104 protein-coding genes and 2 tRNA genes (2 of these 106 only partly in view) are annotated in these 114,659 nt (G+C 70.8%); 41 read left to right on the forward strand and 65 right to left on the reverse strand.

Annotation, left to right across the window (positions count from 1 at the left end; all coding sequences use genetic code 11):
- The 8 genes from tatC to IT072_RS11105 form a co-directional block, all read right to left on the reverse strand.
- On the reverse strand, positions 1–425 hold the 5' portion of the coding sequence (gene tatC / locus IT072_RS11070; protein ID WP_223360957.1) for a twin-arginine translocase subunit TatC. It extends 328 nt beyond the left edge of the window; only the first 425 of its 753 coding nucleotides appear in the window; the start codon lies at positions 423–425; its stop codon lies beyond the left edge, outside the window.
- A gap of 43 nt (positions 426–468) precedes the next feature.
- Positions 469–687 carry a Sec-independent protein translocase subunit TatA gene (gene tatA / locus IT072_RS11075; RefSeq protein WP_223356462.1) on the reverse strand — a complete coding sequence of 73 codons (219 nt, stop codon included), beginning with the start codon at positions 685–687 and terminating at the stop codon, positions 469–471.
- A complete protein-coding gene (locus IT072_RS11080) occupies positions 687–1,040 on the reverse strand; it encodes a hypothetical protein (RefSeq protein WP_223356464.1) in 354 nt (117 codons plus the stop codon). Before IT072_RS11080 ends, tatA begins: the two co-directional genes overlap by 1 nt.
- A gap of 9 nt (positions 1,041–1,049) precedes the next feature.
- A complete protein-coding gene (locus IT072_RS11085; protein WP_223356467.1) occupies positions 1,050–2,024 on the reverse strand; it encodes a helix-turn-helix transcriptional regulator in 975 nt (324 codons plus the stop codon).
- Positions 2,017–3,048: a helix-turn-helix transcriptional regulator gene (locus tag IT072_RS11090; RefSeq protein WP_223356469.1), complete on the reverse strand. Its 1,032-nt coding sequence runs from the start codon at positions 3,046–3,048 to the stop codon at positions 2,017–2,019. The genes IT072_RS11085 and IT072_RS11090 overlap by 8 nt, the downstream gene beginning before the upstream one ends.
- Before the next feature lie 20 nt (positions 3,049–3,068).
- Positions 3,069–3,968: a peptidylprolyl isomerase gene (locus IT072_RS11095; protein WP_223356471.1), complete on the reverse strand. Its 900-nt coding sequence runs from the start codon at positions 3,966–3,968 to the stop codon at positions 3,069–3,071.
- Between the two features lie 64 nt (positions 3,969–4,032).
- Entirely contained in the window at positions 4,033–5,052 is a 1,020-nt protein-coding gene (locus IT072_RS11100) for a tRNA (adenine-N1)-methyltransferase (RefSeq protein WP_223356473.1), read from the reverse strand.
- A 6-nt stretch (positions 5,053–5,058) separates the two neighbouring features.
- On the reverse strand, positions 5,059–5,769 hold the full coding sequence (locus tag IT072_RS11105; RefSeq protein WP_263282044.1) for an HAD family hydrolase: 711 nt from the start codon (positions 5,767–5,769) through the stop codon (positions 5,059–5,061).
- A gap of 87 nt (positions 5,770–5,856) precedes the next feature.
- Here IT072_RS11105 and IT072_RS11110 point away from each other — a divergent pair, with 87 nt between their 5' ends.
- The gene (locus IT072_RS11110; RefSeq protein ID WP_223356475.1) at positions 5,857–6,798 is read left to right on the forward strand and encodes a proteasome assembly chaperone family protein; all 942 of its coding nucleotides are present in this window, start codon (positions 5,857–5,859) and stop codon (positions 6,796–6,798) included.
- A 23-nt stretch (positions 6,799–6,821) separates the two neighbouring features.
- Here IT072_RS11110 and IT072_RS11115 read toward each other — a convergent pair whose 3' ends face one another.
- Together IT072_RS11115 and IT072_RS11120 are read right to left on the reverse strand one after the other, a co-directional pair.
- Positions 6,822–7,685 carry an undecaprenyl-diphosphate phosphatase gene (locus tag IT072_RS11115; RefSeq protein ID WP_223356477.1) on the reverse strand — a complete coding sequence of 288 codons (864 nt, stop codon included), beginning with the start codon at positions 7,683–7,685 and terminating at the stop codon, positions 6,822–6,824.
- Between the two features lie 47 nt (positions 7,686–7,732).
- Positions 7,733–9,052 carry a M20/M25/M40 family metallo-hydrolase gene (locus tag IT072_RS11120; protein WP_223356479.1) on the reverse strand — a complete coding sequence of 440 codons (1,320 nt, stop codon included), beginning with the start codon at positions 9,050–9,052 and terminating at the stop codon, positions 7,733–7,735.
- A gap of 156 nt (positions 9,053–9,208) precedes the next feature.
- Between IT072_RS11120 and IT072_RS11125 the strand changes: the two genes are divergently transcribed.
- The 4 genes from IT072_RS11125 to IT072_RS11140 all read left to right on the forward strand — a co-directional run bounded on the left by IT072_RS11125 (position 9,209) and on the right by IT072_RS11140 (position 12,530).
- Positions 9,209–9,293, forward strand: a tRNA-Leu gene (locus IT072_RS11125).
- A gap of 176 nt (positions 9,294–9,469) precedes the next feature.
- Positions 9,470–10,420, forward strand: coding sequence for a cation diffusion facilitator family transporter (locus IT072_RS11130; RefSeq protein WP_223356481.1), 951 nt, complete (start codon positions 9,470–9,472; stop codon positions 10,418–10,420).
- 39 nt (positions 10,421–10,459) lie between these two features.
- Positions 10,460–11,422: a helix-turn-helix transcriptional regulator gene (locus IT072_RS11135; protein WP_223356483.1), complete on the forward strand. Its 963-nt coding sequence runs from the start codon at positions 10,460–10,462 to the stop codon at positions 11,420–11,422.
- A gap of 10 nt (positions 11,423–11,432) precedes the next feature.
- A complete protein-coding gene (locus IT072_RS11140; RefSeq protein ID WP_223356486.1) occupies positions 11,433–12,530 on the forward strand; it encodes a VIT1/CCC1 transporter family protein in 1,098 nt (365 codons plus the stop codon).
- Positions 12,531–12,537: 7 nt separating this feature from the next.
- Here the strand turns inward: IT072_RS11140 and IT072_RS11145 are convergent, their stop codons facing one another.
- Positions 12,538–13,053, reverse strand: a complete 516-nt coding sequence (locus IT072_RS11145; RefSeq protein ID WP_223356488.1) for a DUF1707 SHOCT-like domain-containing protein — start codon at positions 13,051–13,053, stop codon at positions 12,538–12,540.
- A 121-nt stretch (positions 13,054–13,174) separates the two neighbouring features.
- Here IT072_RS11145 and IT072_RS11150 point away from each other — a divergent pair, with 121 nt between their 5' ends.
- The 5 genes from IT072_RS11150 to IT072_RS11170 all read left to right on the forward strand — a co-directional run bounded on the left by IT072_RS11150 (position 13,175) and on the right by IT072_RS11170 (position 20,238).
- On the forward strand, positions 13,175–13,465 hold the full coding sequence (locus IT072_RS11150) for a DUF6504 family protein (RefSeq protein ID WP_223356490.1): 291 nt from the start codon (positions 13,175–13,177) through the stop codon (positions 13,463–13,465).
- A 50-nt stretch (positions 13,466–13,515) separates the two neighbouring features.
- Positions 13,516–14,352 carry a DUF3097 domain-containing protein gene (locus tag IT072_RS11155; RefSeq protein ID WP_223360959.1) on the forward strand — a complete coding sequence of 279 codons (837 nt, stop codon included), beginning with the start codon at positions 13,516–13,518 and terminating at the stop codon, positions 14,350–14,352.
- A gap of 126 nt (positions 14,353–14,478) precedes the next feature.
- The gene (locus IT072_RS11160; protein WP_223356492.1) at positions 14,479–15,174 is read left to right on the forward strand and encodes a hypothetical protein; all 696 of its coding nucleotides are present in this window, start codon (positions 14,479–14,481) and stop codon (positions 15,172–15,174) included.
- Complete coding sequence (locus IT072_RS11165) at positions 15,175–16,728, forward strand: DNA polymerase Y family protein (protein ID WP_223356494.1); 1,554 nt, start codon at positions 15,175–15,177, stop codon at positions 16,726–16,728.
- A 120-nt stretch (positions 16,729–16,848) separates the two neighbouring features.
- Positions 16,849–20,238 (forward strand): error-prone DNA polymerase, encoded by a 3,390-nt coding sequence (locus tag IT072_RS11170; protein WP_223360960.1) that lies wholly within the window; start codon positions 16,849–16,851, stop codon positions 20,236–20,238.
- Positions 20,239–20,264: 26 nt separating this feature from the next.
- On the opposite strand, the gene IT072_RS11175 is transcribed toward IT072_RS11170, so the two are convergent.
- Positions 20,265–20,990, reverse strand: a complete 726-nt coding sequence (locus tag IT072_RS11175; RefSeq protein ID WP_223356497.1) for a VIT1/CCC1 transporter family protein — start codon at positions 20,988–20,990, stop codon at positions 20,265–20,267.
- 102 nt (positions 20,991–21,092) lie between these two features.
- On the opposite strand from IT072_RS11175, the gene gdhA reads away from it, so the two are divergent.
- Complete coding sequence (gene gdhA / locus IT072_RS11180) at positions 21,093–22,445, forward strand: NADP-specific glutamate dehydrogenase (RefSeq protein WP_223356499.1); 1,353 nt, start codon at positions 21,093–21,095, stop codon at positions 22,443–22,445.
- 31 nt (positions 22,446–22,476) lie between these two features.
- Here gdhA and IT072_RS11185 read toward each other — a convergent pair whose 3' ends face one another.
- Entirely contained in the window at positions 22,477–24,252 is a 1,776-nt protein-coding gene (locus IT072_RS11185) for a DEAD/DEAH box helicase (RefSeq protein WP_223360961.1), read from the reverse strand.
- A 142-nt stretch (positions 24,253–24,394) separates the two neighbouring features.
- Between IT072_RS11185 and IT072_RS11190 the strand changes: the two genes are divergently transcribed.
- From IT072_RS11190 to IT072_RS11205, 4 genes are all read left to right on the forward strand, one after another.
- Complete coding sequence (locus tag IT072_RS11190; RefSeq protein ID WP_223356501.1) at positions 24,395–25,186, forward strand: SGNH/GDSL hydrolase family protein; 792 nt, start codon at positions 24,395–24,397, stop codon at positions 25,184–25,186.
- A gap of 40 nt (positions 25,187–25,226) precedes the next feature.
- Entirely contained in the window at positions 25,227–27,731 is a 2,505-nt protein-coding gene (locus tag IT072_RS11195) for an AAA family ATPase (protein ID WP_223356503.1), read from the forward strand.
- A 131-nt stretch (positions 27,732–27,862) separates the two neighbouring features.
- Positions 27,863–28,144 (forward strand): hypothetical protein, encoded by a 282-nt coding sequence (locus IT072_RS11200; protein WP_223356505.1) that lies wholly within the window; start codon positions 27,863–27,865, stop codon positions 28,142–28,144.
- A 24-nt stretch (positions 28,145–28,168) separates the two neighbouring features.
- Complete coding sequence (locus IT072_RS11205; RefSeq protein ID WP_223356507.1) at positions 28,169–28,690, forward strand: hypothetical protein; 522 nt, start codon at positions 28,169–28,171, stop codon at positions 28,688–28,690.
- 23 nt (positions 28,691–28,713) lie between these two features.
- On the opposite strand, the gene IT072_RS11210 is transcribed toward IT072_RS11205, so the two are convergent.
- Complete coding sequence (locus IT072_RS11210) at positions 28,714–29,970, reverse strand: D-alanyl-D-alanine carboxypeptidase family protein (protein WP_223356509.1); 1,257 nt, start codon at positions 29,968–29,970, stop codon at positions 28,714–28,716.
- Between the two features lie 19 nt (positions 29,971–29,989).
- The gene (locus IT072_RS11215) at positions 29,990–30,814 is read right to left on the reverse strand and encodes a TrmH family RNA methyltransferase (RefSeq protein WP_223356511.1); all 825 of its coding nucleotides are present in this window, start codon (positions 30,812–30,814) and stop codon (positions 29,990–29,992) included.
- Positions 30,815–30,872: 58 nt separating this feature from the next.
- Here IT072_RS11215 and IT072_RS11220 point away from each other — a divergent pair, with 58 nt between their 5' ends.
- The gene (locus IT072_RS11220) at positions 30,873–31,742 is read left to right on the forward strand and encodes a Sir2 family NAD-dependent protein deacetylase (RefSeq protein WP_223356514.1); all 870 of its coding nucleotides are present in this window, start codon (positions 30,873–30,875) and stop codon (positions 31,740–31,742) included.
- A 46-nt stretch (positions 31,743–31,788) separates the two neighbouring features.
- Entirely contained in the window at positions 31,789–32,388 is a 600-nt protein-coding gene (locus IT072_RS11225) for a histidine phosphatase family protein (RefSeq protein WP_223356516.1), read from the forward strand.
- 35 nt (positions 32,389–32,423) lie between these two features.
- Here the strand turns inward: IT072_RS11225 and IT072_RS11230 are convergent, their stop codons facing one another.
- Both IT072_RS11230 and IT072_RS11235 read right to left on the reverse strand, forming a co-directional pair.
- The gene (locus tag IT072_RS11230) at positions 32,424–33,527 is read right to left on the reverse strand and encodes a glycosyltransferase family 4 protein (protein WP_223356518.1); all 1,104 of its coding nucleotides are present in this window, start codon (positions 33,525–33,527) and stop codon (positions 32,424–32,426) included.
- Entirely contained in the window at positions 33,524–34,453 is a 930-nt protein-coding gene (locus IT072_RS11235) for an alpha/beta fold hydrolase (protein ID WP_223356520.1), read from the reverse strand. The genes IT072_RS11230 and IT072_RS11235 overlap by 4 nt, the downstream gene beginning before the upstream one ends.
- Before the next feature lie 135 nt (positions 34,454–34,588).
- Here IT072_RS11235 and treS point away from each other — a divergent pair, with 135 nt between their 5' ends.
- The 3 genes from treS to IT072_RS11250 all read left to right on the forward strand — a co-directional run bounded on the left by treS (position 34,589) and on the right by IT072_RS11250 (position 37,704).
- On the forward strand, positions 34,589–36,298 hold the full coding sequence (treS, locus tag IT072_RS11240) for a maltose alpha-D-glucosyltransferase (RefSeq protein ID WP_223356522.1): 1,710 nt from the start codon (positions 34,589–34,591) through the stop codon (positions 36,296–36,298).
- A 71-nt stretch (positions 36,299–36,369) separates the two neighbouring features.
- A complete protein-coding gene (locus IT072_RS11245) occupies positions 36,370–37,053 on the forward strand; it encodes a 3'-5' exonuclease (protein WP_223356525.1) in 684 nt (227 codons plus the stop codon).
- A 336-nt stretch (positions 37,054–37,389) separates the two neighbouring features.
- Positions 37,390–37,704 carry a DUF4190 domain-containing protein gene (locus IT072_RS11250; RefSeq protein WP_223356527.1) on the forward strand — a complete coding sequence of 105 codons (315 nt, stop codon included), beginning with the start codon at positions 37,390–37,392 and terminating at the stop codon, positions 37,702–37,704.
- A 79-nt stretch (positions 37,705–37,783) separates the two neighbouring features.
- Here IT072_RS11250 and IT072_RS11255 read toward each other — a convergent pair whose 3' ends face one another.
- The 3 genes from IT072_RS11255 to glgA all read right to left on the reverse strand — a co-directional run bounded on the left by IT072_RS11255 (position 37,784) and on the right by glgA (position 40,203).
- Positions 37,784–38,035, reverse strand: a complete 252-nt coding sequence (locus IT072_RS11255) for a type B 50S ribosomal protein L31 (RefSeq protein ID WP_223356530.1) — start codon at positions 38,033–38,035, stop codon at positions 37,784–37,786.
- A gap of 124 nt (positions 38,036–38,159) precedes the next feature.
- The gene (locus IT072_RS11260) at positions 38,160–38,960 is read right to left on the reverse strand and encodes an ABC transporter ATP-binding protein (RefSeq protein WP_223356532.1); all 801 of its coding nucleotides are present in this window, start codon (positions 38,958–38,960) and stop codon (positions 38,160–38,162) included.
- A 58-nt stretch (positions 38,961–39,018) separates the two neighbouring features.
- On the reverse strand, positions 39,019–40,203 hold the full coding sequence (gene glgA / locus IT072_RS11265) for a glycogen synthase (protein ID WP_223356535.1): 1,185 nt from the start codon (positions 40,201–40,203) through the stop codon (positions 39,019–39,021).
- Between the two features lie 46 nt (positions 40,204–40,249).
- Between glgA and IT072_RS11270 the strand changes: the two genes are divergently transcribed.
- Together IT072_RS11270 and serB are read left to right on the forward strand one after the other, a co-directional pair.
- The gene (locus IT072_RS11270; protein ID WP_223356537.1) at positions 40,250–41,494 is read left to right on the forward strand and encodes a glucose-1-phosphate adenylyltransferase; all 1,245 of its coding nucleotides are present in this window, start codon (positions 40,250–40,252) and stop codon (positions 41,492–41,494) included.
- Positions 41,491–42,168, forward strand: coding sequence for a phosphoserine phosphatase SerB (gene serB / locus IT072_RS11275; RefSeq protein WP_223356539.1), 678 nt, complete (start codon positions 41,491–41,493; stop codon positions 42,166–42,168). The genes IT072_RS11270 and serB overlap by 4 nt, the downstream gene beginning before the upstream one ends.
- A 156-nt stretch (positions 42,169–42,324) precedes the next feature.
- Here the strand turns inward: serB and fabG are convergent, their stop codons facing one another.
- Positions 42,325–43,035 (reverse strand): 3-oxoacyl-ACP reductase FabG, encoded by a 711-nt coding sequence (fabG, locus tag IT072_RS11280; protein ID WP_223356542.1) that lies wholly within the window; start codon positions 43,033–43,035, stop codon positions 42,325–42,327.
- Between the two features lie 64 nt (positions 43,036–43,099).
- On the opposite strand from fabG, the gene IT072_RS11285 reads away from it, so the two are divergent.
- From IT072_RS11285 to IT072_RS11295, 3 genes are read left to right on the forward strand one after another with little or no spacing between them, the layout of a single operon-like run.
- Positions 43,100–43,405, forward strand: coding sequence for a DUF3099 domain-containing protein (locus IT072_RS11285; RefSeq protein WP_223356545.1), 306 nt, complete (start codon positions 43,100–43,102; stop codon positions 43,403–43,405).
- The gene (locus IT072_RS11290; protein ID WP_223356547.1) at positions 43,402–43,659 is read left to right on the forward strand and encodes a hypothetical protein; all 258 of its coding nucleotides are present in this window, start codon (positions 43,402–43,404) and stop codon (positions 43,657–43,659) included. The genes IT072_RS11285 and IT072_RS11290 overlap by 4 nt, the downstream gene beginning before the upstream one ends.
- The gene (locus IT072_RS11295; protein WP_223356549.1) at positions 43,656–44,516 is read left to right on the forward strand and encodes an SURF1 family cytochrome oxidase biogenesis protein; all 861 of its coding nucleotides are present in this window, start codon (positions 43,656–43,658) and stop codon (positions 44,514–44,516) included. Before IT072_RS11290 ends, IT072_RS11295 begins: the two co-directional genes overlap by 4 nt.
- Before the next feature lie 71 nt (positions 44,517–44,587).
- Here IT072_RS11295 and IT072_RS11300 read toward each other — a convergent pair whose 3' ends face one another.
- From IT072_RS11300 to sufB, 6 genes are all read right to left on the reverse strand, one after another.
- Positions 44,588–46,186 carry an ABC-F family ATP-binding cassette domain-containing protein gene (locus IT072_RS11300; RefSeq protein WP_223356551.1) on the reverse strand — a complete coding sequence of 533 codons (1,599 nt, stop codon included), beginning with the start codon at positions 46,184–46,186 and terminating at the stop codon, positions 44,588–44,590.
- A gap of 78 nt (positions 46,187–46,264) precedes the next feature.
- The gene (locus tag IT072_RS11305) at positions 46,265–46,594 is read right to left on the reverse strand and encodes a metal-sulfur cluster assembly factor (RefSeq protein WP_223356553.1); all 330 of its coding nucleotides are present in this window, start codon (positions 46,592–46,594) and stop codon (positions 46,265–46,267) included.
- 9 nt (positions 46,595–46,603) lie between these two features.
- A complete protein-coding gene (gene sufC, locus IT072_RS11310) occupies positions 46,604–47,398 on the reverse strand; it encodes a Fe-S cluster assembly ATPase SufC (RefSeq protein WP_223356557.1) in 795 nt (264 codons plus the stop codon).
- Between the two features lie 5 nt (positions 47,399–47,403).
- On the reverse strand, positions 47,404–47,730 hold the full coding sequence (locus IT072_RS11315; protein WP_223356559.1) for a non-heme iron oxygenase ferredoxin subunit: 327 nt from the start codon (positions 47,728–47,730) through the stop codon (positions 47,404–47,406).
- The gene (gene sufD / locus IT072_RS11320) at positions 47,730–48,911 is read right to left on the reverse strand and encodes a Fe-S cluster assembly protein SufD (protein WP_223356562.1); all 1,182 of its coding nucleotides are present in this window, start codon (positions 48,909–48,911) and stop codon (positions 47,730–47,732) included. Before sufD ends, IT072_RS11315 begins: the two co-directional genes overlap by 1 nt.
- Before the next feature lies 1 nt (position 48,912).
- A complete protein-coding gene (gene sufB / locus IT072_RS11325; RefSeq protein WP_223356564.1) occupies positions 48,913–50,331 on the reverse strand; it encodes a Fe-S cluster assembly protein SufB in 1,419 nt (472 codons plus the stop codon).
- A gap of 317 nt (positions 50,332–50,648) precedes the next feature.
- On the opposite strand from sufB, the gene IT072_RS11330 reads away from it, so the two are divergent.
- Entirely contained in the window at positions 50,649–51,593 is a 945-nt protein-coding gene (locus tag IT072_RS11330) for a COX15/CtaA family protein (RefSeq protein ID WP_223356566.1), read from the forward strand.
- Here the strand turns inward: IT072_RS11330 and IT072_RS11335 are convergent.
- Both IT072_RS11335 and IT072_RS11340 read right to left on the reverse strand, forming a co-directional pair.
- Positions 51,564–52,112 (reverse strand): GNAT family N-acetyltransferase, encoded by a 549-nt coding sequence (locus IT072_RS11335; protein WP_223356568.1) that lies wholly within the window; start codon positions 52,110–52,112, stop codon positions 51,564–51,566. The two genes, IT072_RS11330 and IT072_RS11335, sit on opposite strands and share 30 nt — an antisense overlap.
- Before the next feature lie 73 nt (positions 52,113–52,185).
- The gene (locus IT072_RS11340; protein WP_223356569.1) at positions 52,186–53,106 is read right to left on the reverse strand and encodes a heme o synthase; all 921 of its coding nucleotides are present in this window, start codon (positions 53,104–53,106) and stop codon (positions 52,186–52,188) included.
- Positions 53,107–53,450: 344 nt separating this feature from the next.
- Between IT072_RS11340 and tkt the strand changes: the two genes are divergently transcribed.
- From tkt to pgl, 6 genes are read left to right on the forward strand one after another with little or no spacing between them, the layout of a single operon-like run.
- Positions 53,451–55,544: a transketolase gene (gene tkt / locus IT072_RS11345; protein ID WP_223356571.1), complete on the forward strand. Its 2,094-nt coding sequence runs from the start codon at positions 53,451–53,453 to the stop codon at positions 55,542–55,544.
- Between the two features lie 27 nt (positions 55,545–55,571).
- Positions 55,572–56,684: a transaldolase gene (tal, locus tag IT072_RS11350; RefSeq protein ID WP_223356575.1), complete on the forward strand. Its 1,113-nt coding sequence runs from the start codon at positions 55,572–55,574 to the stop codon at positions 56,682–56,684.
- The gene (locus IT072_RS11355) at positions 56,681–58,291 is read left to right on the forward strand and encodes a glucose-6-phosphate isomerase (protein WP_223356576.1); all 1,611 of its coding nucleotides are present in this window, start codon (positions 56,681–56,683) and stop codon (positions 58,289–58,291) included. The genes tal and IT072_RS11355 overlap by 4 nt, the downstream gene beginning before the upstream one ends.
- Before the next feature lie 32 nt (positions 58,292–58,323).
- Complete coding sequence (zwf, locus tag IT072_RS11360; RefSeq protein WP_223356579.1) at positions 58,324–59,865, forward strand: glucose-6-phosphate dehydrogenase; 1,542 nt, start codon at positions 58,324–58,326, stop codon at positions 59,863–59,865.
- Positions 59,862–60,839, forward strand: a complete 978-nt coding sequence (locus IT072_RS11365) for a glucose-6-phosphate dehydrogenase assembly protein OpcA (RefSeq protein ID WP_223356582.1) — start codon at positions 59,862–59,864, stop codon at positions 60,837–60,839. Before zwf ends, IT072_RS11365 begins: the two co-directional genes overlap by 4 nt.
- Positions 60,836–61,606 (forward strand): 6-phosphogluconolactonase, encoded by a 771-nt coding sequence (gene pgl / locus IT072_RS11370; protein WP_223356585.1) that lies wholly within the window; start codon positions 60,836–60,838, stop codon positions 61,604–61,606. The genes IT072_RS11365 and pgl overlap by 4 nt, the downstream gene beginning before the upstream one ends.
- A gap of 147 nt (positions 61,607–61,753) precedes the next feature.
- On the opposite strand, the gene IT072_RS11375 is transcribed toward pgl, so the two are convergent.
- The 24 genes from IT072_RS11375 to polA all read right to left on the reverse strand — a co-directional run bounded on the left by IT072_RS11375 (position 61,754) and on the right by polA (position 90,795).
- A complete protein-coding gene (locus IT072_RS11375) occupies positions 61,754–62,119 on the reverse strand; it encodes an RNA polymerase-binding protein RbpA (RefSeq protein ID WP_223356586.1) in 366 nt (121 codons plus the stop codon).
- Positions 62,120–62,145: 26 nt separating this feature from the next.
- The gene (gene secG, locus IT072_RS11380; protein WP_025159475.1) at positions 62,146–62,391 is read right to left on the reverse strand and encodes a preprotein translocase subunit SecG; all 246 of its coding nucleotides are present in this window, start codon (positions 62,389–62,391) and stop codon (positions 62,146–62,148) included.
- 89 nt (positions 62,392–62,480) lie between these two features.
- Positions 62,481–63,284: a triose-phosphate isomerase gene (gene tpiA, locus IT072_RS11385; protein ID WP_223356588.1), complete on the reverse strand. Its 804-nt coding sequence runs from the start codon at positions 63,282–63,284 to the stop codon at positions 62,481–62,483.
- Positions 63,272–64,489 (reverse strand): phosphoglycerate kinase, encoded by a 1,218-nt coding sequence (locus IT072_RS11390; protein WP_223356591.1) that lies wholly within the window; start codon positions 64,487–64,489, stop codon positions 63,272–63,274. The genes tpiA and IT072_RS11390 overlap by 13 nt, the downstream gene beginning before the upstream one ends.
- Before the next feature lie 15 nt (positions 64,490–64,504).
- Positions 64,505–65,509, reverse strand: a complete 1,005-nt coding sequence (gap, locus tag IT072_RS11395) for a type I glyceraldehyde-3-phosphate dehydrogenase (RefSeq protein ID WP_021764736.1) — start codon at positions 65,507–65,509, stop codon at positions 64,505–64,507.
- A 102-nt stretch (positions 65,510–65,611) separates the two neighbouring features.
- Positions 65,612–66,238 (reverse strand): superoxide dismutase, encoded by a 627-nt coding sequence (locus IT072_RS11400; RefSeq protein ID WP_223356593.1) that lies wholly within the window; start codon positions 66,236–66,238, stop codon positions 65,612–65,614.
- 126 nt (positions 66,239–66,364) lie between these two features.
- A complete protein-coding gene (gene whiA, locus IT072_RS11405; RefSeq protein WP_223356595.1) occupies positions 66,365–67,345 on the reverse strand; it encodes a DNA-binding protein WhiA in 981 nt (326 codons plus the stop codon).
- 58 nt (positions 67,346–67,403) lie between these two features.
- Entirely contained in the window at positions 67,404–68,279 is an 876-nt protein-coding gene (gene rapZ / locus IT072_RS11410; RefSeq protein ID WP_223356599.1) for an RNase adapter RapZ, read from the reverse strand.
- Between the two features lie 34 nt (positions 68,280–68,313).
- The gene (locus IT072_RS11415) at positions 68,314–69,600 is read right to left on the reverse strand and encodes an acyltransferase family protein (protein WP_223356602.1); all 1,287 of its coding nucleotides are present in this window, start codon (positions 69,598–69,600) and stop codon (positions 68,314–68,316) included.
- 177 nt (positions 69,601–69,777) lie between these two features.
- The gene (locus IT072_RS11420) at positions 69,778–70,449 is read right to left on the reverse strand and encodes a response regulator (protein WP_223356604.1); all 672 of its coding nucleotides are present in this window, start codon (positions 70,447–70,449) and stop codon (positions 69,778–69,780) included.
- Complete coding sequence (locus IT072_RS11425) at positions 70,446–71,687, reverse strand: sensor histidine kinase (protein WP_223356606.1); 1,242 nt, start codon at positions 71,685–71,687, stop codon at positions 70,446–70,448. Before IT072_RS11425 ends, IT072_RS11420 begins: the two co-directional genes overlap by 4 nt.
- On the reverse strand, positions 71,684–72,403 hold the full coding sequence (locus IT072_RS11430) for a DedA family protein (RefSeq protein WP_223356608.1): 720 nt from the start codon (positions 72,401–72,403) through the stop codon (positions 71,684–71,686). Before IT072_RS11430 ends, IT072_RS11425 begins: the two co-directional genes overlap by 4 nt.
- A 120-nt stretch (positions 72,404–72,523) precedes the next feature.
- On the reverse strand, positions 72,524–74,533 hold the full coding sequence (gene uvrC / locus IT072_RS11435; protein WP_223356611.1) for an excinuclease ABC subunit UvrC: 2,010 nt from the start codon (positions 74,531–74,533) through the stop codon (positions 72,524–72,526).
- A 9-nt stretch (positions 74,534–74,542) separates the two neighbouring features.
- On the reverse strand, positions 74,543–77,488 hold the full coding sequence (gene uvrA, locus IT072_RS11440; protein ID WP_442786758.1) for an excinuclease ABC subunit UvrA: 2,946 nt from the start codon (positions 77,486–77,488) through the stop codon (positions 74,543–74,545).
- Positions 77,489–77,643: 155 nt separating this feature from the next.
- Complete coding sequence (locus tag IT072_RS11445; RefSeq protein ID WP_223356613.1) at positions 77,644–78,183, reverse strand: hypothetical protein; 540 nt, start codon at positions 78,181–78,183, stop codon at positions 77,644–77,646.
- Complete coding sequence (locus tag IT072_RS11450; protein ID WP_223356617.1) at positions 78,180–79,598, reverse strand: DUF58 domain-containing protein; 1,419 nt, start codon at positions 79,596–79,598, stop codon at positions 78,180–78,182. Before IT072_RS11450 ends, IT072_RS11445 begins: the two co-directional genes overlap by 4 nt.
- On the reverse strand, positions 79,595–80,608 hold the full coding sequence (locus tag IT072_RS11455; RefSeq protein WP_223356619.1) for an AAA family ATPase: 1,014 nt from the start codon (positions 80,606–80,608) through the stop codon (positions 79,595–79,597). Before IT072_RS11455 ends, IT072_RS11450 begins: the two co-directional genes overlap by 4 nt.
- A gap of 49 nt (positions 80,609–80,657) precedes the next feature.
- Positions 80,658–81,167 (reverse strand): hypothetical protein, encoded by a 510-nt coding sequence (locus tag IT072_RS11460; RefSeq protein WP_223356621.1) that lies wholly within the window; start codon positions 81,165–81,167, stop codon positions 80,658–80,660.
- A complete protein-coding gene (locus tag IT072_RS11465; protein ID WP_223356623.1) occupies positions 81,164–81,898 on the reverse strand; it encodes a DUF4129 domain-containing protein in 735 nt (244 codons plus the stop codon). The genes IT072_RS11460 and IT072_RS11465 overlap by 4 nt, the downstream gene beginning before the upstream one ends.
- Positions 81,899–81,946: 48 nt before the next feature.
- On the reverse strand, positions 81,947–84,013 hold the full coding sequence (gene uvrB / locus IT072_RS11470) for an excinuclease ABC subunit UvrB (protein WP_223356625.1): 2,067 nt from the start codon (positions 84,011–84,013) through the stop codon (positions 81,947–81,949).
- 69 nt (positions 84,014–84,082) lie between these two features.
- Positions 84,083–84,691 (reverse strand): dephospho-CoA kinase, encoded by a 609-nt coding sequence (coaE, locus tag IT072_RS11475; RefSeq protein WP_223356628.1) that lies wholly within the window; start codon positions 84,689–84,691, stop codon positions 84,083–84,085.
- Between the two features lie 80 nt (positions 84,692–84,771).
- Positions 84,772–86,214 carry a 30S ribosomal protein S1 gene (gene rpsA / locus IT072_RS11480; RefSeq protein WP_223356630.1) on the reverse strand — a complete coding sequence of 481 codons (1,443 nt, stop codon included), beginning with the start codon at positions 86,212–86,214 and terminating at the stop codon, positions 84,772–84,774.
- Positions 86,215–86,417: 203 nt separating this feature from the next.
- The gene (locus tag IT072_RS11485) at positions 86,418–88,091 is read right to left on the reverse strand and encodes a DUF885 domain-containing protein (RefSeq protein ID WP_223356632.1); all 1,674 of its coding nucleotides are present in this window, start codon (positions 88,089–88,091) and stop codon (positions 86,418–86,420) included.
- A gap of 31 nt (positions 88,092–88,122) precedes the next feature.
- On the reverse strand, positions 88,123–90,795 hold the full coding sequence (gene polA, locus IT072_RS11490) for a DNA polymerase I (protein ID WP_223356636.1): 2,673 nt from the start codon (positions 90,793–90,795) through the stop codon (positions 88,123–88,125).
- Between the two features lie 66 nt (positions 90,796–90,861).
- On the opposite strand from polA, the gene IT072_RS11495 reads away from it, so the two are divergent.
- On the forward strand, positions 90,862–91,269 hold the full coding sequence (locus IT072_RS11495) for a hotdog fold thioesterase (protein ID WP_223356644.1): 408 nt from the start codon (positions 90,862–90,864) through the stop codon (positions 91,267–91,269).
- A gap of 246 nt (positions 91,270–91,515) precedes the next feature.
- Here the strand turns inward: IT072_RS11495 and IT072_RS11500 are convergent, their stop codons facing one another.
- Positions 91,516–92,121 (reverse strand): ANTAR domain-containing response regulator, encoded by a 606-nt coding sequence (locus tag IT072_RS11500; RefSeq protein WP_025155760.1) that lies wholly within the window; start codon positions 92,119–92,121, stop codon positions 91,516–91,518.
- A gap of 38 nt (positions 92,122–92,159) precedes the next feature.
- On the opposite strand from IT072_RS11500, the gene IT072_RS11505 reads away from it, so the two are divergent.
- Positions 92,160–92,242 (forward strand) — tRNA-Leu (locus IT072_RS11505).
- 14 nt (positions 92,243–92,256) lie between these two features.
- On the opposite strand, the gene IT072_RS11510 is transcribed toward IT072_RS11505, so the two are convergent.
- A complete protein-coding gene (locus tag IT072_RS11510; RefSeq protein ID WP_223356646.1) occupies positions 92,257–92,757 on the reverse strand; it encodes an FBP domain-containing protein in 501 nt (166 codons plus the stop codon).
- A 68-nt stretch (positions 92,758–92,825) separates the two neighbouring features.
- On the opposite strand from IT072_RS11510, the gene IT072_RS11515 reads away from it, so the two are divergent.
- The 4 genes from IT072_RS11515 (at position 92,826) to IT072_RS11530 (ending at position 96,356) form a co-directional block, all read left to right on the forward strand.
- The gene (locus tag IT072_RS11515) at positions 92,826–93,164 is read left to right on the forward strand and encodes a thioredoxin family protein (protein ID WP_223356649.1); all 339 of its coding nucleotides are present in this window, start codon (positions 92,826–92,828) and stop codon (positions 93,162–93,164) included.
- 114 nt (positions 93,165–93,278) lie between these two features.
- Positions 93,279–94,298 carry an LLM class flavin-dependent oxidoreductase gene (locus tag IT072_RS11520; RefSeq protein ID WP_223356652.1) on the forward strand — a complete coding sequence of 340 codons (1,020 nt, stop codon included), beginning with the start codon at positions 93,279–93,281 and terminating at the stop codon, positions 94,296–94,298.
- Positions 94,299–94,487: 189 nt separating this feature from the next.
- Entirely contained in the window at positions 94,488–95,438 is a 951-nt protein-coding gene (locus tag IT072_RS11525) for a hypothetical protein (protein WP_223356655.1), read from the forward strand.
- A 141-nt stretch (positions 95,439–95,579) separates the two neighbouring features.
- Entirely contained in the window at positions 95,580–96,356 is a 777-nt protein-coding gene (locus IT072_RS11530; RefSeq protein WP_223356659.1) for an SGNH/GDSL hydrolase family protein, read from the forward strand.
- A gap of 73 nt (positions 96,357–96,429) precedes the next feature.
- Here the strand turns inward: IT072_RS11530 and IT072_RS11535 are convergent, their stop codons facing one another.
- Complete coding sequence (locus tag IT072_RS11535) at positions 96,430–98,874, reverse strand: phosphoketolase family protein (protein WP_223356661.1); 2,445 nt, start codon at positions 98,872–98,874, stop codon at positions 96,430–96,432.
- Positions 98,875–98,926: 52 nt separating this feature from the next.
- Between IT072_RS11535 and IT072_RS11540 the strand changes: the two genes are divergently transcribed.
- From IT072_RS11540 to IT072_RS11550, 3 genes are read left to right on the forward strand one after another with little or no spacing between them, the layout of a single operon-like run.
- The gene (locus IT072_RS11540; RefSeq protein ID WP_223356663.1) at positions 98,927–99,772 is read left to right on the forward strand and encodes an alpha/beta fold hydrolase; all 846 of its coding nucleotides are present in this window, start codon (positions 98,927–98,929) and stop codon (positions 99,770–99,772) included.
- A 10-nt stretch (positions 99,773–99,782) separates the two neighbouring features.
- Positions 99,783–100,367, forward strand: coding sequence for a GNAT family N-acetyltransferase (locus tag IT072_RS11545; protein ID WP_223356665.1), 585 nt, complete (start codon positions 99,783–99,785; stop codon positions 100,365–100,367).
- Positions 100,364–101,248 carry an EamA family transporter gene (locus IT072_RS11550; protein ID WP_223356667.1) on the forward strand — a complete coding sequence of 295 codons (885 nt, stop codon included), beginning with the start codon at positions 100,364–100,366 and terminating at the stop codon, positions 101,246–101,248. Before IT072_RS11545 ends, IT072_RS11550 begins: the two co-directional genes overlap by 4 nt.
- Positions 101,249–101,258: 10 nt before the next feature.
- Here the strand turns inward: IT072_RS11550 and IT072_RS11555 are convergent, their stop codons facing one another.
- The 9 genes from IT072_RS11555 to trpB form a co-directional block, all read right to left on the reverse strand.
- Positions 101,259–102,137, reverse strand: coding sequence for an ABC transporter permease (locus tag IT072_RS11555; protein WP_223356670.1), 879 nt, complete (start codon positions 102,135–102,137; stop codon positions 101,259–101,261).
- A complete protein-coding gene (locus IT072_RS11560; RefSeq protein ID WP_223356672.1) occupies positions 102,124–103,062 on the reverse strand; it encodes an ABC transporter ATP-binding protein in 939 nt (312 codons plus the stop codon). The genes IT072_RS11555 and IT072_RS11560 overlap by 14 nt, the downstream gene beginning before the upstream one ends.
- On the reverse strand, positions 103,059–104,120 hold the full coding sequence (locus IT072_RS11565; RefSeq protein ID WP_223356675.1) for a LolA family protein: 1,062 nt from the start codon (positions 104,118–104,120) through the stop codon (positions 103,059–103,061). Before IT072_RS11565 ends, IT072_RS11560 begins: the two co-directional genes overlap by 4 nt.
- Positions 104,121–104,260: 140 nt before the next feature.
- Positions 104,261–105,676 (reverse strand): pyruvate kinase, encoded by a 1,416-nt coding sequence (gene pyk, locus IT072_RS11570; RefSeq protein WP_223356678.1) that lies wholly within the window; start codon positions 105,674–105,676, stop codon positions 104,261–104,263.
- Between the two features lie 73 nt (positions 105,677–105,749).
- Complete coding sequence (locus IT072_RS11575; RefSeq protein ID WP_223356681.1) at positions 105,750–107,207, reverse strand: glutamate synthase subunit beta; 1,458 nt, start codon at positions 107,205–107,207, stop codon at positions 105,750–105,752.
- Complete coding sequence (gene gltB, locus IT072_RS11580) at positions 107,200–111,777, reverse strand: glutamate synthase large subunit (RefSeq protein ID WP_223356691.1); 4,578 nt, start codon at positions 111,775–111,777, stop codon at positions 107,200–107,202. Before gltB ends, IT072_RS11575 begins: the two co-directional genes overlap by 8 nt.
- Before the next feature lie 183 nt (positions 111,778–111,960).
- Positions 111,961–112,968 carry a prolipoprotein diacylglyceryl transferase gene (gene lgt / locus IT072_RS11585; RefSeq protein WP_223356694.1) on the reverse strand — a complete coding sequence of 336 codons (1,008 nt, stop codon included), beginning with the start codon at positions 112,966–112,968 and terminating at the stop codon, positions 111,961–111,963.
- Positions 112,969–113,054: 86 nt separating this feature from the next.
- The gene (gene trpA / locus IT072_RS11590) at positions 113,055–113,837 is read right to left on the reverse strand and encodes a tryptophan synthase subunit alpha (RefSeq protein WP_223356696.1); all 783 of its coding nucleotides are present in this window, start codon (positions 113,835–113,837) and stop codon (positions 113,055–113,057) included.
- Positions 113,834–114,659 carry the 3' portion of a tryptophan synthase subunit beta gene (gene trpB / locus IT072_RS11595; RefSeq protein ID WP_223356700.1) on the reverse strand. Its footprint extends 386 nt past the window's final position, so only the last 826 of its 1,212 coding nucleotides appear in the window; the start codon falls outside the window, past its right edge — the gene reads right to left on this strand; it ends in the stop codon at positions 113,834–113,836. The genes trpA and trpB overlap by 4 nt, the downstream gene beginning before the upstream one ends.

The following is a 114,659-nucleotide window of genomic DNA, read 5'->3' on the forward strand; positions in this document are numbered from 1 at the left end:
GCGTCCTGCTCCGGCGCGAAGCTCGTCAGCAGACTCACGATGTGCGGCACGAGCAGCCAGCCGACCACACCGCCGGCGATGAACAGCGGCACGGCGGTGAAGAAGAAGCCGAAGGCGTACTTCAGCTCCTTGCGGGTCATCGCGGGGACGAAGAACGCCCAGATCTGATAGAGCCAGACCGGGCTGGAGATGATGGCGCCGATCGTCACCGCGACCTGCATCTTCAGGTCGAAGGCACCCGTGATGCTGTCGTAGTTGAGCGTCGCCTCGCGGCCCTGCTGCTCGGCGATCTGCGTGATCGGGCCGCGCAGCGCGTCCATGACGAAATCGGCGAGGAACCAGCCGATGACGGCCCCGACGAGGAGCGCGATCGCCGACCGGAAGAGGCGTTTGCGAAGCTCGACGAAGTGCTCTGCGAGCGACATCCGCCCTTCGCGGTTCTTGCCTCGCTTGGTGGAGGCCACCGGGTTACGGCTTCGGCTTGGTCTCGGCCGACGAGTCCGCGGCCGTCTCCGGCGAAGCGTCGGCGTCCTTGCCGTCCTTCTTCATCTCGTTGACCTCGCCCTTGAAGATGCGCATCGACTGGCCGATGCTCTTCGCGAGGGCGGGAAGCTTCGGCGCACCGAAGAGGAGCAGGATCACTGCGAGGATGATGAGCAGATGCCATCCGGTGAGTCCACCGAGCATTATGAGGTCCTTCGAGTCACGTGTTCAAAGCGGGAGGGATCGGCTTTGACGAGTAGCTTACCGCGCCGCACGCGCGCATCCCTGCGAGCTTGCCTTGCGAACTCCTTGTCGGCACGCGACTGCTCGCGTCCGGCGCGCAGTTCGGCGGCGTCGGCGAAGACGGCGGAGTGGAACGCCTCCTCCTTCAGCTCGTCGGCACGCACCTGGAGCACCTCGGCCTTCTCGATGAGGGCGCCCGCCTCCTTCGCCGCTGCCACCACCTTCCGGAAGAGGCTCCACGCGAAGTACGCGAGCATGCCGATCAGACCGAGCACCAGCCCGGTCCAGATGAGCAGCCACGACCACCACGGCATGCGGGAAGCCTACCGGTACCGTGCGGCGCCGGCCGCGGCCCACTCGGCGACGACCCGTCGCGCCTCGGGAGGGTCGAGCACGGTCAGCACGCCGGAGAGGCCGCCGACCAGGCGCTTCAGCCCGTGGAAGTGCGCGACGCGGACGCTGGTCGTCACGACGCCGTCCCGCTCGATCCGCTCCGCGCCCTCGGGGATGTAGTCCTCGATCAGCGGGACGGCGGAGGCCGACACCTCGATCCGGACGAGCTGGTCGTCCGGGGTGCCCTCGAACAGCGTCTCGGGGAGCGTGACGTCACCCGGTCGGTAGGTGATCGGGACGTCGGTCGCGGTGAGCCCCTCGATGCGGTCGAGCCGGAACGTGCGCAGCGCGGTGCGCGCGTGGTCCCAGCCCCGCAGGTACCAGTCCTGGTCGATCGACTCCACCCGCAACGGGTCCACTCGCCGGCGCTCCCGCTCGCCGCGCGAGTTGCGGTAGTCGAAGTCGAGCCGGGTGCCGGCGATGACCGCATCCCGGATCACGGCCAGGGCCTCGTCCGTCTCGGACCGTGCCACCGCCACCTGGCTGGGGGCGGCGGAGGCTCCTCGGGCGAGCTTCGCCATGAGCGAGCCGATCACGTCGCGGTCCGCATTCTCGGGCAGGGACGTCAGATACTGCAGTCCGGCGATCAGTGCGGCGGCTTCGCGCGCTGAGAAGCGCGGCGAGTCGTCGATGGCGACCTGGTGCGTGAGCACGATGCGGTCGTTGTCCTCGAAGTCGTCCCAGGCGATGTCGAAGAGGTCGCCCGGCTGGTAGGCGTTCGTCTCGCCGGGGACGCCCGAGACCGCGATCAGGCGCACGGCCTCGCGCAGCTGCTCCGGCTCGACGCCGAAGTGCGCGGCGGCCTCCACCACCGTCACGCGGTCGCGGTCCATGAGGTACGGCACGAGGGCGAGCAGGAAAGCGAGCTTGTCCTGCGCCTGCATGGGACGGCGGCGCTCAGCCATCGAGGTCCTCCGCTCCGTGCGCGCGGGCAGTGGCGAGGAGTCGCGCGAGCACCTGCTCGCGCAGCTCGGGCGGCGACACCACCAGCACCTCCGGTCCGAAGCTCGCGAGCTGGTCGGCAAGGATGTTGATGTCCGAGAAGTTCACCGTCAGCGTGAACGCCTCCCCCGCGTCGTGCTCCGGCACCGCGTCTCCGTATCGCTTGCGCAGGCGCGTCGCCGCGTCCGTGCCCAGGTCGACGCGGATCTCGGCGACGTTGGCCTCCCAGATGGCGTCCAGATCGGCGAGGGCGCGCTCGGCGAAGCCGTCCCCCTCCGGCTCGAACGTCCGGGTCGTGACCTTCACCGGGCCGACCATGCGCGACAGCAGGAACGTGCGCGAGCCGTCGGCGTCCTGATCGATGCCCTGCAGGTGCCAGCGCCCCTGGTGCTGCACGAGGGCCAGCGGTGCGACTGTGCGCAGCCGCGAGGCGGTCTCCCCCGGCTTGAGGTAGGGGAACTGAACGATGGCATGGCGCTCGAGCGCCTGGCTCAGCGGCTCGAAGGCGGCCTCGCGCACGCGCAGCCGTGGCGCGTAGCCGACCACCGGGTCGTCCGCCTCCACGCCCAGCGACCGCAGCTTCATCAGCGCGCGCCGAGACTCGCCCGAGAGCGAACCTTCGCGCCACACCGTGGCGGCCAGCCCGAGCAGCGTGATCTCCTCCGGGGAGAACGAGACGTCCTGCGGAAGGTCGTACGCGCCCTTCGGGATGCGGTAGCGCAGCAGCTGGTTGTTGCCCGACGCCTCGGGCGACTCCACCGTCTCGAGCGGGACCCCGAGCTCGCGGATGTCGTCCTTGTCGCGCTCGAACTGGCGCTCGAGGCTGCTGTTGTCGCCATGCGCGACGAAACGCTGCCGGTAGCCCTGGACGGTCGACAGGATCTCGTTCTTCGTCAGCCCCGCCTCCGTGGCGAGCAGCGCCAGCACGAGGCTGAACAGACGCTCCTCGACGGGGACGCGCGAAGGCGAGGACGGGGTTCGTGGCACCCGTCCATCTTAGTCCGGGACTACTTGACTCCGAGGATGTCGACGACCCAGGCGGCGGCCGGGAAATTGCCGTCCTTCGGGGTCTCGACGACGACCTGCGAGCCGACCTTCTTGCCCACGAGCTCCCTGAGCATCGCCTGCGGGAGCACGGAGCTCGACTGCTGCTGCAGCGAGCTGGAGCCGGTGCTCATGTCCACCAGGTCGGGCGAGGTCGTCCAGCTGCTGGTCACGACGTTCTTCTCCTCCCAGCCCACGGCCGTGTACTGCAGGACGACCTGGCTGTCCTTCGCGACCGCCGCGCCATCGCCCTCCTTGAGGAGTTCGCTGCGCACAGCGGTCGGCGCGGAGCCGGACGGGATCGTGATGCCCGGCTGACCGGTCGGCGCGAGCACCACGGTCGGGAAGCCGGACACCGCGGGACGCACCGCGCCGTTCGCTGCGGGGAGGAACGCCTTGACGACGTCGATGACGTAGATCGGCGAGGGCGAGCCCGTACCCTCCTGCGCACCCGAGTCCTTCGGGGAGACGACGATCGCGACCCGCGAGCCGACCGGGGCGCACAGGAGGCCTTTGCCGATGGCGTCGGTGCCGGTCGCGTAGAGCTGCGTCGATGAGCTGCTGCCGGCGACCTCGCCGGTCTCGCCGTTGACCACGCTGTACGTGATCTCGAGCATCTGGTTGCGCTGCACCTTCTCGCCCGTTCCCTCGGTGAGGATGGTCCGCTGCGAGGTGCTGGTGTCCACCGGGGCCGGGACCTCCACCTTCGGCGTCGCGCCGATCTTCCCGGTCGCGGAGACCAGGTCGGAGGCCTTGCCCGACGGGAGTGCCCCGTCGCAGCTCGCGTTCGGGTTCGACGAACAGCCGGTGAGCACGACGGCGGCAAGGCCGGCGGCCACGACGAGTGCGGTAGCTCTGCGCACGGGTCCTCTTTCGATGCGATCGGTGGGGAGGTCGCGAGGCGCGAAGACCTCACGACCTCTCATGCTAGTCGACGGTCGGGGCGTCCTCGTCCGCACCGGCGGCGTCGCGCGCCTTGGCGAGCCCGGCACTCGTCGACGCCTCCCGCATCCGCTTGCGGAGGCTCTTCGGGCTGGACTCCCGCTCGCCGAGGGCGCCCGGCGTCCAGGCCTCGACGTCTTCGTCGGAGTAGTCGCTCTTGGAGGGCCGCCGCTTGAGCTCGGGGAGCACGGTGCCGGGAGCCAGCCGCCGCGCCGTCAGCAGGAAGCCGGTGTGCGCGATCATCCGGTGGTCCGGGCGCACGGCGAGCCCCTCGACGTGCCAGCCGCGCACCATCGTCTCGCTCGACTGCGGGTGCGTGTAGTGGCCGGTGGCGCGGATCGCCTCGGCGACGCGGGAGAGCTGGGTCACGGTGGCGACGTAGCAGATGACCACCCCACCCGGCTTGAGAGCGGTGGTCACAGCGTCGAGGGTCTCCCACGGCGCGAGCATGTCGAGCACGACGCGGTCGACGGTCCCCGGCTCGACGGCCGCGGGCAGCGCCTCCTGGAGGTCGCCGACGGTGACGGACCAGTTCTCCGGGTCGGAGCCGAGGAAGGTGGCCGCGTTGTCGCGGGCGACGTCGGCGAACTCCTCGCGGCGCTCGAACGAGTGCAGGCGGCCCTCCGGACCGATCGCGCGCAGGATCCACAGCGAGAGGGCGCCCGAGCCGACACCGGCCTCGACCACCGTCGCTCCCGGGAAGATGTCGGCCAGCGCCAGGATCTGCGCGGCGTCCTTCGGGTACACGATGGCCGCGCCGCGCGGCATCGACATGACGAAGTCGGTCAGCAGCGGGCGCAGCGCCAGATGCTCGACGCCGGCATTGTTCGTGACGACCGAGCCGTCCGGCAGGCCGATGATAGCGTCGTGCTCCAGCACGCCGCGGTGGCTGTGGAACAGCTTGCCCGGGACCAGTGTGATGGTGTTCATCCGGTTCTTCGGGCCGGTCAGCTGCACGCGGTCGCCCGCACGGAAGGGCCCGGAACTGCGGGGGGTCTCGTTCATCGGTGCCTATGCCTCCGGGGTCTGGGTGCGGGCCGCGGCGACCGCGGCGATGTCGTCGGCCGTGCGCCCGGCCAGGGTGGTCCACAGAACGTGCTCGTCCGACTCCGGCAGCGGCACGATGTGCGGCACGCCGATCGCCATGGCCCCGGAGGCGACGGCCGAGGTCAGCCCGACGATCGAGTCCTCGATCGCCACGACGTCGCGCACGTCGACGCCGAGCAGGCCGGCGGCACGCAGGTAGGGCTCGGGATGCGGCTTCGGCTGCTCCACCTCGTCGCCGCTGACGATGAGGTCGAACGCCTCGAAGGGAATCTGCGCGACGATCTGCTCCGCCATGCGCCGCACCGACATGGTGACGAGCGCGGTGGGCACACCGCTCGCCCGAAGCGACGAGAGCAGCTCCTGCGCTCCCGGACGCCACGGCACGCCGAGTGTCTCGAGCTTGTGCTGCACCTGGTCGGTCAGCCAGGAGACGATCGCGTCGGGCTCCATCGCCACGCCGTTCGCCCGCAGGATCTCGGCGGACGTCCACAGCCCCTGGCCGACCAGCTGGAGCGCCTTCTCGTGCGTCCAGGATCCGCCGAACGAGGCGACGAGCTCCTCCTCCGCGGCCATCCAGTACGGCTCGGTGTCGACCAGCGTCCCGTCCATGTCCCAGAGCACGGCGGCCGGGAGGAGCGAGCGGTCGGAGGCGGTGGCGGGGGTCGGAACGGTCACGGGCCACAAGTCTATCCGTACGCGCTCGGGCCTATTCTGGTGGGGAGGCGGTCGAACGGCCGCCACGAGAGGACCAGGTAGAGCTCAGTGACAGACGCAGACAGCATTCTCGACGGGCGCATCCTCGTGGTCGCCTTCGAAGGCTGGAACGACGCGGGCGAAGCGGCCAGCGGCGCGGTGAAGACGCTCAAGGAGCAGCTCGACGTCGTGCCCATCGCGGAAGTCGACCCGGAGCTCTACTTCGACTTCCAGTTCAACCGTCCCGTCGTCGAAGAGGTCGACGGGCGCCGCCGCCTGGTGTGGCCGTCGGCGATCGTCTACGGCCCCGCGCTGCCCGGGCACGTGCCGGAAGACCTGGCCGACGACGCCGAGCTCAGCGTGACGGGCGACAACGCCGGCAACATCTTCCTGCTCGTCGGCACGGAACCGTCGCGCAGCTGGCGCAGCTTCACCGCCGAGATCGTCGACGTGGCCCTCGCGGCCGACGTGGGCGCCGTCGTCTTCCTCGGCGCGATGCTCGCCGACGTGCCGCACACCCGGCCGATCTCGGTGTTCGCGTCCAGCGAGAACGCCACCGTGCGCGCCCAGCTGGGCATCGAGCGCTCCAGCTACGAGGGCCCGGTCGGCATCCTGAGCGCCCTCGCCGAAGGTGCGGAAGACGTCGGCATCCCGACGGTCATGATCTGGGCCTCGGTCCCCCACTACGTCCACAACGCGCCCAGCCCCAAGGCGGTCCTCGCGCTCATCGACAAGCTGGAGGAGCTGGTCGACGTCACCATCCCCCGCGGCAATCTGGTCGAGGAGGCCGCCGCCTGGGAGACCGGGATCGACGCGCTCGCAGCGGACGACGAGGAGATGGCGTCCTACATCCAGCAGCTGGAGCAGGCGCGCGACACGGTCGACTCCCCGGAGGCGAGCGGTGAGGCCATCGCGCAGGAGTTCGAGCGCTACCTGCGCCGCCGCGACGGCAGGGACGGCCGCGACGGCGGGACCGCCGGGCGCGCGCCGGACGACCCGCGCCGCGGCTGAGCGGCCGCGCGGCGGAACGCGGCTCAGGCGGCGAGCACGCCCGTGCCGAGCAGGATCATGAGCAGCACACCGAGCGCCACGCGGTAGATCACGAACGGCAGGAAGCTGCGTCGCGAGATGTACCCCATGAAGAACGCGATCACGAGCAGCCCGACCACGAACGCCACGAGCGTCGCCGCCGCGGTCTCGACCGGGCCGAACACCTCCACCGTGCAGGTCCCCGCCTTCGCGAGCGCCTCGGTGCAGGGCTCCTTGATCGCCTTGTAGAGCTGATAGAAGCCGCTGCCGAACACCGCGGGCAACGCCAGCAGGAACGAGTAGCGGGCGGCCGCGCGGCGCTGGTAGCCCATGAACAGTCCCGCCGTGATCGTCCCGCCCGAACGCGACACGCCCGGGATGAGCGCGAGGGCCTGCGCGAGGCCGAAGATGATGCCGTGCCCCCAGGTGAGCTCCTTGAGCCGGCGCGTCTTCGCGCCCGCCCAGTCCGCGATCCCGAGCAGGACACCGAACACGATGAGCGTCGTCGCGACGATCCAGAGCGAGCGGAAGGTCGTCTCGATCGCGTCCTGGAAGAACAGCCCGAGGACGACGATGGGGACGCTGCCGAGGATCACCAACCATCCCATCCGGGCGTCCGGGTCGTTGCGCGGGATCCGCCCGAACAGCGCCAGGAACCAGCGCGAGACGATCCGCGTGATGTCCTTCCAGAAGTAGAGGAGCACGGCGGCCTCGGTGCCGAGCTGGATGATCGCGGTGAAGCGGGCGCCCGGGTCGGCCCCGGTTCCGAGCAGCTCGCCGACGATGCGGATGTGCGCGCTCGACGAGATCGGGAGGAACTCGGTGAGTCCCTGGACGAGCCCGAGGATGAGGGCGTTGATGAACTCCATGCGTCGCTTTCCGGGAGGTTCGGTCGGGCGGGCGGGCCGCGGGCGGCTCAGTACGAGCTGAGCAGATCCCGGAGCACGGCCCTACCGAACACTAGCGCGTCGAGCGGGACGCGCTCGTCGACGCCGTGGAACATTCCAGGGAAGTCCATGTCCTTCGGCAGCCGGAGCGGAGCGAAACCGTAGCCGGTGATGCCGAGCTTGCTCAGCGCCTTGTTGTCCGTGCCGCCGGACAGGAGGTAGGGCAGAACCGGCGCGCCGGGGTCGTGGCGTTCGAGAGTGCCGGTGATCGCGTCGATCAGCTCGCCGCCGAATTCGGCCTCGAGCCCGATGTCGCGGTGCATGATCTGCACCTCCACGTCGTCGCCGATCAGGCGCTGCACCTCGGCAAGCACGCGGTCCTCGTCACCGGGGAGCGTGCGGATATCGACCAGCGCCTCCGCCGTGTCGGGGATGACGTTGTGCTTGTAGCCGGCCTCCAGGAGCGTGGGGTTCGTGGTGGCGCGCAGGGTCGCCAGGATGAACCCGGCCGCGGTCCCGGTGCGCAGCACGACCTCGTCCGGGCCGACCCGTTCGGGATCGACGTCGAGCAGGCGGCCGAGCTCGTCGACGAGCCGCGTGGTGGTCGCCGTGAGCTGGATGGGCCAGTCGGTGCGGCCGATCGCGACGACCGCCTCCGCCAGCCGCGTGATCGCGTTGTCCCGGATCAGCCGCGAGCCATGCGCGGCGCGTCCCCGGGCGATCAGCTTGATCCAGACCAGCGACTTCTCCCCGGTCTGCAGCAGGTAGGCGCGTCGCCCGGCGAGGTCGATCGAGTACCCGCCGACCTCGCTGATCGCCTCCGTCGCGCCGGCGAACAGCTCGGGGTGGTTGTCGACGAGGTGGTGCGAGCCGCGGCGACCGCCGTCCTCCTCGTCGGCGAAGAACGCGACGACGAGGTCGCGCTCCGGCTGCTCCCCGGCGTTCAGGATGTCGCCGACAGCGGTCAGGATCATCGCGTCCATGTTCTTCATGTCGACCGCGCCGCGGCCCCAGAGCAGGCCGTCCGCGATGACGCCGCCGAACGGGTCGACGCTCCAGTTGCGCGGGTCGGCCGGCACGACGTCGAGGTGGCCGTGCACCACCAGGGCGGGCTTGTCGGCGTTGCGCCCCGGGACCCGGGCGACGACGCTCGTGCGGCCGGGGTCGGAGTCGAAGAGCTGCGGCTTCAGCCCGAGCGCCGCGAGCCGCGCCTCCACATACTCCGCCGCGTCCGTCTCGCCGTTGGACCGGCCCTCTCCGTAGTTCGTGGTGTCGAACCGGATGAGGTCGCGGGCGATGATCGCGGTCTCGTCGAGGGCGGCGTCGTCGAACGTGGAGTCGTCGGTCATGGCCCCCACGCTACCCGGCCGCGGGCGCGCGATGTCCGCGCCGCGACGGCGAGTGACGCGCCACGCCCGGGATGCACCGCCGATGTGAAGCGGGGGTCGTGATCCGTGCTAATGTCTTTCTTCGGCAGCCGGTTCGACCGGAGGCCGAAAACACCCGTCCGGGTGGCGGAAATGGCAGACGCGCTAGCTTGAGGTGCTAGTGCCCGTATAGGGCGTGGGGGTTCAAGTCCCCCCTCGGACACAGCGAAGGTCCCGGTCTCACGACCGGGACCTTTTCTCGTTGCGGCCCGCGACTTCTCGTTGCGGCCCGCGACGCCGTACCGACATCTGCAGTTCTGGACCGAATCGCGGGTATCCCGCACTCTTTCACGACTTTTGGTCCAAATCGGAGCGGCGGGCGGGACTAGGGTGACCGGCATGGCCACGAAGCACACGGCGTCGAGCGTCTTCACCGTTCTGCTCGCGCTCGGCGCGAACGTGCTCGTCGCGATCGCGAAGACCGTCGCGGCGGTGCTGACCGGGTCCGCCTCCATGGTGGCGGAGGCCGCGCACTCGTGGGCCGACTCCGGCAACGAGGTCTTCCTGCTGCAAGCCGAGCGTTCGGCCGCCCGCCCCCGCGACGACGCGCATCCGGGAGGCTACGGCCGCGAATCGTACGTGTGGAGCCTGTTCGCCGCGGTCGGGCTGTTCACCGCGGGCGCGGTGGTGTCGATCATGCACGGAGTCTCGGAGCTGGGCGCGAACGAACCCGAGGCGGACTACCTGATCGCCTACCTCGTGCTGGCGGTGTCGTTCGTGTTCGAGGGGATCTCGTTCCTCCAGTCGTACCGCCAAGCGCGCATCCTGGCCGACGAGCGCGGGACCGGGACCGTCGAGCAGGTGCTGATGACCTCGAACCCGACGCTGCGTGCCGTGTTCGCGGAGGACGCTGCAGCTCTGATCGGGCTGGTGATCGCGTTCGCGGGGATCCTCCTGCACCAGCTCACCGGGCAGGCCGTGTACGACGCCCTCGGCTCCATCCTGGTCGGCGTGCTGCTGGCGACCGTGGCGGTGGTGCTGATCGACCGCAATCGCCGGTTCCTGCTCGGCGAGCCGGCGCCCGACCGCGCCCACCGCGCCGTGCTCGCCGGTCTCCTCCGCCACCCGGAGGTCGAGAAAGTCACCTACCTTCATCTCGAGTTCGTCGGCCCCGAGCGGCTCTTCCTCGTCGCCGCCGTCGACCTCGTCGGGAACGACCGCGAATCGGACGTCGCCTCAGACCTCGCCCTCGTGGAGGACTACCTCGAGCGCGACCCGCACATCACCGAGGCCGTGCTCACGCTCTCCCGCCCGGGAGCTCCCGCGCTCTCTCCGCGCGCGCTCGAATAGCGGTCACGATCCGGCCGCTTGCCGGTGCACACTGGACGCATGGCAAGCACCGGATCGCGCACGCTGCAGTTGCTCTCGCTGCTGCAGACCCATCGCTACTGGCCAGGCAGCGAGCTGGCCGATCGGCTCGGCGTCTCGCCGCGCACCCTCCGGCGCGATGTCGACCGCCTGCGCGACCTGGGCTATCCCGTGGACGCCACCCGCGGCGTCGCCGGCGGCTACCAGCTCGCGGCGGGCGCCTCCCTCCCGCCGCTGGTGGTGGACGACGAGGAGGCCGTCGCACTCGCCGTGGGGCTGCGCACCGCGGCACAGAGCGGAATCGCGGGCGTCGAGGAGGCGTCGGTGCGGGCGCTCGCCAAGGTCGTCCAGGTGATGCCCCCTCGGCTCAAGCGTCGCGTCAACGCCCTCCGCGTCGCGACCCTCGCGACCGTACTCCGGGGCGGCCCGGTCGCCGACGCCGAGACGCTGACCGCCGTCGCCCAGGCCTGCCGCGACGAGGAGCGGCTGCAGTTCGCCTACGTCGCCCGCGGCGGCGAGGAGTCCGTCCGAACGGTCGAACCCCATCGCCTGGTGTCGGTCGGGCGGCGCTGGTATCTCGTCGCGTACGACCTGACCCGGTTCGACTGGCGCAGCTTCCGGCTCGACCGCCTCACGGACCCGCGTGTCACCGGGGCGCGCTTCCGCCCGCGCGCGCTGCCCGCGGAGGACGCCGCCGAGTACGTCCGCGCCTCCCTCTCCGCTCCGGCCGAGCAGGTCGTCGTCGACGCGCTCGTCCGAGCATCGGCGACGCGTGTCGAGGAGGCGATCGGCCGCTGGGCGACGGTCTCCCCCGTCGACGACACCACAGCGCGGGTGCGGATGGCGGTGGAGAGCCCGGAGTGGGCGCTGTTCGGGCTGGCGGCCGTCGGCGCCCCGTTCGTCATCGAAGGCCCTGAGACCGTGCGCGTGCTCGCGGCCGACTGGGCGGCCCGGTTCCGGGAGGCCGCGGCCGGGGTCGCCTAGACTCGCACCGATGACCACCGCCGAGCGCATCCCCAGTCCCGCCGACATCCGCCGGTGGCGCCGCTACCTGGCCGACGAACGCGCCGAGGCGGCGGTCTACCGCGACCTCGCCCAGCGGCGCAGCGGCGAGGAGCGCGAGATCCTGCTGGCCCTCGCCGACGCCGAGGGACGCCACGAGCAGCACTGGCTCGATCTGCTGGGCGATCAGGTCGGCAGGCCGCTGCGCGGCGACGCGCGCACCCGGATGCTCGGCTGGCTGGCCCGGCGCTTCGGCTCGGTGTTCGTGCTCGCGCTGGCGCAGCGCGCCGAGGCCCGCTCCCCCTACGCCACCGACGCCGACGCGACCCCGCAGATGGCCGCCGACGAGCAGGTGCACGAGGAGGTCGTCCGCGCCCTCGCCGCCCGTGGCCGCCAGCGGCTCTCCGGCACCTTCCGCGCCGCGGTCTTCGGCGCCAACGACGGGCTGGTGAGCAACCTCGCCCTCGTGCTCGGCGTCAGCGCGAGCGGCGTCGCGACCCACGTCGTCCTCCTGACCGGCATCTCGGGCCTCCTCGCCGGCGCGCTCTCGATGGGTGCGGGCGAGTACGTCTCCGTGCGGTCCCAGCGCGAGCTCCTGGAGGCCTCGAGCCCCAACCCGGCGACCCGCTCCGCCCTCCCCCACCTCGATGTGGACGCGAACGAGCTGACGCTGGTCTATCGGGCGCGCGGCATGACCCCCGCGGAGGCCGAGGAGCGCGCCGGCGAGACGCTGCGGACGCTCGAGGCCTACACCGCCGAGGCCCCCGTCGGCGCCGGTGCGGGCGCACCGCTCGAGGACGAGCACGAGGCGATCGGCAACGGCTGGAGCGCCGCCCTCTCGAGCTTCTGCTTCTTCGCCTCCGGAGCGCTCATCCCGATCCTCCCCTACCTCTTCGGGCTGGGCGGCACGACCGCCGTCCTCGTCTCGGCGGCTCTCGTCGGCATCGTCCTGCTCGCCACGGGCGCGATCGTCGGGCTGCTGTCGGGCGCGTCCCCGCTCAAGCGCGCGCTGCGCCAGCTCGCCATCGGGTACGGCGCAGCGGCGGCGACCTACGTGCTGGGCCTCCTGTTCGGGACGGCGCTGGGATAGCGTCGCGCTAGCGCCGCCGCGGCCCGTCGACGCCGTACACGAGCGCGCCGGCGAGCGGGATGAGCAGGAACCACAGCCAGCTGTACTGGTAGCCCCAGATGCCGCTGGTGACGAAGAAGAGGATGACCGCGATGAACGGCATCACGGAGACGACCAGCAGGCCCCAGCGGTTGTTCGGGCGGTAGCGGTCGTCGCCGTACGGGTCGGCTGGCGCGGCCGGGGGTGCCGGGGCGAACGAGGCGGCCGGTGGGGACGGCGGCGTGGAAGCGCCGGGCTGGGCGCTCGCGGGAGACGGTGAGGTCGTCGCGTGGTCGTCGAGGTGCAGGGTCCCCGGCAGGTCTGCGAAAAGCGGAGCGAGGTCGCCCCGGGTGACCGCCGCGCGCGCGGACGCGACGCGGGACTGCAGCTCGGCGTCGTCGAGCCGCCCCGCGGCCGCGTGGGACTGGAGGGCGGCGACCGCGCGTTCGCGCTCGTCGTTACTGAGGCGCAGCGACGCGCCGGACGGGTCGGTGAGGTCGGTCATGCGGCCCAGTATGCCAGGGCGGCGGTCTCGGGGGGCAGGACGACCGGTCCAGGATGCGCGTGTCCCCGGTCCGGTCTACACTCGCGTTCGAACATCCGTTCGAATGGAGGAGGTGGCTGCGATGACCGATGTCGACGAAGCGGTCGCCGTGTGGACGACCGACGACGGCATCCCGTTGCGGCTGATCTGGCGGGCGACGCGCTACCGCGTGAGCGACATGCCGACCGTGTGGGCGGAGGCGCCCGCGTGGTGGCGGCCGTTCGGCGAGCACCGCTACGACGTGGGAGCGCTGCCGCGCGAGATCGGCGGCTGGCGGTTCCAGGCGACCAGCGACGCCGGGGACGCCCACGTCTTCGACGTGCGCCACGACGCCGCCGACCGCACCTGGCGCCTGGTGCGCGTCTTCGACTGAGGGCGTGGCTCCCCCGGTCGCCCAGCCACGTCGCATAGCCTCCTGGGGTGATGGACGATCGCTACGGATCCGATGTGCTGGCCCCCGGATGGAGAACGGCCGGCAAGAAGCCCATTCCCGATGTGGAGGCAGTGCGTGATCTCGTGGTCGAGGAGGCGGCGACCGGTTTCTGCGGCGCCGTCACCCGGCTGGAGGCGCAGACCGTCGAACTGGAGGACTACTTCGGGACGAAGCGGGTGTTCCCCCTCGGCTCGGCGTTCCTGATCGACGGGGAGCCCGTGCGGCTGGTGGTCCCGAAGCGCACGGCCGACGGACGTGGCCGCACCGCGTCCGGCTCCTTCTCGGTCGGCGAGCAGAAGGCACGCGTCGCCCGCGCGAGCCGCATCTTCGTGGAGGGCCGGCACGACGCTGAGCTCGTCGAACGCGTGTGGGGCGACGACCTGCGCGTCGAGGGTGTCGTGGTCGAATACCTGGAGGGCGTCGACGACCTCGACGCGATCGTGCGCGAGTTCGCCCCCACCCGCGGCCGCCGCATCGGCGTGCTGGTCGACCACCTGGTCGCCGGATCGAAGGAGAGCCGGATCGCCGAGAAGGTCGCCCGCGGGCCGTACGGCGAGCACGTGCTCGTGGTCGGGCACCCGTTCGTCGACATCTGGCAGGCGGTGAAGCCCTCTCGGGTCGGGCTGGAGGCGTGGCCGACCATCCCGCGCTCGATCGAGTGGAAGCGCGGCATCTGCGCCGCACTCGGCCTGCCCCACGAGAGCCAGGCGGACATCGCGCGCGCATGGAAGCGCATCCTGGGCCAGGTGCGCACTTTCGCCGACCTGGAGCCCGAACTGCTCGGCCGGGTCGAGCAGCTGATCGACTTCGTCACCGAGCCGGCGTAGGGTCGGCACGCCGGGCGGCTGCGCCGTCGCCCCTCCCGCCCGCCGGGCGGACGAGTCCCGCTGCGCACAGCGTTCGCACCCCAAAATGCATTTGCGCTGTTCGAACATATGTTCGAAAATAGAGCCATGTCCCCGGCCTCCGCTCCCGCCTTCGCCGATCCGGTCGCCGACCGGGCGCAGGTGCACGAGCTGCAGTCGCGCATCCGGCAGATGCAGGCGACGAAGCTGGAGAGCCGCACGTTCGAGACGCACCCCGCGCTGGGGCCGCTGCTGCCCGGCGGGGCGCTCAAGGCGGGAGCCGCGTACGCGGTCCACGGCTCGACCACCCTGCTGATGGCGCTGCTCGCCGGGCCCAGCGCGGCGGGCGCGTGGTGCGGGGTCGTGGGGATGCCCGACTTCGGTGCGGAAGCGGCCGGACGGTTCGGGATCGACCTGGAGCGGCTCGTGCTCGTGCCGCATCCGGGCGACCAGTGGCTCACGGTCACGGCGGCCGTCGTCGACGTGCTCTCGGTCGTGGCGATCGCCCCTCCCGCCCGCGCGAAGGACGGGGACGTCGCCCGGCTGAGCGCCCGTCTGCGGCAGCGGGAGGCGACGCTGATCGTCGCGGGTGACTGGCCGCAGGCCGAGGCGACGCTCTCCGTCGCGCGCAGCGGATGGGACGGCCTCGGCGCCGGGGCGGGCTATCTCTCGTCGCGGCGGGTGACCGTCGAGTCGGCGCCGCGTGGCGGGTCGGGACCGCGCCGCCGGGCCGAGCTGTGGCTGCCCGCACCCGACGAGAGCTTCCGTCCGTCGGGTCCGACCCGGCTGGAGGCGGTGGGCTAGATGCGCGAGGTCACCCGCGCGATCGTGCTCTGGTGCCCGGACTGGCCCGTGCTCGCCGCGCTGCGTGCCGACGCGGAGCTGGCCGACGACGCCCCGGTCGCCCTGATGCACAAGGGCGTCGTCTTCGCCTGCTCCGCCGCAGCCCGCGCCGACGGCGTGCGGCGCGGCCTCCGCATGCGCGAGGCGCAGTCGCGCTGCCCGCAGCTGGAGGTGCTGCCCTACGACCCCGTGCTCGACGAGCGCGCCTTCGAGCCGGTGCTGGCGGCGATCGAGGAGATCGCGCCCGGCGTGCAGCCGGTCCGACCCGGCACCTGCGTGCTACGGGCGCGCGGCCCGGCCCGCTACTACGGCGGCGAGGAGGCCGCCGCCGCCGAGCTGCTGCGCTGCCTGGAAGGGCTGGGACTGCCGGACGCCCGCGCCGGCATCGCCGACGGTCCGTTCGCCGCCGGGCAGGCCGCACGCTCCACCGGCACCTCCCGGGTGCGGGTGATCGCGCCCGGCGGCTCCCCCGCCTTCCTCGCCCCGCTGCCGGTCGCCCAGCTCGGTCTGACGGAGCTGACCCCGCTGCTGCGCCGGCTCGGCCTGCACACTCTCGGCGACCTCGCCGCCCTCGACCGGGTCGACGTGCGCGAGCGGTTCGGGGAACGCGGCGAGCATGCGCACGACCTCGCCGGCGGATTCGACGGCGCCGCGGTCGTGCCGCGCACCCCGCCGACGCAGCTGGACCGCACCATCGAGTTCGAGCCTCCCCTCGACCGGGTCGACCAGGTCGCCTTCGCCGTGCGCGGGACCGCCGAGCAGTTCGTCGCCGCCCTGACCAAGGCCGGGCTCGTCTGCACGACGCTGCGGGTGGAGGTCGCCGACGAGTCCGGACGCATCAGCGAGCGCAGCTGGCTGCACCCGCGCCTGTTCTCGCCGGGCGACGTCGTCGACCGGGTGCGCTGGCAGCTGCAGGGCTCCGGCGGCGCGGAACCCGGCCTCGCCTCGCCGATCGTGCGGGTGGGGCTCGTACCGGAAGCGGTGGACGACATCGGCCACCACGAGGACGGCCTGTGGGGCGGCGGCGCCGACGAGCGCATCCACCACGGCCTCACCCGGGTGCAGAGCATGCTGGGGCACGAGGCCGTGCTCACGGCGACGATCGGCGGCGGGCGCGGGCTCACGGAGCGGCAGGTGCTGGTGCCGTGGGGCGACCGGCCGGTGGGCGCCTCCCGGGCCGAGCAGCCCTGGCCGGGGTCGCTGCCCGCCCCCGCGCCGTCCACCGTGTTCGAGGTGCCGCGGCCGGTCGCGGTCCTGACCGAGGAGGGCGCGACGGTCGACGTGAGCGACCGCGGCGACCTCACCGCACCGATCGCCCTCTTCTCCCCCACCGGGGCCCTGCGCGACGCCCGGGAGGTCGCGTCGTGGGCCGGCCCCTGGCCGGTGCGGGAGCGCTGGTGGGACGCCACCCTCGCCCGCGCCATGCACCGGTTCCAGCTGGTCGACGCCGACGGCACCGCGTGGCTCCTCCGCCTCGCCTCCGGAGGCTGGTTCGCGGAGGCGCGCTATGACTAGCCGCGTGTTCCCCATGGTCGTCGACAGCGGGGTCGCCAATCGCCGGTATCCGGCGCTCGAAGCGGCGGAATGCGTCCCCGCGGCGGCGGTGCCCGCACGCGCACGGGAGGGGCGGCGCTGATGGGCTGGAACAACCCGCCGATCCCGTGGGCCGAGTTCGAGCGCCGGCTCTCCGGGCGCCGCACCGGGGAGCAGCCGGTCGAGCGCCCCTCCTCGCGCAAGCGGCAGAAGTATGTGCCGCAGCCCATGCCGGAGGAGCCGGAGATCGGCCACGTCCCCTACGCCGAGCTGCACGCGCACAGCAACTTCAGCTTCCTCGACGGGGCGAGTTCGCCCGAGGAGCTGCTGGAGGAGGCGACCCGGCTGCGGCTGCACGGGCTCGCGCTCACCGACCACGACGGCTTCTACGGCGCGGTCCACCTGGCCGAGGCCGCCGAAGCCTACGAGCGGGTGAAGACGGTGTACGGCGCCGAGCTGTCGCTCGCGCTCAGCCGCCCCCAGAACGGCGAGGCCGACCCCGAGGGCAGCCACCTCGTGGTGCTCGCCCGCCGCCAGGAGGGCTACCACCGCCTCGCGGCGGCGATCACCGCCGGCCAGCTCGCGGGCGGCGAGAAGGGCCGCCCGGTCTACCGGCTGCCCGAACTGGCCGAGCAGGCCGCGGGCGACTGGATGGTGCTGACCGGTTGCCGCAAGGGCGACGTGCGCCTCGCGCTGGCGGAGCGGGGCGAGCGCGCGGCCGAGCACGAGGCGGCCCGGCTGGCGGAGCTGTTCGGCCGGGACAACGTGCTGGTCGAGCTGATCGACCAGGGCAACCCGCACGACACCACCGACAACGATGCCCTCGCCCGCATCGCTGACCGCCTCGGGCTGCCGGTGGTGGCCACCAACAACGTCCACTACGCCTCCCCCGCGCAGTACCCGCTGGCCACCGCGATCTCGGCGGTGCGCGCCCGGCGCAGCCTGGACGAGATGGACGGCTGGCTGCCCGCCTCGGCCGCCGCCCACCTGCGCAGCGGGCGCGAGATGGCAGCCCGGTTCTCCCGCTACCCCGGCGCGGTGGAGCGCACCGTGGAGGTGGCGGACGACCTCTCCTTCCGGCTCCGCAGCGCCCGGCCGCGACTGCCCAAGCAGGAGGTGCCGGAGGGGCACACCCCGATGAGCTGGCTGCGCGAGCTGACCTGGCGCGGCGCTGCCGAACGCTACCCCGACCTCGACGCCCACCCCCGGTGGCGGGAGCGCATCGAACGCGAGCTCGACGTCATCGAGGCCAAGGACTTCCCCGGCTACTTCCTGATCGTCTACGACATCGTGCGGTTCGCCCGCAGTCAGGGGATCCTCTGCCAGGGCCGCGGCTCGGCGGCCAACTCGGCGGTCGTGTACCTGCTCGGGATCACCGCGGTCGACTCGATCAAGTACGACCTGCCGTTCGAGCGGTTCCTCTCCAGCATGCGCGAGGAGGAGCCCGACATCGACGTCGACTTCGACTCCGACCGGCGGGAGGAGGTCATCCAGTACGTCTACGCGAAGTACGGCCGGCACAACGCCGCCCAGGTCGCGAACGTGATCACCTACCGCCCCAAGAACGCGGTGCGCGACATGGCGAAGGCGCTCGGCCACTCCACCGGCCAGCAGGACGCCTGGAGCAAGCAGATCGACTCCTGGTCGCACGTCGAAGCCACCGACGACCACGACATCCCGGAGCCGGTGGTGGAGCTGGCGCAGCAGGTGCTGAAGTTCCCCCGGCACCTCGGCATCCACTCGGGCGGCATGGTGCTCACCGACCGTCCCGTCGGGGAGGTGTGCCCGATCGAGCACGCCCGCATGCAGGGCCGAACCGTGCTGCAGTGGGACAAGGACGACTGCGCCTGGATGGGCCTGGTCAAGTTCGACCTGCTCGGGCTCGGGATGCTGAGCGCACTCGACTACGGCATGCGCACCATCGCGTCGGCGCTGGGCGAGCAGTGGACGCTGGAGAGCATCCCGAAAGAGGAGCAGGGCGTCTACGACATGCTCTGCCGTGCCGACTCCATCGGCGTGTTCCAGGTGGAGAGCCGAGCGCAGATCGGCACACTCCCCCGGCTGCGGCCGCGCTCGTTCTACGACCTCGTGATCGAGATCGCGCTCATCCGCCCCGGCCCCATCCAGGGCGGCGCCGTGCATCCGTACATCCGCCGCAAGCTCGGCCAGGAGGAGGTGACCTACCTGCATCCCGCGCTCGAGCCCGTGCTGAAGCGCACACTGGGGGTTCCGCTGTTCCAGGAGCAGCTGATGCAGATGGCGGTCGCGGTCGGCGACTGCACCGCGGAGGACGCCGACCTGCTGCGCCGCGCGATGGGCTCCAAGCGCGGCGTGGAGAAGATCGACCGGCTGCGCTCGAAGCTCTACGCGGGCATGGAGCACAACGGCATCACCGGCGCCGACGCCGACGCGATCTACGCCAAGATCGAGGCGTTCGCCAACTTCGGCTTCGCCGAGAGCCACGCGATCAGCTTCGCCCTGCTGGTCTATGTGAGCTCGTGGATGAAGCTGCACTACCCGGGCGCGTTCCTCGCCGCGTTGCTGCGCGCACAGCCGATGGGCTTCTACTCGCCGCGCACCCTCACGGCCGACGCCCGGCGGCACGGCGTCGTCGTGCACCGGCCGGACATCCACCGCTCCGGCGTCTTCCCGCTGCTCGAACCGCTCGACGCCGCGCACCCGGGCCCGACCGGCGCGGACCCGTGCCTCGTGACCGAGCAGCCGCCGATCGCCCCGTTCGACCCGGCCGAGCCGCTCGACCACTCCGCCCATCGCCGCGACGCGGGGCACGCCGTGCGGCTCGGCCTCGCCGGGGTCACCTCCATCGGCGAGAAGCTGGCCGAGCGGATCGTCGCCGAGCGCGAGGAGCACGGCCCGTATCGCGACCTCGCCGACCTCTCCCGGCGGGTCGGGCTGACGACCGCGCAGCTGGAGGCGCTCGCCGCGGCGGGCGTGTTCGGGGGCTTCGGACTCGACCGGCGGCAGGCGATCTGGGAGGCGGGCAGCGCCGCCCAGGAGAAGGCGGAGTATCTGCCCGGCACGGCGATCACCGCGCAGCCGCCACTGCTCCCCCTGCTGAGCCCGGCGGAACAGCTCGCGAGCGATCTGTGGGCGACGGGTATCTCGACCGACGACCATCCGATCCGCTTCCTGCGCCCGGCCCTGGCCTCCCGCGGGGTGCGCACCGCCGCGATGCTCGCCACCTCGGAGTCCGGCCGCCGCATCGAGGTCGGCGGCGTCGTCACCCACCGGCAGCGGCCGGCCACGGCGGCCGGGGTCACCTTCCTCAACCTGGAGGACGAGACCGGTCTGGTCAACGTGGTCTGCCCGGTCGGGGTGTGGAACCGGTACCGCCGGGTGGCGCGTCAGGCGCCCGCGATGATCGTGCGCGGCATCCTGGAGCGCAGTGAGGAAGGGGTGGTCAACGTGATCGCCGACCGGCTGGAGCCACTGCAGACGGGCATGCGCACCGCCTCCCGCGACTTCCGGTGACGTCGGGCGTGGGGCTGAACCGTGGGCTAGACCACGCCCGTCGTGCCCAGCATCGCCCCGATCGCGAACGTCGCCGCCAGTGCGAGCGCCCCGCCGATCACGACGCGCAGCATCGCCCGCCCGCGCGGGCTGCCGCCGATCCAGGCGGCGACGTAGCCGGTGATCGCCAGCGCCACCAGCACCACCACGAAGGTGACCGGGATGCGCAGCGCCTCCGGCAGCAGGATGGTCAGCAGCGGCAGGATGCCACCGATCGTGAAGGCGACCGCCGAGGCCAGCGCCGCGTGCCACGGGCTCACCACGTCGTCCTGGTCGATCCCCAGCTCCACCGAGAGGTGCGCCGACAGCGCGTCCCGCTCGGTCAGCTCCGTGGCGACCTGCCGAGCCGTCTGCGGCTGGAGTCCCTTCGCCTCCCACAGGCCGACGAGCTCCTCGAACTCCTCCTCCGGCATCTCCGCCAGTTCGCGCCGCTCCTTCGCGATCAACGCGTGCTCGCTGTCGCGCTGGCTGCTCACCGACACGTACTCCCCCAGGGCCATCGAGATCGCCCCGCCGACGAGCGCCGCGAGCCCCGCCGTCAGGATCGCGGGTGTCGCGGGTGTCGCCCCCGCGACACCGACCACCACCGCCGCGACGGAGACGATCCCGTCGTTCGCCCCGAGCACGCCCGCGCGCAGCCAGTTGAGACGCTGGGCCAGACCTTCACGGTGGGGCTCGCCCGGGTGCTGTCGAGGGGTCGTGCTCTCCGCCATGAGGTCCAGCCTAGAGAGGTTCCCCGCCGACCGGCACCTCGCCGTAACCTCCCGGAAACATGAGAGTAGACTCAGAAATCTTGTGCGAAAGAAGGTTTCCGCTTGACGACGGCTCTCTCCTCCCTGCTCGACGACGTCCTCCGGCGCAACGCCGGGGAACCCGAATTCCATCAGGCGGCGCGGGAGGTGTTCGGTTCGCTCGGGCCGGTCATCGACCGTCACCCCCGGTACGCCGAGGCCGCGGTGCTGGAACGGCTCACCGAGCCGGAACGGCAGCTGATCTTCCGGGTGCCGTGGACCGACGACGACGGGCGCGTCCGCGTGAACCGCGGGTTCCGGGTCGAGTTCAACTCGGCGCTCGGCCCGTACAAGGGCGGGCTGCGGTTCCACCCGAGCGTCACGCTCGGCACGGTGAAGTTCCTGGGCTTCGAGCAGATCTTCAAGAACGCGCTCACCGGGCTTCCCATCGGGGGCGGCAAGGGCGGCAGCGACTTCGACCCCAAGGGCAAGTCCGACGCCGAGATCATGCGGTTCTGCCAGTCGTTCATGACGGAGCTGTACCGCCACCTGGGCGAGCACACGGACGTCCCCGCCGGGGACATCGGGGTGGGCGGTCGCGAGATCGGCTACCTGTTCGGCCAGTACAAGCGCATCACGAACCGCTACGAGTCGGGCGTGCTGACCGGCAAGGGTGTCGGCTGGGGCGGCTCGCTCGTCCGCACCGAGGCGACCGGATACGGGGCGGTCTTCTTCGCCCAGCGGATGCTCGCCACGCGGGGCCGCGAGCTCGACGGCGCCCGCGTGCTCGTCTCCGGCTCGGGCAACGTGGCGATCTACGCCATCGAGAAGGTGCACCAGCTCGGCGGCACCGTGATCGCCTGCTCCGACTCCTCCGGCGTCGTGCACGACCCGGCCGGGATCGACCTCGACCTGCTGCGGCAGATCAAGGAGGTCGAGCGCGGCCGGCTCAGCGAGTATGCGGCACGGCGCGGAGGCGCGGCCGAGTACCACGCCAACGGCGATATCTGGGCGCTCGCCGCCTCGACCAGGGTCGACGTCGCGATGCCGTGCGCCACCCAGAACGAGCTCGACGCAACGGCCGCGACCACTCTCGCGGCCCACGGTGTCGCCGCGGTCGTCGAGGGTGCCAACATGCCGTGCACGCCGGATGCGGTGAACGTGCTCCGTGCCGCGGGCGTGCTGTTCGCGCCGGGCAAGGCGGCGAACGCCGGAGGCGTCGCGACGTCCGCGCTCGAGATGCAGCAGAATGCGTCGCGCGATGCGTGGTCGTTCGACTACGCCGAGCAGCGCCTCGCCGACATCATGGCGAACATCCACGACAGCTGCGCCGAGACGGCCGCCGATTACGGCGAGCCGGGCGACTACGTCCTGGGGGCCAATGTCGCGGGCTTCGTACGCGTCGCCGACGCGATGCTCGCCCTCGGCGTCATCTAGGCGCGCGCATCCCTCTCACGGCTCGGTCGGCTCAGTGCCGGCCGAGCCGTTTGCGCAGGTACTCGATGCGCGCCTGCAACTGGGACACGCTCGCCTGCGCGACGGCGGGACCGCCGCACACGCGTCGCAGCTCCGCGTGGATGAGGCCGTGCGGCTCCCCCGCGTTCTTCGAGTAGAGACCGACGAGGCTGTTCAGCAGCTGCCGCTGCTCCTTGAGCGTGCGGTGCAGGGGCGCCGGGGCATGCCCCTCTGCGTCGGCCGGCCGCGACGACGCCCGGCGGGCCTGACGCTGCTGCCGCTGCATGAGCAGCTCGTGCACCTGGTCGGGCTCCAGGATGCCGGGCAGGCCGATGAAGTCGTGCTCCTCGTCCGTGCCGGGCACGGCGAAGCTGCCGAACTCCCGCCCGTCGAACACCACCCGGTCGAAGTTGGCCTCCGACCCCAGTGCCTCGAACGCGAACTCCTCCGTCAGCGCCTCCGACGCCCGCTCCTCACGATTGGCGTCGGCGACCATCGCGTCCTCGGGGTTCCACAGGTCACCCTCGGCGTTCTCGTCGGCGACCCGGTCGAGCGCGTGGTCCCGCTCCAGTTCCAGCGCGTTCGCGAGCGACATCAGCGCGGGGACGTTCGGCAGGAAGACGGACGCCGTCTCTCCCCGGCGCCGGGCACGCACGAAGCGGCCGATCGCCTGGGCGAAGAACAGCGGGGTGGAGGCGCTGGTCGCGTACACGCCCACGGCGAGCCGCGGCACGTCGACGCCCTCCGACACCATGCGCACGGCGACCATCCAGCGCGAGGTGCCCTTCGAGAACTCCTCGATCCGGTCGCTCGCCTCTTTCTCGTCCGAGAGGACGACCGTCACCGGCTCCCCGGTGATCTGCTGCAGGATGTCGGCGTACGCGCGCGCCGCGTAGTGGTCGGTCGCGATGACCAGCCCGCCCGCGTCGGGGATGGCGCCGCGCACCTCGGTCAGGCGGCGGTCGGCTGCGCTGAGCACGGCGGGGATCCATTCGCCGCGCGGATCGAGCGCGGTGCGCCACGCCTGCGACGTGATGTCCTTGGTGTTGCCCTCGCCGAGCCGCGCCTCCATCTCGTCGCCGGTCTTCGTGCGCCAGCGCATGTGGCCGGCGTAGACCATGAAGATGACGGGCCGCACGACGCCGTCGGCGAGAGCGCGCCCGTAGCCGTAGTTGTAGTCGGTGAGCGACGTGCGGATGCCCTGCTTGTCGGGCAGGTAGGTGACGAACGGGATGGGCGCTGTGTCCGAGCGGAACGGCGTCCCCGTCAGCGACAGCCGACGGGTCGCGCGCTCGAACGCGTCGCGGATGCCGTCGCCCCAGCTGAGTGCGTCGCCGCCGTGGTGCACCTCGTCGAGGATGACGAGGGTCCGGCTCGCCTCGGTGATGTCCTTGTGGAGGCTCGGCCGCATGGCGACCTGCGCGTAGGTGACGGCGACACCTTTGTAGTGTCGGGCGTAGCGGCCGTCGGCGTTCCGGAAGTCGGGGTCGAGGTTGAGCCCGACGCGCGAGGCGGCCTCCGCCCACTGCCGCTTGAGGTGCTCGGTGGGAGCGACGACGGTGACGCGCTCGATCGTGCGGCGGGCCAGCAGCTCGGTCGCGAGGCGCAGCGCGAACGTCGTCTTTCCGGCGCCCGGTGTCGCGGCGGCGAGGAAGTCGCGCGGCTCGTTCTGGAAGTACGCGTCGAGCGCCTCGGCCTGCCAGGCACGCAGCTTGCCCGCGGTTCCCCACGCGGCGCGCTCCGGGAACGAGGGCGACAGATGCTCGGCGGCGAAGCTTCCGGCATGCACTCCCACAGCCGACGCATCGGCGCCCGATTCAGGGCCCGGCTCGAACCCGGGGAGGGAGGCAGCTGTCGTTTCCACGTGGATCAAATCTACCCGCTCGCCCCGACATCCGCGTCGCGGGAGCGGTCGGATGCAGAATGGAGGAATGGTCGAAGCGCAGCACCCCTGGTCCCGCTATGTCGCCCTCGGCGACTCCTTCACGGAGGGCATCGGCGACCCCGAGCCCGCCAGCCCCGGCGGGCACCGCGGCTGGGCCGACCGCGTGGCGGAAGTGCTGAGCAGCCAGACGGACGACTTCGCGTACGCCAACCTCGCGGTGCGCGGCAAGCTGATCAAGCAGATCCTGGACGAGCAGGTCGCGCCCGCCCTGGCGCTCCGCCCCGATCTCATCACCATCTCGGCGGGCGGCAACGACGTGATCCGTCCCGGCACCGATCCCGATCAGATCGCCGTGCTGTTCGACGAGGCGGTGACCCGGCTCAGCCGCGACGGAGCCACGATCGTGGTCTTCACGGGCGTCGACGTCGGCTTCTCCCCCGTCTTCCGCGGCATCCGCGGCAAGGTCGCGATCTACAACGAGAACGTGCGCGCCATCGCCGCCCGGCACGATTGCATCGTCGCCGACCAGTGGGCGCTCACCGAGATCCAGGATCAGCGCATGTGGGCACCCGACCGTCTCCACCTCGCGCCGCTCGGCCACCACACCGTCGCGCGGATGGTGCTGGCCGCCCTCAACGTGCCCAACGACCTGCAGCCCCTCGAACCCGAGCCGCTTCCCGTGCGCACCTGGCGTCAGGCCCGTGCGGAGGACCTCTCCTGGGCTCGCGAGTACCTCGTGCCGTGGGTCGTCCGGCGCATCCGCCACCAGTCCTCGGGGGACCATGTGCTGCCCAAGCGCCCGGAGGCCGGGCCGTTCCTGATCCGCACGGAGGACTGACCGAGCACCTCACGCGCCGCATCGATCGACGAGGAGTCCCATGCCCCGCCCCGGCCCCACGACCGGCTCCGGCCCCTCCGGGGTCCCGGATGGCGTCGTGTCGTTCGAGACGTTCGCAGCCGCCCTCTCCGCGCTCCGTGTCGCCGCCGGGCCGCCCTCCTATGAGGAGATCGCCCGCCGCATCGGACGCGCGCGGGCCGAAGCCGGCCGCGGTAGCGCGCCCGGCAAGGTGACCGTCTACGACTGCTTCAGACCCGAACGACAGCGCCTGGACATCGAGTTGGTGCACGACATCGTCCTCGCCCTGACCGGAGACGCGCACCGCGCAGACGGCTGGCGGCATCTGGCGCAGACGCTGAACGGAGCGCGGGCCGGCGGGCACGTCGTCGTCACGACGCACCCGCCCGCCGCGGAGCCGGACGGGCGGCCGATGGGAACGCCCTCACCGCACATCACGCTGATCTCCGGACTCCCCGGTGTCGGCAAGAGCACCCTCGCCCGCGAACTCGCCTCCGCTGCGCGTCTTCCCGGTGGCGTCCACATCGTCGAACTGCGCGGCTACCACGCCGTGCTCGCGCCGGCGGAGCCGTTGGAGGTGCTCCGCGCCCTCGCGCGCGCCGTCGGAGCCCGGATCGCCACGCCTGCGACAGCGCAGAACCTCCGAGCCGCCGTCGACGCCGCCCTCGACGCCCGGCCTGCCGCCGTGATCTTCGAGGACGCCGGCTCGGTCGCCGAACTCGTCCCGGTGCTCCCAGACGGGGCCGCCTGCTTCGTCACGAGCCGCTCCGCGCTCGAGGGAGCGGAAGCGCTCGCCGCGGCCCGCGGGATCCGCATCCCCGTGCGCCGGCTCGCCCTCGCGCCCCTCGACGTCGAAGCAGCCGCCGCCGAGATCGCACGCGCCCTCGACCGCCCGGACGCCCCCGCCGCCGCGCTCGACCGCCTCGCGCGGGCGAGCGGCGGGATCCGGCTGGCGATAGACCTGATCGTCCGGTTCGCGCACGAACACCCTGACTGGACGCCCGAAGACATCGCCGACCGTTTCGACGTGACCGCGGCGGCGTCCCCCATCCACCCTCTGCTGGACACGGTCTATCGCGGCCTGTCCGCCGACGAGGCCGCCGCGCTGCGTCGGCTGGCGCTGCTGTCGTCGCCCATCGACGCCGGGACTCTGGCCCAGGCCTCCCCCGAGACGACGGCCGCGCTCGCGCGGCTGCGATCCCTGCATCTCGTCGAGCCCGGCGACACCGTCACGCTGCACGATGCCGTGCGCTCGTACGCGCGGGCCCGGGCTTTCGAGGAGGACCCGCTCAGCCGGCGTCGGTCCTTCGCCGCCGCGCTCGCCGACGCCGCGCGACTGCGGCTCGCCGAGAGCGAGCGGATGGACCGCGCCCACGCGCTCGTCCTGCACGCCGCGGGCGTGCTGGCACACGATCAGGGAGCCGACGAGGAGCTCGTCGCCCTCGCGCTCGCCGCGAGCGCGCATCTGGAGGACGACGGCCACTGGAGCGAGATCGTCTCGGTGCTCGAGCGCGCCGACGCGGTCGCGCCTGCGGACCGCCGCGGCGAGCTCGCCGAGCTGATGGCCCGCTCGTACGAGAAGCTCGGCCGTGTGGACGACTCGCTCGCCAGCCTGCACCGCGCCCAACGCCTCGGCGACGAGAGCCTCCCCGGCCGGCTCTGGAACGTCATCGGCAACCTCCACCGCGGGCTCGGGCACTGGGATGCCGCCCGCGACGCCTACCGCCGCGCCGCCCACGTTGCGCGCACGGCCGGAAATGACATCACGGAGGGACGCGCCCTCGGCAATGAGGCCAACCTCGCCCGGCTGTGCGGCGCACTCGCCGAGTCCGCGCGGCTGTTCGACCGCGCGCTGGCGGTCACCGACCGCGCCGGCGACGCGGGAAACCGGACCATCCTGCGAAGCAACCGGGTCTTCCTCGATGCCGCACTGGGCCGATTCGACGTCGCGGAGGCCGAAGCCCGATCTCTCCTCGCCGAGGCCCCGCCGGGCATCCCGGCTGCTTACCACTGCGTCCCGCTGGCGACCGTGCTGCTCGCCGCCGGGCGCCCCGCGGAGGCGGTGGACGCACTCGACGACGGGCGGCGCCGCAGCGACGGCGGCGAGTCGTTCGACGTGCTCCCCGAGATCGCAGCGCTCCGCGGTCAGGCGCTCCGCGCGGTCGGGCGCCTGGACGAGGCCGAGCGCACCGCCCTCGATGCCCTCGCGGCCGTCGACGGGACCGGTTTCGAGCTGCCTGTCGCCGACGCGCTGGGAACGCTGGCTCTGATCGCCCTCGACAGGGGCCGCGTGTCCGAGGCCGCCGACGCTGCCGGCCGCGCGCTCACGTTCGCCGAGCGGATGGGGGACGTCAACGAGCAGGCGCGCTCCCACGAGATCCTTGGGCGGATCGCGCTCGCCGCGGGTGAACCGGCCGACGCCGAGGTCCGGCTGCGGGAGGCGGTGCGGCTCCTCCGCAAAATGGGGCACGAACGCGGTGAGCGCCTGGCGACGGAGTTCGCGGACGCATCCGACGTCGTCGCCTGACCGCTCGGATCGAGCGCGACCGCGCGCGGTCCGTTCGGATCCGTTCGGGCGGATCGACGGCGCCGGCGGGACGGGCCAGCATGGTCGTCCGTGCGCCGCGCACGACTCGTCCCGAAGTCGAAAGGTCTCCGATGTCCGACTCCGATCCCCGTCCGCCTGCCGTCGAGACGTTCGAGAGAGAGGAGCGCGAGACACCGTGGGGCTGGCTCGGAGCGGCCGCCATCGCCGTGATCGTCGCCGTCCTGTGCTTCACCCCGATCTGGGACGAGGTCACCGACTCCTCCGGCCGGCGCGCCGGGTTCGCCCGTCTGCTCGGAACGCTCGGCCCGTTCACGGTCGCGGGCGTCGCCCTCGCCTTCGCCGTGCTCGCCCTCGTCCTCGCGCTGCGCGCGCGCCGTCGCCCGCAGCGCTGACCACTCACCGAAAGGAATCGACCCATGGGTCTCTTCGACAAGTTCGCGTCCGCCTTCTCCGGTCCCGCTGTCGACCACGCAGCGGAGATCGCCGCGGCCGGCGGGGACGCCGCGCTGGCGACCGCGCGCGTCGTCCCCAGCGCCTACACCCGGGGCGGCGGAGGCGGTGTCTCCCTGGACGGAAAGCTGCTCAACGCCGCGCTCTCCGCCGTGCAGAACACCGCCTCGGGTTCGAAGCACCTCGGCGGCGTCGAGGGCTCGACCGCCCATCAGCTCAGCCGCGCCTCCGATGTGATGGTGCTCTCGCTGGGTGAGGACGCCCTCACCTGGTGGGACTTCGGGATGACGGCGAACTCCGTCCCTCCCGAGTTGACGCAGCGTGTGGATCGGACGCAGGTCGCGTCGATCGTCGACACGGGGACGAAGGCGCAGGGCGGCGTGCCCGTCGTCCGGTTCACCTTCGCCGACGGCTCGTGGGCCGACTACCGCGTCATGCAGCCGTCCGAGACCTTCTGGTCCGTGGCCGCGGCCTACGGCCGGGCGTGATCGGCCCGGACGGCTGAGGCGTCTCAGAGCCCCAAGCCGCCCGGATGCGCCAGGCGCCAGCCGAAGCCCGGGTCGGGGATGTCCTTCGCGAGCGCGAGCTCGGCCGTCTGGGTCTTGCCGTTCGAGGTGAAGGTCACGCGCCCGATGACGTCGCCGGCGAAGCCGGACTGCACCCGGCGCGTCTCGACGGCGACCTCGATCGGCCGGTCGGACCAGACGACGAACGTCGTCGCCGTCGTGGCGACCAGGTCGGAGCTCGCCTTCCACGGCGTGCTGTACGACCCGAAGACCTGACCCTTCGTCGAGGCGGATACCTCGTGGAAGCCGGCTTTCACGCTCGTGAGCAGCGCCTTCACGCCGGCCCAGAGGTCGTCGTGGGTCGGCGCGCCGAGCACGACGCCGAGCACGCGCACCTTCGCGTTGCCCACCGCGACCTCCGCCGAGAACAGGAGGCAGTTGCCCGCCTCGTCGGTGTTGCCCGTCTTCAGCCCGTCGATGCCTTCCCAGCCGAGGAGGGTGTTGGTGTTGTCCTGCGCGCCCGCGCCGGGCAGCGTCGCCGTCTTCTGCGACACGATCGACGAGAGCGCGGGCGAGTCGAGCACGAGCTTCCCGAGCCCGAGGAGGTCCTTCGTCGAGCTGACGTTGCCCGGGTCGAGGCCGTCGGCGCTCACGATCTTCGTACCGGTGAACCCCTTCGCCGCGAGCCACGTGTTCGCCGCGTCGACGTAGGCGGACTGGGAGCCGTACGCCCAGTTCGTGAGCGAGATCGCGTAGTTGTTGGCCGAGGGCAGGAGCATCGCCGTGAGCGCCTCCTTCTCGGTGAGGGTCGTCCCCGCCTGCACCGGCGCCCACGACCCTCCCTCCGCGATGACCTCGTTCCAGATGTCGACGTCCTTCTGCGTGAACGGGATCGACGGCCCCTGCTCGCCTCCGGTCAGCGGCTTCGCGTCGAGGACGACCAGGGCGGTCACGACCTTCGTCACGCTCGCGATCGGCACGCTCGCATCGCTGCCGTGGTACTCGGTGGCGCCCTCGTAATCGGGCGCGGTCACAGCGGACGAGCCGTACCCGGGCCAGGCAAGCTGCGCGGCAGGCTGAACGATGGACTTCTCATGGGACACGACGGCGGCCGTGGCCGGGACCGGGGTCAGCAGCGAGCCGGCGACGTACAGAAAGGCCAGCAGGATCGCTCCGCCGAGGCCGAACACCACGAACCGGCGGCGACGGTACACCGTGCGGGAGAGACGGCGCGGAGGATCGACGGGGACTTGCGGGGACACCCTCGAAGTCTATGCGGGCCTATCGAGGCGACGGCTGAGAACGCGCCCGCAGCGCCCAGAGCGCCACCGCGCTCGCGGAGGCGACGTTGAGGGAGTCGACACCGTGCAGCATCGGGATGGTGACCACCGTGTCCGCCGCGGCCAGCGCCCGCCGGCTCAGGCCGTCACCCTCCGACCCGAGGACCATCGCGACGCGCTCCGGCGCCCCGGCCGCGTAGTCGTCGAGCGACACCGCGTCGTCGGCCAGCGCGAGGGCGGCGATGGCGAAGCCCGCGTCGTGCAGGATGGCCGCGGCCTCGTCCCACTCCGGGATGCGCGTCCAAGGCACCTGGAGAACCGTGCCCATGCTGACCCGCACGCTGCGACGGTACAGCGGATCGGCGCAGCGCGGGCTCACCAGCACCGCATCCGCGCCGAGCCCGGCGACGGAACGGAAGATCGCCCCGACGTTGGTGTGGTCGACGATGTCCTCCAGCACGACGACTCGGCGTGCGTCCTTCAGCAGGTCGCGCGGGTCCGGCAGCTCCGGCCGGTGCATCGCCGCCAGCGCCCCACGGTGCAGGTGGTACCCGGTGAGCTGTTCGAGAACCGCGGCATCCCCGACGAAGACCGGGACGTCCGGGTAATCCTCCAGCAGCGGCTCGATGTCCGCGAGCCACTGTTCCTGCAGCAGCACCGAACGCGGCCGGTGCCCGGCGGCGAGGGCGCGGGTGATGACCTTGGTCGACTCGGCGATGTAGAGACCGCCCTCCGGCTCGCTGACCCGCCGCAGGGCGACGTCGGTCAGACGGGAGTAGTCGGCGAGGCCGTCGGCGCTCAGGTCGGTGATTCGCTGGATCTGCACGCGTCCACATTGCCAGGCCCCGGAAACAAATCGGAAAACTGGGGTGTTTAGACTCACGATGGGGGACGATCTGGAGGTGCCCGTGAACACGCTGACGACGGAGCTGACGCCGGAGCTCGCACGCGGGATCGACGACACGGTCGCCCTGCTCGCCGGACGCCGCTTCGCCGTGCTCACCGGCGCGGGCGTGTCGACGGACTCCGGCATCCCGGACTACCGCGGCGAAGGCGCCCCCACGCGCACCCCGATGACCTTCCAGCAGTTCCTCGCCGACGACCGGTACCGCAAGCGCTACTGGGCCGGCAGCCACCTGGGCTATCGGCGCTTCGCGGCGGCGCACCCCAACGACGGCCACCGTGCGCTCGCGGCCCTCGAGTCCGCCGGCGTCGCCAACGGCGTCATCACGCAGAACGTCGACGGGCTCCACAAGCAGGCCGGCTCGCAGCGCGTCGTCGATCTCCACGGCTCCATGGACCGCGTGCTGTGCCTCGTCTGCGGCCAGGTCTTCGCCCGCGAGGCGATCACCGCGCGCATCGACGCGGCCAATCCGTGGCTCGACACGGAGGGCGCGGTCGAGATCGCGCCGGACGGCGACGCCATCGTCACCGACGTCGACGCGTTCGAGGTGCCCGACTGCACGGTCTGCGGCGGGCGTCTCAAGCCCGACGTGGTCTTCTTCGGCGAGTTCATCCCGGCGGAGAAGTACCGGGAGGCCAGCGCGCTCGTGCGCTCGTCCGACGCACTCCTCATCGCCGGCTCCTCCCTCGTCGTCAACTCGGGGATCCGCCTCCTCGAAGAGGCGCGCCGCCGCAAGCTGCCGATCGTCATCGTCAACCGCGGGGAGACCAAGGGCGACCTGAGGGCGACCATTAAGCTGGAGGGCGGGACGACGGAGACGCTCGTCGAGCTCTCCCGCCGGCTGGCCTAGCGTTCGTCGCCGCGGCCACGGCGCGTCCTGCTGCGAAAGGACGCGCGTGACCCTCATCTCCCTGGTTCGCCATGGTCAGACCGACTGGAACCTCGCCCGCCGCATCCAGGGCTCGAGCGACATCCCGCTGAACGACACCGGCCGCGCCCAGGCGGAGGCCACCGGTCGCGCCCTGGCGGGCGGACGTTTCGACGCGATCTACGCCAGCCCGCTGGGCCGCGCCTTCGAGACCGCGAGCATCATCTCGTCGCACCTCGGCCTCGGGGAGCCGACGCCGCTTCCCGCTCTGGTCGAGCGGCACTACGGCGAGGCGGAGGGTCTCACCGGCGCCGAGATCCTCGAACGCTGGCCCGAGGGGACGCCCGTGCCCGGGCGCGAGACCCGCGAGCAGGTCGTCGAGCGCGCGCTTCCCGCCCTCGTCGAACTGGGCGAGAGTCACCCCGGCGAGAGCATCCTGGTGGTCAGCCACGGCGGCGTCATCGGGTCACTGGTGCGGCAGGTGACGGACCACGCGCTCCCCGGGCCGGGCGAGGTCATCCCGAACGGCTCGGTGCACCGTTTCGTATACGTCGACGGAGCGCTCCGGCTCGACCGCTTCAACCTCGGTCCGGAGGACCGCGACCTGCTCACCGCCTCCGTCATGTGACCGCAGGCGGCGTCTGCCGCCGCCGGCGACCTCGATCAGCGGGTGCGGCCGCCTGTCCGGCGCTCCGCCCGGGACGCCGTCGCCGTGAGGACCGTGAGCAGGTGCGCCGCGGACGCTTCCCAGGTGTAGCGGGCCGCCTCCGCGCGACAGGCCGCGGCGCGCGCCGCCCACACGCCCTCCTCTTCGAGGTGCCGCACCCGGTCCGCGAGCTGATCGGGAGCGTCGGCGTCGAAGAACAGCGCCGCCTCACCCCCGATCTCGCGGAAGATCGGAATGTCGCTGACGACCACCGGCGTTCCGAGCGTCATCGACTCCACGAGCGGGATGCCGAAGCCCTCGTCGCGCGACGCGGTGACCAGCGCCGTGGCGGCGGCCAGCGTCTCGGCGTACTCCTCGTCGCTGGCCCCGTCGTGGAAGACGAGGCGGGCACCGGGCGCGAGGGCCGCGAGCCGCTGCTTCTCCTCCTCGCCCACCCGGCTCATCAGGTGGAGTTCGTAGTCCGGCAGCAGGGCGACCGCGCGCACGAGCGTGTCGACGTTCTTGTACGGCATGAACGAGCCCATGTAGACCAGGCTCTTCGACTCCGGGGCGGGACGCGCGGCGCGCTCCTCCGCGATCGGCGGCATGTCGGCCGCGTTCGGCACCACGAAGACCGGACGGCGGGTGAGCCGGTGCTCGGCGATGAGGTCCTTGGTCGTCTTCGAGACGGTGACCACCGCATCCGACCGGTTGAGCAGCAGCCGCTGCGGCCACCAGGCGAGGTGGTAGAGCCGCCACAGACCGCGCACGAAGGCCGGGAGGTCGCGCGGCGGCGTCGGGTGGCGGTAGTAGATCAGGTCGTGCACGGTCAGCACCAGGCGGTACCGCCTCCCGAAGCCGCCCATCGTCTGCATGGGCGTGAACACGATGTCCGGGGAGAGCCGATTGACCTGGCGGGCGACCCACGGCTCGCCGACAGCGGTCGGCGAGCCGATGAGCTCCCACGGCAGATCCGGCAGCATCTCGAGCTGGCGATGGTCGCTGATCAGCATGGTGACGGCGTGGCGCTCGGCCAGGGCGGCGACGAGCCCGGCCGTGAAACGGCTGATCCCGTCGTGGCGGCCGATGCGGGTGTACCGGCAGTCGAACAGGATCTTCACACGGTCTCCTCGGTGGTGAGGAACGAGCGGATGGCCGCGGCCGCCTCGACCGGCTTCTCGTAGTGGATGAGATGGCCGACCCCGGCGATCTCCACAAGCCGCGCATCGGGAAAGACCTCGCACAGCCGCCGTTCGGCCGCGATCGGAGTGATGTCGTCGTCGACGGCGGCGACCAGGAGCGCCGGCTCCGGGATGCGCGGGGCGTACTCGCTGACGTCGTGCGACACCGACGCGCGGAACGCCTCGAGCACGACCCGGCGGTCGCTGAAGGCGGAGAAGTACCGGTAGTGCTGATCGTGGATCCAGGCGCGCAGGCCCGGCTCCCTGGTCTTGGCCATCGCCTCGCTCATGACGCGCACGATCACGCGGTTGCGCAGCAGGGCGAAACCCAGGCGCTCGGGCAGCACCGCGGCGAGCCAGTAGTAGAAGATCGCCAGGCGGGTGAGCACGCCGCGCGGCCCCTTCAGCGCGGGCTGGCCGATCGGGTTGACCAGGATCACGGAGGCAGGATGCGGCGGGTCGCCGGCACCGCGGGCGGCGAGCGCGCCGGAGACGACGATCGAGCCGAACGAGTGCCCGAGCAGCACGAGGGTGCCCCGCACGTCCAGCCCGGCCACGAAGGCGCGCAGCCACTCCGAGTAGCCCTCGATGTCGTGGGCGGCCCCGACCAGCGGCGTCGACTCCCCGAAACCGGGCAGATCGGGCGAGACCATCCGCAGCTGCGGGAGCTGCGCCACCACCGGCTCCAATCCGTGATGGTCCCCCCGGAACCCGTGCACGACGACGACCGTCACCCCTGCCTCGGGGTCGCCGTAGTCCCAATAGCGGGTCGTCCCGCCCAGCAGCTCCATCTCGCCGCGACGGACGGGTAGTCGGCCGAGCGCGTCGGCGTATGGTGAGGCTGTGTTCCTCGTCGAGGTGGTCATCGCACACAAGTCTAGGCAAGCCGCGCGCGCCCACCCCGTGAATGTGCGAGGAGGACTGGACAGGGCACTGCGCACACCCCCTAGACTTTCCTGGTTGTAACCGCTTGCATCCGGCCCCGTGCCAGAAGGAGAACCGTGAGTTTCACCGCGCCCATCACGCTGCCCGGGCTCACCCTCGACCCCCAGTGGTACCGCCGAGCGGTCTTCTACGAGGTCATGGTGCGCTCGTTCGTCGACAGCAACGGAGACGGCTCCGGCGACCTCGCGGGCCTGACCTCCAAACTGGACTACCTCCAGTGGCTGGGCATCGACGCGCTGTGGCTGCCGCCGTTCTTCCAGTCGCCCCTGCGCGACGGCGGGTACGACGTGTCGGACTTCAAGGCGATCCTGCCGGAGTTCGGCACCATCGACGAGTTCCGCGATCTGGTCACCAAGGCGCACGAGCGCAACATGCGCATCATCATCGACCTGCCGATGAACCACACCTCCGACCAGCACGAGTGGTTCCAGCAATCGCGCTCCGACCCCGAGGGGCCGTACGGCGACTTCTACGTCTGGAACGAGACCGACGACAAGTACCCGGACATCCGCATCATCTTCGTCGACACCGAGGATTCCAACTGGGCCTTCGACGAGGCGCGCCGCCAGTACTACTTCCACCGGTTCTTCTCGCACCAGCCCGACCTCAACTTCGAGAACCCGGCCGTGCACGACGCGATGTACGACATCGTCCGGTTCTGGCTCGACCTCGGGGTCGACGGGTTCCGCCTCGACGCCATCCCCTACCTCTACGAGTCCGACGAGGGCAACGGCGAGGGCGAGCCGCCGACGCACGAGTTCATCAAGCGGCTCCGCGAGATGGTCGACCGCGAGTACCCGGGCCGCATGATGATCGCCGAGGCCAACCAGTGGCCGCGCGAGGTCGCCGCGTTCTTCGGCAGCGACGAGGAGCCCGAGTGCCACATGGCGTTCGACTTCCCCGTGATGCCGCGCATCTTCTACGCGCTCCGCTCGCAGCAGGCGACCGAGCTGGTCCGCGTGCTCTCCGAGACCACGGACACCCCCGAGGGGGCGGCGTGGGGCGTGTTCCTGCGCAATCACGACGAGCTCACCCTCGAGATGGTGAGCGAGGAGTACCGGCAGGCGATGTACGGCTGGTACGCGTACGACCCGCGTATGCGCGCCAACATCGGCATCCGGCGCCGGCTGGCCCCGCTGCTCGACAACTCGCGCGCCGAGCTCGAGCTCGCGCACGCTCTGCTCTTCTCGCTCGCCGGCAGCCCGTTCCTCTACTACGGCGACGAGATCGGGATGGGCGACAACATCTGGCTGCCCGACCGCGACAGCTCGCGCACGCCCATGCAGTGGACGCCCGACCGCAACGGCGGCTTCTCCACCGCCGACCCGGGCAAGCTGTTCCTGCCGGTCGTGCAGTCGCTCGTGTACCACTACAACCAGGTGAACGTGGAGGCGCAGCTCGCGCAGTCCCGCTCCCTGCTGCACTGGGTGCGCAACGTCATCCACGTGCGCAAGGCCCATCCCGTGTTCGGTCTCGGCTCCATGCGCGTGCTGGAGACGGATCACGAGTCGGTGCTGGCGTTCGTGCGGTCGTACGAGGGCAGCGGCACCCACTTCGGAGACCAGCCGGAGGATGTGCTGTGCGTGTTCTCCTTCGCGCACAACCCCATCTCGGTCACGCTGGACGCCCCCGAGCTCGCCGGACGCACCCTCTACGACATGTTCGGCGGGGCCGAGTTCCCCACCGTCGCAGAGGACGGCCGGTTCACGCTCACGCTCGGCACCCAGAACTTCTACTGGCTGCACATCGAGCCGCGGCGCGACTGAGCGACCACAGTTCGCCGACCCGCCCGGTGTGGCGGCCGGGCGGTGTCGTCCGCTCCCCGTACCCTGACGGTATGGGTTGGCACCACGAGCTCGGAGTCTTCGATCTGGAGACCACCGGAGTCGATGTCGAGACCGCCCGCATCGTCACCGCGCACGTCGGTCTGCTGAACGAGCAGGGCGAGGTCGTGCACGGCCGCTACTGGCTGCTCGACCCGGAGGTGGAGATCCCCGCCGAGGCGACGGCGGTGCACGGCATCACCACCGCGCTGGCGCGGGAGAAGGGAATGGACGCCGGCGCAGGCGTCGCGGCGATCGTCGACCAGCTCCGTCGACTGTTCGCACGTGCCATCCCGGTCGTCGCATACAACGCCCCCTACGACTTCACCCTGCTCGACCGGGAGGCACGCCGCCACGGCGTGGAGCCCCTCGACTCCCCCGGTCCCATCGTCGACCCGCTGGTCATCGACCGCGCCGTGGACAAGTTCCGTCCCGGCAAGCGCACCCTCACTGTCGCGGCCGATCATTACGGCGTCTCCCTGACCGACGCGCACGACGCCGGGGCCGACGCGATCGCCGCGGGCCGCGTCGCCCAGGCCATGGCGCTCCGTCACGCCGAGCACCTCTCCATCGACGCCGCGGAGCTGCACCTCAAGCAGATCGACTGGTGCCGCGAGCAGGCCGCCGATTTCCAGGACTACATGCGCCGCGTGCGCGATCCGGAGTTCACCGCCTCCGGCGACTGGCCCCTGCGCTGAGCAGGGGCCGCGCACTCCACCGCCTCCGCCACCCCGATTCGGGACGACCGTCGCCACGTCTGCTGCCGTTCGGGACGACCGCGGTGCGGCGCCGCACCGCAGTCGTCCCGTAACACAGCAGTCGCCGGACGCGGCAGCGCCGACAGCGACCGCCGAGCACGGCGGCGCAGCTCCGGTACAGGACGACTGCCACCACGTCTGCTGCGGTTCGGGACGACCGCGGTGCGGCGCCGCGCAGCAAACGTCCCATGACGGAGCAGTCGCCGCGCGGACGCGGCTCTCCGCCTCCCGGGCTGGGGGTTCTCCCCCAACTCGCTGAACGCTAGTGTCGTCGGCATGAGCGATCCCAACCTGAACCCTCAGCCCCTCCCGCCGCAGCAGCAGCCGCAGTACGCTGCCGCCCCGCCCGCGCAGCCCGGCTACAACACCCTGGCGATCGTGGGCTTCATCCTGGCCTTCTTCGTCAACGTCGTGGGCGTCATCCTGGGCTTCGTCGCCCTCTCGCAGATCAAGCGCACCGGTGAGCAGGGCCGCGGTCTCGCGATCGCCGCCATCATCATCGGCTTCGCGGAGATCCTCCTCGGCATCATCTTCACGATCATCATCATCGCCTCGATCGGCGTCGCGGCCGCCAACTACAACAGCTACTGAGCACGCGGCGCAGCGCACGAAGAGGCCCCCGTCGATACGACGGAGGCCTCTTCGTGCGCTGCGGCCGGGCCGCTGCGGCTTACTTGCCGAAGTTCTTGTAGCGCGAGTTGAACTTCTCGACGCGGCCGGCCGAGTCGAGGATGCGCTGCTTGCCGGTGTAGAACGGGTGCGACTCGGACGAGATCTCGACGTCGATCACCGGGTAGGTGTTGCCGTCCTCCCACTCGATGGTCTTCTCGCTGGAGACGGTGGAGCGGGTGAGGAACGTCGCACCCGAGGCCAGGTCGCGGAAAACAACCGGAGCGTAGTCGGGGTGGATGCCAGTCTTCATCAGGACTTCCTTGTTGCGTTGGTTTCGGTCGGTCGTGCCCGCGTTACAGACGCGCGAGCGGAAAGCTCTCGGCCGCCACGAGGCAGAATGACTCGGGAGCCAGCTATCAAGTTTAGCAGATCACTCAGCCTGCGGTGGTCTGACGCGCGCGAGCGGTGTAGCGGCCGTCCGTCTCGACAAGCTCGACGTCGACGCCGAAGGTGTCGCTGAGGCTCTCGCTCGTCAGCACCTCCCCGATCGGGCCCTGCGCCGTGACCTGGCCGTCCTTCAGCAGGAGGGCGCGGTTGAAGCCGAGCGGGATCTCCTCCACGTGGTGCGTCACCATGACGATGGCGGGCGACTTCGCGTCGCTGGCGTAGCCGCCGAGCAGCTGGACGAGCTCCTCGCGGCCGCCCAGGTCGAGGCTGGCCGCGGGCTCGTCGAGGAGGAGGATCTCGGGGTCGGTCATCACCGAGCGCGCGATCTGGACGCGCTTCTGCTCGCCGTCGCTCAGGCTGCCGAAGGTGCGCTGCGCGAGGTGCTCCAGGTGCCACTCGCCGAGCACGCGCAGGGCGCGACGCTCGTCGATCTCCTCGTAGAGCTCGTTCCAGCGGCCGGTCACGGCGTACGCGGCCGTCATGACGACGTCGAGCACGGTCTCCTTGCGCGGGATGCGGCGGGCCAGAGCGCTCGACGCGAATCCGATGAGCGGACGCAGCTCCGCGAGGTCGCTCTGGCCGAGCGTCTCGCCGAGGACGACGGCCTCGCCGCCGGTAGGGTGGAGGGCGGCCGCCGCGATCTGCAGCAGGGTCGTCTTGCCCGCGCCGTTGGGTCCGAGCACGACCCAGCGCTCGTCCGGCTGAACGGCCCAGTCGACGCCTTGGAGGACGGCGTTGCCGTCCCGGGTCACGGACACGTCTGAGAGCTGGAGAACGCTGCTGGCCATGCCCTCTAGCCTACCCATGCGAGGAGGTCGGAACCGACCGTGACAGGCCCCCGGCGCGCTACCGGCTCACCGATCGGTAGATGTCACGTGTCTGCTCCGCGATCGCAGCCCAGCTGAACGACGTCTCGGCGCGCTCGCGGCCGGCCTGGCCCATCCGAGCGGCCCGCGCCGGGTCGCTCACGACCTCCGTCAGGGCCGCCGCGAGGTCGCGGACGAACGCGTCGGGGTCGGTCGGCGTCCCGGTGCCGTCCTGGAGCTGATCGATCGGCACGAGCCGGCCGGTGACGCCGTCGACGATGACCTCGGGGATGCCTCCGGTCGCGGTCCCGACGACCGGGAGGCCGCACGCCATCGCCTCGAGGTTGACGATCCCCAGCGGCTCGTAGATCGACGGGCACACGAAGACAGTGGAGGCCGTGAGGGCGATCCTCAGCTCCTCGTTGGTCAGGAGCCGGTCGATCCACACGACGCCGTCGCGTTCAGCCTGCAGCTGCTCGACGAGGCCGCTCACCTCGGCCAGGATCTCCGGGGTGTCGGGCGCGCCGGCGCACAGCACGAGCTGCACGTCGGCCGGGAGCATCCGCGCGGCCCGCAGCAGATAGGGCAGGCCCTTCTGGCGGGTGATCCGCCCGACGAACACGACGGCCGGCCGCGTCGGGTCGATCCCGAGCGCCCGCGCCCGCTCGTCGTCCGTCAGCGGCGTCCAGCGCTCGAGGTCGATGCCGTTGTAGACGACGGACACGCGCTCCGGTTCCAGCGACGGGTACGAGTTCAGGATGTCGCGGCGCATCCCGTCGCTCACCGCGATGACGCGGTCGGCGGCTTCGAAGGCGGTCTTCTCGACCCAGCTCGACACGCGGTAGCCGCCGCCGAGCTGCTCGGCCTTCCACGGCCGCAACGGCTCGAGACTGTGCGCGGTGACCACGTGGGGCACGTCGTGCAGCAGCTTCGCCAGGTGGCCGCCGGCGTTGGCGTACCACGTGTGCGAGTGGACGACGTCCGCTCCCCCGCAGTCCTGCGCCATCTGGAGATCGACCCCCAGGGTCGCCAGGGCTCCGTTCGCCTCCCGCAGCTCCGCGGGCACCGGGTACGCCACCGTGTCGGCGGCGTCCCGCGGCTCGCCGAAGCAGCGGACGATCACCTCGATGTCGGCGCGCAGCGCGCGCACGAGCTCTGTGACGTGCACCCCGGCGCCGCCGTAGATGTCCGGCGGGTACTCCCTGGTCAGAAGATCAACGCGCATGTCCAGAACGCTAGTACAGCCCTCCAGTTGCCTCTACTGTGGTGGCATGGCAGCAGGCAGGAAGATCTTCGGCATCGTACTCGCGGGTGGAGAAGGGAAGCGGCTGATGCCGTTGACGGCCGATCGCGCCAAGCCCGCCGTCCCGTTCGGCGGTCAGTACCGGCTCATCGACTTCGCGCTCTCGAACCTCATCAACTCCCAGCTGCGCCAGATGGTCGTGCTCACGCAGTACAAGTCGCACAGCCTCGACCGCCACGTCTCGCAGACCTGGCGCCTCGACGGGATGCTGAACTCCTACATCGCGTCCGTCCCGGCCCAGCAGCGCCTCGGCAAGCGCTGGTTCAGCGGATCGGCCGACGCGATCCTGCAGAGCCTCAACCTGCTCCGCGACGAGAAGCCCGACATCGTCGTGGTGGTGGGCGCCGACCACGTCTACCGCATGGACTTCGCGCAGATGATCCAGGCCCACATCGACTCGGGAGCGGCGGCGACCGTCGCGGCGATCCGGCAGCCCATCTCGCTCGCCGACCAGTTCGGCGTCATCGAGGTCGACGCCGCGCACCCGGACCGCATCGCCGCCTTCCGCGAGAAGCCGAGCGACCCGGTGGGCCTGCCCGACTCCCCGGACGAGGTGCTCGCCTCGATGGGCAACTACGTCTTCGACGCGGACGCCCTGATCGACGCCGTCATCCGCGACGGCGACCGCCCCGACTCCAACCACGACATGGGCGGCGACATCATCCCGGACTTCGTCTCGCGGGGCGAGGCCGGCGTCTACGACTTCAACAACAACGACCTCCCCGGCTCGACCGACCGCGACCGCTATTACTGGCGCGACGTGGGGACGATCGACTCGTTCTTCGAGGCCCACCAGGATCTGATCTCGGCGCTGCCGGTCTTCAACCTGTACAACCGCGAGTGGCCGATCTTCAGCCAGGTGCTCAACTCCCCGCCGGCCAAGATCGTCCGCGACGGCCGCGGTGCGCTCGGCACCACCATCGACTCCATCGTGTCGCTCGGCTCGGTGATCTCGGGCGCGCACCTGGAGCGCAGCGTGCTGGGTCCGTGGGCGAAGGTCGACTCCGGCGCGAAGGTCGTGGACTCGGTCGTGTTCGAGCGCGCGGTCATCGAGCCGAACGCGTTCGTCGGCCGTGCCATCCTGGACAAGGACGTCGTGGTGGCCGAGGGCGCCCGCATCGGCGTGGATCCGGCACGGGACCGCGCGCGCGGCTTCACCGTCACGGAGTCCGGCATCACCGTCGTCGGCAAGGGAGTTCACGTCGTTCCATGACGTCCGCACACACGCACCAGCAGCACCCTCAGTCCCCGGCGTCGTTCCTCGTCGTCCTCGACGCCGACTCGACCCTCATCCACGACGAGGTGATCGAGCTGCTCGCCGAGGAGGCGGGCGCGCGTTCCGAGGTCGCCGAGATCACCGAGCGCGCCATGCGCGGCGAGCTCGACTTCGCGCAGAGCCTGCGTGAGCGCGTGCGCGCCCTGGCCGGGCTCCCCGTCTCGGTCTTCGAACGCGTCGGGGAGCGCATCCGCGTCACGGACGGTGTCCCGGAGCTCATCGCCGGCGTTCAGGCCGCCGGTGGGCTGGTCGGCGTCGTCTCCGGCGGTTTCCACGAGCTGCTCGACCCGCTCGGCGCCCGGCTCGGGCTCGACCGCTGGCGCGCCAACCGCCTCGCCGTGCGCGACGGGGAGCTGACGGGCGAGGTCGAGGGACCGATCGTCGACGCCGAGGCCAAGGCGCATGCGCTGCGCGAGTGGGCCGACGCGGCGGGCGTTCCGCTCCCGCGGACGCTCGCGATCGGCGACGGAGCCAACGATCTGCGCATGATGGCGCAGGCCGGGCTCTCGATCGCGTTCAACGCCAAACCGCGGGTGCGGGCCGAGGCCGATCTCGTGATCGACCGCCAGGACCTCGCCCAGGTGCTCCCCCTTCTCGGCCTCCGCGGCTGAGAGGGCCCGGGAGGGACTCCCCGCTTCTGCCGCTGCGCCGATCCCCGCGCACCTCGCGGTCTCCGGAGGATTTCCCGCCGGCTCCGCTGCGAATCTCCTCCGCAACCCGCCATACCCGGGCGTGTCACGTCGCCCATCCTCCGTTCCCTGCGGCGCCTAGTGCCCCATCCCGAGACCGCCGTCGACCGGGATGACCGCTCCGGAGATGTACCCGGCGTCGTCGCCCGCGATCCAGGTGACGACCTTCGCCACCTCGTTCGGCGACGCGAACCGGCCGGCCGGGATGCTCTTCTTGTATTCGGCCTGCTGCGTCTCGGGCAGGGCGGCCGTCATGTCCGTCTCGATGAATCCGGGTGCGACGACGTTGGCTGTGATGCCGCGGGCGCCGAGCTCGCGCGTGATCGAGCGCGCCATTCCGACGAGTCCGGCCTTCGAGGAGGCGTAGTTGACCTGACCGGCGCCACCGAACAGGCCCACCACGCTCGAGATGAGGACGATGCGGCCGAAGCGGGCCTTCAGCATGCCCTTGTTGGCGCGCTTGACGACGCGGAAGGCGCCGCCGAGGTTGGTCTCGATGACGCTGTCGAACTCGTCGTCGGTCATGCGCATGAGCAGCGTGTCCTTCGTGATGCCGGCGTTGGCGACCACGATCTCCACCGGGCCGAGCTTCTCCTCGATCTCGGTGAACGCCGCGTCGATCGACGCGGTGTCGGTCACGTCGGCGCGCACGGTCAGCGCCCCCTCCGGCCCCTCGCCCGAGCGGGCGGTGACGGCGACGCGGTGGCCCTGGGCCACGAACTCCTCGGCGATCGCGAAGCCGATCCCGCGGTTGCCGCCGGTGACGAGCACGGTGCGCTGCGTGGTCATGTGGTGATTTCCCTTCGAATAGAACGGGTACCAGTCTATGGACGTACGCTTGAGGGGAATCCTCATGAAGACCACGCGCCCCACGCTCACGAACCTCCCGACCTCGCCCGACGAGGAACGCCACCTCCGGATGATCCGGTACTCGGTGGCGATGGGCATCCGCGTCGTCTGCCTCATCGTGGCGGTGCTGGTCCCGGGCTGGTGGGCGGCCGTCCCGATCGTCGCGGCGGTGTTCCTCCCCTACGTCGCCGTCGTGCTCGCGAACGTGCACGGGGACCCGCGTCGAGGAGAAGCCCAGCGTCCGGGCAATATCCTTCCCATGACGCCTCCGCCGCCGGGTGGCGGCCACGAGAAGCAGGAGGGCCAGTGATCGGATTCGGGGAGCCCGAGCCTCTGACGTGCTCGCGTGCCGGATGCCGCGAGACGGCGACGTGGCGGATCGAGTGGCGCAACCCCCGGATCCACACCGCCGACCGGGTCAAGGTGTGGCTGGCCTGCGCGGAGCACGTGGAGTTCCTGCGGGAGTTCCTCGCCGCGCGCGACTTCCCGCTGGCGGTGAAGCCGGTTGTTGCGGCGGCGCCGGACGCGGAGCCGGTGGCGGCCGACGAGCGGACCGGCGCGTGAGCGCGGGTGGGGGCTGGCGGTTCGCCTTCTCCAAGCGCTGGCTCGGTTACCTGGCGTTCGCCGTGGCGTTCGCGATCGCCTGCGGGTTCCTCTCCAACTGGCAGTTGGCGCGAAGCAAGGAGGCGGCGGCTGCGAACGCTCTCATCGCGCAGAACTTCGACTCGAAGCCCGTGCCCTTGACCGAGGAGCTCCCCTCTCTGACGGCGTACGCGAAGAATCAGGAATGGACGCGCGTCACCGTCACGGGCACCTACGAACCCGACCGCCAGCTGCTGGCGCGGAATCGGCCGTTCAACGGCAACCCGGGCTTCGAGGTCCTCACCCCGCTGCGCACGGCCGACGGCGCGCTCTTCATCGTCGACCGCGGCTGGGTGCCGACCGGGAACGACTCCGACGACCCCGACACGGTGCCGGCGCCGCCGACCGGTACCGTCACCGTCGTGGCGCGCCTCAAGGCCAGCGAGCCGGCGATATCCGGCCGCACCGCGTCGGGTGACCAGGTGGGCACGATCCAGCTCTCGGTGGTCAAGGAGAAGCTCGGCGGAGCCGACGTCTACACGGGCGCATACGGCCTCCTGGACTCCGAGGACCCGGCTCCCGCCACCGCACCGACCCCGACGGTGACGACACCGCCCACGCAGGACGAGGGCCTCCACTGGTCGTACATGATCCAGTGGATCATCTTCGCGATCATCGGCTTCTTCGGTCTCGGCTACGCGCTGCGAACCGAGTACCGCAAACGCAACGAGGACGACCCCGCCGAGAAGGCGCGTGCGGCCGAACGCGAGCGCAAGCGCGCCCTCAAGCGGACCGACGCCGACGTGGAGGACGAGCTCCTCGACGCCTCCTCCCGCTGACCCCCGGCACATTTGGACCACATGTGCACTCTGAGACCCTCAGAGTCGGCATTCGGTCCGAATGGCGGAGGTCAGGCGAGCGAGATGAGCTCCAGGTAGTCCTTGTTCCAGTGGTCCTCGACGCCGTCGGGCAGGATGAGGACGCGCTCGGGGTTGAGCGCCTCCACCGCGCCCTCGTCGTGGCTGACGAGCACGACGGCCCCCTCGTAGTGCGCCAGCGCGTCGAGGATCTCGTCACGGCTCGCCGGGTCGAGGTTGTTCGTCGGCTCGTCGAGCAGCAGCACGTTGGCGCCGGACACGACGATCATCGCGAGCGCCAGCCGGGTCTTCTCGCCGCCGGAGAGCACACCCGCCGGCTTGTGCGCGTCGTCGCCCGTGAACAGGAACGAGCCCAGCACTCGGCGGGCCTCCGTCTCGGTCAGGCTGGGCGAGGACGACACCATGTTCTGCAGCACCGAGCGCTCGACGTCGATCGTCTCGTGCTCCTGCGCGTAGTAGCCGATGCGGAGGCCGTGACCGGGCTCGATCTGACCGGTGTCGGGTCTGTCGACGCCCGCGAGCATCCGCAGCAGCGTGGTCTTGCCCGCACCGTTGAGACCCAGCACGACGACCTTCGAGCCGCGGTCGATCGCGAGGTCGACGGCCGTGAAGATCTCGAGCGAGCCGTAGCTCTTCGAGAGGTCGGAGGCCTGCAGCGGCGTGCGTCCGCAGGGAGCCGGGGTCGGGAAGCGCAGCTTCGCCACGCGGTCGACCTGGCGCACCTCGTCCAGGCCGGCGAGCAGTTTCTCCGCTCGCGCCACCATCTGGTGCGCGGCCGCGGCCTTCGTCGCCTTCGCGCCGAACTTCGCGGCCTGCAGCTGGAGGGCGCCGGCCTTCTTCTCGGCGTTGGCGCGCTCCTTCTTGCGACGCTCCTCGTCCGCGGCCCGCTGACGCTGGTAGTTCTTCCAGCCCATGTTGTAGACGTCGATGACCTGCCGGTTGGCGTCCAGGTAGAAGACGCGGTTGACCGTCTCGCCCACGAGCTCGACATCGTGCGAGATCACGATGAAACCGCCCGTGTAGCCCTTGAGGAACTCGCGCAGCCACACGACCGAGTCGGCGTCGAGGTGGTTGGTGGGCTCGTCGAGGATCATCGTGCGCGCGTCCGAGAACAGGATGCGGGCCAGCTCGATGCGACGCCGCTGGCCGCCCGAGAGGGTCTTGAGCGGCTGGTCCAGGATGCGGTCGGGCAGGTTCAGGTTGCTCGCGATGGAGGCGGCCTCCGCCTCCGCGGCATACCCGCCGAGCATGTGGAACTGCTCCTCCAGCCGGCCGTACTTCTTCATCGCCGCCGCCGACACCGCGGCGTCGTCGCTCGCCATGTCGAGCGTCGCCTGCTGCATTCCGAGCACGATGGACCCGAGCCCGCGCGCGTCCAGGATGCGGGTGCGCGCCAGGTCGTCGAGGTTGCCCGAGCGCGGGTCCTGCGGCAGGTAGCCGAGCTCCCCGCTGCGCTCGACCTTGCCCGCGGTCGGCAGCAGGTCTCCCGCGAGCACCTTGGTGAGCGTGGTCTTGCCGGCGCCGTTGCGGCCGACGAGGCCGATCTTGTCGCCGTCGGCGACGCGGAAGCTGACGTCCTCCATCAGGAGGCGGGCGCCGACGCGCAGTTCGAGGCCCTGGACGCTGAGCACGATGAATCCTTGTCTTTCAGAGGTCATCCGCCCCGGACCGAGGTCCGGGGCGGATGGAGGTGATGATGAGGGTGCGGGTCAGATGGCGAAGCCGAGCGCGCGCATCATGTCACGACCGTCGTCCGTGATCCGCTCCGGGCCCCACGGCGGCATCCACACCCAGTTGATCCGGAACGCCTCGACGATGCCGTCGAGCGACTCGGCGGTCTGCTCCTCCAGCACATCTGTGAGGGGGCAGCCCGCGCTCGTCAACGTCATCGAGATGATGAGAGCGTTGTTCTCGTCGTCCCAGCCCAGATCGTAGATCAGGCCGAGGTCGACGACGTTGATCCCGAGCTCGGGATCCATGACGTTCTTCAGCGCCTCTTCGACCTGGTCGAAGAGCGCCGGACTCAGCGTGGCGACCATGGGACGAGCCTACGCCCCGGCCAGCTCGCCGGCGGAGGCGCTGGCGGACTCGGGCGCGTCGACGTAGCGGTCGTAGCCCTCCTCCTCCAGGCGGTCGGCCAGCTCGGGGCCGCCCTGCTCCGCCACCTTGCCGGCGACGAACACGTGCACGAAGTCCGGCTTGATGTAGCGGAGGATGCGCGTGTAGTGGGTGATCAGGAGGATGCCGAGACCGGTGTTGGCCTTGGCGCGGTTGACGCCCTCCGACACGATCTTCAGCGCGTCGACGTCGAGGCCGGAGTCGGTCTCGTCGAGCACGGCGAACTTCGGCTTGAGCAGCTCGAGCTGGAGGATCTCGTTGCGCTTCTTCTCGCCGCCCGAGAAGCCTTCGTTGACGTTGCGCTCGGCGAACGACGAGTCCATGCGCAGCGCGGCCATGCTCTCGCGGACGTCCGTGACCCAGGTGCGGATCGCGGGCGCCTGACCGTCGATGGCGGTCTTGGCGGTGCGCAGGAAGTTCGTGTTGGTGACGCCGGGGATCTCGACCGGGTACTGCATGGCGAGGAACAGGCCGGCGCGGGCACGCTCGTCGACGCTCATCGCGAGGACGTCCTCGCCGTCGAGTGTGATGGTGCCGCCCGTGACGGTGTACTTCGGGTGGCCGGCGATCGTGTACGCCAGGGTCGACTTGCCCGAGCCGTTCGGGCCCATGATGGCGTGGATCTCGCCTTCGCGGATGGTCAGGTCGACGCCGTTCAGGATGGGCTTGGTGCCCTGGTCCGTTTCGACGGTGACGTGCAGGTCGCGGATCTCGAGGACAGACATGGTGTTCAAATCTCTTTCGTAACGTTCGGGTCGATGAAGACGTCGCCGTCGATCAGCTCGACCGCGTAGACGGGGACGGGCTCGTACGCCGGGAGGTTGAGGGGCTTGCCGGTGAGCAGGGAGAACTGGGAGCCGTGCGCCCAGCACTCGAGGGTCTCGCCTTCGACGAAGCCCTCGGACAGCGAGATCTCGCCGTGGGTGCAGGTGTCGCCGATCGCGTGGACGTCGCCCGCGGAGTCTTTGACGACCGCGATCGCGACGCCGTCCACGACGACACGGGTGGCCTGGTTCTCCACCAGCTCCGCGACGGCGAGCACGCGCGTGGCACCCATCAGCCGGCCGCCACGACGGAGGCTGCCAGCTCCGCCTCGATGGCGGCCTGGAGGCGCTCCTGCAGGGCGGGCGAGCCGATCTGCTGGACGATCTCGAAGAGGAAGCCACGCACGACGAGTCGGCGCGCCTCCTCCTCCGGGATGCCGCGCGACTGCAGATAGAACAGCTGCTCGTCGTCGAACCGCCCGGTGGCACTGGCGTGCCCGGCGCCGACGATGTCGCCGGTCTCGATCTCCAGGTTCGGCACCGAGTCGGCGCGGGCGCGGTCGGTGAGGACCAGGTTGCGGTTCTGCTCGTAGGTGTCGGTGCCGACGGCCTTCGGCCCGATCAGCACGTCGCCGATCCAGACCGTGCGTGCACCCTCGCCCTGCAGCGCGCCCTTGTAGGTGACGCGGCTGCGGGTCTCGGGACCGTCGTGATGCACGTACACCTGCTGCTCGAGGTGCTGGCTCGCGTCGGCGAAGTACGCGCCGAGGAGCTCCGCGTCCGAGCGGGCGCCGGCCAGGTGGGCCGACGGGTTCAGGCGGACGATCGAGCCGCCGAGCGTGACGGCGACGTGCTTGAGGCGCGCGCCCTCGGCCAGCTCCGCGAAGTGCGCAGCCACGTGGACGGCCTCGTCTTCCCACTCCTGAACGGTGACGACGGTCACGTCCGCGTCGGCCCCGACGAGGAACTCGACGTTCTCGGCGAGGTGCGCGGCGCCGCTGTTCTGCAGGATGAGCGTGCCGCGGGCGCCGGGGGCGATCTCGACGACCGTGTGCGCGGCGCGCGGGGCGGCGCCGAGGGACGCGCGGGTCACCGTCGCCTCCTTCGCGTCGTCACCGGAGAAGCCGATCAGCAGTGCCTGCTCGAACGCAGTCCACGCGTTGGCGGAGACGCGGTCCTCCGGGAGGCCGGCGGCACCGACGCGGGCGTCGTCGCGAGCGATCCACGAGGTGGTCACGCCGGGGGCGTCGACGACATCGACGGTGTATGGGGAGCCGTCGAGCTCACCGGTGAGGAGCTCGGTGAGCCGCGCGACGGGCGTGTACTTCCACATGACCTCGCGGCCGGTGACCGCCGGGAAGTCGGCGACGTCGGTCGAGGTGAAGCGCTCGGAACGGGTCTGGACGGGGACGGGCGCGCGCATGTGGGACGGAGCGACGGCCGCCGTGTCGATCGTGGGGGTCGTGGACGTCATTTCAGCCGACAGAGCCTTCCATGCCCATCTCGATGAGCTTGTTGAGTTCGAGTGCGTATTCCATCGGGAGCTCGCGAGCGATCGGCTCGATGAAGCCGCGGACGATCATGGCCATCGCCTCGTCCTCCGGCATGCCCCGGGACATCAGGTAGAAGAGCTGCTCCTCGCTCACCCGCGAGACGGTCGCCTCGTGGCCGAGCTGCACGTCGTCCACCCGGATGTCGATCGCCGGGTAGGTGTCCGAGCGCGAGATCGTGTCGACCAGCAGGGCGTCGCAGCGCACCGTGTTGGCGGCGTGGTGCGCGTTCGCATCCACCCGCACCTCGCCGCGATAGCCGGCACGGCCGCCGCCGCGCGCGATCGACTTCGAGACGATCGACGACTGCGTGTACGGCGCCATGTGGATCATCTTCGCCCCGGCGTCCTGGTGCTGGCCCGGGCCCGCGAAGGCGACCGAGAGGGTCTCCCCCTTGGCGTGCTCGCCCATCAGGTAGATCGACGGGTACTTCATCGTCACCTTGGAACCGATGTTGCCGTCGATCCACTCCATGGTCGCGCCCTCGGCCGCGGTGGCCCGCTTGGTCACGAGGTTGTAGACGTTGTTGGACCAGTTCTGGATGGTCGTGTAGCGCACGCGCGCGTTCTTCTTCACGATGATCTCGACGACCGCCGAGTGCAGCGAGTCCGACTTGTAGATCGGGGCGGTGCAGCCCTCGATGTAGTGGACGTAGCTGCCCTCGTCGGCGATGATCAGCGTGCGCTCGAACTGGCCCATGTTCTCCGTGTTGATGCGGAAGTAGGCCTGGAGCGGGATCTCGACGTGGACGCCCTTCGGGACGTAGACGAACGAGCCGCCCGACCACACGGCGGTGTTCAGCGCGGCGAACTTGTTGTCGCCGGAGGGGATGACCGTTCCGAAGTACTCTTCGAAGAACTCGGGGTGCTCCTTGAGCGCGGTGTCCGTGTCCATGAAGATCACGCCCTGAGCCTCGAGCTCCTCGTTGATCTGGTGGTAGACGACCTCGGACTCGTACTGCGCGGCGACGCCGGCGACGAGGCGCTGGCGCTCCGCCTCCGGGATGCCCAGCTTCTCGTACGTGTTCTTGATGTCCTCGGGCAGGTCCTCCCAGGTCTGGGCCTGCTTCTCCGTGGATCGCACGAAGTACTTGATGTTGTCGAAGTCGATCTCCGACAGGTCCGCGCCCCAGGTGGGCATCGGCTTGCGCTCGAAGAGCTGGAGCGCCTTGAGACGCCGTTGCAGCATCCAGTCCGGTTCGTCCTTCAGCGCGGAGATGTCGGTGACCACCTCCGGCGAGAGGCCGCGACGCGCGGTGGCGCCCGCCGCGTCGGAGTCGGCCCAGCCGAACTCGTACTGCCCGAGGCTGTTGAGTTCTGGCCGGTCGATCAGGATGTCTGACATGTCTACCTCTTTCCTTCCACTCGTAACCGGATATCAGTCCGGCTCATTCCTCTCGGGCGGCAAGCGCTGGCCTGCCGATCGGGCGTCCTGATTGTGCGGGTGGCTGGTGTGCGAACCTAAAATGATCGAAGACGACGGGCGACTGTGCCCTGGCCGCTTCGCGTCGGACTGCCGTTCTCGGCAGGGGCGCGGGCGGGCACGCGCAGGAGCGCGTTCTCGAACCCATCGATTCTACAGGTGCGGGCCGGTAAATGTAGAGGCGCGCCCTGCGCGTTGGCCGAGTATCCGAACCACACCGAGAAAGCCCCTAGGAAGACATGAAGCGCATCATCGCCTGGCTGCCCGACCGCGTCGACACCCGGCTGAAGGTGATCGGCTGGGTCTACCTGGTCGGCCAGATCGTACTGGTGGGCACCGGGGGCCTCGTCCGGCTGACCTCGAGCGGCCTCGGCTGCCCGACCTGGCCGAAGTGCACGGACGACTCCTTGGTCAACACGCCCGAGATGGGCATCCACGGGGTGATCGAGTTCGGCAACCGCCTGCTGGGCGTCGTGCTCGGCATCATCGCCATCGTCGCCTTCCTGATGGTGCTCAAGCTGCGCCGATCGCGGCCGGAGCTCTTCTGGCTCACGCTTCTCGCCGGGCTCGGCATCCCCGCACAGGCCGTGATCGGCGGCCTGAGCGTGCTCACGGACCTCAACCCGTACGTGGTGGGCCTGCACTTCGTGATCTCGACGGTCCTCGTCGCGCTGTGCGCGGCCTTCCTCCTGCGTCTCTACGCCGTGCCCGGCCCCCGGGTGCGCGCCGTTCCCGCCTGGTTCGCCGGCCTGGCGCACCTCACCAGCTTCGTCGTCGCGGTCACCATCGTCGTCGGCATCCTGACGACCGGCTCCGGGCCGCACTCGGGTGACACAAAGGCGAGCCGCAACGGGCTGAACCCCGAGATCCTGGAGCACGTGCACGCGATCCCCGCCTACGTGACCTTCGGGCTCACGCTGGTGCTCGTCATCGCGTCGCTCCGCATCCGGACGACCCCCGTGCACCGCTACGCGATGTACCTGCTGGCGGTGGAGGTGCTCCAGATCGCAGTGGGCCTCATCCAGGCGAACACCGGACTGCCGGGGATCCTGGTCGGCATCCACATGATGCTCGCTGCGCTGCTCGCGGCGGCGATGACTGCCGTCGTCATGTCGCTGAAGGCGCCCGTCGCAGCCGACGACGCGCGCGAGGGATCAGCGGTCAGCGGGGCTGTCGCCGCGTAGCAGCTCACCGACGAGGGCGTCGCGGTCCTCGTCGTGGAACCGCACCCGGTGCACGGCGCCCTCGTCGAAGCGGAACCCCACCGACGAGGCCAGCCGGCGGCTGACCTCGTTGCCGACCAGGCACTCCCACCGCAGTCGCTCGAACCCCAGGCCGTCTGTGGCGAGCGCATACGCGCAGACCGCCGTGAGGGCTTCCCGCATCACCCCGCGGCCGCGCGATCCCGGCTCGAGCCAGCAGCCGAGCGACGCCGAACCCGCCTTCTCGTCACGCCGCACCTCGACGACGCCGAGCAGCGGGGCGGTCTCCCCCGGCCGGATCGCCCACACCGTGTACTGCCCGCTCGCCAGGCCGTGCGGGCAGTAGCTGCGAACGAAGAACTCCGCGCTCGCGCGGGTGTACGGCTGCGGGAGCGGGACCCACCGCGAGGTGTCCTCGTCCTGGCACGCGGCCAGGACAGCGGGGATGTCGCTCTCGCGAGGGGCGTCGAGCACGAGCCGCGGCGTCCGGAGGGTCAGCACCCTCCGACGCTAGCAGCGGCGCCGGAGGCCGGGCCAGAACGGGTCGGGCAGGCCGTACCCCGCTGCCGACGGCTCAGAACGGCAGCAGCGGGTCGATCGCGACGGCGAGGAAGATCAGGGTCAGGTAGGCGATGGAGCCGTGGAAGACGCGCATCGGCGACACCGACTCGTGCCGGATGGCGAGGTTGTAGAGGCGGTGCGACTCGTAGAGGAACCAGCCGCCCACCACGACCGAGATCGCGATGTAGAAGAGGCCCATGTGCGCGACGGGGATGAGCAGCAGCGAGCACGCCACCATCGCCCATGCGTAGAGGATGACCTGCAGTCCGACGACGGCGCGGCCGCGGACGACCGCGAGCATGGGAACGCCCGCGTCCTTGTAGTCGGTGCGGTACTTCATCGACAGCGGCCAGTAGTGCGGCGGCGTCCAGAGGAAGATGATGCCGAACAGGATGAACGGCGTCCAGTCGAGGGATCCCGTGACGGCCGCCCAGCCGATGAGCACGGGCATGCAGCCCGCGACTCCGCCCCACACGATGTTCTGCGGCGTGCGGCGCTTGAGGATGAGCGTGTAGAAGACGACGTACAGGAGGATCGCGACGACCGAGAGCGCAGCGGCGAGCCAGTTCGTGAAGACGGCCAGCACGACGACCGAGGCGATTCCCAGCACCCACGAGAACACGAGCGCCTCGCGGTCGCTCAGCTCGCCGGTGACGAGCGGCCGGTTCTTCGTACGCCGCATCACGCGGTCGATGTCGCGGTCGATGTAGCAGTTGAAAGCGCCGGCGGAGCCCGCCGACATGTAGCCGCCGACCACCGTGGCCAGCACGAGCCAGAGGTTCGGGATGCCGTTCGCGGCGAGGATCATCGTCGGGACCGTCGTGACGAGCAGCAGCTCGACGACACGCGGCTTGGTCAGCGAGATGTACGCCTTGACCTTGCGCGCGACGCCGATTCGGCCCGGATCGACACGGCTCTCTACAGCGACGTCCATTGCTCCTCGTGATGTTCGCTCGTGCGACCGGGCGGTGCCGTTCGGGCGACCGCCGTCGTGGTCGAAGTCCTGCTGATCGCAGTCATGAGCAAGTCTACGACACCTCCGCGCCGGTACCCCGCTCCGAGCCGCTTCACAACCCGCTGAGGGAAGAGGGCACGTTTCGTGCGTGTTACCTATACTTGGAGGTGCTCGCCAGCCGGAGCCCGTTTCCCGTACGGCCGTTTGTAGGTGTCATCACGCAGACGGGGGCCTGGCGCCGATGACGTCCACGGCGCGCACTACCTCAACCGGTGCGGGTTTCACGACGACCCTCACCACATCTACGAAGGGTCAGTTTTCACGTGGCAGCTCTGCAGTGGGATCCCATTGACAACAAGGCGGTAGACACGGCGCGCGTCCTCGCGGCCGATGCGGTGGAGAAGGTGGGCAACGGTCATCCCGGTACGGCGATGAGCCTGGCCCCGGCCGCGTACCTCCTGTTCCAGAAGGTCATGCGCCGCGACCCCCACGACCAGCACTGGCTGGGCCGCGACCGCTTCATCCTCTCGGCGGGTCACAGCTCGCTCACCCAGTACGTGCAGCTCTACCTCGGCGGCTACGGCCTCGAGCTCGACGACCTCAAGGCGCTCCGCACCTGGGGCTCCCTGACCCCCGGACACCCGGAGTACGGCCACACCGACGGCGTGGAGATCACCACCGGCCCGCTCGGCCAGGGCATCTCCTCCTCGGTGGGCTTCGCCTACGCCGCCCGCTACGAGCGCGGCCTGTTCGATCCGGAGGCCGAGCCGGGCACCAGCCCGTTCGACCACTTCGTCTACGTGATCGCCGGTGACGGCGACCTGCAGGAGGGTGTGAGCTCCGAGGCCTCGAGCCTCGCCGGCCACCAGCAGCTCGGCAACCTGATCGCCATCTACGACAGCAACCAGATCTCGATCGAGGACGACACCAACATCGCCTTCACCGAGGATGTCAAGGCCCGCTACGAGGCCTATCACTGGCATGTGCAGGTGGTCGACTGGAAGAAGACCGGCGTCTACACGGAGGACGTCCAGGCGCTCAACGACGCGATCGTCGCCGCGCAGGGCGTGACCGACAAGCCGTCCCTCATCATCCTCAAGACCATCATCGGCTGGCCGTCGCCGAAGAAGCAGAACACCGGCAAGATCCACGGCTCCGCCCTGGGCGCCGACGAGCTGCGCGCGGTGAAGGAGGTGCTCGGCTTCGACCCCGAGAAGACCTTCGAGGTCGCCGACGAGGTCATCGAGCACACCCGCAAGGCCGTCGAGCGCGGCGCCGAGCAGCGCGCCGAGTGGCAGAAGGGCTTCGACGCCTGGGCCGCCGCCAATCCGGAGCGCAAGCAGCTCCTCGACCGCCTGCTCACCGGTGAGATGCCCGAGGGCGTCGAGGAGGCGCTCCCCGTCTTCGAGGCGGGCAAGGACGTCTCCACCCGCGCCGCGAGCGGCAAGGTGCTCAACGCCATCGCGCCGATCATGCCCGAGCTGTGGGGCGGCTCCGCCGACCTCGCGGAGTCGAACAACACCACCATCGAGGGCGGCGCGTCGTTCGTGCCGACCGAGCACTCGACCCACGAGTGGACCGGCAACCCGTACGGGCGCGTCCTGCACTTCGGCATCCGCGAGCACGCGATGGCCGCGATCCTCAACGGCATCGTGCTGCACGGCCCGACCCGGCCGTTCGGCGGCACGTTCCTGATCTTCAGCGACTACATGCGCCCGGCCGTTCGCCTGGCCGCGCTGATGCAGGTCCCGTCGATCTTCGTCTGGACGCACGACTCCGTCGCCCTGGGCGAGGACGGCCCGACGCACCAGCCGATCGAGCAGCTGTCGACGCTCCGCGCGATCCCGCACCTCGACGTCGTGCGCCCCGGCGACGCCAACGAGGTCGCGCACGCCTGGAAGACGATCCTCGAGCGCCGCAAGGGCCCGGCCGGCATCGCGCTGACCCGCCAGAACATCCCGGTGTTCGAGCGTGGGGACGGCGACGCCAGCGGCGACACCCTCGCGTCCGCGAAGAACGTCGCGAAGGGCGCCTACGTCCTGGCCGAGGCGCCAGGCGGCACCCCGGACGTCCTGTTCATCGCCACCGGCTCCGAGGTGCAGATCGCGCTCGAGGCCCGCGAGGTGCTGCGCGGCGAGGGCATCAACGCCCGCGTCGTCTCGGCCCCGTCGCTCGAGTGGTTCCACGAGCAGCCCGCCGAGTACCAGGAGCACGTCCTCCCCGCGTCGGTGAAGGCCCGCGTCTCGATCGAGGCCGGCCTCTCCCTCAGCTGGGACAAGATCGTCGGCGACCACGGCCGCAGCGTCTCGATCGAGCACTTCGGTGCCTCGGCCGACTACAAGACCCTGTTCCGCGAGTTCGGCATGACCACCGAGCACGCCGTCGCCGCCGCGAAGGAATCGCTCGCGTCGCTCTGAGCGCGGGCACGAGGAGATAGAAGAGAAATGACCGACACCACTCCCACCGCACAGCTCTCCGCCGCGGGCGTCAGCATCTGGCTCGACGACCTGTCTCGCGAGCGGATCGCCACCGGCGGCCTGCAGAAGCTCATCGCCGAGAAGAACGTGGTCGGTGTGACCACCAACCCGACGATCTTCGCCGCCGCGCTCAGCAAGGGCGAGGCGTACGCCGACCAGGTGAAGAGCCTGGCCGCGGCCGGCACCAGCGTCGAGGACGCGATCTTCGAGATCACGACCGACGACGTCGCCGCCGCGAGCGACATCTTCCACGAGGTCTACGAGCAGACCGAGGGCACCGACGGGCGCGTCTCGATCGAGGTCGAGCCGGGCCTCGCGCACGACGCCGCCGGAACCATCGAACAGGCCAAGAAGCTCGCCGCCAAGGTCGACAAGCCCAATGTGCTCATCAAGATCCCCGCGACGGTCGAGGGCCTCGAGGCCATCACCGAGACGATCGCGGCCGGGATCAGCGTCAACGTGACCCTGATCTTCAGCCTCGATCGTTACCGCGGCGTCATCGACGCATACCTCACCGGGCTCGAGAAGGCCAGGGCCGCGGGCATCGACCTGTCCGGCATCCAGTCGGTCGCCTCGTTCTTCGTCTCGCGCGTCGACACCGAGATCGACAAGCGCCTGGCCGCCATCGGCACCGATGAGGCCGACGCCCTCAAGAGCAAGGCCGGCGTCGCCAACGCCCGCCTCGCCTACGAGGTGTACGAGCAGGCCTTCGCCTCCGACCGCGCAAAGGCCCTCGTGGCCGCCGGCGCCAACGAGCAGCGTCCGCTCTGGGCTTCCACCGGCGTCAAGGACCCGAGCCTGCCCGACACGCTCTACGTGACCGAGCTCGTCGCACCGAACACCGTCAACACCATGCCGGAGAAGACGCTCGACGCGACGTTCGACCACGGCGTCATCACCGGCGACACCGTCACCGGCAACTACGCCGACGCGAAGGGCGTGCTCGACGCGCTCGCCGCCCTCGGCGTCGACTACGACGACGTGACCGCCACCCTCGAGCGCGAGGGCGTTGACAAGTTCAACGTCTCGTGGGCCGAGCTGGTCGAGACCGTGAAGACCGCTCTGGAGGGCGCCAAGTGACCTTCCGCATCCACGTCACCGGGCCGGCCGCGGACGCGGTCGCCTCGGTCGTCCCGCAGCTCGTGGCCGACAAGGTCGCGTCCGGCATCACCGCGCTCGACCCGGCCCTCTGGGGTCCCGACGCCGAGCCCGAGGCGTCCAAGCGCCTCGGCTGGACGGAGGCCGTCGCGATCTCGCGGCCCCTCGTCGCCGAGATCGTCGCCCTCCGCGAGCAGCTGCACGCCCGCGGCGTCGACCACATCGTGCTCGGCGGCATGGGCGGCTCGTCGCTCGCCCCCGAGGTCATCACGCGGACGGCCGAGGCCGAGCTCACCGTGCTCGACTCGACCGACCCCGGCCAGGTGCTCGCGGCTCTCCGCGACCGCCTCGACCGCACCGCCGTCGTGATCTCGTCGAAGTCGGGTTCGACCCTCGAGACCGACAGTCAGAAGCGCATCTACGAGAAGTGGTTCCGCGAGGCCGGCATCGACCCGACGGAGCGCATCATCGTCGTGACCGACCCGGGCTCCCCGCTGGACGAGTCGGCGCGCGCCGCCGGCTACCGCGTGTTCAACGCCGACCCCAACGTCGGCGGACGCTACTCGGCGCTGACCGCGTTCGGCCTCGTGCCGTCCGGCCTCGCCGGCGTCGACATCGCCGAGCTGCTCGACGAGGCGGAGGCCACATCGCTCGAGCTCGCCGTCGACCGCGAGGACAACCCGGGTCTGGTGCTCGGCGCGGCCATCGCCGGGACGAACCCGCTCAAGGACAAGCTCGGCATCGTCTCCGACGGCACGCACATCGTGGGCTTCGCCGACTGGGCGGAGCAGCTTATCGCCGAGTCCACCGGCAAGGAGGGCACCGGGCTCCTCCCTGTCGTCCTCGACACGCTGGCCCCCGAGCTCGAGCTGAAGCCCGCCGACCTGCAGGTCGTCCGCCTCGTCGCGAACGCGGAGGCGCACCACTTGTTCCCGGCCGACCGTCACGAGGGCGAGATCCTCGTCTCGGGCAGCCTCGGCGCTCAGCTCCTCGTGTGGGAGTACGCGGTCGCCGTCGCGGGTCGCCTCCTGGGCATCAACCCGTTCGACCAGCCGGACGTGGAGGCGGCCAAGGCCGCCGCCCGCGCGCTGCTGGACGACCGCCCCGAGGCCGCGGCCCCGGCGTTCACCGCGGGCGGTATCGAGGTCCGCGAGACGGGCACCTTCCTGGGCGACGCGACCACCCTCGACGCCGCCGTGGACGCCCTGCTCGCGCAGCTCGGCCCGGACGGCTACGTGTCCGTGCAGGCCTACGTGAACCGCCTCGCGCTCCCCCAGCTCGAGGGTGTGCGCGACCTGCTCGCCGCCAAGGCGAAGCGGCCCGTCACCTTCGGCTGGGGACCGCGGTTCCTGCACTCCACCGGGCAGTTCCACAAGGGCGGCCCGGCCGTCGGCGTCTTCCTGCAGATCACGGCGGTCGCTCCGGAGGACCTCGAGATCCCGGACCGGCCGTTCACCTTCGGCCAGCTCATCCAGGCCCAGGCCGCCGGTGACGCCAGCGTGCTCGGCGCGCACGGCCGTCCGGTGCTCACCCTCACCCTCACGAACCCCGAGGCGGACGTCGTCTCGCTGTTCGAGGCCGTCAACTGACCAGCGGCGCCCCGCGCCGACCAAGGAGATCGATGTCCCCGGTGGAAATCACCCCGGAGTTCAACCCGCTGCGGTTGGCCTCCGATCGACGCCTCAACCGCATCGCCGGACCCAGCAGTCTCATCATCTTCGGTGTGACGGGAGACCTCTCCCGCAAGAAGCTGATGCCGGCCGTGTACGACCTCGCCAACCGCGGCCTCCTGCCGCCCGGGTTCTCGCTCGTCGGGTTCGCCCGGCGCGACTGGGAGGACCAGGACTTCGAGAAGGTCGTCCACGACGCGGTCATGCAGTACGCACGCACCCCGTTCGACGAGGACGTCTGGAAGCAGCTCGCACAGGGAATCCGCTTCGTCCCCGGCGAGTTCGACGACGATGCGGCGTTCGAGCGCCTCAAGGAGACCGTCGAGGAGCTGGACCGTGAGCGCGGGACCATGGGCAACCATGCGTTCTACCTCTCGATCCCGCCGAAGGCCTTCCCCATCGTGACGGAGCAGCTGCGCCGTTCCGGCCTGGCCGACCAGTCCGGCGAGGGCTGGCGCCGCGTCGTCATCGAGAAGCCGTTCGGGCACGACCTGCAGTCGGCCCGCGAGCTCAACGCCGTGGTCGAGACGGTCTTCCCGGCCGACTCGGTGTTCCGCATCGACCACTACCTCGGCAAGGAGACGGTCCAGAACATCCTGGCGCTGCGCTTCGCGAACGAGCTGTACGAGCCGATCTGGAACGCGAACTACGTGGACCACGTGCAGATCACGATGGCCGAGGACATCGGCGTCGGCGGACGTGCCGGATACTACGACGGGATCGGCGCCGCGCGCGACGTCATCCAGAACCACCTGCTCCAGCTCCTCGCCCTCACGGCGATGGAGGAGCCCATCTCGTTCGACGCCGCGGACCTCCGCGCCGAGAAGGAGAAGGTCCTCGCCGCCGTGCGCCTGCCCAAGGACCTCGCCACGGCGACGGCCCGCGGGCAGTACTCGAGCGGCTGGCAGGGCGGCGAGAAGGTCGTCGGCTTCCTGGAGGAGGACGGGATGAACCCCGAGTCCACCACGGAGACCTATGCGGCCATCAAGCTCGGCATCGGCACCCGCCGCTGGGCGGGCGTGCCGTTCTACCTCCGTGCGGGCAAGCGCCTCGGCCGCCGCGTCACCGAGATCGCCGTCGTCTTCAAGCGCGCCCCGCAACAGCTCTTCGCGGAGTCGCAGACGTCGGCCCTGGGGCAGAACGCGCTGGTCATCCGCGTCCAGCCGGACGAGGGTGTGACGATCCGCTTCGGCTCGAAGGTTCCGGGCGCCGGCATGCAGGTGCGCGACGTGAGCATGGACTTCGGCTACGGGCACGCCTTCACCGAGGCGAGCCCGGAGGCGTACGAGCGGCTCATCCTGGATGTGCTCCTCGGCGACCCGCCGCTGTTCCCACGCCACGAGGAGGTCGAGCTCTCGTGGAAGATCCTCGACCCGATCGAGCAGTTCTGGGAGACCCAGGGCCAGCCCGAACAGTACCGCCCCGGCACCTGGGGCCCGAAGTCCGCCGACGAGCTCCTCGCCCGCGACGGCCGCGTCTGGAGGCGCCCATGATCGTCGATCTGCCCGACACCACCGTCAGCAACATCTCCAAGACCCTGGTGAAGATCCGCGAGGAGGGTGGCGCGGTCGCCCTCGGCCGCGTGCTGACCCTCATCATCGCGACCCACCTGGGCCAGGAGGAGGAGGCCATCGAGGCCGCCAACGACGCCTCCCGTGAGCACCCGATGCGCGTCATCGTGGTCTCCACCGAGGAGGAGCGCAGCCACAAGGCCGACGCCAACGACGGGGAGGGCCGTCTCGACGCCCAGATCCGCGTCGGCGGCGACGCGGGCGCCAGCGAGGTCATCGTGCTCCGCGCCTACGGCGAGACCGCGAGCGACGAGGAGGGGCTGGTCACCGGCCTGCTCCTGCCCGACGCGCCGGTCGTGGTCTGGTGGCCGGGCATCGCTCCGGCGAAGGTCTCGCACTCCCCGCTCGGCCGCATCGCGACCCGCCGGATCACCGACGCATCGGCGCAGCCGAACCCGCAGGAGGCGCTGTACCACCTGGCCGAGACCTACGCGCCGGGTGACACCGACTTCGCCTGGACCCGCCTCACCCTGTGGCGCGCCCAGCTCGCGGCGGTGCTCGACCAGCCGCCGTACGAGCCGATCACCGCGGTGGAGGTCGCCGGCGCGGCGGACTCCCCCAGCACCCTCCTCCTCGCCGCCTGGCTGCGCCTGCAGCTGCAGGTCCCCGTGCAGTACGACCTCGCCTCGCGCGCGGTCGGCTCGGGGGGCATCCACGGCGTCCGCATGGAGCGCGCGTCCGGCACCATCGAGCTCGAGCGCGAGGTCCCGAACGTGGCCCGCCTCTCGCAGCCCGGCCAGCCGTCGCACGATCTGGCCCTCCCTCGCCGCAGCCTCCGTGATTGCCTCGCGGAGGAATTGCGTAGGCTGGACCCGGACGACCTCTACGGCGAGGTGATCACCCACGGCCTCGGACTCCTCGAGACCGCCGACGAAGGAGCGGGCGCGCGCGCATGACGAACGAACGGCGGGTGCTCGTGCACCCCGACAAGGAGGCCGTGACGGCTTCGGTGGCCGCACGGTTCCTGACCAAGACCATCGACATCCTCGACGACCTCGACGGGGCGCACATCGCACTCACCGGCGGGACGATGGGGATCGCGGTGCTGGAGGCGATCAACGCCTCCCCCGCTCGCGACACCATCGACTGGTCCAAGGTGCACTTCTGGTGGGGCGACGAGCGGTTCGTCGAGAAGTCGAGCCCCGACCGCAACGAGCGTCAGGCCCGCGAGGCCCTGCTCGACCACATCGCGGTCCCCCCGGAGAACGTCCACCCGTTCCCTGCCACCGACGAGATCGCCGACATCGACGAGGCCGCGCGGGTCTACGCTGCTGAGCTCGAGGCGTATGCGTCGGAGGGACTCGACTTCCCGCGGTTCGACATCACCTTCCTCGGGGTCGGGCCGGACGGCCACATCGCGTCCCTCTTCCCCGACCGGCCGGGCATCCGGGAGACGGAGGCGACGGTGATCGCCGAGCGCGAGTCGCCCAAGCCGCCGCCCGCGCGGCTCAGCCTCACCCGCCCCGTGCTGAACGCGTCCGACCGCATCTGGCTGGTGCTGGCGGGCACGGACAAGGCAAGCGCTCTGGGCCTCGCCCTGGCCGGGGCGAGCTACACGGAGGTGCCGGTCGCCGGCGCCAAGGGCCGCAAGCGCACCGTGTTCTTCGTGGACAAGGATGCGGCGGTCGACGTGCCGGAGAATCTGATCGCGCCGAGTTACTGACGCGATACGCCTGACGCCCCGCCGGTCATCGACCGGCGGGGCGTCGTCGTGTGCGCTGCGGAGGGGCCGACGACGTGCAGCGTCGACCACACACAGAAAGGGCCGCTCACGAGATCGTGGGCGGCCCTTTCAGCGACGCGCTGGGCGTCAGTTGCTGGTGGGCTTGCCGCGGCGGGCGCGGAGCTGGTTGAGGGCGTCCTCGAGCAGCTGCTCCGCTTCCTCCTCCGAACGGCGCTCCTTCACGTAGGCGAGGTGCGTCTTGTACGGCTCGGCCTTCGCGACCGACGGCGGGTTCTCCCGATCGCGTCCGGCAGGCAGGCCGCTGGACGGCGAATCGATGGTCTCGGGGATCTCCTCCTCGGGCAGGTTGGCCGCGAAGTAGCGGACGGTCTCGTTGCCGAGCGCATCCCAGTACGACACGGCGATGCGGTCCGCGTGGAACCCGCGGTCCTGCTCGCCCATCGGGCCCGCGCCGACGCGCGAACCACGGATTGCACTTCCTCCGGAAGCCATTGTTCTCCTCTGGTGAAAGGCGCTGACTAAGCGCTGAACTTGGTGATCAGCCCGAGCACGACGATGCAGACGATCCAGATGATGCCCAGAACGACCGTGATGCGGTTGAGGTTGCGCTCAGCGACGCCCGACGCGCCGAGGTTGGAGGTGACGCCGCCCCCGAACATGTCGGAGAGTCCGCCGCCGCGCCCCTTGTGCAAGAGGATGAGCAGCGTCAGCAGGAGGCTGGTGATGCCCAGCAGCACCTGCAGGACGACCTGGAGAATCTGCACGAGTTACCTTTCGCGTAACGACACCCGGGCCGCGCCCGGGGAAAGCCAACGACCAGTATAACCGGCCGGGTCGAGAACGACCGTCTCCGTCAGAGACCGACGTGCTTCTGGTAGCGGATGATGCTCGCGAACTCGGCCACGTCGAGGCTCGCGCCGCCGACGAGCGCACCGTCGACGTTCGGCTCGCGCATGAACGCGGCGATGTTGCCGGACTTCACCGAACCACCGTAGAGGATGCGCGTCTTCGCCGCGACGTCGGCGCCTAGCAGCTCGACGATGACGGCGCGCAGCGCGGCCGCCACCTGCTCGGCTTGCTCCGGCGTCGCCGCCTGGCCGGACCCGATGGCCCAGACCGGCTCGTACGCGACCACGAAATCGGCGGCCGAGTCGACCTGCGCGAGCGCGGCGCGCAGCTGCGCGACCGGCACGGCGCTGGCGCCGTGCACCTCGAGGTCCTCCGCGGTCTCCCCCACACAGATGATCGGGGCGATGTTGTGCGCGATCGCCTGGGCCGTCTTCGCTGCCACCTGCTCGTCGGTCTCACCGTGGAGGGTGCGACGCTCGGAGTGGCCGATGATCACGTAGCGGCATTCGAGGGCGGCGAGGAACGCCGCCGAGATCTCGCCCGTGTAGGCGCCCGAGACGTGCTCGGAGACATCCTGACCGCCGAAGGCGATCGGGAGCTTGTCGGCCGACACCAGCGTCTGCACGCTGCGCAGATCGGTGAACGGCGGGAAGACCGCCGCCTCGACCGCAGAGAAATCGTGGCCCGCGTCTTTGAGCGTCCACGCGAGCTTCTGCACGACCGCGATGGCCTGGAGGTGGTCCAGGTTCATCTTCCAGTTGCCGGCGATGAGCGGAACACGCCGCACCGAAGGGTTCACTGCTGCCATCCGAGGACCTCCAGACCCGGGAGGCGCTTGCCCTCGAGGAACTCGAGACTCGCTCCACCGCCCGTCGAGATGTGACCGAACTGATCGTCCGAGAAACCGAGCGCGCGGACCGCAGCGGCCGAGTCGCCGCCGCCGACGACGCCGAGACCGTCGACCTCGGTCAGCGCCTGCGCGACGGCCTTGGTGCCGGCCGCGAACGGGGCCAACTCGAACACGCCCATGGGGCCGTTCCAGAAGACGGTGCGTGCACCACGGACGTATTCCGAGAAGAGCTGCGCGGTCTCCGGGCCGATGTCGAGACCGAGACCGGAGGCGCCCCAGTCGGTGTCCTCGATGGCGTCGACCGGGCGCACCACGTGCTCCGCGTCGGCGCCGAACTTCGAGGCGACGACCACGTCGCGCGGCAGCACGATCTCGACGCCGCGCTCGTTCGCCTGAGCGAGGTAGCCCTTCACGGTGTCGATCTGGTCGGCCTCGAGCAGGCTCGATCCGACCTTGTGGCCGAGGGCGGCGAGGAAGGTGAAGAGCATCCCGCCACCGATGAGCAGCGAGTCGACGCGCGGCAGCAGGTGGCCGATCACGCCGAGCTTGTCCGAGACCTTCGAGCCGCCGAGGACGACCACGTACGGCCGCTCGGGGTTCTCGGTGAGCCGATCGAGCACGTCCAGCTCGGTCGCGATGAGCGTGCCCGCGGCACTCGGAAGCGCCTGCGCCAGCTCGTACACGCTGGCCTGCTTGCGGTGCACGACTCCGAAGCCGTCGGAGACGAAGGCGTCGCCGAAGGCCGCGAGCTTCGCGGCGAACGCGGCGCGCTCGGCGTCGTCCTTGCTGGTCTCCCCCGGGTTGAAGCGGAGGTTCTCGAGCAGGGCGACATCGCCGTCCTGGAGGCCGGCGACAGCGTCTGCGGCGCCCTGGCCGACCGTGTCCTGCGCGAAGGTCACCGGCTTGCCCAGCAGCTCGGAGAGCCGCTGGGCGACCGGCGCCAGGCTGTACTTCGCATCGGGTGCGCCCTCGGGGCGACCCAGATGGGAGATGACGACCACCTTCGCGCCCTGGTTGATCAGGGCGTTCAGGGTGGGAATCGACGCTCGCACACGGCCGTCGTCCGTGATCTGGCCGTCCTTCAGGGGGACGTTCAGATCACAGCGGACGACGACACGCTTGCCGGCGAGCGAACCGAGTGAGTCAAGGGTGCGGAGCGTCACGTCGGTTCCCTGTCGTTAGAGGCGCTCGGCCACGTACTCGGTCAGGTCCACCAGGCGGTTGGAGTAGCCCCACTCGTTGTCGTACCAGCTCGAGAGCTTGACCTGGTCGCCCAGCACGCGCAGCAGGCCCGCGTCGAAGATCGACGAGTGCGGGTCGGAGACGATGTCGCTGGAGACGATCTCGTCCTCCGTGTACTTGAGGATTCCCTTGAGCTCGCCCTCGGCGGCCTCCTTGTACGCGGCCTTGATCTCGTCGACGGTGACCGGGCGCGAGGCGGTGACGGTCAGGTCGGTGATCGAGCCGGTGGGGACCGGGACGCGGAGCGCGAAGCCGTCGAGCTTGCCCTTGAGCTCGGGGAGGACCAGGCCGATCGCCTTCGCGGCGCCGGTCGAGGTCGGGACGATGTTGATGGCGGCGGCGCGGGCACGGCGCAGGTCGCTGTGCGGGCCGTCCTGGAGGTTCTGGTCGGCGGTGTACGCGTGGACCGTGGTCATGAGACCGCGCTCGATGCCGAACTTGTCGTTGAACACCTTCGCCAGCGGGGCGAGGCAGTTCGTGGTGCACGACGCGTTGGAGATGATGTTGTGCGCGGCGGGGTCGTAGAGGTGCTCGTTCACACCCATGACGAACGTGGCGTCCTCATCGGTCGCGGGTGCCGAGATGATGACCTTCTTGGCGCCGGCCTCGATGTGCTTCTTGGCGTCGGCGGCCTTGGTGAAGCGGCCGGTCGACTCGATGACGATGTCGACGCCCAGGTCGCCCCAGCCGAGGTTGGCGGGGTCGCGCTCCGCGAGGACCTTGATCGGCTTGCCGTTCACGACGATGTTGTCGCCGTCCAGCTCCACCGTGGCGTCCAGGCGGCCCGTGATCGAGTCGTACTTGAGCAGGTGTGCGAGCGTCTTGTTGTCGGTGAGGTCGTTCACCGCGACGATCTCGAGGTCGCTGCCCTTCGCGAGGGCCGCGCGCAGGTAGTTGCGACCAATGCGACCGAACCCGTTGATTCCGATCTTTACGGACACAGATGTCTCCAGTTACTTGATGGGCGCCGGACGGCGCTGATATGGGTGTGTGAAGCGGACGACGGCGTCCCGGGAGGAGCCCTCCCGGGACGCCTCACCTGACTACGACAGTAGCAGCAGGCCCGAGGTCTTTTCGCGCGCCTTCAGGAAGCGGTCCTGGACGTCGGCCCAGTTCGTGATGTTCCAGAACGCCTTCACGTAGTCGGCCTTCACGTTGACGTAGTCGAGGTAGAAGGCGTGCTCCCACATGTCGAGCAGGAGGAGCGGAACGGTCGCCGCTGCGAGGTTGCCCTGGTGGTCGTACAGCTGCTCGATGATGAGCTTCTGGCCCAGCGAGTCCCACGCGAGGATCGACCAGCCGGAGCCCTGGATGCCGAGCGCCGACGCGGTGAAGTGAGCGCGGAACTTGTCGAACGAGCCGAAGAACTCGTCGATCGCCGAGGCGAGCTCGCCGGTCGGCTTGTCGCCGCCGTCCGGCGAGAGGTTGTTCCAGAACACCGTGTGGTTCACGTGACCGGCGAGGTTGAACGCGAGGTCCTTCTGGAGCTTGTTGACGTTGGCGAGGTCGTCCGCGTCGCGGGCCTCGGCCAGCTTCACGAGCGCGGTGTTCGCACCGTCGACATACGCCTTGTGGTGCTTGTCGTGGTGCAGCTCCATGATCCGACCGCTGATGTTCGGCTCGAGCGCCGAGTAGTCGTACGGAAGGTCGGCGAGCGTGTAGTCAGCCATTACTCATCTCCTCAGGTGTGTCCCGGCACGAACGGTTCCGCCGGGATCGGGCGACTTTTCCAGTCTACTGAGGGCAACTCCGGCCGCGACCGGAAGCTTCCCGGACGGGGCGCCCCGCCACGGAACCTACACCTCGTCGAGGTCGGCCGGGAGGTTGGCATCCGTACCGGGGATTCCCAGATCCGCCGCGCGCTTGTCAGCCATCGCGAGAAGGCGGCGGATGCGACCGGCGACGGCGTCCTTCGTCATGGGCGGGTCGGCGTGGTGGCCGAGCTCGTCGAGGCTGGCGTCGCGCTGCGAGAGGCGCAGCTCGCCGGCGTAGCGCAAGTGCTCCGGAACGTCGTCGCCGAGGATCTCGAGCGCGCGCTCGACGCGGGCGCAGGCGGCGACGGCGGCCTGCGCCGAGCGACGCAGGTTCGCGTCGTCGAAATTGACCAGCCGGTTGGCGGTGGCGCGCACCTCGCGGCGCTGACGCAGCTCCTCCCAGTTGGCGACGGTCTGCGCTGCGCCCATCTGGACGAGCATCGCGCTGATCGCCTCGCCGTCGCGGATGACGACGCGGTGCACGCCCCGGACCTCCCGAGCCTTCGCGGCGATGCCCAGACGACCGGCGGCCCCCACGAGCGCCATCGCAGCCTCGTTGCCCGGGCAGGTGACTTCGAGGGCGGCGGAGCGACCCGGGTCGGTGAGCGAGCCGTGCGCGAGGAACGCGCCGCGCCAGACGGCGGCCAGCTCCTCCCGTGAGCCGGTCGTGAGACGGTTGGGGAGGCCTCGGATCGGGCGGCGGCGGGCATCGAGCAGGCCGGTCTGGCGGGCGAGGGTCTCGCCCCCCTCGAGCACCCGGACGAGGTACTGCGGGCTGCGGCGGATGCCGGAGGCGGAGATGATGGATCCTTCGCTGCGGACGCCGTAGAGCTCGGCCAGGTCCTTGCGCACCCGCGTGGCGAGCTCGGGGGTGTCGAGCTCGCTCTCCACCGCGATGCGGCCGCCGATCAGGTGCAGTCCGCCGGAGAAGCGGAGGATGGTCGCGAGCTCGGCGGCGCGCACGGTCGTCTTGCTGACCTGCACCTTCGTGAGCTCGTCCTTGACGTCGGCGGTGAGAGCCAATCGGATTCCTAACTGTTGAGCGACGGCGTCGGTGGCGCCGTGATACGGGTGGCCGGCGTCATTCACGGCCGAGGTCGCGGTGTTTGGTGTTCACCGCGAGACCCGGGAAACTGCGCAACCGTGCCGCGAGCTCTTCCGCAATCGCGACGGACCGGTGCTTCCCTCCCGTGCAGCCTATCGCGATCGTGGCATGCCGTTTGTTCTCGCGCTGGTACCCCTCGAAGATCGGACGGAGCGCCAGCACGTACGCGGAGACGAACTCCTCCGCCCCGTTCTGGCTCAGGACGAAGTCGCGCACGACCTCGTCGAGACCGGTGTGCGGCCGCAGCTCCGGGTTCCAGAACGGGTTGGGCAGGAAGCGCGCGTCGGCCACGAGGTCGGCGTCCGGCGGCAGCCCGTATTTGAAGCCGAAGCTCTGGACGGTGACCTGCACGCCCGCCGTGCCCTCGGAGGCGAACGTCTCCGTGATGTTGGTCGCCAGCTGGTGGATGTTCAGGTCGGAGGTGTCGACGATGAGGTCGCTCGCCTCGCGGATCTCGCGCAGACGCGCCCTCTCCGCGGTGATCCCATCCAGGATGGTGCCATCACCCTGCAGGGGATGCGGGCGCCGCACCTGCTCGAACCGGCGGACGAGCACGGAGTCGGCGGCCTCCAGGAACAGCACGCGCACCTTCGTGCCCTCGCGCAGGCTCTGGATCATCTCGCGCAGGTCGGCGAAGAAGTTGCGGCCGCGGACGTCGACGACGGCCGCGATCCGGGGCAGGCCGGAATCGGCCCGGTTCGCGAGCTCGATGAGCGGGCGCAGCATCTGGGGAGGGAGGTTGTCGACCACGTACCAGTCGAGGTCCTCGAGCGCGTTGGCGACCGTCGAACGGCCCGCCCCCGACATGCCCGTGACGATCAGCACTTCCTGCTGCGCGGTGTCGGTGGCCACCTGTTCTCCTCCTCGCGATGCGTGTCCGCCCAGCCTACCGAGAGACGGCGGCCGAGATGGATGTCCTGCGCATAATCAGTGGGGCCGCGCACGCGAGCGCAGCGGCGACGACCCAGGCGGCCGCTGAGCCTCCCGTCACGAGCGTCAGCACGACGCCCGACGCGCCGGCCACGGCTCCCGTGACGGCCGTGACCGGGGAGACCTGCGGCGCCGTGTCGGGGCGCGCGGGGGCGGTCTCGATGCGTCCGGCCACGGCCACCGCCCCGGCGACGGCGATCAGGACGACCGCGAACCACACCGGGCGGGACGACCACCACTCCGCACTCAGGATCGGGGGAAGCGTGGTGCCGGAGACCAGCAGCGCCCCCGCGAGCACGATCAGCACCGGCATGTGCCACAGGTAGACCGTCATCGCACGCGCCGAGATCCACGCCACCACGGCCTCCACACCCGGGCGTGTCGCTGCGGAACGCAGAGCGGGGGCGACGACCGCGAAGAGCGCGAGCTGGATCGCGCCGAGCAGCACGAGAGCCGACACCGGCGGATTGAGGTTCGCGAGCATGTCGAAGGACCAGAAGCCCGTTGCGCACACCCCCGCCAGCAGTGCGGCGGCGCCCGCCGCGCCGAGGAGCAGCGTGCGGGGGCGGAGTGCGCCCACCCGCCCGTCGGCCAGCCAGAAGCCGAGCTGCTGGACCGCCAGCCAGACGAAGACGAGGTTGGCGAATCCCACCCCCGTGACGCCCGTCGACACCCGGACGACGTCGGCGGCCAGCGCGAGAGCGACCGGCGCGAGCAGGCCGAGCACCGGCGCGCGACGATGGAGGGCGACCATCGGCGGGACGCCGACCGTGCAGAGCACGTACACGCCCAGGAACCACAGCGGCTGGCTCATCCGGAAGCCGGCGACGGCGACGAGGGACTCCGGGACCCCCGCGAGCGTGAGCGCGCTCAGGAGCACGGCCACGCCGCCGAGGGCGACCGCGGCGGGCACGAACAGCCGGCGCACACGCGCCCCCAGGTATTCGCCGTAGCCAGCGCCCCGCCCCCGCATCCGCTCCCACTGGGTGTACGACGAGAACCCGCCCAGGACGAAGAACAACGGCATGACCTGCACGAGCCAGCTCAGCGCGGCGAAGCCCGGCCAGTGCTCCATGGCGTTCTCGAGCACCGGACCCGCCGCTCCGGCGCCGACGCCGACCATGAGCGCGTGCAGCAGCACGACGACCACAAGAGAGGCGGAGCGCGCCAGGTCGACGGCCGCATCCCTGCGGGCCGGCGGTTCACGCCGCTCCGGTGCGCGGGTCGCGAGGGACAGGGTCATAGGAGGCTCCTTCCGTCCGGCCCGGCGGGCCGACGGTCAGAGCGTCTCAACGGGATGTGGGGCCTCGCGTCACCCCGGAGAGCCAACCCGCACCCCTACCGCGGTAGGGGTGCGACAGGGCTGCGGTACGGAGCGGTGGACGGGGAGGCGGTGAGGGCCGGGGCGGGTGGCGCCCGGTCAGGGGTTCGGCGCGACGAGTCCCGCGTCGAAGGCCAGGATGACCGCCTGCACCCGGTCGCGGAGCCCCAGCTTGGAGAACACGCGGCTCACGTGGGTCTTGACCGTCTGCTCGGCGATGAACAGCTCGGCGGCGATCTCGGCGTTGGAGAGACCGCGCCCGATCAGCACCAGGATCTCCCGCTCGCGCTCGGTCAGGCCGGCGAGGCGCTGCGCCTGCGCGCCCCCCGCCGGCCGAAGGGAGCCGAAGCGCTCCAGCAGACGCTTGGTGACCCGCGGGGCGAGGAGGGCGTCTCCGTCGGCGACCACGCGCACGGCCTGCACGAGATCGGCGGGAGGGGCATCCTTCAGCAGGAAGCCGCTCGCGCCCGCGCTGAGCGCGTCGTAGACGTACTCGTCGGCGTCGAACGTGGTGAGGACCAGCACGAGCGGGCGATGCGGATCGCCACGGCTCGGGCGCACCAGCTCTCGGGTGGCGTCGATTCCGTTCATCACCGGCATGCGCACATCCATCAGCACGACATCAGGCCGCAGGCGGCGCGCCAGCTCCACCGCCTCGGCGCCGTCGGCCGCCTGACCGAGCACCTCGATCCCCTCCTGCGCCTGGAGGATCGCGGCGAAGCCCGCGCGCACCATCGCCTGATCGTCCGCGACGAGCACGCTGATCGTCATGCCGATTCCTTTCCGACGCGGAGCGGGAGCACCGCGCGCACCCGGAAGCCGCCGTCGGCGCGCGGCGCCGCCTCGAGCGTCCCGCCCAGGAGCTCCGCGCGCTCGCGCATCCCACGGATGCCGTGGCCACCGGTGTCGGGCGCGGGCGCGGAGGCCGGCCTCCCGGGAGGCGCGGAGTTCGCGACCGCGACCTGCAGGCCCCCGCTCACGCGCTCCACCACGACCTCGACGGCCGCACCGGTGGCGTGACGCGCAACGTTGCTCAGGGACTCCTGCACGATCCGATAGACAGCGAGGGCCAGGACCGGGTCAACTGCGGCCGTGGTCTCGGGCGCGAGCCGGTCGTCCAGATGCGCGGCTCCGCGGCGACCCGCCGCGGCGACGAGCGCGGCGAGGTCCCCGAGGCCCGGCTGCGGCGCGGTCTCGGCGGTCGCGTCCTCGCTGCGGAGGACGCCGAGCAGCGCGCGCATCTCCCCCATGGCGCTGCGCGCGGTCGCCGCCAGTTCGTCGAACTCCGCGACGGCGTCCGGCGAGAGGTCCGGGAGCCGGTACCGCGCGCTCGAGGCCTGCACCTGGATCGCGGACATGCCGTGGGCGACCACGTCGTGCAGTTCCCGCGCGATCCGCGTCCGCTCCTCAGCCACCTCACGGAGCGCCTGCTCGGAGGCGGAGATGCGCTGCTCCCGCAGGAGCTGCCGCCGGACGTCCTGCCAGCGTGCCACCAGCACTCCACCGCCGAGCGCGGCCGCGCTCACCGCAGCGAAGACGATCAGGTCGGCGGTCACGGCGCCGGACGTCGCGGGAGCGCGCATGCCCGACCAGCCCACGATCGACGTCGCGGCGACGGCGACCGTCCACACGACCCCGGCGGCTCGCCACGCCCCTCCCGCAGCGGCCAGGCCGAGGGCGGCGGCGAAGGCGATCGTCGACGGCACTGCCACCGGCCACGGGCCACCACCTGCCGGGGAGCCGAGCAGGGACAGCAGGAGGACGGCCGCCGCGGAGACGGCGACCGCGGCCGCCGGCCGCACCAGCGCGAGCAGGAGTGCGCCGCCGAGCGCGGCCGAGACCAGCAGGGCGACGACGACGGGGGTGGCGTAGAGGGTCGCGGAGAGCGCGGCCGACACGGCGAGGATCGCCACCGTCGCCGTCGTCGTGGCGCCCCAGAGCAGGACGCGCGAGCCGTCGATCCGCAACACAGGCGGCTGCGGGAGCGCGCTGGGCGTCGACGCTGTCATCCGCGGGCCTCCTGCCGGTCCTGTGCGACGGTGCGAACCGTCGGCGCTGTTCTTCGTGCCGTCCCGCGGGCGGGAGCGACGGGGCGCGGCGATCCAGCGCCCGAACGTGCCTCGCGTCGCTTCGCATGAGCGCGCAGCCCGGCATCGATCCCGATGCCCACCGTCACGCCCAGGACGATCCCGACGGCCATCGCGAGGAGCGCGTTGCCGCCGAGCCAGTGCGCGGCGACCACCCCCACAGTAACGGAGTAGAGGGCCCACGAGACCCCCGCGACGGAGGACAGCAGCAGGAAGCGCGCCGGCGCGATCCGCGAGGCGCCCGCCATGAGGTTGACGGCCACCCGGCCCACCGGCACGTATCGCGCCGACAGGAGCAGAACGCCGGTCCGCTGATGCAGTCCGCGACGGGCACGTGCCAGCGCCGCGCTCGTGCGCGGGCCGCGCAGCGGGCGGAGACGCTCGATGCGGTCGATGGGCACGAGACGCCCCACCGCGAAGGTGAGGTTGTCGCCCGCGATCGCCCCCGCGGCGGCGCACGCGAGCACCAGCGGCAGGCTCGGCGCCCCGACGGCGACGGCGGCCGCCGCTGCCGCGATCACCACGGACTCGCTGGGCACGGGTGGGAAGAACGCGTCCACGAGCACGACGGCGAAGACGACCAGATACACCCACGGGGACGCGGCCGCGTGGGCGATGAACTCGTTGAGGGCTTCCATGCCTCGACGCTACGGACGGAGAACGCGCGACGCGTCCCCCAGCGGTACCGGCCACCCCCTACCGCAGAGGGAGAAACCGCCGAGGGCGACCCTGCACCCGGACGACCGGCAGAGCGAGCCTCAGCGCTCGGCCAGCCGCTCGGCCACGGCGGCGGCCAGCGTCGGGCCGACGCCGCGCACCTCTGCGATCTGCTCCGGCGTCGCCTGCTTCAGCTGGGCCACAGAACCGAAGTGCTTCAGCAGCTCCTTCACCCGCGATGGGCCGAGGCCCGGGATCTCGCCCAGCACGGTGCCGATGTCACGCTTACGCCGCGACCGCTGGTAGGTGATCGCGAAGCGGTGTGCCTCGTCGCGCAGCCGCTGGATGAGGAAGAGGGCGTCGCTGTTGCGCGGCAGGATGACCGGGAAGTCCGAGTCGGGCAGCCAGATCTCCTCCAGACGCTTGGCGATACCCGCCAGCTGGATGCCCTGCACGCCCGACTCCTCGAGGGCGCGCTGCGCCGCGGCCACCTGCGGCTGACCGCCGTCGACGAGGAGGAGGTTCGGCGGGTAGGAGAACTTGCGGCGGCGCTTCTCCGCCGCTTCCGCGAGCTCGGCGTCGACATCGATGGTCGGGTCGTCTCCCCCGTCGTCGGCGAACGGCTCGTCCGTTCGCCCCGTGCCCGCAGCGACCGGATCGGTCTCGATGGGCGCGTCGTCCTTCAGGTAGGCGAGTCGCCGCGTGATCACCTGGTAGATCGACTCCGTGTCGTCGGTCGACTCGGGGATGCTGAACCGGCGGTACTGATCCTTGCGCGGCAGACCGTCCTCGAAGACGACCATGGACGCGACGATGTTGGTCCCGCTCAGGTGCGAGACGTCGTAGCACTCCATCCGCAGCGGAGCCTCGTCCATGCCGAGCGCCTCCTGGATGTCGGAGAGCGCCTTGGACCGGGCGACGAAGTCCGCAGATCGGCGCGTCTTGTAGAGCACGAGCGCGTTCTTGGCGTTCATCTCCGCGGTCTGCGCCAGCGCGGCCTTGTCGCCGCGCTGGGCGACGCGCAGCTCCACACGACCGCTGAGCCGTCCGCGCGTCGCACTCGGGTCGCTCACGCTCCCGCCGCTGGTCTCGTGCCGACGTTCGGTGAGCCACCGTTCCAGCTCCGCCGTGTCGTCCGGCAGTTCGGGCACCAGAATCTCGCGCGGGGGCACGTCGGCGCCCTCATAGGCGTTCTGCAGGACGGTCTCCACCAGTTCGCCGAGCTCCATGTCGAGCTCTTTGTCGACCACCCAGCTGCGGACACCGCGGATGCGCCCGCCGCGCACGATGAACTGCTGCACCGCGGCCGCGAGCTCGTCGTGGGCGATGCCGAAGGCGTCGAGGTCGACCGTCTCCTGCAGCACGACCGCGCTCTTGCCCATGGCCGCCTCGAGGGCCTGGATGGCGTCACGGTGCCGGGCGGCGGCCTCGTAGTCCATCGTGCTCGCGGCCGACTTCATCTTGTCGTTCAGCTCGCGGATGTACTTCGTGTCATTGCCCGCCATGAACGAGACGAAGTCCTCGGCGAGCCCGCGGTGGTCCTCCGGCGTGATACGGCCGACGCAGGGCGCGGCGCACTTGCCGATGTCGCCGAGCAGGCACGGACGACCCGTCAGCTCGGCGCGGCGGTACACCCCGTCGGAGCAGCTGCGGACCGGGAACGCCTTGAGCATGAGGTCGACGGTGTCGCGGATCGCCCACACCTTCGTATATGGACCGAAGTAGCGGGCGTCCTTGACGCCGCGGTTGCGGGTGACCATCACGCGCGGGATGCGGTCGCCCAGCGTCACGGCGAGGTAGGGGTACGACTTGTCGTCCCGGAACTGCACGTTGAACGGTGGAGTGAACTCCTTGATCCAGGTGTACTCCAGCTGGAGCGCCTCGAACTCGCTCGCCACCACCGTCCACTCGACCGACGCGGCGGTCGTGACCATGCGCCGGGTGCGCTCGTGCAGGCTGCGCAGAGGCTGGAAGTAGTTGCTCAACCGCGCACGCAGGTTCTTCGCCTTGCCCACGTAGAGCACCCGCCGGTTCTTGTCGCGGAAGCGGTAGACGCCCGGCTGGGTCGGGATCTCGCCGGCCTTCGGCCGGTAGCTGACGGTGTCGGCCACGCGCGCGCCCTACGCGGCGCCCTGGGCGCTCTCGCCCTGCAGGATCTCCTTGAGGAAGTAGCCCGTGTGGCTGCCTGGAGCCTCCGCCACCTGCTCCGGGGTGCCGGTCGCGATGACCTGGCCGCCCCCGGCGCCGCCTTCGGGGCCCATATCGATCAGCCAGTCCGCGGACTTGATCACGTCGAGGTTGTGCTCGATGACGATGACGGTGTTGCCCTTGTCGAGAAGGCCGTTGAGCACGAGCAGCAGCTTGCGGACGTCTTCGAAGTGCAGACCGGTGGTCGGCTCGTCGAGCACGTAGACGCTGCGGCCGTTCGACCGGCGCTGCAGCTCGGTCGCGAGCTTCACGCGCTGCGCCTCGCCGCCCGACAGGGTCGTCGCGCTCTGGCCGAGCCGCACGTAGCCGAGACCCACGTCGACCAGCGTCTTCAGGTAGCGGTGGATGGCCGAGATCGGCTCGAAGAACACCGCCGCCTCGCTGATCGGCATGTCGAGCACCTCGGCGATGTTCTTGCCCTTGTAGTGCACCGAGAGCGTGTCGCGGTTGTAACGGGCTCCCCCGCACACCTCGCACGCGACGTACACGTCGGGCAGGAAGTTCATCTCGATCTTGATCGTGCCGTCGCCGGAGCACGCCTCGCAGCGACCGCCCTTGACGTTGAAGCTGAACCGGCCCGGCAGGTAGCCGCGCATCTTCGCCTCGGTGGTCTCCGCGAAGAGGTTGCGGATGCGGTCGAACACGCCCGTGTAGGTGGCCGGGTTGGAGCGCGGAGTCCGGCCGATGGGCGCCTGGTCGACGTGCACGACCTTGTCGAGATTGTCCAGTCCGGTGACCGTGCGGTGCTTGCCCGGAAGCTTGCGGGCCCCGTTGAGCTTGTTGGCGAGCACGCGGTAGAGGATGTCGTTGACGAGCGACGACTTGCCCGATCCCGAGACGCCCGTGACGGCGACGAACGTGCCGAGCGGGAAGTCGACGGTGACCTTCTTGAGGTTGTTCGCCTCGGCGTCGACCACGCGCAGCATCCGCTTCTTGTCGATCTTCCGGCGCTTGGCCGGGATGGCGATCTCGCGACGGCCCGCGAGGTAGTCGCCCGTGAGCGACTCGGTGTTCGCCAGCAGCTCATCGTACGAGCCGGAATGCACGACGTGACCGCCGTTGACGCCCGCGCCCGGACCGATGTCGACGACCCAGTCGGCGGTGCGGATGGTGTCCTCGTCGTGCTCGACCACGATGAGCGTGTTGCCGAGGTCGCGGAGGGCCACGAGCGTGTCGATCAGGCGCCGGTTGTCACGCTGGTGCAGGCCGATGCTCGGCTCGTCGAGCACGTAGAGCACGCCGGTCAGCCCCGACCCGATCTGAGTGGCGAGCCGGATGCGCTGCGCCTCGCCACCGGACAGCGTGGCCGCCGCCCGCGAGAGGTCGAGGTAGCTGAGTCCGACCTGGATCAGGAAGTCGAGGCGGATCTTGATCTCGCGCAGCACCTGGGCGGCGATCTTCTGCTCGCGTTCGGTGAGGTGCAGCTTCTCCATGAACGCGCGGGCGTCGCTGAGGCTCAGCTCCGACGTGTCCGCGATGCTCGCACCGTGGACGTGCACGGCGAGCACCTCGGGCTTGAGGCGCTTGCCCTTGCAGACCGGGCACGGAACCTCGCGCAGGTACTCGGCCCAGCGTGCGCGCTGCGTGTCGGTCTCGGCCTGCAGGTACTGGCGCTCGATGTACGGCACCACGCCCTCGAAGCCGGAGGTGTACGACATCTCGCGTCCGTACCGGTTCTTCCAGCGGACCTTGACCTCGAAGTTGTCGCCGTGGAGCACCGCGTCGCGCACGTTCTCCGGGAGCTTCTTCCACGGGGTCGTCAGCGAGAACTTCAGGTCACGAGCGAGCCCGTCGAGCAGCTTCTCGTAGTAGTTGAAGAGCCCTTTGCCCTGCGTGGTCCAGGGGACGATCACGCCCTCCGCGATGCTCAGCTCGTCGTCGCCGAGCAGGAGGTCGTCGTCGACCGACATGCGGGTGCCGAGGCCGGAGCACTCGGGGCACGCGCCGAACGGCGCATTGAACGAGAACGTGCGCGGCTCGATCTCGGTGAGCTGGATCGGGTGGCCGTTCGGGCAGGAGAGCTTCTCGCTGAAGTTCTGCCAGGCCTCCGGTCCCTCACGGTCGACGAAGTTGACCTGGACGAGACCGTCCGTGAGCCGCAGCGCGGTCTCGAGCGAATCCGTCAGACGGGTCAGGATGTCGGGGCCGGCCACGAGACGGTCCACGATGACCGAGATGTCGTGCTTGTACTGCTTCTTGAGCGTCGGCGGTTCCGCGAGCTGGATCATCTCGCCGTCGACCAGCGCGCGCGAGTAACCGCCCGCCGCGAGCTCCTTGAAGAGGTCGACGAACTCGCCCTTCTTCTGCGAGACGACCGGGCTGACCACCATGTAGCGGGTGCCCGCCTCCAGCTCCATCAGCTGGTCGGCGATCTGCTGCACCGTCTGCCGCTGGATCTTCTCGCCGCAGATCGGGCAGTGCGGCACGCCGATGCGCGCCCAGAGCAGACGCATGTAGTCGTAGATCTCGGTGATCGTTCCGACGGTCGAGCGCGGGTTGCGGTTCGTCGACTTCTGATCGATCGACACCGCGGGGCTGAGACCCTCGATGAAGTCGACGTCGGGGCGGTCGACCTGTCCGAGGAACTGACGCGCGTAGGCCGACAGCGACTCGACGTACCTGCGCTGCCCCTCCGCGAAGATCGTGTCGAACGCGAGAGACGACTTGCCCGAGCCCGACAGGCCGGTGAACACGACGAGGGAGTCGCGCGGGATCTCGAGGTCGACATCGTGCAGGTTGTGCACACGCGCGCCCCGGACGCTCAGGTGCGACCCCGTGACCCTGGCGATGCTCCCCTGCGGCTGATGGCTCTGCGCCTGACCCTGGATACCCTGCCCCTGAATACTCACTCGTCCCATTTTCCGCTAGTTCTCGACGGCGTCGGCCCGTGTTCGCCGACCGCGCACGCGCGCCGGCGGTTCGAAGTTTTGTTCGATTCTAGCGCCTCCGCGGCGGGTCGGGGCCCGCACGCGCGAGTCTAGGCGCGACCACCGACATCGGGGACCCCTCCCGGTCACCCCCGACGCGGCCGCAGGAGGAAGACCGCGACGAGGACGGCGATGGCCAGGATCGCGGCACCGGCCACGATCGCCATCGCGCCGACGCCCTGCTCCGGCCGCAGCAGGAGGATCACGACGGCGACCGCCTGCACCGGGAGCTGGATCGCGATCAGCCGCCGTACCCCGGGGAGCAGCACGGCGGGTTGGAGGCGGGCGCGGACGGGCACGGCGAGCATCCACCCCGCCAGCACGTGCAGCACGTGCACGCCGACGATCAGCGCGAGGAGGCGCGCGGAGACGCCTTCGGCCGGCTCCAGGAGAGCGGAGAAGGCCAGCACGGCAATGAGCAGCCACGCCGTCCGCCAACGCGGCACGACGACGGTCACCGCCGCGAGGGCGACGCCGATCACGGGCCACGGACCGCTGGGCGCCGCCGACAGCGCCAGGGGGACGGCGATCAGAGCGAACGCGACCCGCAGCGACAAACCGGGGAGCGTCCACGGGAGCCCGGTCACCTCCGCCCGGGACTCCCGGGCGTCGGGCGTCGGGCTCATGCGGGCCTGCCCGCGGTCGTGCGGCGCCGGGGTGCAGCGAGCCGGCGCAGGGCGGAGTCCCGATCCGGGGACGTCCACACCAGCAGGTCCGCGCCCGCCGCCCGCAACCGCTCGAGCCGGACGGCCCGCTCGGCCGCCACCACCCGGAGGGCGACCTGCTCCCGCGCCGTGAGCGTCGCGGCGCGCAGCGGAGGGAGGACGTCCACCGCGATCACGCGATGCCCTGCAGCGCGCCAGGTCAGGGCCAACCGCAGCGGCTGGTCGTCGAGGAACGTGGAGAGCACGTAGACCAGCGCACCGGTGGCCAGCCGGGGGACGCGTACGCGATCGCCGACGGCGCGGCGCGCTGTGGTCGTCTCGATGCGGCGGAGTACCGCCTCCCTGTGCCGCGAGCCCGAGCGCGGGGGAAGGGCGCGCGCGGCGTCGGCGATATCGTCGAAGCCGACCCGGTCGGCGACGGCCGCGTACGCCGTCGCGAGCGAGACCGCGGCCTCCCTCGCCACGTCGAGCGAGCGCAGGCCGGCCCGCGGGTGCGGTGCAGCCCAGTCCGCCACCTCGCCCGGGAGGTCGTCGCGGGCATCCAGGACGAGCTGGACCGCCGCGTCGGAGGTCGCCGTCGTGCGGCGCACGTAGAGCTCACCGGGGCGCTGCGCTCGACGGGCCGTCGCCTTCCAGTCGATCCGCCGCAGCCGGTCGCCGGCACGATAGCGGTCGACATCGCGGAACTCGCCGCCGTCGCCCGGCCTGCTGGACACGTGCTGCCCCGTGAGGCCCTGCAGGCGAGCGGGCAGCGGAAGGCTCCGGATCGGCAGCGCCGCGGGCCGCACGACGCGAACGACCGTCGCGGCGGCCCCTGGCACGTCGGGGTCGCCCGTCCACGAGGCGTCCGCGCCGATCGCACGCCCCTCGACCAGGACGACGCGCTGCGGCCCGGAGTGCCCGACCGCGACGCCGACACGGAGCTGCGTCGCGGCCCTCGGCGTGAGCACCGTGTCGACGGGTGCGCGGTCCGCCGGGGTGATCCGGAGCTGGATCGCGTCCGGATGGCTGCCGGGCGCCGCCGCGGCGGAAACGGCGACTGCGACGCGAGCGGTCGCACCGTCGTCGCGGGCGGGCTCCCCCGCCCCGGCGATGCCCGGCGCCGGCTCCGAGCCGTCGACCGCAGCCACGGCGTGCGCCCTCATCGTGACGGCGCTCCCGTCGCGCGGGCGGCGCACCCGGTCGCCCAGGACGGCCAGGAGCAGCGGCGCCGCGACCAGCACCAGCTCGACGCGCCCGAACAGGAAAGCGGCGGTCATGCACACGGCGGCCACCAGCGCGGCCCCGGTCTGAGCCGGACTGGGAACGCGACGCAACGGCGATCCCGCACTCTTCCCGTCCGGCGCAGCACCGGCGCGCGATGCGCTGTCCGTCATACGCCCGCCGACCCCTCCACGTGCTCCGGGGCGCGCGTGCCGACCGCCGGCGGCCCCGGCACGGCGGCGACCACCTCTGCAACGACGTCCTGCGCGCTGACGCCGCCTGTCCAAGCCGACACCGTCAGCGTGAGCCGGTGGGCGAGCACCGGGACGGCGACGCGCTTGACATCGTCGGGGAGGACGAAGTCGCGCCCGGCCAACACCGCCAGCGCGCGGGCCATCAGCAGCAGCCCCTGCGACCCGCGTGGCGAGGCCCCCACCTCGACCGAGCGGTGGCGGCGGGTCGCGGCGGCCAGAGCCACGCAGTATGCGGCGATGTCGGGGTCGACGTCCACTCGCTCCACGCCCGCCTGCATGGCGAGCAGCGTGTCCGCGTCTGTCACCGGTGCCACGGCGGCGACCTCGCGTCGTCGTGCGACCCGTGCGAGCAGCACCTGGCGCTCCCCCACCGCGTCCGGATAGCCAACGCTCAGCCGCACCATGAATCGATCGAGCTGCGCCTCGGGGAGGGCGTAGGTGCCCTCGGACTCGATCGGGTTCGCCGTCGCGACCACGTGGAACGGCTGCGGGAGGGCGAAACTGCTCCCCTCGACCGACACCTGCCCCTCCGCCATCGCCTCCAGCAGCGCGGACTGCGTCTTCGGCGAGGTGCGGTTGATCTCGTCGGCGAGGAACAGCCCGGTGAAGACGGGCCCGGGCCGGAACTCGAACTCGGCGGTCTGCGGCAGGTACACGAACGACCCGGTGATGTCGGACGGCAGGAGGTCCGGAGTGCACTGGAGGCGGCGGAAGTCGAGGCCGACGGCCGCCGCGATCGAGCGCGCGGCGAGGGTCTTGCCGAGACCGGGGACGTCCTCGAAGAGCACATGGCCGCCGGCGAGGATCGAGGCGAGCGCGAGCGTCAGCGGCTCCCGCATCCCGATCACGACGGACTCGACGCGATCGAGCACGGCGGCACCGAGGCGCGCGACGTCGTCGACGGACAACGGGGCGGGGAGGGACGGCATGGTTCTCCTGGGGTCGAGGGACATGACGGGGCGGGACCGAGCACTCCGCTCAGCCGCCCCCGTGGTCCGTCACCGGGGCGAGCGCCTCGATACGGGCGAGCAGGGACGCGTAGGCGGCCGTGCTCGGCGACTCTCCGCTCCCGCGCCGCAGGATGGGAAGAGCGTCGTCGCCGAGCAGACGGGCGACCTCCGCCGCCGACGCGGGGTCGTCGAGCGCCACGCCGCGGAGGGCGAGACACTCGGTCGCGAGCGCCCGGAGCCTCCGGACGGCGTCGGGCGAGACGTGCCCGGCGCGGAGACCGCGGGAGCGGGCCGCGATGGACCAGCCGAGCTGAACGACATCGCGCCGCGCGCCGGGGCGCGGCCCGGGCGCGGGGACGGCCCACGAGACCTCCCCCTGAGCGCCCACGAGCGCCAGGACACCCGCGAGCGCCGCGACGACCGCTCCGGCCCCGATCGCGTGCGGCGCGTCCATCCCGAGAACCCAGGCGGCGACGCCGACGATCAGTCCGAGCGCACCGCAGCCGGCGATCCGGCGCCCGGCCCGTGGCGGTGTCACCGGGCCTCCTGCGAGCGTGCGCCGGCCGGCGTCGCCAGCCATGACGCGCGCAGCGACTCCAGAGCGGCGCGGGCGTCCGCCACGTCTGCGTCCGTCGCGGGACGGGTCCCGAACCGCACGCGCTGGTACACGCCGAGCAGCGAGCGCGCTGCCGACGCATCGGCTGCGACCCTGGCGACAACGCGGGCGACGAACTCGGCGGGGGTCTCGGCGGGCAACCGCCGCACGCCGGAGTCGGAGGCGCCCTCCTCCAAGCCCAGCCAGGCGCGCTCGATGGCGTCACGGGGATCCCTCGGCGCGTCCAGTTCCGCGAGTGCCCGGTCCAGCCCGCGACGGACGGGCTCCGGCCGAGGCTCTTCGGCGGCCGGCGGCAGCTCGCCGTCCGTCACGGCCCCGAGCAGCGCGGCCGAGGGAGCGGCCCTGTCCGCCATCCGCCGGCGCAGGTAGCGCCAGACGAGCGCAACGACGAGCACGGCCGCGAGCGCGACGAGGGCGACCACGACCCAGGACAGGTCGACCTGGACGACCCGACCGGTGTCCCACGGCCCGGGAGTGCCGGTCACGGCGTCGGTGGCTCCGGGCCGCGGCCCGAGATCTGCGTCGGGCAGGCCGATACGCGGGCCGCTGAACACGGGAGGCCCCTGCGAGCTCACTGCGACGGCCGCCACCGCGAGCAGCAGTGCGCCCACGCCAGGGACGACCCACCGCTGCCACGCCGCCTTCGATCTCACCCTGCCACCGTAGCGCGCTCGCGGACTGCCCGGTCGACGAGGCGGATCTCAGCCCAGGTGCCCGGCCTTCTCCATCTGGCGCAGATCCCGCTTGAGGTCGGAGAGCTCGTCGCGCAGGCGTGCCGCCAACTCGAACTTGAGTTCGCCCGCCGCGGCGAGCATCTGCTGGTTGAGATCGGCGATGAGCCCTTCGAGCTCTGCGGCGCCCTGCGCGGCGATGCCTCCGTTGCGGAGGTTCGGCGTCGGGCTCTTGCGCTTCTGCTCGCGTCCCGCGAGCATCCGAGCGGTATCGGCCTCCTCGCGGGCGAGCACGTCGGTGATGTCGGCGATGCGCTTGCGCAACGGCTGCGGGTCGATGCCGTTGACCCGGTTGTACTCCAGCTGCTTGTCGCGACGCCGATCAGTCTCCTCGATCGCGCGCTGCATCGAATCGGTGAGCACGTCCGCGTACATGTGCACCTCGCCCGACACGTTGCGGGCTGCGCGGCCGATGGTCTGGATGAGGGAGGTCGACGACCGCAGGAACCCCTCCTTGTCCGCGTCGAGGATCGCGACCAGCGACACCTCGGGCAGGTCGAGGCCCTCGCGCAGCAGGTTGATGCCCACCAGCACGTCGTAGACGCCCGCACGCAGCTCGGTCAGCAGTTCGACGCGCCGCAGCGTGTCGACGTCGGAATGGAGGTACCGCACGCGCACGCCGGCCTCGGCGAGGAAGTCGGTGAGCTCCTCCGCCATCTTCTTCGTGAGCGTCGTGACGAGGATGCGCTCGTCGCGCTCGACGCGCACCCGGATCTCCTCGAGCAGATCGTCGATCTGCCCCTTCGTCGGCTTGACGACGATCTGCGGGTCGACGAGCCCGGTCGGGCGGATGATCTGCTCGACGACGCCGTCGGCGATCCCCAGCTCGTACTGCCCCGGGGTGGCCGAGAGATAGACGGTCTGGCCCACGCGGTCCTTGAACTCGTTCCAGCGCAGCGGCCGGTTGTCGAGCGCGCTCGGGAGCCGGAAGCCGTGCTCCACCAGGGTGCGCTTGCGGGACGCGTCGCCCTCGTACATCGCGCCGATCTGGGGGACGGTCACGTGCGACTCGTCGATCACGACGAGGAAGTCGTCCGGGAAGTAGTCCAGCAGGCAGTTCGGCGCCTCCCCGGGCTGCCGGCCGTCGATGTGGCGCGAGTAGTTCTCGATGCCGGAGCAGAAGCCGATCTGCTCCATCATCTCGAGGTCGAACTGCGTGCGCATGCGGAGGCGCTGGGCTTCCAGCAGCTTGCCCTCGCGCTCCAGCTCGACCAGCCGGTCGTGCAGCTCGGTCTGGATCGTTCCGATGGCGCGCTGCATGGTGACCGGGCTGGCCGCGTAGTGCGTCGCGGGGAAGACGGACACCGCGTCCATCTTCGAGATCACGTTGCCGGTGAGCGGGTGCAGCGTGTACAGCGCCTCGATCTCGTCACCGAACATCTCGATCCGCACGGCGTGCTCCTCGTAGACCGGGATGATCTCGATCGTGTCGCCGCGCACGCGGAACTTGCCGCGCGAGAAGTCGACATCGTTGCGCTCGTACTGCATGTTGACGAACCGCCGGATGAGCGCGTCGCGTCCGATGGTCTGGCCCACCTGGAGCGCGACCATCGCCTCGAGGTATTCCTCCGCCGCGCCGAGGCCGTAGATGCAGGACACCGTCGAAACGACCACCACGTCGCGCCGGCTGAGCAGCGAGTTCGTCGTCGAGTGGCGCAGGCGCTCGACCTCCGCGTTGATCGAGGAGTCCTTCTCGATGAACGTGTCCGTCTGCGGCACGTAGGCCTCGGGCTGGTAGTAGTCGTAGTACGAGACGAAGTACTCGACGGCGTTGTTCGGCAGCAGCTCCCGGAACTCGTTGGCGAGCTGCGCCGCGAGAGTCTTGTTGTGCGCGAGGACGAGGGTGGGCCGCTGCACCTGCTCGATCAGCCACGCGGTCGTCGCCGACTTGCCGGTGCCCGTCGCGCCGAGGAGCACCACGTCGGTCTCCCCCGCGTTGATGCGGCCGGCGAGCTCGGCGATCGCCTGCGGCTGGTCCCCGCTCGGGGCGTATTCGCTGACGACCTCGAAGGGACGGACGGCGCGCGTGGGTTCCATGACATCCAGCCTAGGACGGACCACCGACACCGCGGCCTGCTCTCGCTCAGAGCGGAACGCGCCCGGCGCTCACCCCGAGTCGCGCGACCGCAGCCGCTCCCACAGCGCGTCGACCTGCTCGCGCGTGCGCTCGAGGCTGCCGTCGGTGTCGATCACGACGTCGGCGACGGCGAGCCGCTCCTCGTCAGTGGCCTGCGCTCCGATGCGACGCTCGGCCTCGGCCCGGTCCATCCCCCGCAGGGCGACCAGGCGCTCGACGCGGGTCGGTGCGGCGGCGTGGGCTACGACGACGAGGTCGAACGGGTACTCGTTCGCCGACTCGACGAGCAGGGGCACGTCGTAGACGACGATCGCGTCCGGATCCGCCGCCCCGGCCGCGGCGAAGCGCGCCGTGGACTCGGCGAGCACGGCGGGATGCGTGATCTCGTTGAGAGCGAGCCGCGACTCCTCGTCCGCGAACACGATCGCCCCCAGCGCCGGCCGGTCGAGGCTGCCGTCGGCCGCGATCACCCCGGGCCCGAACCGCTCGGCGATGGCCGCCAGGGCCGGACGGCCGGGCTCGACGACCTCCCGGGCGATGCGGTCCGCATCCACGATCACGGCGCCGTGCTCGGCGAGACGGGAGGCGATGGTCGATTTGCCGGAGGCGATCCCGCCGGTGAGTCCGATCAGCTGCACGCGTCCAGCTTAACGGCCGGACGGCCGGCCCCCGAGGGGACCGGCCGTCCGGTGAGACATGCTCCGAGTGGAGCACGGACTCAGTTGTTGGAGCTGAGCTTCTCGCGCAGGGCGGCGAGGGACTCGTCATCGGCGAGCGTGCCGCCGTTGCCGGTCTCGCTCGAGTAGGACGAGGTGCCGCTGTCGGCGGCGGCCTCCTCCAGGCCTTTGGCGACCTGGCGCTTGTGCGCCTCCCAGCGGGCCTGAGCGGCGGCGTACTGCTGCTCCCACTCGTCGCGCTGGGTCTCGAAGCCTTCCTTCCACTCGTTGGTCTCCGGGTCGAAGCCCTCGGGGTACTTGTAGTTCCCCTGGTCGTCGTACTCGGTGACCATGCCGTAGAGGGCCGGGTCGAACTCGGTGCCCTCGGGGTCGACGCCCTCGTTGGCCTGCTTGAGGCTGAGCGAGATGCGGCGGCGCTCCAGGTCGATGTCGATGACCTTGACGAAGACCTCGTCGCCGACCGACACGACCTGCTCCGCGAGCTCGACGTGCTTGCCGGAGAGCTCGGAGATGTGCACCAGACCCTCGATGCCGTCCGCGACGCGGACGAACGCACCGAACGGGACGAGCTTCGTGACCTTGCCCGGCGCGACCTGACCGATCGCGTGGGTGCGGGCGAACACCTGCCACGGGTCTTCTTGGGTGGCCTTGAGAGACAGCGAGACGCGCTCGCGGTCCAGGTCGACCTCGAGGATCTCGACGGTGACCTCCTGGCCGACCTCGACGACCTCGGAGGCGTGCTCGATGTGCTTCCAGGACAGCTCGGAGACGTGCACGAGGCCGTCGACGCCGCCGAGGTCCACGAACGCACCGAAGTTGACGATCGAGGACACGACGCCCTTGCGGACCTGGCCCTTGTGCAGGTTGTTGAGGAACGTGGTGCGCGACTCGGACTGCGTCTGCTCGAGCAGGGCGCGGCGCGAGAGCACGACGTTGTTGCGGTTCTTGTCCAGCTCGAGGATCTTGGCCTCGATCTCCTGACCCAGGTACGGGGTCAGGTCGCGGACGCGGCGCAGCTCGATGAGCGAAGCCGGGAGGAAGCCGCGCAGACCGATGTCCACGATGAGACCACCCTTGACGACCTCGATGACCGTACCGGTGACGACACCGTCGGCCTCCTTGATCTTCTCCACGTCGCCCCACGCGCGCTCGTACTGCGCACGCTTCTTGGACAGGATGAGGCGGCCTTCCTTGTCCTCCTTCTGGAGAACGAGCGCCTCGACGGTGTCGCCGACCTCGACGACCTCGGTGGGGTCGACGTCGTGCTTGATGGAAAGCTCGCGCGAGGGGATGACACCCTCGGTCTTGTAGCCGACGTCGAGGAGGACCTCGTCGCGGTCGATCTTGACGACGGTGCCCTCGATGAGGTCTCCGTCGTTGAAGAACTTCAGCGTCTTTTCGACCGCGGCAAGAAAGTCCTCTGCGGACCCGATGTCGTTGACGGCGACCTGCTTCGGCGCCTTGTCGGTCGTTGCGGTTGTCATGTAGTGGATGCTCCGTAATGGACAGAAATCAGGCCGGACGCGAACTCGAAGTCGTGTTTCCCGCGAACGGCAGGTGAATGTGGATGTCACACAAGTGACGGTCTAGTCTACCCAGCCGGAGGCGTGCGCAGCAACCCGCGCCGGAGACGCCACGGCCGGGGCGCGTCGGACGCGTCCCGGCCGTGGCGGCGGTTCCTCCCCGCTCAGTCGAGCAGCGCCGACTTCAGCGTGTCGAGACCGACGCCGCCGATGTCGAGGGCCTTCTTGTGGAAGGCCTTGATGTCGAACGCGGCGCCCTCGCGGCGCGCGTACTCGTCGCGCAGCTGCTCCCAGATGCGCTGGCCGATCTTGTACGACGGCGCCTGCCCCGGCCAGCCGAGGTAGCGGTTGACCTCGAACCGCACGAAGCCGTCGTTCATGTTGACGTTCTGGCCCAGGAACTCGAACGCGTACTCACCGGTCCACGGGCCCGAGCCGTCGGGCAGCTGCTTCTCGAGGTGCACGCCGATGTCGAGCACCACCCGGGCCGCGCGCATCCGCTGGCCGTCGAGCATCCCGAGCCGGTCGGCCGGGTCGTCGAGGTAGCCGAGCTGCTCCATCAGACGCTCCGCGTAGAGCGCCCATCCCTCGGCGTGGCCCGACGTGCCCGCGATGCGTCGCCAGGAGTTCAGCTGCGCCTTGTTGTAGGTCGCCTGGGCGATCTGCAGGTGGTGTCCGGGGACACCCTCGTGGTACACCGTCGTGAGCTCGCGCCAGGTGTCGAACTCGGTGACGCCCTCCGGGACGCTCCACCACATCCGGCCGGCGCGGGCGAAGTCGTCGCTCGGGCCGGTGTAGTAGATGCCGCCCTCCTGCGTCGGGGCGATCATGCACTCGAGACGGCGGATCTCGGTCGGGATGTCGAAGTGCGACTTGCCGAGCTCCTCGATCGCGCGGTCGCTGGTCTCCTGCATCCATTTCTGCAGCGCATCGGTGCCGTGGAGCTTGCGGCTCGGGTCTCCGTCGAGGAAGGTGATGGCTTCGTGCACGCTCGCACCGGGCTTGATCTCCTTCGCGATGGCCTCCTGCTCGGCGACCATGCGCGCGAGCTCCTCGATGCCCCACTCGTAGGTCTCGTCGAGGTCGACGGTCGCGCCGAGGAAGCTGCGGGAGGCGAGCGCATACAGCTCCCGCCCGACCGCATCCTTCTCCGGAGCGTGGGAGGCGAGCTCGTTCTGCAGGAAGTCGGCGAGCTTCGCGTAAGCGCCCGCCGACTCCTTCGCGCCGGCGGCGAGGTCGGCGGCGAGCGACGCGGGCAGGTCGCCGCCGGCCGTCTTCGCTCCCGAGGTCAGCTCGAAGAAGAAGCCGGTGTCCGCCACCTGCTTGTTGGCCTGGGCGAGCACCTCTCGAACCTGGCGGATGGCGGGCACGTTGCCGGCGGCGATGCCGCTGCGCAGGGTCTCGATGTAGCCGTCCATCGCGGCCGGGAGGTTGTGCAGGCGCTTCGCGACGTTCGCCCAGTCGTCCTCCGTGTCGGTGGGGACCAGGTCGAAGATGTCACGCAGCTCCTGCGCCGGCGACGCGATCACGTTGAGGTCGCGCTGGGCGAAGCCGGCCTCGTGCTTCTCGACCGTGAGCTCGAGCTCGCGGGTGAGGTCGAGCTTCGTGATGCGATCGATCTCGTCGACGGGCTCCGCGGCCCGGATGGCAGCGAGGGACTCCTTCACCTTCGCGACGGCGGTCTCGGCGCCGGCCGGCGAGTAGTCCGCGTACTCGCCCTCGCGGCCGGGTCGGCCGAGCCAGACGTGGAACTCGGGGTACAGCTCGAGCTGGGTGTCGACCCACGCTTCTGCGATCGTGTCGATCGGCGTGGGTTCGCGCTTCTCTGCGTTCGTCATGCTCCGAGCCTAGCCGGGAGCACGCCACCGGTCAGTGGCCCGCGGCGTCCCAGTTGGCTCCTCGGCCCACCTGCACGTCGAGCGGCACGCGGAGGTCCGCGGCGCCGGACATTCGGGACTGCACGACGGCCGCCAGCGCATCCCACTCGCCCGGCGCGACCTCGAAGATGAGCTCGTCGTGCACCTGCAGCAGCATGCGTGACTGGAGGCCCTGGTCGATGATGTCGCCCGCGATGCCGAGCATGGCGATCTTCATGATGTCCGCCGCCGAGCCCTGGATGGGCGCGTTGAGCGCCTGACGCTCGGCGTTCTCGCGCAGCACGCGATTGGTGGAGGTCAGATCGGCGAACGGCCGGCGGCGGCCGAAGATCGTCTCGGTGTACCCGTCGACGCGCGCCTGCTCCACCACGTCGCGCAGATAGTCGCGCACCGCGCCGAAGCGCTCGAAGTAGCCGCCCATCAGCTGGCGGGCCTCGGCGGTCTCGATGCGGAGCTGCTTGGAGAGCCCGAACGCGCTCAGCCCGTACGCCAAGCCGTAGGACATCGCCTTGACCTTCGTCCGCATGAGCGGCGTGACGTCGGCGGGCTCGACGCCGAAGACGCGGGCGCCCACGAAACGGTGGAGGTCCTCCCCCGCGTTGAACGCCTCGATCAGGCCCGGGTCTTCGGAGAGGTGCGCCATGATCCGCATCTCGATCTGCGAGTAGTCGGCGGTCAGCAGCGTCTCGTACTCGGCGCCCGCGGTGAACGCGGAACGGATCTCGCGCCCCTCCTCGGTGCGGATCGGGATGTTCTGGAGGTTCGGATCGTTCGACGAGATGCGGCCGGTGGAGGTGCCGGTCTGGTCGTAGGTCGTGTGGATGCGGCTGTCGCCGGTGACCGAGCGCTCCAGGGTCTCGACGATCTGCTTGAGCTTGGTCGCGTCGCGGTGCTGCAGCAGCAGGCCCAGGAACGGGTGCGGGCTCTTCTCCTGCAGGTCGGCGAGCGAGGCGGCGTCGGTCGAGAACCCGGTCTTGGTGGCGCGGGTCTTCGGCATCTGCAGCTCCTCGAAGAGCACCTGCTGAAGCTGCTTCGGGGAGCCGAGGTTGATCTCGTGGCCGATCTCGGCGTAGGCCTGGGCGGCGAAGTCGTTGGCCTTGTCCGTGAGCTGGCCGCGCAGTCGCGCGAGCACCGCGGAGTCGATGGCGACGCCGGTGAGCTCCATCTCGGCGAGCACGGCGACCAGCGGCAGCTCGATGTCGTCGAGCACGGCGCGGGTGCCCGGGTCGAGCGCGATCGCCTGCCCCTCCGCGACGCGGCGGATGTACCAGGCCTCGGTCGCCGGGCTGACGGCGTCGTTCATCGGGACGAGCTGGTTCGGATCGGAGACCGGGAGCGTCTCGCCGAGCACCTCGTAGACCTGCTCGGCGAGCGACTGCGGCGCGGCGCCGGGCTTCACCAACCAGGAGGCGACGCGGGTGTCGAATGCGAGCCCGTCGACGACGAAGCCCGCGCGGCTCAGCGCCTTGAACTGCGGCTTGGTGTGGAAGAACTGCTTCGGGGCCGGGCTCGCGAGCCAGGCCTCCAGCGCTTCGTAGTCCTTGCGGTCGGCGACCCAGGGCACGTACACGGAGTCGTCGGCGGAGGCGAGGCCGAAGCCGGTGACGCCGGCCGGCCCGAGCTCGACCTGCACCGCGACCGGGGCGCCGTCGGCGGACGCCTTCGACAGCCAGTGCGCGAGCTCCTCGTCGACCAGCGTTCGCACGGCGGGCGCGCCGACCGCGCCCGCGTCTCCCGCGTCGACGACGGACGCGGAGCCGTCGAGCAGCCCCTCCTCCGCCGCCGTCTTCATCAGACGGTCGAGCAGCGTCTTGAACTGGAGGCGCGCGAAGATGTCGCGCACGGCGGCCTCGTCGAGCGGCTTGCGCTCCAGGTCGGCCGGACCGACGGGCAGCTCGACGTCGTCGAGGAGCTTGTTGAGTCGGCGGTTGCGGAGGGCGTTCTCCTTCTGATCGCGGAGGTTCTGCCCGACGACGCCCTTGATCTCGTCGGCGTGCGCCACGATGTTCTCCACCGTGCCGTACTGCTGCACCCACTTGACGGCGGTCTTCTCGCCGACTTTGTCGATGCCGATCAGGTTGTCGCTCGTCTCGCCGACAAGCGCCGCGATCTCGGGGTACTGCTGCGGCTCGACGCCGTAGCGCTCACGCACCGCCGCCGGGTCGTAGACCTTCAGCTCGGAGACGCCGCGGACGTTCGGGTACAGCAGCGTGACCTCGTCGGTGACCAGCTGGATCGTGTCGCGATCCCCCGAGACGAGCAGCACGCGGTAGCCCTCCTCCGCACCGCGCCGCGCCAGCGTCGCGAGGATGTCGTCGGCCTCGAAGTCCTCCTTGGCGATGGTCGTGATGTTCATCGCGTGCAGGGCCTCCTCGAGCAGCGGCACCTGGCCGGCGAACTCGGGCGGCGTCTCGCCGCGGGTCCCCTTGTACTCCGGGTACTCGCGGGTGCGGAAGGAGTAGCGCGAGATGTCGAACGCCACCGCGATGTGGGTCGGCTTCTGCTGCTGGAGCAGGTTGATCAGCATCGCGATGAAGCCGTGGATCGCATTCGTGTGCTGGCCCTCGCGGTTGACGAAACTGTCGACCGGAAGGGCGTAGAACGCCCGGAAGGCCAGCGAATGGCCGTCGATGATCAGAAGGGTAGGCTTTTCGGAGTCTGACACCGGACCAGCCTACAAGCCGGCGGTGACACTCCAGGCGACGACCGACGACGGTGAGGGAAGGCCCAGATGACCGAGGACGCGCTCGCGTACGTGCAGCAGAGGGGACTCGGCGCACTGGCCGAGAAGATGGGCATCGAGATGCTCGAGTTCACGGTCGAGCGGGCTGTGGCGCGCATGCCCGTCGCGGGGAACACGCAGCCCGCCGACCTCCTGCACGGCGGCGCCTACGTGGTGCTCGGCGAGTCCCTCGGCTCGATGTCGGCCAACCTCTACGCGGGCGCCGGCCGGCTCGCCGTCGGCATCGAGATCAACGCGTCGCACACGCGCTCCGCGACCAGCGGATACGTCACCGGCGTCTGCACTCCGGTCCACCTCGGCCGCACGCTGACGACGCACGAGATCGCGGTGACGGACGACCAGGGGCGGCGCTGCTCCACCATCCGCATCACGAATCTCATCAAGGAGCTCGGCTGAGGCGGCTTCCGCCGCCGCGCCTCGTGACGAGCGCGGTCGTTCGGGACGTCTGCGTCCCGGCGCCGCGCCGCGCGCGTCCCGAACAGCAGCGCACGTTCCAAGCGGCAGTGATCGGCCGAGCGCGGTCGTCAGGGACGTCTGCGGTGCGGCGCCGCGACGCAACTGTCCCAAACAGCAGCAGTCGCCCAGAGCGGCGACCGTCGGAGCGGGCGGCGCCGAGCGGGCGACCGCGGCACCGCGGAGCGGCTACTTCTTGGCGGCGAGCTGCTCGATGATGGCCTGGGCCACGTCGTGCATGGTCAGGCGGCGATCCATCGACGCCTTCTGGATCCAGCGGAACGCCTCGGGCTCCGACAGGCCCATCTTCTCGTTGAGGAGGCCCTTCGCGCGGTCCACGAGCTTGCGGGTCTCGAACCGCTGCACCATGTCGGAGACCTCCGCCTCGAGGGCGATGATCTGCTGGTAGCGGGCGAGCGCGATCTCGATCGCGGGCAGGAGGTCGTTGGGCGTGAACGGCTTGACGACGTAGGCCAGCGCTCCGGCCTCGGTCGCCCGCTCCACGAGCTCCTTCTGGCTGAACGCCGTGAGGAGGACGACGGGCGCGATGTGGCCCTTCGAGAGGCGCTCGGCGGCCGAGATGCCGTCGAGCTGCGGCATCTTGACGTCCATGATCACCAGATCGGGGCGCAGCTCAGTCGCCAAGGCGACGGCGGTCTCGCCGTCTCCGGCCTCACCAACGACCTCGAATCCGTTGTCGCGCAGGGTCTCGACGATGTCGAGGCGGATCAGCGATTCGTCCTCCGCCACGACGACGCGGCGGGGGGCGGTTGGGGTGGTTTCCTGGTCAGTCACGCATGAAAGCCTACGGTATTGTTCAGGTGTTGTTGTGCGCCGCTGTGGCGGAATGGCAGACGCGGAGCACTCAAAATGCTTTGTCCGGAAGGGCGTGTGGGTTCGAGTCCCACCAGCGGCACGACGAACGGCCCCTCAGATGCGGGCTCCGATGACGGAGGCGGCGAAGCGCCGCGCGCGCTCGGCGAGCCCGGCGATGCGGTCCGCGATGGCCGCGTCCACGTCGAATCCGATGAACTGCGGGGGCGGCGTGCGGCGGACGTTCACGCTGCACTCGAACTCTCCGCACACGTGGGTGCCGACGGTGTCGCCGTTGCGGCCCGCCTGGCCGGCGCGCCGCGCCGACCAGAAGTAGACGTCGCGCGGGTAGTGCACGTCTTGGCACCAGCCGCACATCGACGGCGCGTGCGATCGCATGGACGCTTCCGACGCGCGCAGCAGTATGCCGACCGGGCCCTCGTCGGTGGGGATGACGACGTAGCCGCGCTGCGGGAGCCGCGGATCGCGCCAGCCGAGGTACTCTCGGCGCGACCAGTCGATCTCGTGCATACCGGGCGGCAGCGGCATGTCGTCGGCTTCGCTGCGCGTGCAGTTGACGAAGGACTCGCGGATCTGCTGTTCGGTCAGGCTCTCCATGTGCACCTCCGCGTTCCATGCTCGCACAGGTTGACCTTGCCGCCGGGGGCAGGGCTTAGCGTGCCGACATGACGACAACCGACAGCCTCATCCGCAGCGTCACCGACGCCTCCTTCGCCGCCGAAGTGCTCGCTGCGCCCGGCATCACGCTGGTCGAGTTCTGGGCGGAGTGGTGCGGCCCCTGCCGTGCCCTCGGGCCGGTGCTCGAGCAGGTCGCCCGCGACCACTCCGACGTCCTGCGGGTCGTGAAGATCAACGCCGACGACAATCCGCGCACCGCCGCCGAGTACCGCGCGCTCGCCCTCCCGTTCATGAAGATGTTCCGAGCCGGGGAGCCCGTGGGGACGATCGTGGGCGCGAAGCCGCGGCCGGCGATGGAGATGGCGCTCGCGCCCTATCTCGACTGAGCGGACCGGCGCCGCCCCCTCGGGTTGCTCCACGGCGCACACGGCGCACAGCCGATCGGCCACGCCCGGCACACGAGGCGGAATACGGGAGAGCCGCTCCGCCTTGGACCCGGTGTGAAGAAGATCGGATTCCTCTCGTTCGGCCACTACCAGGAGGTGCCGGGCTCTGTCGTGCGGACGGCGGGCGACGCCCTCCGTCAGAGCATCGAGCTCGCGGTCGCCGCAGAGGAGCTGGGAGCCGACGGCGCGTTCTTCCGCGTGCACCACTTCGCGCCGCAACTGGCGTCCCCGTTCCCGCTCCTCGCCGCCATCGGCGCCCGCACCAGCCGTATCGAGATCGGCACCGGCGTCATCGACATGCGCTACGAGCACCCCCTGTACATGGCCGAGGACGCCGCGGCGGCGGATCTCATCAGCGAAGGACGACTGCAGCTCGGCGTGAGCCGCGGATCACCCGAGACCGCGCTGCGCGGGTACGAGTCGTTCGGCTACCTGCCCGACGAGGGCGAGACCGACGCGGACCTCGCGCGCCGCCACACCGAGCTGTTCCGCGCCGCGATCGCCGGTGCGGGCATCGCGCAGGCGAACCCGCAGATGACCGGCCGCACCGGCGCTCTCGCCATCGAGCCGCAGTCCCCCGGACTCGGCGATCGCATCTGGTGGGGCTCCGGCACGCGGCAGACCGCGGTGTGGACGGCGGAGCAGGGCATGAACCTGATGAGCTCCACCCTCCTCACGGAGGACACCGGCGTCGCCTTCTCCGACCTCCAGGCCGAGCAGATCCAGCTCTACCGCGATGCCTGGGCCACCGCCGGCTGGGAACGGGAGCCCCGTGTCTCCGTCAGCCGCAGCATCATGCCCATCGTCAACGACCTCGATCGCCGCTACTTCGGAGCCTCCGCCCAGGCCGACCGCCGCGACCAGGTCGGGCACCTCGACGGCGGCCTCGCCCGCTTCGGCAAGAGCTACGTCGGCGAGCCGGACGCCCTCGTCGAGGAACTGCGCACCGACGCTGCGGTGGAGGCTGCCGACACTCTGATCCTGACCGTCCCGAACCAGCTCGGCGTGGATTACAACGCCCACCTGCTGGAGTCGGTCGTGACGCACATCGCGCCCGCACTCGGCTGGCGCTGACGCAGCCGCGGCCTCCGTCGAGACGGCTCAATCTCGGGGCGAAGGCGCCGAGGAGGCCCATAATGGGCCTTCTCGGCGCACTCATTTGTACCCCGAACGGAGGCCTGTCCGGCCCACCTTTGAATGGAATACTGGCATTGCTGCACACCCGAATCGCAGCGACTCCGTGTTCCGTCCGAAGGGTGTGCCATGCGTGTTCCGCGACTCCGAGCATCCCTCATCGGTGGCGCCGTCGCCCTCGCTCTGGGAGGCTCGCTGCTGATGACCGCAGCTCCCGCTTCCGCAGCATCCACGCCCTCCGCGAACCTCGCAGCCAAGGCGACCGGGTCCGCGATCACGAGCATGTGGGCGTGGGGCAACCCGATCGACCCCGCCGTCGACGCGCGCGGGCAGGGGGACCCGGAGTTCGCCCCGAAGGCGCTCGCCGCCTTCGCCAGCGCGCACAAGCTCAAGACGGTGTACCTCTCGGTGCCATGGGCGGCCGACGAGGGACCGTTCTCGAGCTGGCTGAAGGCGTCGATCACCGCGCTGCACAGGGCGGGCGTCACCACGGTGGCCGCGCTCGGCGGCGATCCGGCGTGGGCTGACGACCCCGACCTGGCGGCGACGTGGACGCGCGCAGCGCTGAAGGCGGCTCCGTTCGACGCGATCCAGTTCGACGTCGAGCCGTGGGTGGACGCGACCGAGGACGAGCTGCCCGGCATCGTCGACAAGCTCGCCACGATGTACGACGCGGCAGCGGACGCCGCGCGGGCGGTCCCCGTCGGCGCCGACCTGCCGTGGTGGCTCGCTGCGAAGCAGAACCCCGCCGGCGGGACCCTCTTCGGCGAGCTCCTGCCGCACCTCGACTCCGTCGCGATCGTCGCGTTCGTCGACCACGCGCGCGGCGACGACGGGATCATCGCACTGGCGGGTCCCGCCGCACGCGAGGCGAGCGTGGCCAGGACGCCGTACAGCATCGGCGTGGAGACGGACTCCCCCGAGGTCGCCGGAGGTCCGGGAGCGACGTTCGGCGACGACAGCGCAGCCCTGCTCGAGTCGGAGACCGCCCTCGTGCGGTCCGCGTTCTCGTCCGTCTCCGGGTACGCCGGGGTGACGGTCGAGCACCTGCTCAGCTGGCAGGACCTGATCGCGAAGTAGGCGCAGCCGCATCGGCCGTGGCCTCGATCGCGGCGAGCTCGATCGTGGACACCGTCAGCATGGCCTCGTGGGCGCGACGCGCTCGCCGCCCCTCCGCGTCGCGGTGCGTCCCGTGGTACGCGCGGCGGGTAGCGTAGGCCTGTGTTCACCTCCTACATCGCGATCGGGGACAGCTTCACCGAGGGCGTCGGCGACGACCTCCCCGACGGGCGGGTGCGCGGCTGGGCCGACTTCGTCGCGCTCGGGCTCGCCGCCGCGTCCCCGGAACCCGTCCGGTACGCCAACCTCGCCATCCGCGGCCGCAAACTCGGCCCGATCGTGGCCGAGCAGATCGGCCCGGCGATCGACCAGCACCCGCAGCTGGTGAGCCTCAACGGCGGCGGCAACGACATCATGCGGCCACGGGTCGCGATCTCCGAGGTCGCCCGGATCCTGGTCGACGCAGCCGACCGGGTCACCGCGTCCGGCAGCCATATGCTCCTCCTGAGCGGAGCCAATCCCAGCGCCCACCTCCCGTTGGGCGGTCTCGTGCGCAGACGTGGCGACGAGCTCGCTCGCGAGGTGCGCGCGATGCTCCCCCGCGACGGCATCACGTTCGTGGACAACTGGGCCGACGAGAGCCTGGAGGACATCCGCTACTGGTCGGAGGACCGCCTCCACCTCAACGCGCTGGGGCACGCGCGGGTGGCGAGCAACGTGCTCACCGCGTTCGACGTGCCGGTGCCGACGGAGTGGGGCGTCGAGGAGGTCGCGGCGGCGCCCGCGGGGCCGCGGAGCCGCCGCACCGCCGACTACTACCGGCGCTTCGTGCTCCCCTGGGTCGGCCGCCGCCTCACCGGCCGTTCCTCGGGCGACGGCCGTGCGGCGAAGATCGCCGAGCTCACCGTCGTCGACCCGGCGAGCGCCCAGCCCCTCTGACCCTCGGCGGCCTCGTCCGGCCGGCAGGATGCGACCCCGCTGTGTCCGTCAGCGCGGGAGATCGTGAGGCGTCTCAGTCGTTGTCGCCGCCTGTGGAGTCGAGGCGCGCCCCGTCCGCGTCACCGCCCCACCCCCACTCGGCGACGACGGGGATGTCCTCGCCGTGCTCACGTGTGTACTGGCGGGCGGCCAGGCGCGCGTCCTGCATCTCCTGCCGGAAGGCCGTCTCCCGCGCCGCGAGCCCCGGGACGCGGTCGAGCACGTCGATCACGAGGTGGTACCGGTCGAGGTCGTTGAGCATCACCATGTCGAACGGTGTCGTCGTGGTGCCCTCCTCCTTGTAGCCGCGCACGTGGAGGTTGTTGTGGCCGGCCCGGCGGTAGGTGAGTCGGTGGATGAGCCAGGGGTAGCCGTGATAGGCGAAGATCACCGGCTTGTCCGTCGTGAAGAGCGCGTCGTACTCGCGGTCGCCCAGGCCGTGGGGGTGCTCCCCTTCGCTCTGCAGGCGCATCAGGTCGACGACGTTCACCACCCGCACCTTCAGCGAGGGGAGGCGGTGGCGCAGGATGTCCGCCGCGGCGAGCACCTCGAGCGTCGGGATGTCTCCCGCGCAGGCGAGCACCACGTCCGGCTCCTCGCCGTCCACTTCCGTCCCGGCCCACTCGAACACGCCGATGCCGCGGGTGCAGTGGGCGATGGCCTGGTCCATCGTGAGCCAGTTCGGCGCGGGCTGTTTGCCGGCGACCACCACGTTGACGTAATCGGTGGACCGCAGGCAGTGGTCGTAGGTCGAGAGGAGCGTGTTCGCGTCGAACGGCAGGTACACGCGCACAACGTCCGCCTTCTTGTTGACGACGTGATCGATGAAGCCCGGGTCCTGGTGGGAGGCCCCATTGTGGTCCTGCCGCCACACGTGCGAACTGAGCAGATAGTTGAGGGAGGCCACCGGGCGCCGCCAGGCGATCTGCCGCGAGCTCTTCAGCCACTTGGCGTGCTGGTTGAACATGGAGTCGACGATGTGGATGAACGCCTCGTACGACGTGATGACTCCGTGCCGTCCGCTCAGCAGATAGCCTTCGAGCCAGCCCTGGCACTGGTGCTCGCTCAGCATCTCCATCACCCGGCCGCTGGGGACGAGATGGTTGTCCGCGTCGATGGGCCAGTACTCGGCGTTCCACTGCTTGCCGGTCACCTCGTAGACGGCCTGGAGGCGGTTGGACGCGGTCTCATCCGGTCCGAACAGCCGGAAGTCCTCCGGGTTCTCCCGCATCACATCGCGGAACCACTCGCCGAGCACCCGCGTCGCCTCCGCGACCGAGCCGCCCGGGGCCGGGACGTCGACCGCATAGTCCCGGAAGTCGGGCAGCCGCAGATCTTTGCGCAGGAGGCCGCCGTTCGCGACCGGGTTGGCGCTCATGCGCCGCTCGCCCTGCGGGGCCAGGGCGGTGACGAGAGGCACCGGCGCGCCGGCCTCGTCGAAGAGCTCTTCCGGCCGGTAGGACGCCAGCCAGCTCTCCAGCAGCCGGGTGTGCGCCTCCGTGTCGCGTGCGTCCGCGAGCGGCACCTGGTGGGAGCGCCAGTTGTTCTCCGCGGGATGCCCGTCGATCTCGGGCGGACACGTCCAGCCTTTGGGGGTGCGGAGGACGAGCATCGGCCAGGCGGGACGGGCGTCCAGCTCCCCTGCCGCCGCGGCGCGCTTGATCGCGGCGATCTCGTCGAGGATGAGGTCGAGTTCAGCGGCCATGCGTTTGTGGACCTCGCGCGGGTCCTCGCCGTCGAAGCCGCCGGACACCAGGTGCGGCGTGTAGCCGTAGCCCCGCATGAGGTCCATCAGCTCGCTCTCCGGGATGCGCGCGAGCACGGTCGGGTTGGCGATCTTGTATCCGTTGAGGTGCAGGATGGGCAGCACGACGCCGTCGGTCACCGGGTCGAGGAACTTGTTGGAGTGCCACGCGGTCGCCAGCGGGCCGGTCTCCGCCTCGCCGTCGCCGACGACGGCCGCGACGAGCAGGTCCGGGTTGTCGAACGCGGCGCCGTACGCGTGCGAGAGCGAGTAGCCCAGCTCCCCGCCCTCGTGGATCGATCCGGGCGTCTCCGGAGCCGCGTGGCTCGGGATGCCGCCGGGGAACGAGAACTGCCGGAAGAGCCCGCGCAGCCCGTCCTCGCTCCGGTCGATGGCACTGTAGACCTCACTGTAGGTGCCGTCGAGGTAGGCGCTCGCGACCACGCCCGGGCCACCGTGCCCGGGACCCGCGATGAAGATCGTGTCGAGGTCCCGCTCCTGGATCACGCGGTTGAGGTGGGCGTAGACGAAGTTGAGACCCGGCGTGGTGCCCCAGTGGCCCAGCAACCGCGGCTTGATGTCGTCGCGCGAGAGCGGCCGCCGCAGGAGCGGATTGTCGAGGAGGTAGATCTGCCCGACCGAGAGGTAGTTGGCGGCACGCCACCACGCATCCAATCGGTCCAGGCTCTCCTCACTCAGCTCGGTGCGGTCGATCGATGCGGTGGATTCGCTCACAGTCTCTCCCCTCGTGGGAATCCTACGGCGGGGCCGCTCCGAACAACAGGACGTGGAGAAGATCGAGGTGAACACTCCGTGCGGCGCGGTCGCGGTGCGGCGCACGGAGCGGCGCGGGCGCACCGCCACGGTCCTGCTGCACGGCGCCGCCGGATCGTGGACGACCTGGCGCGCGGCCATCGATTCCGCCGAGAGCGGCGGCGACGTCTCGGACCTCGTCGTGCCTGATCTCCCGGGCTGGGGCGATTCCCCCGCCGATGTCGACACGCTCGACCCGGCTGGGATCGCCGCAGCGGTCGCAGCGACCGTGCGCGCGCTCGGCTATGAGCGCTGGCGGCTCGTGGGGCATTCCCTCGGCGGATTCGTCGCCCTGGAGCTGGCGGCGCAGGAGCCGGAGGCGACCGAGTCGGTCGTCCTGGTGTCGGCGACGACGTTCGGTGGGCAGGGCGACCGGCTCGGCGCCGTGGAGTTCGCGCGCCGTTACCCGGCGCTCCTCGGTCTCGCCGCAGCGATGCGCGCACTGGACGCGCTCGGCCCCGCGGGGATCCGTTTCGTGGGCGTCCTCGACCGGATCGGCCTCCTGCGCACCCTCACCGCGCCGCTCTTCGGCCGGCGCGTGCCGGATGCCGTGACCGAGCTGGCCCGCGATCTGCGCCCCGCCGCCTTCCTCCGGGCCCTCGCCTGCGCACGCCGCTACCCGGCCGCGGAGCGTTGGCGTCGCGTGCGCTGCCCGGTCCTCGCCGTCCACGGCGACCACGACCTCTTCTCGCCCGCGTCGGACGACCTCCCGCTGTCGCGCCTGCTGCCGCAGCTGCACTCGACGGTGCTCCCGGCGACGGGGCACTTCGCACACGTCGAGCACCCGAGCCTCCTGGCGGGGGCGCTGCACGCGCGGTAGCGTCGGTCGCATGGTGCACGAGGTGGTCATCCGGTCGGCCGACGCGAGCGCGTGGGAGGACGTGCGCACGGTGTTCGGCACCGTCGGGGATCCCGCCGGCTGCTGGTGCCAGTGGTTCAAGCTCCCGCGCGCAGCGTGGGACGCCGGCTCCCGCGACGACAAAGCGGAATCGATGCGCGCGCAACTCGAGGACGGATCGACCGGGGTGATCGCCTTCCTCGACGGGGAACCCGCGGGATGGGCGGCCGTCGAGCCGTTCGCCGCCTACCCGGCGTTGAGCCGGTCGCCCATCACCCGGCGGCAGACCGAGGACCCCGTCGACCCGTGGGCGGTCACCTGCTTCGTCGTGCGCCCCGAGTTCCGCCGTCGCGGGCTGGCGGGCGAGCTCCTGGCCGGCGCCGTCGAGCACGCGCGCGACCGCGGCGCGACCGTCGTCGAGGGCTACCCGGTCGACACCGAGGCGCGGCCGACGCTGTCGGCCGCCGAGCGGTACCACGGCACGGTCGCGCTCTTCCGGGCGGCCGGCTTCGAGGTCGCGCGGCGCCCGTCGGCCTCGCGGGCGATCATGCGCCGACGGCTAAGCTCGGCGGAGTGAACTCCAGACGCGATCGGGTCGTCGGCGCCGGCACCCAGGTCGCCACGGAGGTCAGCATCAACTTCGGCTCCGCGATCGCCGGGCTGCTCATCCCCGTCGTGGGAGCGGTCGTCGTCGTGGCTGCGCGTCAGCTCGTCACGGCCGTCGCCGTCCTGCCGTTCTACCGGCCGAAGCGGGCGGAGCTGACCTGGCGCAGGCTGTGGCCGGCGCTCGCACTCGGCGTCGTCCTCGCTGCCATGAACCTCAGCTTCTACGAGGCGGTCGGTCGCCTCGGGCTCGGCATCGCGGCCACGATCGAGTTCCTCGGCCCGTTCGCCCTCGCCCTGCTCGGATCGCGCCGCGTCCTCGACGGGGTCTGCGCGCTCGCCGCCGCGGCGGGCGTCGTGCTGCTCACGGCGACGGAGGGCGAGCTCGACCCGCTCGGCGTCGTGCTCGCCCTGACGGCCGCCTCCGCCTGGGCCGCGTACATCCTGCTCACGCGCCGTGTGGCGACGCGCCTGCCGGGGCTGGAGGGCCTCAGCGTCGCGAGCGTGGTCGCGACCGTGCTCACCGTGCCGATCGCACTCGTCGTGATCGACTACGCCCGTGTCGACTGGGGAGTGCTGGGGCTGCTCCTCTCGCTGGGCGTGCTGTCCTCCGCTCTTCCGTACAGCCTGGACACCTTCATCCTCCGTCGCATCACGCCGCGCCTGTACGCCATCATCACCAGCTTCGGCCCGGTGGTGGCCACGGTCTTCGGTGTGCTCGTGCTGGGCGAGCGTTTCGCCCTGATCCAGGTCGTGGGCATCGTCGTCGTGTGCGTCGCGGCGGGCGTCAGCATCGCGACGCAGCGCGAGAAGCCGCGCTCGGACCTGGAGGCTGCGGCGGAGGGGATGCCGTAGCCCGCGACAGCTAGGAGAGGATGTCTTTCGTCGTGAACCGGCCGATTGCGAGCGCGCCGAACACCGCGATGTAGCCCAGCTGGAGCAGGGCGTTCTGGCCGAGAGCGTCCCAGGAGATCGGGTCGCGCAGCAGGTCGCCGAACGCAAGCCAGTAGTGGGAGAACAGCCACGGGTGCAGGTCGGAAAGCTGCGGCAGCTGATCGAGGACCTGCGACACCACCGCCAGCACGGCGGTGGCGGCCATGGCGCCCACCGGGACATCGGTCAGGGTGGAGAGGAACAGCCCGATGGCGCACAGCCCGAGCAGCGACACGACGACGTACGCGGCGATCAGCAGCAGCCTCCCGAACGCGTCCGCGACGCCGACCGTCGTGCCGGAGAGCAGGGTCACCGGGCCGATCGGGAAGAGCACCGCGCCGATCGCCGCGCCCGCGATCGCCACCGTCAGCGCTGCTGCCACGCAGAACGCGGCCGATCCGGCGTACTTCACGGCGAGGAGGCGCAGACGGCCCGCTGGGGCGATGACGAGGTAGCGGAGGGTGCCGTGACTCGCCTCACCCGCAATCGTGTCTCCGGCGACGACGCCGATCGTGAGCGGCAGGAAGAGCGGCATGCACACCACCAGGGCGGTGAAGGCGACGAAGAGCCCGTTGTCGGTGATCTGGCTGAGGAACCCGGGACCCCGGCTCGACCCGCCGGTGATGCGCACGGCGACGGCGATGAGCACGGGAACCGCGGCGAGTGCGGCGAGCATGGCCCACGTGCGCAGCCGCCGGAAGAGGACGGACAGCTCGGAACCGAGCAGTCCCCATCCGGCCGACGGCCGCGTCCGCCGCGCGCCGACCGCGCCGGCGGACGGGGCGGCGGTCGTCGCGTCACTGCTCGACATCGAAGCCCTCCCCGGTCAGCTCGACGAACCGCTCCTCCAGGCTCGAGGAACGCACCGCGAACCCCCGCAGCCGGACCCCGGCACCGACCAGGGCGGACGCCAGCTCTTCCGCGGCGGGAGCGTCGGCCCCGAGCGACGCCTCCACGCCGGATGGGACGGGAGAGGAGTCCAGACCCATCCCGGCCAGCACCGAGGCGGCGAGCGGCGCGTCGGGAGTCTCGACCGCCACCCGCGGCCCGGATCCGCCCCGCAGCTCGGCGAGCGAGCCCTGGGCCACGAGCCGGCCGGCCCGCATGATCGCGGCGTGCGTGCACATCTGCTCGATCTCGGCCAGGAGATGGCTGGACACGAACACCGTCGTGCCGCCGTCGGCGAGCGAGCGGACCAGGGAGCGCACCTCCCGCGTCCCCTGCGGGTCGAGACCGTTCGTGGGCTCGTCGAGCACGAGCAGGTCGCGCTCGGTCAGCAGGGCCCCGGCGATGCCGAGCCGCTGCTTCATCCCGAGCGAGTAGGCGCGCACATGCTTGCCGGCGGCGTGCGAGAGGCCGACGCGCTCGAGCGCGGCCTCCACCCGCCGACGCCGGGTCGCACCCGGGGCGAGACGATCCGCGCTGTCCCGGCGCAGGAGGTTCGCCGTGCCCGACAAGTATGGAGCGAACGCCGGCCCCTCGACCAGGGCGCCGACGCGGGGCAGCACGCTCGCACCGCGGTCGGGCATCCGCTCGCCGAGAACGCGGGCCTCCCCCGCCGACGGCGCGACCAGTCCCAGGAGCATCCGGATCGTGGTGGTCTTTCCCGACCCGTTCGGTCCGAGGAAGCCGAACACCGAGCCGCGCGGAACCTCCAGGTCGATGCCGTCGACCACCGCGCGCGAACGGAATCGCTTCGTCAGGCCGCTCGTCGCGATCGCGGCGGCGTCGGTCACCGTGCGGCGGCCTGCAGCGCGGAGACGGGGACGGCGCCGGCGAGCACGCGTCCATCGGAGGTCACGAGCACCGACACCAGGGAGGTGCTGAGCGCCCGACCGCCGTCCACCGTGGTCGTCAGCTGTGCGAACAGCGGATCGGAGACGAGACCGTCCGGAGCGGAGCCGGCGGCCAGCGTGACGATGCTCGCCCAGCCCTCGCCGCTGACCTGCGGCTTCGGGTGGTCGGCGCCCTGCGGCTGGTGTCCGGACGGCGCCGACAGCGACTGCTCGGTCACCTTCGCGCCCTTCGGCGGGGTGAAGGCGAACAGGTCGGTGGACGGCCGGTCCGTGCTGAACGACGTGAACCCGGCCTCGAACGCCGGGGCGCTCGCACCGCGCGCGAGCACCTGCACTCGCAACGGGATGCCCGTGGCGCCGTCGACCGCGATCCGGACCGAGCCCACCAGCGTCGCCGCCGTGCGCGGGGTCAGGACGAGAGTGTAGGCGTCACGCCCCGCGACCGTGGACGGCGCGGCGAGCGTCACCTCCGTCGTGGGGTCGGCCGCGGCGATCAGCTTCTCGGCGAGAGCCTGCGGAGTGGTGGCCAGCGGCGTCGGCGTCGCGGCCTCGGCACCCGACGAGGCGCGATCCGGGAGGGTGAGATGCGTCGCCGACTCCCCCTTCGAGTCGTACAGCCACACGTCCGCACCGTTGCGCACCGCGTCGCGCTCGGCCAGCTGGTCCAGCACCTGGACGCGCTGGCGCGTCGGACCGTCGACGTACACCTTGGCGGTGTGGTCTCCGGTCAGCAGCTCGAGGGCGCTCTGCTCGCTCGACGTCGCTGAGGACGAGGATCCGGTCATCCCCGAGATGTCGGGCAGCCCCAGCTCGGAACTCTGCGCGACCGTCCCGGAGAAGGTCTCCGTGTCGCTCGCGGCGACGAGGCGCACCACGTCCTCCGGCGAGCGCACCGGGAGGTCCGCCGCGCCGGCGGCGAGGGGCACGGCGATCGCCCCGGCGGCGATCGCCGCGGGAACGGCGACCGCGGGAACCCAGCGGATCCATCGGCGACTCATACCCTCAGGATACGCTCCGCCTCACCCGGTCACCCTGCGAGCTGACCGGGAAAAGCACGGCGCTGACCACCACCGCGGACGCGAGGAGGCCCCGCGTCCGATCGACGCGGGGCCTCCTCCATCCGTGATATCGGGTCGGCTCAGAGCACGTCGCCGACGCGGTGCACGCGGATGTCGTTGGTGGTTCCGGGGATCCCGGGAGGGGAACCCGAGATGATGATGACCTTGTCGCCGTTCTGGGCGCGGCCGGTCGACTTGAGCGCCTCGTCCACCTGGGCGACCATCTGGTCGGTGTGGGTCACACGGTCGACGACGAAGGACTCCACACCCCAGTAGAGCGCCATCTTGCGACGGGTCGACTCCTCGGGCGTGAAGGCCAGAATCGGGATCCTGCTGCGCAGGCGGGCCATGCGGCGGGCGGACTCGCCCGACTCGGTGAACACACAGAGGTACTTCGCCTCGACGAAGTCCGCGACCTCCACGGCCGCCAGGGTGATGGCACCGGACTGTGTGCGCGGCCGCGTGCCGAGCGGCGCGATGCGGTCGAGACCGTGCTCCTCGGTGGAGGTCACGATGCGGGCCATGGTCTGGACCGTCACGGTCGGGTACTCGCCGACGCTGGTCTCGCCGGAGAGCATGACCGCGTCCGCACCGTCCAGGACGGCGTTCGCGACGTCGGAGGTCTCGGCGCGGGTCGGGACCGGGCTCGAGATCATCGACTCGAGCATCTGCGTCGCGACGATGACCGGCTTGGCGGCGCGGCGGGCGAGCTCGACCGCGCGCTTCTGCACGATCGGGACGGCCTCTAGCGGCAGCTCCACGCCGAGGTCGCCACGGGCGACCATGATGGCGTCGAACGCCTCGATGATCCCCTCGAGCGCCTCGACGGCCTGCGGCTTCTCGATCTTGGCGACGACCGGGACGCGACGCCCCTCCTCCGCCATGATCTCGTGCACACGCTCGATGTCGGCGGCGTTGCGCACGAACGAGAGCGCGATCAGGTCGGCGCCGAGCTTGAGTCCCCAGCGCAGGTCAGCCTCGTCCTTCTCGGACAGCGCGGGCACGTTGACCGCGACGCCCGGGAGGTTGATGCCCTTGTTGTTCGAGACCGGGCCGGCGACCACGACACGCGTAGTGACGACGGTGCCGTCGGTCTCGAGGACCTCGACGCGCACCTTTCCGTCGTCGATCAGCAGGAAGTCGCCCGGCTTGACGTCCTGGGGCAGCCCCTTGAACGTGGTCGAGGAGATCTCCTTGGTGCCGATGATGTCCTCGGTGGTGATCTTGAAGATGTCGCCCTCGGCGAGCTCGTAGGGGCCCGCCTCGAACTTGCCGAGGCGGATCTTCGGGCCCTGCAGGTCGACCAGGACCGCGACGGGCTTCCCGGCGTCCGCGGCAGCCTTGCGCACGTTCGCGTAGACCCCCTCGTGGACGTCGTAGCTGCCGTGGCTCAGATTCATCCTGGCCACGTCGACACCCGCGTCGATGATCGCGCGGATGTTGTCGTAGCTGGACGTCGCCGGCCCGAGGGTCGAGACGATTTTCGCCCTTCTCATGCTTTCGTTGCTCCGATGTTCGTGCGCCCCTGACGGCGCGCGGTTCGTGGTGATGCCCGAAGAGGGCATCGGGTCAGACGAGGATTCCCCGGTCGGTCGGGCGGACCGGAGCCGGCAGCTGCGTCTCCCCCTCAAGATACCGGTCGACGGCCGCCGCCGCCGCCCGGCCCTCGGCGATCGCCCACACGATGAGCGACTGGCCGCGGCCCGCGTCGCCCGCGACGAAGACGCCCGGCTCGCTGGTCTGGTACTGCCCGTCGCGCTGGAGGTTGCCGCGCTGGTCGAAGGGGAGGTTGAGCTGGGCCGACAGGTCGTCCTGCTCCGGGCCGGTGAAGCCCAGGGCGAGCAGCACGAGGTCCGCGGGGATCTCGCGCTCGGTGCCCGCCTTCGGCACGCGGCGGCCGTCGAGGTACTCGGTCTCGGCGACGCGCAGTGCGCGCACCTCGCCGAACTCGTTGGCGAGGAACTCGACGGTGGACGCGAGGAACTCGCGCTGGCCGCCCTCCTCGTGCGCCGACTGCACCTCGAAGAGCGTCGGTGTGGTCGGCCACGGCTGGTGCGCGGGGCGCTCCGACGGCGGCTGGACGCCGATCGCGAGGTTGGTGACGCTCGCCGCGCCCTGGCGGTGGGCGGTGCCGATGCAGTCCGCGCCGGTGTCGCCGCCGCCCAGGACGACGACGTGCTTGCCGTCGGCCGTGATCTGGCCGGAGACATCGTCCCCGGCGCCCGCCTTGTTCTGCTGGACCAGGTACTCCATCGCGAAGTGCACGCCGGCCAGGTCCCGGCCGGGGATGGGCAGATCGCGCGGGACCATCGCACCGGTGGCGACCACGACCGCGTCGTAACGGGTCCGCAGTTCGTCCCAGGTGATGTCCGTGCCGATGTCGACGCCCGCGCGGAAGCGGGTGCCCTCGGCCATCATCTGGTTCAGACGCGCCTCGAGGTGCTTCTTCTCCATCTTGAAGTCCGGGATGCCGTAGCGCAGAAGGCCGCCGATGCGGTCGTCGCGCTCGTACACGGCGACGGTGTGGCCGGCGCGCGTGAGCTGCTGCGCGGCGGCGAGGCCGGCGGGACCCGAGCCGACGACGGCGACCGTCTTGCCGGTCAGGCGCTCCGGCGGGTGCGGCTGCACCCAGCCGTTCTGCCAGGCCTGGTCGATGATCGACACCTCGACCTGCTTGATCGTCACGGCGGGCTGGTTGATGCCGAGCACGCACGAGGACTCGCACGGGGCCGGGCAGAGACGGCCCGTGAACTCCGGGAAGTTGTTGGTCGCGTGCAAGCGCTCGATCGCCTGGCGGCCCTCCCCGCGCCACATCAGGTCGTTCCACTCCGGGATGAGGTTGCCCAGAGGGCAGCCCTGGTGGCAGAACGGCACGCCGCAGTCCATGCAGCGGCCGGCCTGCCGGCGCAGCTGGGCCGGGTCGCCCGCCTCGTAGACCTCTTTCCAGTCCATGAGGCGCACCGAGACCGGTCGCCGCGCGGGGAGCTCCCGCTCCGTGGTCTTCAGAAAGCCCTTCGGGTCAGCCACCAGTGACCTCCAAAATCCGGTTCCACACGATGTCGCCGTCGGGGTCCAGACCCTCGTCGACGGCTTCTTGACGCATCTGCAGCACGGCCGCGTAATCCCGCGGCAGCAACTTCACGAACTTCCCGACGGTCGCGTCGAAGTCCTCGAGCAGACGGTCGGCCAGCGCCGAGCCCGTCTCCGCACGGTGTTTCTCGAGCAGGTCGCGCACGATCTCGACGTCCGCGCTGCCGAGCGGCAGCAGTTCCAGCTCGCCGCTCGCGAGGGAGTCGCGGTTCACCCGGTCCTCCTTGAGCTCGTACACGTACGCGGTGCCGCCCGACATACCGGCGCCCAGGTTGCGCCCGGTGCCGCCCAGGATCACGGCGAGGCCACCGGTCATGTACTCGAGCGCGTGGTCGCCCACACCCTCGACGACCGCGGTCGCTCCCGAGTTGCGCACCAGGAACCGCTCGCCCACGATGCCGCGGATGAACATGCTCCCCTGAGTCGCGCCGTAGCCGATGACGTTGCCGGCGATCACGTTGCGTTCGGCCGGGAACACGGCGTCCTTCGAGGGGCGCACGACGATCTGGCCGCCCGAGAGCCCCTTGCCGACGTAGTCGTTCGAGTCGCCCTCCAGGCGCAGCGTGATGCCCGCCGGGAGGAACGCGCCGAGCGACTGGCCGGCCGAACCGGTCAGTGTGATGTCGATCGACCCGCTGGGCAGGCCGTTCTCACCGCGTGCCTTGGTCACCTCGTGCCCGAGCATCGTGCCGACGGCACGCTCCGTGTTCCGGATCGGAAGCGTCAGCGAGAGCGTGCCGCCGTTCGCGAGCACGTCGCGGGAGGCGTCGATCAGCTGGTTGTCGAAGTGCTCGTCCAGCTCGTGGTCCTGCGCGCGGCCGTTCTTGCGCGGCGCATCGGCCGGGAACGCCGGGCCGTGCAGGATCGGCGACAGGTCCATGCCCGACGCCTTCCAGTGGTTCACGGCGCGGTCCACATCGAGCAGCTCCGCGTGGCCGATCGCCTCGTCCAGCGTGCGGAAACCGAGCTCCGCGAGGTACTCGCGCACCTCCTGGGCGATGAACTCGAAGAAGTTCACCACGAACTCGGGCTTGCCCGAGAAGCGCGAACGCAGCTCCGGGTTCTGGGTCGCGACGCCGACGGGGCACGTGTCCAGGTGGCACACGCGCATCATGATGCAGCCAGAGACCACCAGCGGCGCCGTCGCGAAACCGAACTCCTCGGCGCCGAGCAGGGCGCCGACGATCACGTCGCGGCCGGTCTTCAGCTGGCCGTCGACCTGCACGACGACGCGCTCCCGCATGCCGTTGAGCATGAGGGTCTGCTGCGTCTCGGCGAGGCCGAGCTCCCACGGCGTGCCCGCGTGCTTGAGCGAGTTGACCGGGGAGGCTCCCGTGCCGCCGTCGTGGCCCGAGACCAGGATGACGTCGGCCAGTGCCTTCGCCGTCCCCGCGGCGACCGCGCCGATGCCCGACTCCGAGACGAGCTTGACGTGGATACGCGCACCCGGGTTCGCCCGCTTGAGGTCGAAGATCAGCTGCTTGAGGTCCTCGATGGAGTAGATGTCGTGGTGCGGCGGCGGGGAGATCAGGCCGACTCCGGCCGTCGCGTGCCGTGTGCGGGCCACCCAGGGGTACACCTTGGTCGGCGGCAGCTGACCGCCCTCGCCCGGCTTCGCGCCCTGAGCGAGCTTGATCTGGATGTCGTCGGCGTGCGTGAGGTACATGCTCGTGACGCCGAAGCGGCCCGAGGCGACCTGCTTGATCGCGCTGCGGCGCTCCGGGTCGAGCAGGCGCTCGAGGTCCTCGCCGCCCTCACCGGTGTTCGACTTGGCCCCGAGCCGGTTCATGGCGATCGCCAGGGTCTCGTGCGCCTCCTTCGAGATGGAGCCGTAGCTCATCGCGCCGGTGGAGAACCGCTTGACGATCGACTCGATCGGCTCGACCTCGTCCAGCGGCACCGGCGTGCGCTCTCCCGATTTCAGGGCGAACATCCCGCGCAGGGTCATGAGCGACTCGGCCTGGTCGTCGACGAGCTTCGTGTACTCGCGGAAGATGTCGTACCGGCGCGTGCGCGTCGAGTGCTGGAGCCGGAAGACCGTCTCCGGGTTGAAGAGGTGCGGCGCGCCGTCACGGCGCCACTGGTACTCGCCGCCGGTCGCCAGCCGCTCGTGCGCGACGATCGCGCTCTCGGCCGGGTAGGCGCTCTCGTGACGCGACAGGTTCTCGGCCGCGATGACCTCGATGCCGACGCCGCCGAGCTTGCTCGTGGTGCCGGTGAAGTAGCGGTCGACGAACTCCTGACTGAGGCCGACGGCCTCGAACGCCTGCGCCGCCGCGTACGACGACACGGTGGAGATGCCCATCTTGGACATGATCTTGAGGACGCCCTTGCCGAGCGCCTTGATGACGTTCTTCACGGCCTTCTCCGGCGAGACGCCCGGGATCAGACCAGAACGGACCAGCTCCTCGCAGGTCTCCATCGCCAGATACGGGTTGATCGCCGAGGCGCCGTAGCCGATCAGGAGCGCGACGTGGTGCACCTCGCGCACGTCGCCCGCCTCCACGATGAGCCCGACCTTCATGCGGTTCTCGGCGCGGATCAGGTGGTGGTGGACGGCCGCGAGCATGAGCAGCGACGGGATGGGGGCGAGATCCTTGTTGGAGTCGCGGTCGCTCAGCACGATGAACTGGGCACCGGCCTCGATGGCCTCGTCGACCTCGTCGCACATCTCGGCGAGACGGCGCTCCATGGCGTCCGTGCCCGCGTCGAAGCGGTAGAGGCCGCGGATCGTCGTGGCCAGGCGGCTGCCCGGGCGCGGGTCCATGTGCTGGATCTTCGCGAGCTCGTCGTTGTCGATCACCGGGAAGTCGAGGACGACCTGGCGTGCGTGCTCCGGTCCGGCGGAGAGCAGGTTGCGCTCCGGGCCCAGGCCGAGCTTCAGCGAGGTGACGACCTCTTCGCGGATCGAGTCCAGCGGCGGGTTGGTCACCTGGGCGAACTGCTGCGTGAAGTAGTCGAAGAGCAGCCGCGGACGGTCGGAGAGCACTGCCACGGGCGTGTCGGAGCCCATGGCGCCGAGCGGCTCCGCGCCGGTGGTCGCCATCGGCTTGAGGAGGATGCGCACCTCCTCCTCCGTGTACCCGAACGTGCGCTGACGGCGGGTGATGGAGGCCGGAGTGTGCACGATGTGCTCGCGCTCCGGGAGGTCCTTGAGGTTGATGCGGCCCTCGTCGAGCCACTCGCCGTACGGCGCGCCGTTGGCGAGCTCGGATTTGATCTCGTCGTCCTCGATCAGCCGGCCGGCGACGGTGTCCACGAGGAACATGCGACCCGGGCGCAGTCGGCCCTTGCGCACGACCCTGCTCGGCTCGATGTCGAGCACGCCGATCTCGGAGGCCAGCACGACGAGGCCGTCGTTGGTGACGACGTAGCGGCCCGGGCGCAGTCCGTTGCGGTCCAGCGTCGCGCCGACGAGCGAGCCGTCGGTGAAGACGATCGCGGCCGGGCCGTCCCACGGCTCCATGAGCATCGAGTGGTACTCGTAGAAGTCGCGCCGGACCGGGTCGATCTCGGTCTGGTTCTCCCACGCCTCCGGCACCATCATCATCACCGCGTGCGGCAGCGAACGACCGGTGAGCGAGATGAGCTCCACGACCTCGTCGAACGACGCGGAGTCGCTCGCACCCGGCGTCACGATCGGGAAGACGGGCGAGAGATCGCCCAGCAGCTCGCTCTCGAGCTGCGACTGCCGGGCGCGCATCCAGTTGCGGTTGCCCTGCACCGTGTTGATCTCGCCGTTGTGCGCGATCATCCGGAACGGCTGCGCGAGAGGCCACGACGGGAACGTGTTCGTCGAGTAGCGCGAGTGCACGAGCGCGAGCTTCGAGGCGAAGCGCTGGTCGGACAGATCGGGATAGAACGGCTCGAGCTGGAGCGTCGTGACCATGCCCTTGTAGACGATGGTGCGGCTCGACAGCGACGAGAAGTACAGGTCGAGCTCGCGCTCGGCGCGCTTGCGGAGGAAGAACGTCTGCCGGTCGAGCGCGATGCCCGCGACGAGGTCGCCCTTCTCGTCCGTGCGTGTGCTGGCGACGTAGAGCTGCTCGATGACCGGCATCGCGTCGCGCGCCAGCGTGCCGAGCTCGCCGGGGCGGACGGGAACCTCGCGCCAGCCGAGGACGGTGAGGTCCTGCTCGACGGCGATGGCCTCGACGGCGGACTTGATCGCCGCGCGCTCCTCCGCCCCCGTGGGCAGGAACGCGTTGCCGACCGCGTACCGTCCGGCCGCCGGGAGCTCGAGGCCCGAGACGGCGCGCAGGAAGGCGTCGGGCACCTGCGTGACGATGCCCGCCCCGTCGCCGGTTCCGGCGTCGGAGCCGACAGCGCCGCGGTGCTCGAGGTTGCGCAGCGCCTGCAGCGCGGCGTCGATGATGTCGTGCCCGGCGGTGCCGCGCAGGGTCGCGACCATCGCGAGACCGCAGGCGTCCTTCTCCTCGGCGGGGTCGTAGAGACCCTGCTTCGCAGGAAGGGTGCTGAACCGGGTGTGGGGAGGCGTGAACGCCATCTTTCGACCGTCCTCACAGTGTCGTGGATGTGGGGATGCTATGTGCGGGGACGCCATCGGCCCTGAGGAGGTGGTGGATCCGCCGCGCTCACCCGGCTGTGTGCGGCCGGTGGCTCGGTGCGGTCGGTGATGCTTTCGGGATTGCCTCGACAGACGTTACGGGTGGTGCGAGCCGGCGGCGTTTCAGCCGTTCGTGGGGCTTGTGGCCTTGGCTCCTGAGGATCCGGCGGGCACCCCGTCGTCCTCGTCGGGGACCTCGTCATCCGAGTCCGTGTCGTCCGAGTCTACCTCAGCATCCGGGCGGACCCATTCACGACCCGGCCGGTACACGCCCGGCTCGAGGCCGGGGTGGCGACGGGTCTGGACGATGAGGATCACGATTCCGAGCACGACGGCGAGGAAAGCGGCCCACACGTTGGAGGGGATGCCGAGGATGTTGAACTCGCTCGGGTCGATGCGGATCGACTCCAGGTACGACCGTCCGAGGCCGTACCAGATCAGGTACAGGGCGAACGTCTTGCCCCAGCGCAGCTGGAACTTCCGCTCCAGGAGGAGGATGACGACGATGCCGATGACGTTCCAGATAATCTCGTAGAGGAACAGCGGCTGGAACAGGGTGCCGTCCGGCAGCCCGACCGGGATCGCCTTGTTGCCCGCGTCGATCTGCAGACCCCACGGGAGGTTGGTCGGCAGCCCGAAGAGCTCCTGGTTGACATAGTTGCCGAGGCGGCCGATGGACTGCGCGAGCAGCAGCGCGGGAGCGAGCGCGTCGGCGAACGACCAGAAGCGCACGCCCGAGATCTTCGAGGCGATCGCGACGCCGACGGCGCCGCCGATGAGCGAGCCGAAGATGGCGTTGCCGCCTTCCCAGATGGCCCAGATGCTGCCCGGCTCGAACGGGTTCCAGGGGTTCGATCCCGGGCCGAAGTAGTCGCCCGGGTGCGTGAACACGTGATAGAGCCGTGCCCCGATGATGCCCAGCACGACAGCCCACAGGGTGAAGTCCAGCACCACGCCCGGCTCTCCGCCACGCTTGCTCAGCCGGCGCGAGGTCCAGAGCACCGCGACGACGATCCCGATCAGGATCATGATCGCGTACGTCTGGATGCGCCAGTGCCATCCGAACAGGTCGATCGGGATGTTCTGCCACTCGGGCCCCGGGCTCGGGATGCTGGCGTACCAGCTGCTCATCGTCGCAAACACCCGAAGACTCACCTTTCGTTCCGGTCAGACCGTCGCGGTTCGCCGCGCGGCCTCCATAGTCTAAGACGACGGCGCTACCGCGCCGTGCCACCCGCCAGCTCGGCAGCCGTGCGGGCGACCGCGTCGACCCCGCCGTCTGCAAGGGCTTTCACGAGAGCGGAGCCGACGATCGCGCCGTCGGCGTATTCGAGCACCTCACGCACCTGGGCTCCCGTGGAGATCCCGACCCCGACGCACGCGCTCGTCGAGCCGGCCTCGCGGAGGCGGCCGACGAGGGTGCGCGCGGCGGCATCCACATCGGCGCGCGCGCCGGTGATGCCCATGGTCGAGACCGCGTACACGAACCCGCGGCTCGCCTCGACCGTGCGGCGCAGCCGCTCGTCGGTGGAGGTCGGCGCGGCCAGGAACACCCGGTCCAGGCCCGCGCGGTCCGACGCAGCGAGCCACTCGGCGCCCTCGTCGGGGATCAGGTCGGGCGTGATGAGCCCGGCTCCCCCGGCCGCGGCCAGCTCGTCGGCGAAGCGGTCCACGCCGTACTGCAGCACCGGGTTCCAGTAGGTCATGACGAGCACGGGGACGTCGGCGCGCGCCGTGATCTCGCGCACCGCCGTGATCCCGTCGCGCAGCCGGAAGCCGTTCGCGAGGGCCTGCTGAGTCGCGGCCTGGATGACCGTGCCGTCCATGACCGGGTCGGAGTACGGCAGCCCGAGCTCGATGATGTCCACGCCGTTCTCGGCGAGGGCGACGGCGGCGTCGATGCTGGTCTGCAGGTCGGGGAACCCGGCAGGCAGGTAGCCGATCAGCGCGCCGCCGGCCTCCCGGTTGCGCTGGGCGATGGTGTCGGCGACGCGGCTCACGACTGAACGGCTCCTTCGTCGATCAGGCCGAAGTAGCGTCCGGCGGTCTCCATGTCCTTGTCGCCACGACCGCTGAGGTTGACCAGCACGATGCCGTCCGGCCCCAGCTCACGGCCGAGCGCCAACGCGCCGGCGAGCGCGTGGGACGACTCGATGGCCGGGATGATGCCCTCGGTCAGACTCAGCAGGCGCAGCGCGTCCATGGCCTCGGCGTCCGACACCGGGCGGTACTCCGCGCGGCCGATGGAGGCGAGCCAGGAGTGCTCCGGTCCGACCCCCGGGTAGTCCAGCCCGGCGGAGATCGAGTGGGACTCGATGGTCTGGCCGTCCTCGTCCTGCAGCAGCATGCTGCGCGCGCCGTGCAGCACACCGGGACGGCCCTTGGTGATGGTGGCGGCGTGGCGCGGCGTCTCCGCGCCCTCTCCCCCGGCCTCGAAGCCGACGAGGCGGACATCCTCGTCGTCGAGGAAGGCGTGGAAGATGCCGATGGCGTTGGACCCGCCGCCGACGCAGGCGGCCACCGCGTCGGGAAGCCTGCCGGTCAGCGCGAGCACCTGCTCGCGGGCCTCCTCGCCGATGATCTTCTGCAGGTCGCGGACCATCGCCGGGAACGGGTGCGGGCCGGCGACCGTGCCGAAGATGTAGTTGGTGGTCTCGACGTTGGTGACCCAGTCGCGCATGGCGTCGTTGATCGCGTCCTTGAGGGTGCGCGAACCGGTCTTCACCGCGATGACCTCGGCGCCCAGCAGGCGCATCCGGGCGACGTTGAGCGCCTGACGCTCCGTGTCGACCTCGCCCATGTAGATCGTGCACTCGAGGCCG

The sequence above is a fragment of the Leifsonia sp. ZF2019 genome (genome assembly GCF_019924635.1).
Taxonomy (GTDB): Bacteria; Actinomycetota; Actinomycetes; order Actinomycetales; family Microbacteriaceae; genus Leifsonia.

Excerpts from the sequence above, each read along its gene's own strand:
- IT072_RS11425 (WP_223356606.1), bottom strand. The coding sequence starts at position 71,687 with ATGACAGCGTCGACGCCCAGCGCGCTCCCGCAGCCGCCTGTGTTGCGG.
- IT072_RS11525 (WP_223356655.1), top strand. The coding sequence starts at position 94,488 with ATGCGTGTTCCGCGACTCCGAGCATCCCTCATCGGTGGCGCCGTCGCC.
- IT072_RS11420 (WP_223356604.1), bottom strand. The coding sequence starts at position 70,449 with ATGACGATCAGCGTGCTCGTCGCGGACGATCAGGCGATGGTGCGCGCG.
- IT072_RS11305 (WP_223356553.1), bottom strand. The coding sequence starts at position 46,594 with ATGGTCGCCACGCTGAGTCCGGCGCTCTTCGACCAGGTCGAAGAGGCG.
- IT072_RS11200 (WP_223356505.1), top strand. The coding sequence starts at position 27,863 with ATGTCCGACTCCGATCCCCGTCCGCCTGCCGTCGAGACGTTCGAGAGA.
- gltB (WP_223356691.1), bottom strand. The coding sequence starts at position 111,777 with ATGGCGTTCACGCCTCCCCACACCCGGTTCAGCACCCTTCCTGCGAAG.
- IT072_RS11115 (WP_223356477.1), bottom strand. The coding sequence starts at position 7,685 with ATGGAGTTCATCAACGCCCTCATCCTCGGGCTCGTCCAGGGACTCACC.
- IT072_RS11330 (WP_223356566.1), top strand. The coding sequence starts at position 50,649 with ATGAAGCGCATCATCGCCTGGCTGCCCGACCGCGTCGACACCCGGCTG.
- pgl (WP_223356585.1), top strand. The coding sequence starts at position 60,836 with ATGACGAACGAACGGCGGGTGCTCGTGCACCCCGACAAGGAGGCCGTG.
- IT072_RS11100 (WP_223356473.1), bottom strand. The coding sequence starts at position 5,052 with ATGAACGAGACCCCCCGCAGTTCCGGGCCCTTCCGTGCGGGCGACCGC.
- glgA (WP_223356535.1), bottom strand. The coding sequence starts at position 40,203 with ATGCGCGTTGATCTTCTGACCAGGGAGTACCCGCCGGACATCTACGGC.
- IT072_RS11085 (WP_223356467.1), bottom strand. The coding sequence starts at position 2,024 with ATGGCTGAGCGCCGCCGTCCCATGCAGGCGCAGGACAAGCTCGCTTTC.
- tpiA (WP_223356588.1), bottom strand. The coding sequence starts at position 63,284 with ATGGCAGCAGTGAACCCTTCGGTGCGGCGTGTTCCGCTCATCGCCGGC.
- IT072_RS11555 (WP_223356670.1), bottom strand. The coding sequence starts at position 102,137 with ATGTCGAGCAGTGACGCGACGACCGCCGCCCCGTCCGCCGGCGCGGTC.
- IT072_RS11160 (WP_223356492.1), top strand. The coding sequence starts at position 14,479 with ATGTCCCCGGCCTCCGCTCCCGCCTTCGCCGATCCGGTCGCCGACCGG.
- rpsA (WP_223356630.1), bottom strand. The coding sequence starts at position 86,214 with ATGACAACCGCAACGACCGACAAGGCGCCGAAGCAGGTCGCCGTCAAC.
- IT072_RS11260 (WP_223356532.1), bottom strand. The coding sequence starts at position 38,960 with ATGGCCAGCAGCGTTCTCCAGCTCTCAGACGTGTCCGTGACCCGGGAC.
- IT072_RS11250 (WP_223356527.1), top strand. The coding sequence starts at position 37,390 with ATGAGCGATCCCAACCTGAACCCTCAGCCCCTCCCGCCGCAGCAGCAG.
- fabG (WP_223356542.1), bottom strand. The coding sequence starts at position 43,035 with ATGACCACGCAGCGCACCGTGCTCGTCACCGGCGGCAACCGCGGGATC.
- IT072_RS11255 (WP_223356530.1), bottom strand. The coding sequence starts at position 38,035 with ATGAAGACTGGCATCCACCCCGACTACGCTCCGGTTGTTTTCCGCGAC.
- IT072_RS11270 (WP_223356537.1), top strand. The coding sequence starts at position 40,250 with ATGGCAGCAGGCAGGAAGATCTTCGGCATCGTACTCGCGGGTGGAGAA.
- IT072_RS11545 (WP_223356665.1), top strand. The coding sequence starts at position 99,783 with ATGGTGCACGAGGTGGTCATCCGGTCGGCCGACGCGAGCGCGTGGGAG.
- IT072_RS11120 (WP_223356479.1), bottom strand. The coding sequence starts at position 9,052 with ATGACCGACGACTCCACGTTCGACGACGCCGCCCTCGACGAGACCGCG.
- lgt (WP_223356694.1), bottom strand. The coding sequence starts at position 112,968 with ATGAGCAGCTGGTACGCCAGCATCCCGAGCCCGGGGCCCGAGTGGCAG.
- IT072_RS11415 (WP_223356602.1), bottom strand. The coding sequence starts at position 69,600 with ATGACCCTGTCCCTCGCGACCCGCGCACCGGAGCGGCGTGAACCGCCG.
- serB (WP_223356539.1), top strand. The coding sequence starts at position 41,491 with ATGACGTCCGCACACACGCACCAGCAGCACCCTCAGTCCCCGGCGTCG.
- IT072_RS11495 (WP_223356644.1), top strand. The coding sequence starts at position 90,862 with ATGACCGAGGACGCGCTCGCGTACGTGCAGCAGAGGGGACTCGGCGCA.
- IT072_RS11150 (WP_223356490.1), top strand. The coding sequence starts at position 13,175 with ATGACCGATGTCGACGAAGCGGTCGCCGTGTGGACGACCGACGACGGC.
- IT072_RS11170 (WP_223360960.1), top strand. The coding sequence starts at position 16,849 with ATGGGCTGGAACAACCCGCCGATCCCGTGGGCCGAGTTCGAGCGCCGG.
- IT072_RS11140 (WP_223356486.1), top strand. The coding sequence starts at position 11,433 with ATGACCACCGCCGAGCGCATCCCCAGTCCCGCCGACATCCGCCGGTGG.
- IT072_RS11220 (WP_223356514.1), top strand. The coding sequence starts at position 30,873 with ATGGGGGACGATCTGGAGGTGCCCGTGAACACGCTGACGACGGAGCTG.
- tatA (WP_223356462.1), bottom strand. The coding sequence starts at position 687 with ATGCTCGGTGGACTCACCGGATGGCATCTGCTCATCATCCTCGCAGTG.
- IT072_RS11515 (WP_223356649.1), top strand. The coding sequence starts at position 92,826 with ATGACGACAACCGACAGCCTCATCCGCAGCGTCACCGACGCCTCCTTC.
- IT072_RS11175 (WP_223356497.1), bottom strand. The coding sequence starts at position 20,990 with ATGGCGGAGAGCACGACCCCTCGACAGCACCCGGGCGAGCCCCACCGT.
- sufD (WP_223356562.1), bottom strand. The coding sequence starts at position 48,911 with ATGACGTCCACGACCCCCACGATCGACACGGCGGCCGTCGCTCCGTCC.
- IT072_RS11285 (WP_223356545.1), top strand. The coding sequence starts at position 43,100 with ATGAAGACCACGCGCCCCACGCTCACGAACCTCCCGACCTCGCCCGAC.
- IT072_RS11135 (WP_223356483.1), top strand. The coding sequence starts at position 10,460 with ATGGCAAGCACCGGATCGCGCACGCTGCAGTTGCTCTCGCTGCTGCAG.
- IT072_RS11485 (WP_223356632.1), bottom strand. The coding sequence starts at position 88,091 with ATGACGAACGCAGAGAAGCGCGAACCCACGCCGATCGACACGATCGCA.
- uvrA (WP_442786758.1), bottom strand. The coding sequence starts at position 77,488 with ATGGGACGAGTGAGTATTCAGGGGCAGGGTATCCAGGGTCAGGCGCAG.
- pyk (WP_223356678.1), bottom strand. The coding sequence starts at position 105,676 with ATGAGAAGGGCGAAAATCGTCTCGACCCTCGGGCCGGCGACGTCCAGC.
- IT072_RS11315 (WP_223356559.1), bottom strand. The coding sequence starts at position 47,730 with ATGGGTGCCACGCGCGTGCTCGCCGTCGCGGAGCTGGTGGAGAACCAG.
- IT072_RS11445 (WP_223356613.1), bottom strand. The coding sequence starts at position 78,183 with ATGAGCCCGACGCCCGACGCCCGGGAGTCCCGGGCGGAGGTGACCGGG.
- tal (WP_223356575.1), top strand. The coding sequence starts at position 55,572 with ATGACCGACACCACTCCCACCGCACAGCTCTCCGCCGCGGGCGTCAGC.
- IT072_RS11375 (WP_223356586.1), bottom strand. The coding sequence starts at position 62,119 with ATGGCTTCCGGAGGAAGTGCAATCCGTGGTTCGCGCGTCGGCGCGGGC.
- IT072_RS11365 (WP_223356582.1), top strand. The coding sequence starts at position 59,862 with ATGATCGTCGATCTGCCCGACACCACCGTCAGCAACATCTCCAAGACC.
- IT072_RS11155 (WP_223360959.1), top strand. The coding sequence starts at position 13,516 with ATGGACGATCGCTACGGATCCGATGTGCTGGCCCCCGGATGGAGAACG.
- IT072_RS11195 (WP_223356503.1), top strand. The coding sequence starts at position 25,227 with ATGCCCCGCCCCGGCCCCACGACCGGCTCCGGCCCCTCCGGGGTCCCG.
- IT072_RS11565 (WP_223356675.1), bottom strand. The coding sequence starts at position 104,120 with ATGAGTCGCCGATGGATCCGCTGGGTTCCCGCGGTCGCCGTTCCCGCG.
- IT072_RS11235 (WP_223356520.1), bottom strand. The coding sequence starts at position 34,453 with ATGACCACCTCGACGAGGAACACAGCCTCACCATACGCCGACGCGCTC.
- IT072_RS11455 (WP_223356619.1), bottom strand. The coding sequence starts at position 80,608 with ATGCCGTCCCTCCCCGCCCCGTTGTCCGTCGACGACGTCGCGCGCCTC.
- sufB (WP_223356564.1), bottom strand. The coding sequence starts at position 50,331 with ATGTCAGACATCCTGATCGACCGGCCAGAACTCAACAGCCTCGGGCAG.
- IT072_RS11130 (WP_223356481.1), top strand. The coding sequence starts at position 9,470 with ATGGCCACGAAGCACACGGCGTCGAGCGTCTTCACCGTTCTGCTCGCG.
- IT072_RS11190 (WP_223356501.1), top strand. The coding sequence starts at position 24,395 with ATGGTCGAAGCGCAGCACCCCTGGTCCCGCTATGTCGCCCTCGGCGAC.
- IT072_RS11165 (WP_223356494.1), top strand. The coding sequence starts at position 15,175 with ATGCGCGAGGTCACCCGCGCGATCGTGCTCTGGTGCCCGGACTGGCCC.
- IT072_RS11400 (WP_223356593.1), bottom strand. The coding sequence starts at position 66,238 with ATGGCTGACTACACGCTCGCCGACCTTCCGTACGACTACTCGGCGCTC.
- IT072_RS11430 (WP_223356608.1), bottom strand. The coding sequence starts at position 72,403 with ATGGAAGCCCTCAACGAGTTCATCGCCCACGCGGCCGCGTCCCCGTGG.
- IT072_RS11245 (WP_223356525.1), top strand. The coding sequence starts at position 36,370 with ATGGGTTGGCACCACGAGCTCGGAGTCTTCGATCTGGAGACCACCGGA.
- IT072_RS11340 (WP_223356569.1), bottom strand. The coding sequence starts at position 53,106 with ATGGACGTCGCTGTAGAGAGCCGTGTCGATCCGGGCCGAATCGGCGTC.
- IT072_RS11450 (WP_223356617.1), bottom strand. The coding sequence starts at position 79,598 with ATGACGGACAGCGCATCGCGCGCCGGTGCTGCGCCGGACGGGAAGAGT.
- sufC (WP_223356557.1), bottom strand. The coding sequence starts at position 47,398 with ATGTCTGTCCTCGAGATCCGCGACCTGCACGTCACCGTCGAAACGGAC.
- IT072_RS11145 (WP_223356488.1), bottom strand. The coding sequence starts at position 13,053 with ATGACCGACCTCACCGACCCGTCCGGCGCGTCGCTGCGCCTCAGTAAC.
- IT072_RS11205 (WP_223356507.1), top strand. The coding sequence starts at position 28,169 with ATGGGTCTCTTCGACAAGTTCGCGTCCGCCTTCTCCGGTCCCGCTGTC.
- uvrB (WP_223356625.1), bottom strand. The coding sequence starts at position 84,013 with ATGGAACCCACGCGCGCCGTCCGTCCCTTCGAGGTCGTCAGCGAATAC.
- IT072_RS11080 (WP_223356464.1), bottom strand. The coding sequence starts at position 1,040 with ATGCCGTGGTGGTCGTGGCTGCTCATCTGGACCGGGCTGGTGCTCGGT.
- zwf (WP_223356579.1), top strand. The coding sequence starts at position 58,324 with ATGTCCCCGGTGGAAATCACCCCGGAGTTCAACCCGCTGCGGTTGGCC.
- IT072_RS11510 (WP_223356646.1), bottom strand. The coding sequence starts at position 92,757 with ATGGAGAGCCTGACCGAACAGCAGATCCGCGAGTCCTTCGTCAACTGC.